Annotated in this window: 100 protein-coding genes (1 of these 100 running past the window's edge); 44 read left to right on the forward strand and 56 right to left on the reverse strand. The window is 62.3% G+C overall.

All coding sequences use genetic code 11. The features are described from left to right. Together AC1DS5_RS10635 and AC1DS5_RS10640 are read right to left on the reverse strand one after the other, a co-directional pair. A partial coding sequence (locus tag AC1DS5_RS10635) for a helix-turn-helix domain-containing protein (RefSeq protein ID WP_477718424.1) occupies positions 1-171 on the reverse strand: 171 nt, incomplete at its 3' end. A gap of 164 nt (positions 172-335) precedes the next feature. After that, positions 336-806, reverse strand: coding sequence for an Lrp/AsnC family transcriptional regulator (locus tag AC1DS5_RS10640; protein ID WP_477718223.1), 471 nt, complete (start codon positions 804-806; stop codon positions 336-338). A gap of 105 nt (positions 807-911) precedes the next feature. Here AC1DS5_RS10640 and mdeB point away from each other — a divergent pair, with 105 nt between their 5' ends. After that, positions 912-3,602, forward strand: a complete 2,691-nt coding sequence (gene mdeB, locus AC1DS5_RS10645; protein ID WP_477718224.1) for an alpha-ketoglutarate dehydrogenase — start codon at positions 912-914, stop codon at positions 3,600-3,602. 122 nt (positions 3,603-3,724) lie between these two features. Here the strand turns inward: mdeB and AC1DS5_RS10650 are convergent, their stop codons facing one another. The 12 genes from AC1DS5_RS10650 to purN form a co-directional block, all read right to left on the reverse strand. Further along, complete coding sequence (locus AC1DS5_RS10650) at positions 3,725-4,909, reverse strand: lipid-transfer protein (RefSeq protein ID WP_477718225.1); 1,185 nt, start codon at positions 4,907-4,909, stop codon at positions 3,725-3,727. A gap of 37 nt (positions 4,910-4,946) precedes the next feature. Next, positions 4,947-5,921, reverse strand: coding sequence for an NAD(P)H-dependent flavin oxidoreductase (locus AC1DS5_RS10655; protein WP_477718226.1), 975 nt, complete (start codon positions 5,919-5,921; stop codon positions 4,947-4,949). 31 nt (positions 5,922-5,952) lie between these two features. After that, positions 5,953-6,741 carry an enoyl-CoA hydratase/isomerase family protein gene (locus AC1DS5_RS10660; RefSeq protein ID WP_477718227.1) on the reverse strand — a complete coding sequence of 263 codons (789 nt, stop codon included), beginning with the start codon at positions 6,739-6,741 and terminating at the stop codon, positions 5,953-5,955. A gap of 43 nt (positions 6,742-6,784) precedes the next feature. Continuing rightward, entirely contained in the window at positions 6,785-8,005 is a 1,221-nt protein-coding gene (locus tag AC1DS5_RS10665; protein WP_477718228.1) for an acyl-CoA dehydrogenase family protein, read from the reverse strand. Positions 8,006-8,041: 36 nt separating this feature from the next. Beyond that, on the reverse strand, positions 8,042-8,782 hold the full coding sequence (locus AC1DS5_RS10670; RefSeq protein ID WP_477718229.1) for a TetR-type transcription factor C-terminal domain-containing protein: 741 nt from the start codon (positions 8,780-8,782) through the stop codon (positions 8,042-8,044). Between the two features lie 66 nt (positions 8,783-8,848). Next, complete coding sequence (locus AC1DS5_RS10675) at positions 8,849-10,654, reverse strand: AMP-dependent synthetase/ligase (RefSeq protein WP_477718230.1); 1,806 nt, start codon at positions 10,652-10,654, stop codon at positions 8,849-8,851. Between the two features lie 37 nt (positions 10,655-10,691). Continuing rightward, entirely contained in the window at positions 10,692-11,522 is an 831-nt protein-coding gene (locus tag AC1DS5_RS10680) for an ABC transporter ATP-binding protein (protein ID WP_011484726.1), read from the reverse strand. A 14-nt stretch (positions 11,523-11,536) separates the two neighbouring features. Then, positions 11,537-12,730 carry an ABC transporter substrate-binding protein gene (locus AC1DS5_RS10685; RefSeq protein WP_011484727.1) on the reverse strand — a complete coding sequence of 398 codons (1,194 nt, stop codon included), beginning with the start codon at positions 12,728-12,730 and terminating at the stop codon, positions 11,537-11,539. Positions 12,731-12,760: 30 nt separating this feature from the next. Then, entirely contained in the window at positions 12,761-13,810 is a 1,050-nt protein-coding gene (locus AC1DS5_RS10690; protein WP_477718231.1) for a branched-chain amino acid ABC transporter permease, read from the reverse strand. After that, positions 13,810-14,694, reverse strand: coding sequence for a branched-chain amino acid ABC transporter permease (locus AC1DS5_RS10695; RefSeq protein WP_477718232.1), 885 nt, complete (start codon positions 14,692-14,694; stop codon positions 13,810-13,812). Before AC1DS5_RS10695 ends, AC1DS5_RS10690 begins: the two co-directional genes overlap by 1 nt. Further along, positions 14,691-15,563: an ABC transporter ATP-binding protein gene (locus AC1DS5_RS10700; protein ID WP_477718233.1), complete on the reverse strand. Its 873-nt coding sequence runs from the start codon at positions 15,561-15,563 to the stop codon at positions 14,691-14,693. The genes AC1DS5_RS10695 and AC1DS5_RS10700 overlap by 4 nt, the downstream gene beginning before the upstream one ends. A 246-nt stretch (positions 15,564-15,809) precedes the next feature. Then, the gene (gene purN, locus AC1DS5_RS10705; protein WP_477718234.1) at positions 15,810-16,418 is read right to left on the reverse strand and encodes a phosphoribosylglycinamide formyltransferase; all 609 of its coding nucleotides are present in this window, start codon (positions 16,416-16,418) and stop codon (positions 15,810-15,812) included. Positions 16,419-16,467: 49 nt separating this feature from the next. Between purN and AC1DS5_RS10710 the strand changes: the two genes are divergently transcribed. The 3 genes from AC1DS5_RS10710 to AC1DS5_RS10720 all read left to right on the forward strand — a co-directional run bounded on the left by AC1DS5_RS10710 (position 16,468) and on the right by AC1DS5_RS10720 (position 19,583). Next, positions 16,468-17,178: a YceH family protein gene (locus tag AC1DS5_RS10710; RefSeq protein ID WP_477718235.1), complete on the forward strand. Its 711-nt coding sequence runs from the start codon at positions 16,468-16,470 to the stop codon at positions 17,176-17,178. Between the two features lie 73 nt (positions 17,179-17,251). Then, complete coding sequence (locus AC1DS5_RS10715; protein ID WP_477718236.1) at positions 17,252-18,433, forward strand: acyl-CoA dehydrogenase family protein; 1,182 nt, start codon at positions 17,252-17,254, stop codon at positions 18,431-18,433. Between the two features lie 34 nt (positions 18,434-18,467). Continuing rightward, positions 18,468-19,583, forward strand: coding sequence for an acyl-CoA dehydrogenase family protein (locus AC1DS5_RS10720; protein WP_477718237.1), 1,116 nt, complete (start codon positions 18,468-18,470; stop codon positions 19,581-19,583). A gap of 73 nt (positions 19,584-19,656) precedes the next feature. Here AC1DS5_RS10720 and AC1DS5_RS10725 read toward each other — a convergent pair whose 3' ends face one another. Continuing rightward, positions 19,657-20,214, reverse strand: coding sequence for an HNH endonuclease (locus tag AC1DS5_RS10725; protein WP_477718238.1), 558 nt, complete (start codon positions 20,212-20,214; stop codon positions 19,657-19,659). 150 nt (positions 20,215-20,364) lie between these two features. On the opposite strand from AC1DS5_RS10725, the gene AC1DS5_RS10730 reads away from it, so the two are divergent. The 4 genes from AC1DS5_RS10730 (at position 20,365) to AC1DS5_RS10745 (ending at position 26,735) form a co-directional block, all read left to right on the forward strand. After that, positions 20,365-21,405, forward strand: a complete 1,041-nt coding sequence (locus AC1DS5_RS10730) for a bifunctional riboflavin kinase/FAD synthetase (protein WP_477718239.1) — start codon at positions 20,365-20,367, stop codon at positions 21,403-21,405. A gap of 123 nt (positions 21,406-21,528) precedes the next feature. Next, a complete protein-coding gene (gene ileS, locus AC1DS5_RS10735; protein WP_477718240.1) occupies positions 21,529-24,447 on the forward strand; it encodes an isoleucine--tRNA ligase in 2,919 nt (972 codons plus the stop codon). Beyond that, positions 24,447-24,941 (forward strand): signal peptidase II, encoded by a 495-nt coding sequence (gene lspA, locus AC1DS5_RS10740; RefSeq protein ID WP_477718241.1) that lies wholly within the window; start codon positions 24,447-24,449, stop codon positions 24,939-24,941. The genes ileS and lspA overlap by 1 nt, the downstream gene beginning before the upstream one ends. A 132-nt stretch (positions 24,942-25,073) precedes the next feature. Then, the gene (locus AC1DS5_RS10745; protein WP_477718242.1) at positions 25,074-26,735 is read left to right on the forward strand and encodes a Na/Pi cotransporter family protein; all 1,662 of its coding nucleotides are present in this window, start codon (positions 25,074-25,076) and stop codon (positions 26,733-26,735) included. 26 nt (positions 26,736-26,761) lie between these two features. Here the strand turns inward: AC1DS5_RS10745 and AC1DS5_RS10750 are convergent, their stop codons facing one another. From AC1DS5_RS10750 to AC1DS5_RS10765, 4 genes are all read right to left on the reverse strand, one after another. Next, entirely contained in the window at positions 26,762-27,583 is an 822-nt protein-coding gene (locus tag AC1DS5_RS10750) for an NUDIX hydrolase (RefSeq protein WP_477718243.1), read from the reverse strand. 74 nt (positions 27,584-27,657) lie between these two features. Next, positions 27,658-29,040: a DUF1501 domain-containing protein gene (locus AC1DS5_RS10755; RefSeq protein WP_477718244.1), complete on the reverse strand. Its 1,383-nt coding sequence runs from the start codon at positions 29,038-29,040 to the stop codon at positions 27,658-27,660. Between the two features lie 18 nt (positions 29,041-29,058). Next, the gene (locus tag AC1DS5_RS10760; protein ID WP_477718245.1) at positions 29,059-30,498 is read right to left on the reverse strand and encodes a DUF1800 domain-containing protein; all 1,440 of its coding nucleotides are present in this window, start codon (positions 30,496-30,498) and stop codon (positions 29,059-29,061) included. Positions 30,499-30,596: 98 nt separating this feature from the next. After that, positions 30,597-31,601 (reverse strand): quinone oxidoreductase family protein, encoded by a 1,005-nt coding sequence (locus AC1DS5_RS10765; protein ID WP_477718246.1) that lies wholly within the window; start codon positions 31,599-31,601, stop codon positions 30,597-30,599. Positions 31,602-31,737: 136 nt separating this feature from the next. Between AC1DS5_RS10765 and AC1DS5_RS10770 the strand changes: the two genes are divergently transcribed. Both AC1DS5_RS10770 and AC1DS5_RS10775 read left to right on the forward strand, forming a co-directional pair. Continuing rightward, positions 31,738-32,637, forward strand: coding sequence for a DMT family transporter (locus AC1DS5_RS10770; protein WP_477718247.1), 900 nt, complete (start codon positions 31,738-31,740; stop codon positions 32,635-32,637). 70 nt (positions 32,638-32,707) lie between these two features. Continuing rightward, positions 32,708-32,863, forward strand: coding sequence for a hypothetical protein (locus AC1DS5_RS10775; protein ID WP_477718248.1), 156 nt, complete (start codon positions 32,708-32,710; stop codon positions 32,861-32,863). Between the two features lie 84 nt (positions 32,864-32,947). On the opposite strand, the gene AC1DS5_RS10780 is transcribed toward AC1DS5_RS10775, so the two are convergent. Further along, a complete protein-coding gene (locus tag AC1DS5_RS10780; RefSeq protein WP_477718249.1) occupies positions 32,948-33,448 on the reverse strand; it encodes a pilin in 501 nt (166 codons plus the stop codon). A gap of 348 nt (positions 33,449-33,796) precedes the next feature. On the opposite strand from AC1DS5_RS10780, the gene AC1DS5_RS10785 reads away from it, so the two are divergent. Next, positions 33,797-33,952 carry a hypothetical protein gene (locus AC1DS5_RS10785; protein ID WP_477718250.1) on the forward strand — a complete coding sequence of 52 codons (156 nt, stop codon included), beginning with the start codon at positions 33,797-33,799 and terminating at the stop codon, positions 33,950-33,952. Positions 33,953-34,004: 52 nt separating this feature from the next. On the opposite strand, the gene AC1DS5_RS10790 is transcribed toward AC1DS5_RS10785, so the two are convergent. The 4 genes from AC1DS5_RS10790 to AC1DS5_RS10805 form a co-directional block, all read right to left on the reverse strand. Continuing rightward, positions 34,005-34,865, reverse strand: coding sequence for a PA4780 family RIO1-like protein kinase (locus tag AC1DS5_RS10790; protein ID WP_477718251.1), 861 nt, complete (start codon positions 34,863-34,865; stop codon positions 34,005-34,007). Positions 34,866-35,092: 227 nt separating this feature from the next. Continuing rightward, positions 35,093-35,986, reverse strand: a complete 894-nt coding sequence (locus AC1DS5_RS10795) for an amidohydrolase family protein (RefSeq protein WP_477718252.1) — start codon at positions 35,984-35,986, stop codon at positions 35,093-35,095. 2 nt (positions 35,987-35,988) lie between these two features. Beyond that, on the reverse strand, positions 35,989-36,975 hold the full coding sequence (locus AC1DS5_RS10800; RefSeq protein ID WP_477718253.1) for a Bug family tripartite tricarboxylate transporter substrate binding protein: 987 nt from the start codon (positions 36,973-36,975) through the stop codon (positions 35,989-35,991). A gap of 69 nt (positions 36,976-37,044) precedes the next feature. Continuing rightward, complete coding sequence (locus AC1DS5_RS10805; RefSeq protein ID WP_477718254.1) at positions 37,045-38,064, reverse strand: Bug family tripartite tricarboxylate transporter substrate binding protein; 1,020 nt, start codon at positions 38,062-38,064, stop codon at positions 37,045-37,047. 231 nt (positions 38,065-38,295) lie between these two features. Between AC1DS5_RS10805 and AC1DS5_RS10810 the strand changes: the two genes are divergently transcribed. The 3 genes from AC1DS5_RS10810 to AC1DS5_RS10820 all read left to right on the forward strand — a co-directional run bounded on the left by AC1DS5_RS10810 (position 38,296) and on the right by AC1DS5_RS10820 (position 41,027). Further along, positions 38,296-38,883: an aspartate/glutamate racemase family protein gene (locus AC1DS5_RS10810; protein ID WP_477718255.1), complete on the forward strand. Its 588-nt coding sequence runs from the start codon at positions 38,296-38,298 to the stop codon at positions 38,881-38,883. A gap of 63 nt (positions 38,884-38,946) precedes the next feature. After that, positions 38,947-40,020 carry an isocitrate/isopropylmalate dehydrogenase family protein gene (locus AC1DS5_RS10815; RefSeq protein WP_477718256.1) on the forward strand — a complete coding sequence of 358 codons (1,074 nt, stop codon included), beginning with the start codon at positions 38,947-38,949 and terminating at the stop codon, positions 40,018-40,020. A gap of 101 nt (positions 40,021-40,121) precedes the next feature. Further along, complete coding sequence (locus AC1DS5_RS10820) at positions 40,122-41,027, forward strand: GntR family transcriptional regulator (RefSeq protein ID WP_477718257.1); 906 nt, start codon at positions 40,122-40,124, stop codon at positions 41,025-41,027. A gap of 46 nt (positions 41,028-41,073) precedes the next feature. On the opposite strand, the gene AC1DS5_RS10825 is transcribed toward AC1DS5_RS10820, so the two are convergent. Together AC1DS5_RS10825 and AC1DS5_RS10830 are read right to left on the reverse strand one after the other, a co-directional pair. Then, complete coding sequence (locus tag AC1DS5_RS10825; protein ID WP_477718258.1) at positions 41,074-42,048, reverse strand: Bug family tripartite tricarboxylate transporter substrate binding protein; 975 nt, start codon at positions 42,046-42,048, stop codon at positions 41,074-41,076. Between the two features lie 75 nt (positions 42,049-42,123). Beyond that, positions 42,124-43,071 carry a Bug family tripartite tricarboxylate transporter substrate binding protein gene (locus tag AC1DS5_RS10830; protein WP_477718425.1) on the reverse strand — a complete coding sequence of 316 codons (948 nt, stop codon included), beginning with the start codon at positions 43,069-43,071 and terminating at the stop codon, positions 42,124-42,126. A gap of 129 nt (positions 43,072-43,200) precedes the next feature. On the opposite strand from AC1DS5_RS10830, the gene acnA reads away from it, so the two are divergent. The 4 genes from acnA to AC1DS5_RS10850 all read left to right on the forward strand — a co-directional run bounded on the left by acnA (position 43,201) and on the right by AC1DS5_RS10850 (position 48,706). Then, positions 43,201-45,864 (forward strand): aconitate hydratase AcnA, encoded by a 2,664-nt coding sequence (gene acnA / locus AC1DS5_RS10835; protein ID WP_477718259.1) that lies wholly within the window; start codon positions 43,201-43,203, stop codon positions 45,862-45,864. Positions 45,865-45,899: 35 nt separating this feature from the next. Further along, entirely contained in the window at positions 45,900-46,796 is an 897-nt protein-coding gene (locus tag AC1DS5_RS10840; RefSeq protein ID WP_477718260.1) for a GntR family transcriptional regulator, read from the forward strand. A gap of 73 nt (positions 46,797-46,869) precedes the next feature. Continuing rightward, positions 46,870-47,622, forward strand: coding sequence for an ABC transporter substrate-binding protein (locus AC1DS5_RS10845; protein WP_477718261.1), 753 nt, complete (start codon positions 46,870-46,872; stop codon positions 47,620-47,622). 28 nt (positions 47,623-47,650) lie between these two features. Further along, a complete protein-coding gene (locus tag AC1DS5_RS10850) occupies positions 47,651-48,706 on the forward strand; it encodes a lactonase family protein (protein WP_477718262.1) in 1,056 nt (351 codons plus the stop codon). Between the two features lie 135 nt (positions 48,707-48,841). Here AC1DS5_RS10850 and AC1DS5_RS10855 read toward each other — a convergent pair whose 3' ends face one another. The 11 genes from AC1DS5_RS10855 to AC1DS5_RS10905 form a co-directional block, all read right to left on the reverse strand. Next, positions 48,842-49,387 carry a hypothetical protein gene (locus tag AC1DS5_RS10855; protein WP_477718263.1) on the reverse strand — a complete coding sequence of 182 codons (546 nt, stop codon included), beginning with the start codon at positions 49,385-49,387 and terminating at the stop codon, positions 48,842-48,844. Positions 49,388-49,610: 223 nt separating this feature from the next. Further along, positions 49,611-50,405, reverse strand: a complete 795-nt coding sequence (locus AC1DS5_RS10860) for an SDR family oxidoreductase (RefSeq protein ID WP_477718264.1) — start codon at positions 50,403-50,405, stop codon at positions 49,611-49,613. A gap of 85 nt (positions 50,406-50,490) precedes the next feature. Then, positions 50,491-51,450: a DMT family transporter gene (locus tag AC1DS5_RS10865; protein ID WP_477718265.1), complete on the reverse strand. Its 960-nt coding sequence runs from the start codon at positions 51,448-51,450 to the stop codon at positions 50,491-50,493. Positions 51,451-51,459: 9 nt separating this feature from the next. Continuing rightward, positions 51,460-53,070, reverse strand: coding sequence for a gamma-glutamyltransferase family protein (locus tag AC1DS5_RS10870; RefSeq protein WP_477718266.1), 1,611 nt, complete (start codon positions 53,068-53,070; stop codon positions 51,460-51,462). A gap of 199 nt (positions 53,071-53,269) precedes the next feature. Beyond that, positions 53,270-54,577: a DUF3422 family protein gene (locus tag AC1DS5_RS10875; protein ID WP_477718267.1), complete on the reverse strand. Its 1,308-nt coding sequence runs from the start codon at positions 54,575-54,577 to the stop codon at positions 53,270-53,272. A 107-nt stretch (positions 54,578-54,684) separates the two neighbouring features. Further along, positions 54,685-56,199, reverse strand: coding sequence for a tripartite tricarboxylate transporter permease (locus AC1DS5_RS10880; RefSeq protein ID WP_477718268.1), 1,515 nt, complete (start codon positions 56,197-56,199; stop codon positions 54,685-54,687). A gap of 9 nt (positions 56,200-56,208) precedes the next feature. Next, positions 56,209-56,697: a tripartite tricarboxylate transporter TctB family protein gene (locus tag AC1DS5_RS10885; protein WP_477718269.1), complete on the reverse strand. Its 489-nt coding sequence runs from the start codon at positions 56,695-56,697 to the stop codon at positions 56,209-56,211. Positions 56,698-56,907: 210 nt separating this feature from the next. Then, positions 56,908-58,719 (reverse strand): type IV pilus assembly ATPase TfpB, encoded by a 1,812-nt coding sequence (gene tfpB / locus AC1DS5_RS10890; protein WP_477718270.1) that lies wholly within the window; start codon positions 58,717-58,719, stop codon positions 56,908-56,910. A 55-nt stretch (positions 58,720-58,774) separates the two neighbouring features. Beyond that, on the reverse strand, positions 58,775-59,542 hold the full coding sequence (locus AC1DS5_RS10895) for a class I SAM-dependent methyltransferase (protein WP_477718271.1): 768 nt from the start codon (positions 59,540-59,542) through the stop codon (positions 58,775-58,777). Further along, on the reverse strand, positions 59,542-60,195 hold the full coding sequence (locus AC1DS5_RS10900) for a DNA-deoxyinosine glycosylase (RefSeq protein WP_477718272.1): 654 nt from the start codon (positions 60,193-60,195) through the stop codon (positions 59,542-59,544). Before AC1DS5_RS10900 ends, AC1DS5_RS10895 begins: the two co-directional genes overlap by 1 nt. A gap of 32 nt (positions 60,196-60,227) precedes the next feature. Further along, positions 60,228-61,091: a TatD family hydrolase gene (locus tag AC1DS5_RS10905; RefSeq protein ID WP_477718273.1), complete on the reverse strand. Its 864-nt coding sequence runs from the start codon at positions 61,089-61,091 to the stop codon at positions 60,228-60,230. Between the two features lie 165 nt (positions 61,092-61,256). On the opposite strand from AC1DS5_RS10905, the gene AC1DS5_RS10910 reads away from it, so the two are divergent. From AC1DS5_RS10910 to AC1DS5_RS10945, 8 genes are all read left to right on the forward strand, one after another. Next, positions 61,257-62,333, forward strand: a complete 1,077-nt coding sequence (locus tag AC1DS5_RS10910; RefSeq protein ID WP_477718274.1) for an extracellular solute-binding protein — start codon at positions 61,257-61,259, stop codon at positions 62,331-62,333. A 132-nt stretch (positions 62,334-62,465) separates the two neighbouring features. Then, a complete protein-coding gene (locus AC1DS5_RS10915; protein ID WP_477718275.1) occupies positions 62,466-63,596 on the forward strand; it encodes an ABC transporter ATP-binding protein in 1,131 nt (376 codons plus the stop codon). A gap of 5 nt (positions 63,597-63,601) precedes the next feature. After that, positions 63,602-64,507: an ABC transporter permease gene (locus AC1DS5_RS10920; protein ID WP_477718276.1), complete on the forward strand. Its 906-nt coding sequence runs from the start codon at positions 63,602-63,604 to the stop codon at positions 64,505-64,507. A 247-nt stretch (positions 64,508-64,754) separates the two neighbouring features. After that, positions 64,755-65,615, forward strand: coding sequence for an ABC transporter permease (locus tag AC1DS5_RS10925; RefSeq protein ID WP_477718277.1), 861 nt, complete (start codon positions 64,755-64,757; stop codon positions 65,613-65,615). 205 nt (positions 65,616-65,820) lie between these two features. Beyond that, on the forward strand, positions 65,821-66,828 hold the full coding sequence (locus tag AC1DS5_RS10930; RefSeq protein WP_477718278.1) for a S1C family serine protease: 1,008 nt from the start codon (positions 65,821-65,823) through the stop codon (positions 66,826-66,828). 9 nt (positions 66,829-66,837) lie between these two features. Further along, complete coding sequence (locus AC1DS5_RS10935) at positions 66,838-67,872, forward strand: AAA family ATPase (protein ID WP_477718279.1); 1,035 nt, start codon at positions 66,838-66,840, stop codon at positions 67,870-67,872. A 138-nt stretch (positions 67,873-68,010) separates the two neighbouring features. Continuing rightward, positions 68,011-68,976, forward strand: coding sequence for a DUF58 domain-containing protein (locus tag AC1DS5_RS10940; protein ID WP_477718280.1), 966 nt, complete (start codon positions 68,011-68,013; stop codon positions 68,974-68,976). 38 nt (positions 68,977-69,014) lie between these two features. Then, complete coding sequence (locus AC1DS5_RS10945; protein ID WP_477718281.1) at positions 69,015-70,055, forward strand: VWA domain-containing protein; 1,041 nt, start codon at positions 69,015-69,017, stop codon at positions 70,053-70,055. A 59-nt stretch (positions 70,056-70,114) separates the two neighbouring features. Here AC1DS5_RS10945 and AC1DS5_RS10950 read toward each other — a convergent pair whose 3' ends face one another. From AC1DS5_RS10950 to AC1DS5_RS10965, 4 genes are read right to left on the reverse strand one after another with little or no spacing between them, the layout of a single operon-like run. Further along, the gene (locus tag AC1DS5_RS10950; RefSeq protein ID WP_477718282.1) at positions 70,115-71,467 is read right to left on the reverse strand and encodes a hypothetical protein; all 1,353 of its coding nucleotides are present in this window, start codon (positions 71,465-71,467) and stop codon (positions 70,115-70,117) included. 22 nt (positions 71,468-71,489) lie between these two features. Continuing rightward, entirely contained in the window at positions 71,490-72,233 is a 744-nt protein-coding gene (locus AC1DS5_RS10955; RefSeq protein WP_477718283.1) for a hypothetical protein, read from the reverse strand. A gap of 37 nt (positions 72,234-72,270) precedes the next feature. Then, the gene (locus tag AC1DS5_RS10960; protein ID WP_477718284.1) at positions 72,271-72,846 is read right to left on the reverse strand and encodes a hypothetical protein; all 576 of its coding nucleotides are present in this window, start codon (positions 72,844-72,846) and stop codon (positions 72,271-72,273) included. A gap of 29 nt (positions 72,847-72,875) precedes the next feature. Beyond that, positions 72,876-73,151, reverse strand: coding sequence for a DnaJ domain-containing protein (locus tag AC1DS5_RS10965; RefSeq protein WP_477718285.1), 276 nt, complete (start codon positions 73,149-73,151; stop codon positions 72,876-72,878). A 516-nt stretch (positions 73,152-73,667) separates the two neighbouring features. Between AC1DS5_RS10965 and AC1DS5_RS10970 the strand changes: the two genes are divergently transcribed. The 8 genes from AC1DS5_RS10970 (at position 73,668) to AC1DS5_RS11005 (ending at position 81,090) form a co-directional block, all read left to right on the forward strand. Beyond that, positions 73,668-74,390, forward strand: coding sequence for an SDR family NAD(P)-dependent oxidoreductase (locus AC1DS5_RS10970; protein ID WP_477718286.1), 723 nt, complete (start codon positions 73,668-73,670; stop codon positions 74,388-74,390). A gap of 125 nt (positions 74,391-74,515) precedes the next feature. Then, a complete protein-coding gene (locus AC1DS5_RS10975) occupies positions 74,516-74,839 on the forward strand; it encodes a hypothetical protein (protein ID WP_477718287.1) in 324 nt (107 codons plus the stop codon). A gap of 113 nt (positions 74,840-74,952) precedes the next feature. Beyond that, positions 74,953-75,387 (forward strand): putative quinol monooxygenase, encoded by a 435-nt coding sequence (locus tag AC1DS5_RS10980; protein WP_477718288.1) that lies wholly within the window; start codon positions 74,953-74,955, stop codon positions 75,385-75,387. A 91-nt stretch (positions 75,388-75,478) separates the two neighbouring features. Next, positions 75,479-75,802, forward strand: coding sequence for a hypothetical protein (locus AC1DS5_RS10985; protein ID WP_477718289.1), 324 nt, complete (start codon positions 75,479-75,481; stop codon positions 75,800-75,802). 179 nt (positions 75,803-75,981) lie between these two features. Beyond that, the gene (locus tag AC1DS5_RS10990; RefSeq protein WP_477718290.1) at positions 75,982-76,440 is read left to right on the forward strand and encodes a hypothetical protein; all 459 of its coding nucleotides are present in this window, start codon (positions 75,982-75,984) and stop codon (positions 76,438-76,440) included. Positions 76,441-76,603: 163 nt separating this feature from the next. Further along, positions 76,604-76,978, forward strand: coding sequence for a DUF1330 domain-containing protein (locus AC1DS5_RS10995; protein ID WP_477718291.1), 375 nt, complete (start codon positions 76,604-76,606; stop codon positions 76,976-76,978). Positions 76,979-77,068: 90 nt separating this feature from the next. Then, a complete protein-coding gene (locus tag AC1DS5_RS11000; RefSeq protein ID WP_477718292.1) occupies positions 77,069-77,473 on the forward strand; it encodes a nuclear transport factor 2 family protein in 405 nt (134 codons plus the stop codon). Positions 77,474-78,078: 605 nt separating this feature from the next. After that, complete coding sequence (locus AC1DS5_RS11005; protein WP_477718293.1) at positions 78,079-81,090, forward strand: ATP-binding protein; 3,012 nt, start codon at positions 78,079-78,081, stop codon at positions 81,088-81,090. A 174-nt stretch (positions 81,091-81,264) separates the two neighbouring features. Here the strand turns inward: AC1DS5_RS11005 and AC1DS5_RS11010 are convergent, their stop codons facing one another. From AC1DS5_RS11010 to AC1DS5_RS11075, 14 genes are all read right to left on the reverse strand, one after another. Next, the gene (locus AC1DS5_RS11010; protein WP_477718294.1) at positions 81,265-81,804 is read right to left on the reverse strand and encodes a toxin-activating lysine-acyltransferase; all 540 of its coding nucleotides are present in this window, start codon (positions 81,802-81,804) and stop codon (positions 81,265-81,267) included. Next, positions 81,801-83,126 carry a TolC family outer membrane protein gene (locus tag AC1DS5_RS11015; RefSeq protein WP_477718295.1) on the reverse strand — a complete coding sequence of 442 codons (1,326 nt, stop codon included), beginning with the start codon at positions 83,124-83,126 and terminating at the stop codon, positions 81,801-81,803. The genes AC1DS5_RS11010 and AC1DS5_RS11015 overlap by 4 nt, the downstream gene beginning before the upstream one ends. Before the next feature lie 223 nt (positions 83,127-83,349). Beyond that, entirely contained in the window at positions 83,350-84,678 is a 1,329-nt protein-coding gene (locus AC1DS5_RS11020) for an HlyD family type I secretion periplasmic adaptor subunit (protein WP_477718296.1), read from the reverse strand. Between the two features lie 111 nt (positions 84,679-84,789). Beyond that, positions 84,790-86,907: a peptidase domain-containing ABC transporter gene (locus AC1DS5_RS11025; protein ID WP_477718297.1), complete on the reverse strand. Its 2,118-nt coding sequence runs from the start codon at positions 86,905-86,907 to the stop codon at positions 84,790-84,792. Between the two features lie 126 nt (positions 86,908-87,033). Next, complete coding sequence (locus tag AC1DS5_RS11030; RefSeq protein ID WP_477718298.1) at positions 87,034-87,531, reverse strand: hypothetical protein; 498 nt, start codon at positions 87,529-87,531, stop codon at positions 87,034-87,036. Continuing rightward, positions 87,528-94,565: a cadherin-like domain-containing protein gene (locus AC1DS5_RS11035; protein ID WP_477718299.1), complete on the reverse strand. Its 7,038-nt coding sequence runs from the start codon at positions 94,563-94,565 to the stop codon at positions 87,528-87,530. Before AC1DS5_RS11035 ends, AC1DS5_RS11030 begins: the two co-directional genes overlap by 4 nt. Before the next feature lie 1,212 nt (positions 94,566-95,777). Beyond that, positions 95,778-97,010 (reverse strand): hypothetical protein, encoded by a 1,233-nt coding sequence (locus AC1DS5_RS11040; protein WP_477718300.1) that lies wholly within the window; start codon positions 97,008-97,010, stop codon positions 95,778-95,780. Positions 97,011-97,804: 794 nt separating this feature from the next. Next, positions 97,805-98,542, reverse strand: coding sequence for an amino acid ABC transporter ATP-binding protein (locus AC1DS5_RS11045; RefSeq protein ID WP_477718301.1), 738 nt, complete (start codon positions 98,540-98,542; stop codon positions 97,805-97,807). A gap of 60 nt (positions 98,543-98,602) precedes the next feature. Continuing rightward, positions 98,603-99,271 (reverse strand): amino acid ABC transporter permease, encoded by a 669-nt coding sequence (locus AC1DS5_RS11050; RefSeq protein WP_477718302.1) that lies wholly within the window; start codon positions 99,269-99,271, stop codon positions 98,603-98,605. Position 99,272: 1 nt separating this feature from the next. After that, positions 99,273-99,995 carry an amino acid ABC transporter permease gene (locus AC1DS5_RS11055; RefSeq protein WP_477718303.1) on the reverse strand — a complete coding sequence of 241 codons (723 nt, stop codon included), beginning with the start codon at positions 99,993-99,995 and terminating at the stop codon, positions 99,273-99,275. A 106-nt stretch (positions 99,996-100,101) separates the two neighbouring features. After that, on the reverse strand, positions 100,102-101,001 hold the full coding sequence (locus tag AC1DS5_RS11060) for a transporter substrate-binding domain-containing protein (RefSeq protein ID WP_477718304.1): 900 nt from the start codon (positions 100,999-101,001) through the stop codon (positions 100,102-100,104). A gap of 718 nt (positions 101,002-101,719) precedes the next feature. Further along, positions 101,720-102,682 carry a LysR substrate-binding domain-containing protein gene (locus AC1DS5_RS11065; protein ID WP_477718305.1) on the reverse strand — a complete coding sequence of 321 codons (963 nt, stop codon included), beginning with the start codon at positions 102,680-102,682 and terminating at the stop codon, positions 101,720-101,722. 4 nt (positions 102,683-102,686) lie between these two features. Then, positions 102,687-102,875 carry a hypothetical protein gene (locus tag AC1DS5_RS11070; protein WP_477718306.1) on the reverse strand — a complete coding sequence of 63 codons (189 nt, stop codon included), beginning with the start codon at positions 102,873-102,875 and terminating at the stop codon, positions 102,687-102,689. 195 nt (positions 102,876-103,070) lie between these two features. Beyond that, positions 103,071-104,927, reverse strand: coding sequence for an ABCB family ABC transporter ATP-binding protein/permease (locus tag AC1DS5_RS11075; RefSeq protein WP_477718307.1), 1,857 nt, complete (start codon positions 104,925-104,927; stop codon positions 103,071-103,073). A 67-nt stretch (positions 104,928-104,994) separates the two neighbouring features. On the opposite strand from AC1DS5_RS11075, the gene AC1DS5_RS11080 reads away from it, so the two are divergent. Both AC1DS5_RS11080 and AC1DS5_RS11085 read left to right on the forward strand, forming a co-directional pair. Then, positions 104,995-105,471, forward strand: coding sequence for an acyl-CoA thioesterase (locus AC1DS5_RS11080; protein WP_477718308.1), 477 nt, complete (start codon positions 104,995-104,997; stop codon positions 105,469-105,471). Between the two features lie 277 nt (positions 105,472-105,748). Beyond that, entirely contained in the window at positions 105,749-106,333 is a 585-nt protein-coding gene (locus AC1DS5_RS11085; protein WP_477718309.1) for a YdeI/OmpD-associated family protein, read from the forward strand. A 30-nt stretch (positions 106,334-106,363) separates the two neighbouring features. Here AC1DS5_RS11085 and AC1DS5_RS11090 read toward each other — a convergent pair whose 3' ends face one another. After that, positions 106,364-106,807 (reverse strand): hemerythrin domain-containing protein, encoded by a 444-nt coding sequence (locus AC1DS5_RS11090; protein WP_477718310.1) that lies wholly within the window; start codon positions 106,805-106,807, stop codon positions 106,364-106,366. Positions 106,808-107,004: 197 nt separating this feature from the next. Here AC1DS5_RS11090 and AC1DS5_RS11095 point away from each other — a divergent pair, with 197 nt between their 5' ends. The 8 genes from AC1DS5_RS11095 to otsA form a co-directional block, all read left to right on the forward strand. Beyond that, entirely contained in the window at positions 107,005-107,961 is a 957-nt protein-coding gene (locus AC1DS5_RS11095; protein WP_477718311.1) for a complex I NDUFA9 subunit family protein, read from the forward strand. 355 nt (positions 107,962-108,316) lie between these two features. Beyond that, positions 108,317-109,009, forward strand: a complete 693-nt coding sequence (locus tag AC1DS5_RS11100; RefSeq protein WP_477718312.1) for a glutathione S-transferase family protein — start codon at positions 108,317-108,319, stop codon at positions 109,007-109,009. 22 nt (positions 109,010-109,031) lie between these two features. Then, on the forward strand, positions 109,032-109,337 hold the full coding sequence (locus AC1DS5_RS11105; protein WP_477718313.1) for an NIPSNAP family protein: 306 nt from the start codon (positions 109,032-109,034) through the stop codon (positions 109,335-109,337). A gap of 222 nt (positions 109,338-109,559) precedes the next feature. Further along, entirely contained in the window at positions 109,560-110,066 is a 507-nt protein-coding gene (locus tag AC1DS5_RS11110) for a hypothetical protein (protein WP_477718314.1), read from the forward strand. 59 nt (positions 110,067-110,125) lie between these two features. Beyond that, positions 110,126-111,499 (forward strand): multifunctional CCA addition/repair protein, encoded by a 1,374-nt coding sequence (locus tag AC1DS5_RS11115; RefSeq protein ID WP_477718426.1) that lies wholly within the window; start codon positions 110,126-110,128, stop codon positions 111,497-111,499. A 130-nt stretch (positions 111,500-111,629) separates the two neighbouring features. Further along, positions 111,630-112,412, forward strand: coding sequence for a trehalose-phosphatase (gene otsB / locus AC1DS5_RS11120; protein ID WP_477718315.1), 783 nt, complete (start codon positions 111,630-111,632; stop codon positions 112,410-112,412). Continuing rightward, positions 112,409-114,265: a glycoside hydrolase family 15 protein gene (locus tag AC1DS5_RS11125; RefSeq protein ID WP_477718316.1), complete on the forward strand. Its 1,857-nt coding sequence runs from the start codon at positions 112,409-112,411 to the stop codon at positions 114,263-114,265. The genes otsB and AC1DS5_RS11125 overlap by 4 nt, the downstream gene beginning before the upstream one ends. A gap of 334 nt (positions 114,266-114,599) precedes the next feature. Continuing rightward, on the forward strand, positions 114,600-115,343 hold the 5' portion of the coding sequence (otsA, locus tag AC1DS5_RS11130; protein ID WP_477718317.1) for an alpha,alpha-trehalose-phosphate synthase (UDP-forming). Its footprint extends 639 nt past the window's final position; the window shows 744 of its 1,383 coding nt (coding positions 1-744); it begins with the start codon at positions 114,600-114,602; its stop codon lies off the right edge, out of view.

A 115,343-nucleotide genomic window follows, 5' to 3' on the forward strand; every position in this document is an offset into this window, starting at 1 on the left:
CTCTGCAAGCCCGGCTCCGCCTTCGGTGGCATAGCGCTGCAGCCATTTGTAGCCCGTCTGCGGGCTGATCCCGAAGCGCCGGCACAGCTCACGGCGATTCGCTCCATCTTTCGTAGCCAGTGCGACAAATTCCTGTTTCAGACTCATGGTGTCTTGTGCTTTCCAAGGCATGGTGATCCTCCGGCAAATTCGCCGGAAAGTGTCCACCATGTCCCCGCACACCTGTCACCTATGTCCCCGGTCTATACACGAAGCAAAAGAAAAGTGAGTAGCCGCCGGGCTACCCCCGGCCAGCAACCCTCAGCAAAGCCAACCAAATCCAAATTCACATCAAGCTAGACAACCCGCGGCAACGGCAGCGCCGTCTTGTAGCGTACCTGCTTGAGCGCAAAACTGGAGCGGATTTTTTCGATACCGGGAATCGGCGTGAGCTGCTCCAGAATGAATTTCTCCAGCGCCCCGATGTCGGCCACCGCCACGCGGATCAGGTAGTCGCTGTCGCCGGTCATCAAATAGCACTCCATCACTTCGTCATGCTCGGCAATGCGCCGCTCAAACTCGCCCAGCGCCTCCTTGTTTTGCGAACGCAGACTGATGGAGATGAACACACTCAGCCCCAGGCCCAGCGCCTGCGCATTGGCAATGGCCACGTAGCGGTCAATGACCTTGGCGGCCTCCAGCGCCTTGACGCGGGCCAGGCACGGCGAAGGACTTAAATGCACGCGCCGGGCCAGCTCCACGTTGGACAGCGAGCCATCGCGCTGAAGCTCGTCAAGAATCTTCAAATCAAGGTTATCAAGCTGCATAGTCTGTAAATTTAGTCAATTGCAGAATTTTATGCCGCTGGTTACGCATTTATCCCGATATTTAGGCAACACCTTTTGCGGGAAGATGCGTACAGTGGATTTGCCATGAACGATTCCACACCCCACCATCTCCTGATGCAAACCGCCGACGCTTTCACGCCAGACCCTGACCCGCAGGAAACCGCGGAGTGGCGCGAGGCGTTTGAAGCCCTGGCAGCCACGCAGGGCCCGGCCCGCGCGCGGCACATGCTGGACGAGCTGAGCCGTGTTGCCCGCAACCGCCGCATCGGCTGGCAGCCCGAGCTGTCCACGCCCTACATGAACACCATCGGCGTGAACGAGCAGCCGGTCTTCCCCGGCGATCTGGCGCTGGAGGAGCGGCTGGCTTCGCTGATGCGCTGGAACGCGCTGGCCATGGTGGTGCGCGCCAATCAGGCCGAGCTGGGCGGCTCCAGCGAACTGGGTGGCCACATTGCCAGCTATGCCAGCGCCGCCGATCTGTTTGAAACCGGCTTTAACCACTTCTTTCATGCGCGCGAGGGCCTGGGTGAAGGCCAGCATCGCGGCGACCTGGTGTTCTTCCAGCCGCACAGCGCGCCCGGTGTGTATGCGCGCGCCTACCTGGAAGGCCGGCTCACTGAAAAGGACTTGAGCTTTTACCGCCAGGAACTCACCGCACCCGGCCAGGGTGCGCAAGGCCTGTCCAGCTATCCGCACCCCTACCTGATGCCCGGGTTCTGGCAGTTCCCGACAGGCTCCATGGGCATAGGCCCGATCAGCTCGATCTACCACGCGCGCTTCATGCGCTACCTCACGCACCGGCGGCTGCTCGACTGCAGCAGCCGCAAGGTCTGGGGCGTGTTCGGCGACGGCGAGATGGACGAGCCCGAGTCCATGAGCGCCCTCACCCTGGCGGCGCGCGAAGGGCTGGACAACCTGGTCTGGGTTGTCAACTGCAACCTGCAGCGGCTCGACGGCCCGGTGCGCGGCAACGGCCGCATCATCGACGAGCTGGAAAAACTCTTTGCCGGCGCCGGCTGGAACGTCATCAAGCTGGTCTGGGGCAGCGACTGGGACGGCCTGTTTGCGCGCGACCTGACCGGCGCGCTGACGCAGGCCTTTGCCCACACGGTGGATGGCCAGATGCAGACCTTTGCCGCCAAGGACGGCCGCTTTAACCGCGACAACTTCTTCGGACAAAACGAAGAACTGGCCCGGCTGGCCCAGGGCATGACCGACGAACAGATTGACCGCCTCAAGCGCGGCGGCCACGACCTGGTGAAAATCCATGCGGCCTATGCAGCGGCGGCCAACCACAAAGGCCAACCCACGGTGATCCTGGCGCACACCAAAAAAGGCTATGGCATGGGTAGCGCCGGCCAGGGCAAGATGACCACGCATTCGCAAAAGAAATTTGACGAGACCGATCTGCTGGAGTTTCGCAACCGCTTCAATTTGCCCTTGACCGACGAGCAGGCCAAACACATCGCGTTTTACAAACCCGCCGATGACAGCCCCGAGATGCGCTACATGCACGCGCAGCGTGCGGCCCTGGGTGGCTACCTGCCCAAACGCGACACCACGGCCGAGGTGATTCCGGTACCGGCCTTGCCAAGTTACGCCCAGTTTGCCCTGGGTGCTGCAGCCAAGGAGATGAGCACCACCATGGCCTTTGTGCGCATGCTGGGCAGCCTGCTGAAGGACCCGGCCCTGGGCCCGAAGATCGTGCCCATCGTGGCGGACGAAGCGCGTACCTTCGGCATGGCCAACCTGTTCAAGCAGGTGGGCATTTACTCCAGTGTGGGGCAACGCTACGCACCCGAAGACATCGGCTCGGTGCTGAGCTACCGCGAAGCGCTCGACGGGCAAATCCTGGAAGAAGGCATCAGCGAAGCCGGCGCCATGGCCAGTTGGACGGCCGCGGCCACCAGCTACAGCGTCCATGGCCTGGCCATGCTGCCGTTTTATATCTATTACTCGATGTTCGGCTTTCAGCGCGTCGGCGACCAGATCTGGGCCGCGGCCGACCAGCGGGCGCGCGGCTTCCTGCTGGGCGCCACTTCAGGCCGCACCACGCTGGGTGGCGAGGGGTTGCAGCACCAGGACGGCTCCAGCCACTTGATCGCCGCCACCATTCCCAACTGCAAGGCCTATGACCCGACCTTTGCCTGCGAGCTGGCCGTCATCATCGACCAGGGCATGCGCGAAATGATGGTGGAGCAAAAAGACGTGTTTTACTACGTCACGATGATGAACGAGAACTACGCCCAGCCCGACCTGCGGCCAGGCTCGGAGGCGGACATCATTCGCGGATGCTATCAATTCAATAGCTATCAAGGTCCGACAAGCGAAGGAAAATCAGCCAGGAAGCCACAACAGGTGACGCTGATGGGTTCGGGGGCCATCCTGACCGAGGTGATCAAGGCGGCGCAGCAACTGGCAGACGAGGGCATTCATGCCACCGTTTACAGCGTGACCAGCTGGAGCGAGCTCGCACGCGATGGCGCGGCTTGCCAGCAGCGGATGCTCAATGGCCACACCACGCCCAAAGACGCGCAGAGTGAAGCATTCATTACCCGGCAACTGCACGCCAGCCAGGGGCCCATCATTGCCGCCACCGACTACGTGCGTGCCGTGCCCGAAAGCGTTCGCGCTTTCCTGCCCGAAGGCCGCGCCTACCTGACGCTGGGCACCGACGGCTTCGGCCGCAGCGACACGCGGGCCGCCTTGCGCGAATTTTTTGGTGTCAATGCGCAAAGCATCGTCAACGCCGCACGGCATCTGCTGAAGGCTTGAACCCGCACCCAGCGTGAGGGGTTCGGCAAGGCGGCGCTGGCCGCCTGCCGGGTTCAATTGACCTCAACCCAGCATTCACGGCCGGCATTGGCGCCCGTCTGAAGTCATGCAGCTACGTGGTGCTAGACCCGTTCGTAGAGCGTGACGACACAGGCGCCGCCGAGACCGAGGTTGTGCTGCAGCGCCAGGCGGGCGCCGGCGACCTGCCGCTTGTCGGCATTGCCACGCAGCTGCTGGACCAGTTCGGTGCATTGGGCCAGGCCCGTCGCGCCGAGCGGATGCCCTTTGGAGAGCAGACCGCCGGAGGGGTTGGTGACAAAGCGTCCGCCATAGGTGTTGTCGCCATCCAGCACAAACTTCTCCGCGCCGCCATCGGTGCACAGGTCCAGCGCCTCATACGTCAGCAGTTCGTTGTGGGCAAAGCAGTCATGCAACTCCACCACCTGGATGTCCTGCGGGCCGACACCCGCCTGCGCATACACCTGCCGCGCCGCATCCCGCGTCATGTCCACGCCGACCAGCTGGCGCATGTCGTGCGCATCAAACGTGGAAGAGCGGTCAGTGGTCATGGCCTGGGCCCTGATGCGCACCGACCGGTCCAGGCCATGGCGCTGCGCGAACGCGTCACTGCACACGACAGCCGCGGCGCCGCCACAGGTGGGCGGGCAGGCCATCAGACGGGTCATCACACCCGGCCACATCACCGGCGCATTGAGCACGTCTTCTTCGGTAAGGACCTGCCTGAACAGCGCGAGCGGGTTATTGGCCGCGTGACGGCTGGCCTTGGCGCGGATTTTCGCGAAGGTGCTCAGCTTCGTGCCGTATTGCTGCATGTGGGCGAGGCCGGCCCCGCCAAAATAACGCAGCGCCAGCGGCACGCCCTCGACCTGCAGCAGCGCATCGGCCTCTGCCTCGAAGCGGTCAAAGGGCGTGGGGCGGTCGTCGTACACCGAGCCCAGGGCGCCGGGATTCATCTGCTCGAAACCGACCGCCAGCGCACAATCCACGCTGCCCGAGGCCACCGCCTGGCGTGCCAGAAAGAGCGCGGTCGAGCCGGTCGAGCAATTGTTGTTGACGTTGAACACCGGCACACCGGACATGCCGACAGCATAGGCTGAACGTTGCCCGCTGCACGAGTCGCCATAGACATAACCGGCATATACCTGCTGCACCTCGTGGTAGTCGAGATGCGCGTCTTGCAGTGCGGCCCGAATGGCCTGCGCGCCCATCACGTCGTAGGACTGGCTCGCGCCTGGCTTGGCGAAAGGGATCATGCCGACCCCGGCGACAAAAACATCTCGTGCCATGCTTATCTCCTGAATAGTGCGGACCGGTCGCGTGAAATCAAGCGGTGAACATCGTGCGCCCGCGATCGAGTGCCACACGGCAGTCAGCGACCATGCGTGCCATCAATTCCGCGCAAGTCGGGATGTCATGGATCAGCCCCACCACCTGGCTGGCCCATACCAGCCCGTCATCCACGTCGCCACTTTCCAGGGCGGCTCGCCCACGCGCGCCCGCCACCAGATGGTGGATGTCATTGAACTCGCAGCCACCGGGCTGCCGCTCCAGCGCCACCACCTCGCTTGAAATGGCGTTCTTGAGTACCCGGCCGGTGTTGTGCAGCGTCCTGAAGATCAGTTGCGTGTCGCGTTCGCCTGCATGGATCAGCGCCTGCTTGATGTGCTCATGGATGGGTGCCTCCTGCGTCGCGCAAAACCGGGTGCCCATGTTGATGCCTTCAGCGCCCAATGCCAGCGCCGCCGCCATGCCGCGACCATCGGCAATGCCGCCCGAGGCGACCAGCGGAATCTTCACTTGGTCGGCAGCGGCCGCAAACAGCACCAGCCCACCCACGTCGTCTTCACCCGGATGGCCCGCGCATTCAAAGCCGTCGATGGACACGGCATCGACACCATTGCGCTCGGCCGACAGGGCGTGCCGCACGGAGGTGCATTTGTGAACGATCTTGATTCCCGCGGCTTTGGCCTTCAGGATGAATTCCCTCGGATTGTTGCCGGCGGTTTCCAGAATCTTCACACCGCTGTTGATGACGGCATCAAGGTAGTCTTCGTAAGGCGGCGGATTGGCCGAGGGCAGGATCGTCAGGTTCACGCCGAAAGGCTTGTCGGTCATGCTGCGGCAGCGTGCAATCTCGGCCGCCAGCGCCTCAGGCGTGGGCTGGGTCAAGCCCGTCAATACGCCCAGACCGCCCGCGTTTGAGACGGCCGATGCCAGCTCGGCGCGTCCCACCCATTGCATGCCGCCCTGAATGATGGGGTAGCGGATGCCGAGCAATTCAGTGATTCGGTTCTTCATGGTTTGCCTTAAAGGGTTGAAATGACGCGGGCTAGTGGCCCTTGAAAACGGCTGGCCGTTTGGCAAAGAAGGCCTTCGCGGCTTCCTTGAAATCTTCCGTCTGCGTGCTGGCCTTGAAATTTTCGCGTTCAGCGTCGAGCTGCGTGGGCAAGTCGGTCTCGAAGGACTGGCGCATCAGCCGCTTCATGCGGCCGTAGGCCAGGGTAGGCCCGGCAGCCAGCCGCCGGGCCAAGGCCACGGTTTCTTCCTGCAACTTGTCAGCGGGTACCACGCGGTTGACCAGGCCCAGACGCAGCGCTTCGGCCGCGTCAAAAGTTTCCGACAGCAGAGCAATCTGCATCGCGTTGCGCAGCCCCACCAGCCGCGGCAGGCTCCAGGAGCCTGATACGTCACAGCTGGCACCGACATTCGCATAGGCGAGGTTAAAGCGCGTACTGTCGGCTGCGATGACCAGGTCGCAGGCCATGGAGAGGCTCAAGGAGCCCCCCGCGACCACGCCGTGCAGGCTGGCAATCACGGGGGCATTGAGTCCGGCCAGCAGCACGACCGCCTCGTGCAAGCGGCCGATCAGATCGTGTGCCGTCGCCGCAGAGTCGTGCTGCAGCGCGGCCAGGTCGCCGCCCACGCCAAAGGCGCGGCCTTCGCCTCGGATGACAACCACCCGCAGCTGCGGGTCGTCCGCCAGCGACTGGCAAGCCGCCAGAAATGCGCTGGCCGTCGGCACGTCCAGTGCGTTCATGGCCGAGGGGCGGTTAAAGGTCATCGTCGCCATGCCGCCTTCGCATGTCAAGATCACCGGGTTTGAATTTGAAGCGCTCATGAGGTACTTTCTGTTGTGCTGAGTCGGGTCATCAAGCGCTTAATTAACCCGTGTAAGCGCGGCCAAAGATGTTGCGTGCAATCACCCATTTCTGGATCTCGTTCGCACCTTCGTAAATCTCGCCAATCTTGGCGTCGCGGTAGATCGACTCCAAGGGCATCAACTCGCCCGTGGCCGACAACTCGCGTACAAAGCCATAGGCACCACAGACCTGAATCGCATCACGTGCCACGTCGACCGCCAGCCGGCTGCCCACCAGCTTGGCCATGGCTGCCTCGACCTCGGCGCTGCCTTCCACGTCGTAGCGGTAGCCCGCCTTCTGGTAGAGGCTGCGCGCCTGCTCCAGGCCCACTGCATGCTCGGCAAACAGGTACTGCCAGTGCTGCATGCGCGCGAGTTCCCGGCCGAACACCTTGCGCTTGCACATGTAGTCGGCCGCATGGTCGAACGCTGCCTGCGCCATGGCCACACCGATCGCGCCTATCCCCATGCGTCCGAGCGCCAGCGCGCCCAGCGCTACGCGCAGGCCGCCACCTTCGGTGCCGACGACATGGTCGTCCGGCACGAACACGTTCTCAAACACCACGTCGGCCGTCAGCTGCAGGTGGTTGCCCATCTTGAGATCGGGCTTGCCCACCGACACCCCCTCGGCGCGCATGTCGGCCATCAGCATGGTGAGGCGCTCACCGCTGCGGCACAGCACCACAATCCAGTCGGCCACCGGGGAGTTGGTGATCCAGCGTTTGCGGCCATTGATGCGCCAGCCGCCGGCTACCTGGGTCGCCGTGGTTTGCATGGACGTCACTGACAAGTCGGTGCTGGCCTCCGGCTCGCTGGTGGCGAACGAGCCGACAAACTCGCCGCGTATCAGCGCCGGCAGGTATTTGTTGCGAAGCGCGGCCGGTGCTTTTTCAAGCGTTTTGCCGACCAGAATGGCCTGCCCGTCATAGAGGGCAGAGGCCAGCCCCCGACTGTAATAGGCCAGCTCTTCCAGCACGGTGAGGGTCGCCAGTGTGGGAAATTCGAGCCCCCGGCCGCCTACATCTGCCGGAAAGGGAATCGTGTAAAGCCCCGCGCGCGCCATGGCCTCAAACTGCTCGCGCGGAAACGCCTCTTTGGATTCAGGTGTGGTGTTCAAGCGGTGCGCAACCGGGCGCAGCACGTCTTGGGCGAATTCACGCACCTCAGCGCGAATCCGGCGCGTCTCGTCGGGCAGCCACACATCGTGGAACAAGGTGTCGGCTCTGCGGGCTGGATGGGTCATGACGGTCTCCTGGGGTGCGTTCAGAATCACCTGGAATCACCGGGCTGTGCGCGGGCTGGCGCGGCGTCGTGCTGCGGTGGCCGGTGCGGGTTCAAGGGGTACGGGCAATGCCGGCGCCGGTTCGGCCGGGCGTTTGCGCAGAAGGGGTTTGGTTTTGCCGCTGCACAGGCCATTGGCCAGCAAAGCGATGCATTGCTGCGCGATGTCGTCTGGGCTCAAGGCCCCATCGGACCGGTACCAGCGTCCAATCCAGCTCAGCGCGCCTGCCAGCGTGAAGGCGGCGATCTTGGGGTCACAGGGCGCGATGGAGCCTTCCTCGATGCCAAGCCGGATCAGTTCACGGAACTCTTTGTCGATTGCGGCCTTCATGCGCCTTAGCTTGCGCTGGCTTTCCGGTGGCAGCGGGTCTTCGCCCACGCGGATCAGGCACATGCCAAAGTCCATGGTCACGATCTCGGTGTATTTGTGCATGGCGGCCACCAGCTTGTCCATCGCGCTGCCACCGGAGGCACCCACCTCCGTGATCGCGTCCTGCAGCATCGTGAGGCCAATACGCACGCATTCGTAAAGAATTTCGTCCTTGCTCTTGACGTAGTAGTACAGCGTCGGCTTGGTGACATGCAGCCGCTCGGCGACCTCGTCCAGCGTGCTGGCCTGGTAGCCTTTTTCGTTGAACACCTGTGCTGCCATGCGCAGCACCGCCTCGCGCTTGTCTGTGCGAACCTTCTCGCGTTCGGTAGTGGGGGCCCAGGGGGAGACGAGCTTTCGAGCAGTCAAGATATTTCAATTCCTGTGGGGTAGGGTGGAGCGGGATGCCGTGGCGAGATGGAGTTTGCGTAGCGTTCAGCGGTACAGCGCCTCAATTTCGGCCGCATAGGTTTTGTAGATGCTGGCCCGGCGCACCTTCATGGTCGCCGTAACTTCACCGTCATCGTGGTCCAGCTCCTTGGTCAGCAAATGAAAGCGCCGGATACGTGACACTTCGGCCAGCAGGGCGTTGCCCTTGTCCACTTCGGCTTGAACCAGTTCACGCACCTCGGCCGTTTCAACCAGCGAGCGGAAATGCGTAAAGGTCACGTTGCGCGACTCCGCCCATTGCGCCACGGCGTCGTAGTCGATCTGGATCAGCGCACCGACGAACTTGCGCGCGTCGGCGACGATCACGCATTCCTTGATGAACAGGCTGCCCTTCATGGTGTTTTCGATTTCCGACGGCGTCAGGTTCTTGCCGCCGGCGGTGATCATGATGTCCTTGAGCCGGTCGACGATGCGCAGCGAGCCGCCCCTTTCTTCGACGACGTCGCCGGTGTGCAGCCAGCCGTCCACAATGCTGGATGCGGTGGCCTCTGCGTTTTTGTAATAGCCCTTGAACACCACGCCGCCACGAATCTGCAGTTCACCCTGGCTTGAGAGCCGGTGCTCAACGCCCAGGGTCGGCACGCCGACGGTGCCAAAAACCACCTGGTCGTTCCGTTGGCCCAGCACCATGCCGCTGGATTCCGTCATGCCATAGACCTCGACCAGCGGCACGCCCAGCGTGCGAAAGAACTGCACAATGGCCGGCGAGACCGGTGCGGCACCGGTCAGCGCCACGCGGGCCTGGCGCAGGCCGATGAAGTTCTGCAGGGCCCGGAAGATCAGGCTGTAATAAAAGGCAAAGCACAGCTTTTCGCCCAATGAGCGCTGGTGCGCCGCCTTGTGTGCGAACGGCGCACATGCGCGCAGGCCTGCATCGAACAAACGTTGGCGCAGCCCGCCCGACTCATGCATCTTGATGGAGATGGCTGAGTGCAGCTTTTCCCAGATGCGCGGTACGCCCAGAAACATGGTGGGCGCGACTTCGCGCAGGTCTTCCTGCACGGTGCGGATTGATTCACCAAAATCCACGCGTGAGCCCAGGTACAGCGGCACAAAGGCAGTCAGCATCTGCTCGGCCACATGGCACAGCGGCAGGTAGGACAGGTGCGAGGTCTGCGCGGTCAGGCCCAGTCGTTCAATCACGCCCGGCGCCATGGCCGCGATGTTGCCGTAACTGATCATTGCGCCTTTGGGTTTGCCGGTAGAGCCCGAGGTGTAGATGATGAGTGCGGTGTCTTGAAGTTGTTGATGGGCCAGCACTGACTCAATATGCGAAGCATCCAGGGACGCCACGCCGAGCGCTTCGAGCTCCTCAAAGCCCATCACCAGCGCGGGTGCGCGCGCCTTCGTCTCTGCCAGCCCTTTCCGTTCAATCATCACAATTTTCCTGAGCCGGGGCAGCAGGTCGCGTGCGTCAAGCACCTTGTCAGACTGTTCCTGGTCTTCGCAGATCACCACCTCGGCATCCGCGTGGGCCAGTACATAGGCAATCTCGTTGGTCGGGCTGGTCGGGTAGACGCCCACCGTGACGCCCCCGACCAGACCCGCGCCTAACTGGGTCAGCACCCACTCGACACGGTTCTCGGACAGCACGCCCACATGGCCACCCTCTGACAAGCCCGCAGCACGCAAACCCAGGCCCACCTGTTGTGCGCGCTGAAAGTAGTGGCCCCAGGTCAGCGGCTTCCAGATGCCGTGTTCCTTCTGGCGGATCGCCACTGAAGCGGTGCGGCGCTGTGCCTGCTCACGCAGCATCTGGGGCAGTGTCAGTGTGTAGGTCATCTCAGTCATGAAAGAAGGTCCGGTGGTTTGGTGCGGTGCTGGGGGCTTATGACAGCCAGCGCTTGCGGCGCTTGTAATGCTTGAGATCCTTGAAGCTCCTGGCGCCGCCCTCGCTGCCAACGCCGAGGTAAAACTCGCGCACATCGGGGTCGGCGGCGAGTTTCTCTGCGCTGTTGTCGATCACCACCTTGCCGGTTTCCATGATGTAGCCGTAGTGCGCCACCGCCAGTGCGATGGACGCGTTTTGTTCCACCAGCAGCATGGAGACGCCGCGCTCCGCATTGATGCGGGCGATGATCTCGAAAATGGTCTCCACCAGCACCGGCGACAGGCCCAGCGAGGGCTCGTCCAGCAGCATCAGCTTGGGCTCGGCAATCAGCGCCCGGCCAATCGCCAGCATCTGCTGCTCACCGCCAGAGAGGTAACCCGCCAGGCTGCGCCGGCGTTCATGCAGGCGCGGAAAGTAGTCGTACACCTTGTCGAAATCAGCCTTGCCCGCACGTTTCCCGGTCAGTGCATAGGTGGCTGCCACCAGGTTTTCTTCGATGGTGAGGTCTTCAAATACATGCCGGCCTTCCATCACATGGAAGACGCCGGCACGAACCAGCGCGTGCGGCGCGATGCCGCGCGTGTCCTGGCTGTCAAAGCGGATGTCGCCGCGCGTCATTTCCCCATCCTGCAGCGCCAGCAGGCTGGAAATGGCTTTCAGTGTGGTGGACTTGCCTGCGCCATTGCTGCCGAGCAAGGCCACGATTTGCCCACGTGGAACTGCCAGTGACAGACCGCGCAACACCTGAATCGCCTTGTTGTAGACGACCTCGATGTTGTTGACTTCCAGAATGGCGTTGCTGTCGATTGCCACGGTTTTTTCCATCATGGTGTGGTCATTTATTACTGCAGACTGATCCACTCGGAGGCCGGCACCATCTTCTGCTGCTTGAAGTCGGCCCGGTAGATGCGGCCCACGGGAATGGAGTTGCCCTTGATCGACAAGGGCACGCCAATGACGCCGCCGGTGTCGAAATTGCGGATCGAGCTGAGCGCGGTTTTCATGTTCTTGCCGGTCAGCTCATTGCCCGCGTCCAACGTGCGTTTGGCAGCCTCGGTCAGCAGCATGGCGCTCAGGAAGCCCTGCATGTAGCCTGTGCTCTGGTACTCGGGGCGCATCTTGCGGATGCGCTCCAGCATCGGCGCTTTGCCTTCGGTGTCGTAGTAGTAACGGTAAGGCATGACGCCCAGAAAACCATCGACATTCGCGCCCATGCGCATGACGGTCGAGTTGTCCATGCTCCAGAAGGTGCCCATGAACGCGGTCTTGAGATTCAGGGCCTTGGCCTGGTTGATGAATTCAGGAATTGGTGCCGAGACGTAGCCGTGAAAGATGGTGTAGTCGGGGTCCGCGCGGCGCAGCTTGATGACCTCGGCCGACACGTCCACGCTGCTCGGCGGCGTGACGATTTCGCTGACCAGGTTCAGGCCCAGTTTCTTGGCCTCGGTCCGTGCGGCGTCGACCGGGTCGCGGCCGAACTCGGTGTCCGAGTACACAAGCGCGACCTTGGCGCCGGGTTTGGTCTTGGCGATGTACTGCAGCAGGATGCCGACCATCTCGCTGTAATTGGGGCCCACCATGAACTGCAGCGGGTACTTCTGCGCGTCACTGATTTCCTTGGCGAACGAGGCGCCGGTCATCAGGATGTTCTGGTTGCGCTCCAGTTCGGGGTTGACGGTTTTGACAAACGCGGTGGAGTCGGCGTAGTAAAGGCTGACCTTGTTCTGGCTGGTAATTTTCTTGAATGCCGCCATCGACTGGTCAACCTTGTAGCCGGTGTCCTCGGGCACGTAGCGCACCTTGCGGCCTTTGATGCCGCCACCCTCGTTGAGAATGGTCAGGTAATCCTTGATGCCCTGGTCGATGCCTATGCCCGCAAAGGCGAACACGCCCGTCAGCGGTATAGAGCCGCCCAACACGATGTCTTCTTGCGGTGCTGTTTTCGGAGGCGTCTTTTGTGCCAGCGCGGCGGGCGCTATGGCCAAGGCGGCGGCGGCGAGCGTCGCCAGGCAAATTGTTCTGCGGAAGCTTTTCATGGTTGTCTCCTGGTTGATTTAAATGCAGGTTCAGGTACGGAAGGGCCACAGGTGAAACAGCCGGCGGATGCGTCGCCACACCTCCGCCAGGCCATGCGGCTCGAAGATCAGGAACAGCACGATCATCAAACCGAACACGATGGTGCGAACGGGCGACAGAATCAGCGCGGCATTTCCGCCAAAAGACGCCAGGGGCAGCCAGCCCACGATGAGCTTGAGCAACTCGGGCACCAGCGTCATGAACACCGCACCGAGAATGCTGCCCAAGATGCTGCCCATGCCGCCGACGATGACGGCGGCGAGGAAAAAGATCGACATCAGCAGCGGAAAACTCTCGGGCGAGACTGCGCGGAAGAAGTAGGCAAACAGGCCCCCGGCCACGCCGGCGTAAAACGACGAGATCGCAAACGACAACAGCTTGTAGCGCAGCAGCGAGATGCCCAGCACCTCGGCCGAAATATCGCGGTCACGGATGGCGATGAAAGCACGGCCGATGCGGGTGCGAAACAGGTTGACGGCGCCCAGCAGCATCAGCCCCATGACCGGCACGATCACCCAGTACAGCTTGAAGGAGTTGTCCAGCTCGATGCCAAAAAATCGCGCTGGTGGCACCGTCAAGCCGCTGCTGCCACCGGTCAAACTGCTGAAATGCGAGAAGATGAAATGCGCGATGACACCCGCCGCAATGGTGGCAATCGCCAGGTACAGGCCTTTCACGCGCAGCGACGGCAAACCGACCAGCACACCGGCGAGCATGGCGACGCAGCCACCGGCCAGCAGGTTGACCACAAAAGGCAGGCCAAAGCGGATCTGCAAAATCGCCACCGTGTAGGCACCCAGCCCCATGAAGGCGGCCTGTCCCAGGCTCACGAGGCCGGTGTAGCCGGTCAGGATATTGAGCCCACTGGTGCTGGCGATGTTGATGGCCACCAGGCACGCAAGGTAGAGCCAGTATTCGCTGGCGACAAAGGGGAAGGCACACAAGGTCAGAGCGAGTACACCCATCCAGACGCGCTGGGTGGTGCTGTCGAACAGGGCGGTGTCGCCCGCGTAGCTTTCTTTGGCAGAACCAATGCGCATCAGAGCCTCTCAATTTCGTGGGTGCCGAACAGGCCGTAGGGCCTGACCATCAGAATCAATACCAGCAGGCTGAAGGTGGCCAGAATTTTGTATTCACCGCCCAAATAGAAGCCGGTTAAGGCCTCGACCAGGCCCACCAGAATGCCGCCCACCAGTGCGCCGAGCACACTGTCGAGCCCGCCGAAGATCACCACCACCAGCACCGACAGGCCGAACACGCCCATGGCGGATGAGATGCCACCGATCGATCCCACCACGATGCCGGCGACGCCCGCGATCATGGCCGCAGCCACCCACGCCAGCGAAAACACGCGCGGCACGTTGATGCCCATGGAGTACGCCGCAGCCTGGTCCGACGCCGTGGCCCGCAGCGCCACGCCGCCGCGCCAGAAGCGAAACACCAGCAGCACCACCACGATCAACAGCACGGCAATCCAGAAGCCGTAGAAGATCTTGGGCGACACAAAAGCCTCGCCAATCTCGATCGGTTTGGACGGCAAAAATTCAGGCAGGCGCTGCTGGTCGGCGGTCCAGATCAGCTCGACCAGCCCGACCAGAATCGACGAGAGGCCGACCGTGACCATGAAGGAGGAAATTGGCGATTCACCCAGCATGGGCCGGATCATGGTGCGCTCTACCAGCGCGCCAAACGCGCCCGATACCAGCAGCGCGCCGGGTATCGCCAGCCAGATCGGCAAGCCCATGCCCGCCGAAAACGCAAAGAAAATGTAGGCGCTGATCATCAGCATTTCGCCGATGGCGATGTTCACCACCCGCGTGGCCTTGTAGATCATCACGAAAGCCAGGCCCGTCAGCGCATACAGGCCACCGGTGCCTAGTCCGGCCAGGCTGATTTCGAACAGCAGCCACCAGTCGATGTTCATGCTGCAAGCCTCTCGTCCTTGTCCATGCCTGCCCGCTTGCCGGCCTGCGCGGCTTGCTGGAATCTTGCGCGCAGCGCTTCGATGTTGCCCGAGCCCAGATAGGCCTTGATGACCTCCGGGTTGGCCTGCACTTCGGCCGGCGTGCCGTCGGCAATTACCTGGCCAAAGTTCAGCACCACCACATGGTCCGACAGGTCCATCACCATGCCCATGTCGTGCTCGACCATCAGCACCGTTACGCCCCACTCGCGCCGCACCTCCAGGATAAAACGCGCCATGTCTTCGGTTTCCTCGCGGTTCATGCCGGCGACAGGTTCATCGAGCAGCAGCAGCTTGGGCTTCATGGCCAGGGCGCGCGCGAGTTCGACGCGCTTTTGCAGGCCATACGACAGCGCTGATACCGGCGCCTTGCGAATGTGGTCGATTTCCAGGAAGTCGATGATGCGGTCCTCGATTTCGCGGCGAAGCTCCTGCTCTTCGCGCCGTGCGGCAGGGCTGTAAAACAGCGCCTGCAAGGGCCCGGTCTTGAGGTGGCAATGGCGGCCGAGCTTGATGTTGTCGAGCACCGTCATGCCGCGAAACAGCGCGATGTTCTGGAAGCTGCGTGCCAGACCCAGCGCGGCCCGCCTGGGCGGTGCCATGCCGTCAAGCGACTGCCCTGCGAAGCGGATGCTGCCAGCGCTGGGGCGATAAAAGCCGGAAATGGTGTTGAACACAGAGGTCTTGCCGGCACCGTTCGGGCCAATCACCGACGTGATGGAGTCGGCTTTCACGCTGAACCCGACGCCGCGCAGCGCCTTGACGCCACCGAAGGTCAGAGTGATATCTTCAACTTCCAGCAAAGAAGGAACTGCTGCAACTTTCACCATGTCTCCTGGTTATTTGAAGGTTCTGGCTAAAAACCTACTTTTAAGTAACTTGGAGAATAATAAGTAGCTTTTCACGCAACCGCAAGCGGGTTTGAATAGTGTTTACCCTGAAGCAAGGGGCCGCCAGGTGAGATGGAGCCAGCAGATTTGGACGGCAACACCGCAAGCGGTGAATCCGCCGGACAGAAGGAGAACGCCGCACCGGGTTCATGGCGCGGTGCCGGGTCAGCGATCAGCGATCAGTGGTCAGCGACCATCAGTCAGCGGCCTGTCCAGCAATTCGCGGATTGCCCGCGGATAGATCAGGTGCTCCTGGCTCAGCACACGGGCGGCCAGCGTGTTCGCGCTGTCTCCCGCAAGAATGGGCACCACCGCCTGGGCCAGGATGGGGCCGTGGTCAAGATCGGCCGTGACCAGGTGCACCGTGGCACCGGCCACCTTGCAGCCCGCATCGATGGCCCGTTGATGGGTATTGAGGCCGGTGAAGGCGGGCAGCAGGGACGGATGAATATTGACCAGCCGACCGGCGTAATGCGCCACAAAAGCGGGCGTCAATATGCGCATGAAGCCGGCCAGCACCACCAGTGCGGGCTGGTAGCTGTCGATGGCGCGCTGCAGCGCTGCGTCAAACGCATCGCGTGAGTCAAATTGCTTGTGATCAATCACCTGCGTCGCAATGCCCAGCCCGGCCGCGGTGGCCAGCCCCGCGGCAGCCGGCTTGTTGCTGATGACGCAGGCCACGCGGGCATGCAGTGTTTCCTGCCACCGCTCTTTTTGCGCTGCATTCGCGATGGCCACCATGTTGGAGCCCGTGCCAGAGATCAAAATAACGATGTTCTTTGGACTGCTTCCCATATTGTTTCTTATCACCTTCTGGTGCCTCTTTCAAATATCACCCTAGTTTATGACCATCAGAACCCTGACCCCGATTGAAGCCCGCGTGCTGGGCACACTCATGGAAAAAGCCCGCACCGTGCCCGACAGTTACCCCCTGAGCCTGAACGCACTCGTGTCGGGCTGCAACCAGAAAACCAGCCGCGACCCCTTGATGGAGGTGAATGACGATGAAGCGCGCGCCGCCATTGACAGCCTGAAAGCACAAAGTCTGGTCTTTGAGGGCAGCTCCAGCCGCGTGCCTCGCTTTGAACACAACTTTCAGCGCGCCGCAGGGGTCAACGAGCCCCAGGCCATGGTGATGGGCCTGCTGATGCTGCGCGGCCCGCAAACCGCCGCCGAGCTGCGCACCAATGGCGAGCGCTGGTACCGGTTTGCCGACTCGGCAGCGGTGGAAACGGTGTTGCTTGAGCTACAACAGCGCGGCGAGGACGGTGGCCAGGCCACGGTGCAAAAACTGCCCCGCGCAGCAGGCGCCCGCGAACAACGCTGGGTTCACCTGCTGTGCGGCGAGCCCGACATCCAGGCCCTGATGGCCAGCGCACCCACGACCGCTGAGGCCGAAGGCCTTCTGGCCCGCGTGACCGCCCTTGAAAACAAGCTGGCCCGGCTCAAGGCAGACAACGCGCAACTGCGCAGCCATGTCCTGAACATCAGCGAGCAACTGGGCATTGCACTGCCTGAAACACCGGATGACGCCCACGATCATTCGCCAAATTAGGCCGGTTTGTCCCCGTTTTGACAGGTCAAAAAGCACATTCGTGCTAAAACCGTGGAAATCGACGGAGACATGTATGGATTTAGCTTTCACCCCTGAAGAGCAGGCATTTCGCGAAGAAATACGCGCCTGGGTTCATGCCAGCCTGCCGGCTGATATTTCGCACAAGGTACACAACGCCCTGCGCCTGTCGCGTGACGACATGCAGCGCTGGGCCAAAATCCTGGGCAAAAAAGGCTGGCTGGGTCACGGTTGGCCCAAGGAATTTGGCGGCCCGGGCTGGAACGCCGTGCAAAAGCACCTGTTTGAAGAAGAATGCGCACTGGCCGGCGCGCCACGTGTCGTGCCCTTTGGCCCAGTGATGGTCGCTCCCGTCATCATGGCCTTCGGCAACGCCGAGCAGCAAAAGCGCTTTCTGCCGGGCATCGCCAGCGGCGACGTCTGGTGGAGCCAGGGCTACAGTGAGCCAGGCTCCGGCTCCGATCTTGCGTCGGTCAAATGCCGGGCCGAACGGCAGGGCGACAAATACATCGTCAATGGCCAGAAAACCTGGACCACGCTGGGCCAGTACGGCGAATGGATTTTCTGCCTGGTGCGCACCTCTACCTCCGGCAAACCGCAAACCGGCATCTCCTTTTTGCTGATCGACATGAAGTCGCCCGGCGTCACAGTGCGCCCCATCAAGCTGCTCGATGGCGAAAGCGAAGTCAACGAGGTCTGGTTTGACAACGTGGAAGTGCCCGCGGAAAACCTGATCGGCGAGGAAAACAAGGGCTGGACCTACGCCAAGCACCTGCTCAGCCACGAGCGCACCAACATTGCCGACGTCAACCGCGCCAAGCGCGAACTGGAACGACTCAAGCGCATCGCCAAAGCGGAAAACGTTTATGACGACATGCGGTTTCGCGACGAGATCGCCAAGCTTGAAGTGGATGTGGTGGCGCTGGAAATGCTGGTGCTGCGCGTGCTGTCCGCTGAAAAATCCGGCAAGAACTCGCTGGACATCGCCGGGCTGCTCAAGATCCGCGGCAGCGAGATCCAGCAGCGTTACAGCGAGCTGATGATGCTGGCCGCCGGCCCGTTCAGCCTGCCTTTCATCGAAGAGGCCATGGAAGCCGGCTGGCAGGGCAACTTCCCGGGCGGCGTGCTGGCCAATGCGCCGCTGGCGTCCACCTATTTCAATATGCGCAAAACCACGATTTACGGCGGCTCCAACGAGGTCCAGCGAAACATCGTTTCACAAGTCGTCTTGGGTTAATGCTGGTTTAAAGGCTGGTTTAAAGGAAAGCACTATGGATTTCGATTTCACCGATGACCAGGAACAACTGCGCGACGCAGTTCGCAAATGGGTGGACAAAGGCTACGACTTCGAACGCAGGCGCAGCATTGAAAAAGCCGGCGGTTTCTCACGCGAGGCCTATGGCCAGCTGGCCGAACTGGGTCTGACAGGCCTGTACATCCCCGAGAACGGCGGTGGCATGGGCATGGGGCCGGTGGAAGGCATGGTGGTCATGGAAGAGCTGGGGCGCGGCATGGTGCTGGAGCCCTTGGCCCAGACCCTGGTCACCAGCGCTGTGCTCTCCGGCTACGCACCCGATGCCGTCAAGGCCGCCTGGCTGCCGAACATTGCCTCGGGCGCAAGCCTGGTGGCGCTGGCTTATCAGGAACGGGCTGCCCGCTACCGGTTGGAACAATGCGAAGCAACAGCAGTTGCAAGCGGCGACGCCTGGTCGCTGACAGCAGTCAAAAGCATAGTACCGGCGGGTGACCTGGCCGACGCCTTCCTTGTGCCAGCCATGGCCAGCGGCAAGCTGGCGCTGTTTCTGGTGGAGCGCACCGCAACAGGTGTTGCCACCCGCGGTTACAGCACCCAGGACGGCGCGCGCGCCGCGGAGGTGACGCTCACAAATGCGCCGGCCAGCCTGGTCACGCTGGAAGGCCTCACCGCGCTCTCGCACGCCATCGACATCGGCATTGCCGCCACCTGCGCCGAAGCGGTGGGCGTGATGGACAAAACGCTAGCTGTCACGGTCGAGTACATGAACACGCGCAAGCAGTTTGGCGTGGCCATCAGCAGCTTCCAGGCACTGCGCCACCGCGTGGCCGACATGAAGATGCAGCTGGAGCTGGCGCGCTCCATGAGCTACTACGCCTCGCTCAAGCTCAATGCGCCGACGGACGAACGCCGCCGGGCGTTGGCCCGCGCCAAGTACCAGCTGGGCGTCTCCATGCGTTTTGTCGGCCAGCAGGCCGTGCAGCTGCATGGCGGCATCGGCGTGACCGACGAATATATCGTCAGCCATTACTTCAAGAAACTGACCCAGCTGGAGATGACGTTTGGCGACACGTTGCACCACCTGGGCGAGGTGTCAAGCCGGATGCAGGAGACGGCCGGCGTGTTTGCCTGAAGGATGAAGGATGAAGGAACAGGCGCGGACCGCCTGGAGCGTGCAGGTATGCAGGCGTGAAAGCCTCAGATCGTCACGCGTGCAGGCGTGACGTTTTGGGGATGTGCGCCATCAGGAACTCCATCTGGTCCGCCAGGATGCGGCGGTTGCGCAGGATGAAATCCTCCCACAGGCTGGGCACATAGGGGGTGTAGATCAGCGGCATGTGGGCCTGCTCGGGTGTGCGGCTGCTTTTGCGGTGGTTGCAGGCGCGGCAGGCCGTCACCACATTCATCCAGGTGTCGATGCCGTTCTGGGCGAAAGGAATGATGTGCTCGCGCGTCAGGTCTTCCTCGTGGAAATGCCCGCCGCAGTAAGCGCACACATTGCGGTCCCGCGCAAACAGCTTGCTGTTGGTCAGTCCGGGTTTGAGGTCAAACGGATTGATGTTGGGCACGCCCTTGGTGCCAATGATGCTGTTGATGGAGATGACCGACTGAATTCCGGTGATGGCGTTGTGACCGCCATGAAAGGTGGCGACCCGCGCGCCCATCTCCCAGCGCACTTCGTCCGCCGCGTAATGCAACACGGCTTCCTCTAGGCTGATCCACGACTGTGGCAACCCCTGGGCTGAGAGCTTCAAGACCTTCAAAACGAACCTCCATGAACATGGAAACACGAAATCGGACCAACCGTGTATCAATATACAGTGAAATCATGACAATGAGGTTCAAATCCCCCATTAACCACGTTCAGGCCACGTCCAACCGGGCTCCGGCGCTATGGAAACGATAATCACCCCATGAAAGTCTTCCGTGGTTACCACCATCCCGAACTGGCGCCCGGCTGCGCCTTGACCATCGGCAATTTCGATGGCGTGCACCGGGGCCACCAGGCCATGCTGGCATTGCTTAAAAATGAGGCCCAGCACCGCGGCGTGCCCAGTTGCGTGATGAGTTTTGAGCCCCATCCCCGCGACTATTTCGCCGCCGTCGCCCGCAAGCCCGAGCTTGCGCCCGCGCGCATTGCCACGCTGCGCGACAAGCTCACCGAGCTGGCGCGCTGCGGCATTGACCAGTGCGTGGTGCTGCCTTTCAATGCCCGGCTGTCCTCGCAAACCCCCGAAGCCTTTATCCAGGACGTGCTGGTGCAGGGCCTGGGGACAAAATACGTGCTGGTGGGCGACGATTTCCGCTTTGGCGCCAAACGCGCGGGCGACTACGCCATGCTGGACGCGGCGGGCGAGCGCCTGGGTTTTGACGTGGCCCGCATGAACAGCTATGAGGTGCATGGCACCCGGGTGTCCAGTTCTGCCGTGCGGGAAGCACTCGGAGAAGGCCGGATGGACCGGGTGGCCAGCCTGCTGGGCCGGCCGTACAGCATCTCGGGCCATGTGGTGCACGGCCGAAAACTGGGCCGCGACCTGGGTTTTCGCACGCTCAACCTGCGGTTTTCCCACTGGAAACCGGCTGCCAGCGGGATTTTTGCGGTGCATGTGCATGGGCTGGCCGCCGAGCCATTGCCGGGGGTGGCCAACCTGGGCATACGCCCTTCGCTGGACCCGCGCGACGTCAATGGCGGACGCGTCCTGCTCGAAACCTATTGCCTCGAATGGCCGGCGAACCTGGGCGCGGAGGGGGCATACGGTAAAATCATCCGCGTGGAACTGCTACACAAACTGCACGACGAACTGAAATACGACGGTCTGGTCAGCCTGAAAGCGGGCATTGCCAGGGACTGCGAAGACGCACGGGCGTACTTTGCCCAGGCATCTTTGGCCCAGGCTTTTTCGGCATCCATGCACACGGAAACCAGCCGCCAGACCACGCGAGACCGAATTTAGACGACCTCGTCGCCCCGGTCGCAGCCCTTCGACAGGCTCAGGGCGAGCGGCCTTTTACTCTTCCCCTTCCCCCCAACACAGCCGTTCGGGCTGAGCCTGTCGAAGCCTTTTCGAGCGACACCCATGCCTGACAACAAAACCGATTACCGCAGCACCCTGAACCTGCCCGACACCCCCTTTCCGATGCGCGGCGACCTGCCCAAGCGCGAGGCCGGCTGGGTGAAGGAATGGGACGACAAAGGCATTTACAAGAAACTGCGCGATGCACGCTGCGGTGCGCCGAAGTTCGTGCTGCATGACGGCCCGCCCTACGCCAACGGCAAGATCCACATCGGCCACGCCGTCAACAAGGTCCTGAAAGACATGATCGTCAAGGCGCGCCAGCTCAAGGGACTGGACGCCATCTATGTGCCGGGCTGGGACTGCCACGGCCTGCCAATTGAAAACGCCATCGAGAAATTACATGGCCGAAAACTGGCCCCCACGCTCCCCGCTGCGCGTGGCTCGCTGCCCCCCGAGGGGGCCGCCCAGGGGCTAGGGAGCGGCCCGTCGCCCCTGGATGCCCGCGCCGAGGTGCAGGCCAAGTGCCGCGCCTTTGCCACCGAGCAGATCGCCGGCCAGATGGCCGACTTCAAGCGCCTGGGCGTGCTGGGTGAATGGGACAACCCCTACCGCACGATGGACCATGCCAACGAGGCCAACGAAATCCGTGCGCTCAAGCGCATCATGGAACGCGGCTTTGTCTACCGCGGCCTGAAGCCGGTGTACTGGTGTTTCGACTGCGGCTCCTCGCTGGCTGAATTTGAAATCGAATACGCCGACAAGAAGTCACAGACCCTGGACGTGGGCTTCAAAAGCGCCGAGCCCGACAAACTCGCCGCCGCCTTCGGCCTGCCAAGCCTGGCCAAGGACGCCTTTGCGGTGATCTGGACCACCACGGCGTGGACCATCCCCTCCAACCAGGCGCTCAACCTCAACCCCGAGCTGGAATACGCGCTGGTCGACACCCAGCGCGGCATCCTGCTGCTGGCCGCGTCGCTGGTCGACAAATGCCTGGAGCGCTACCAGCTCACCGGCACCGTGCTGGCCACCACGCAGGGCAAAAACCTGGCGCTGCTGAAGTTCATGCATCCGCTGTATGACGTAAAAGATGACAACGGGAACCAGGGCTACCAGCGCTTCAGCCCGGTGTTTCTGGCCGACTACGCGACGGCGGACGACGGCACGGGTATCGTGCACTCCTCGCCTGCCTATGGCGTGGAAGACTTTAACTCCTGCGTGGTCAACGGCATCGCCTACGACGACATCCTGAATCCGGTGCAGGGCAACGGCCGCTATGTCGACGAATTACCGCTCTTCGGCGGCCTCAACATCTGGAAGGCCGCGCCACTGATCATCGACAAGCTGCGTGAGCATGGCCGCCTGTTTGACACGCACGACATCGTTCACAGCTACCCCCATTGCTGGCGCCACAAGACCCCGGTGATCTACCGCGCCGCAGCCCAGTGGTTTGTGCGCATGGATGAAGGCGTGGGTGTCTTCACCAAGGACAAGGCCGGAAAAACCCTGCGCGAACTGGCCCTGGCCGCCATCGAAGAAACCAGCTTCTACCCGGAAAACGGCAAGACCCGCCTGCGCGACATGATTGCCGGCCGGCCCGACTGGTGCATCAGCCGCCAGCGCAATTGGGGGGTGCCGCTGCCCTTCTTCATCCACACCGCCACCGGCGAGTTGCACCCCCGCACCATGGAGATCATGGACCAGGCGGCCCGCATGGTGGAGGCCGGCGGCATCGAGGCCTGGAGCAAGGCGAGCGCCGAATCCATCATCGGCGCCGATGCGCCGGATTACATCAAGAGCACCGACATCCTCGACGTCTGGTTTGACTCGGGCACCACGCACGACCATGTGCTCAGGCACAGCCACGCGGCCCAGTCAACCTGGCCCGCCGATTTGTACCTGGAAGGCCATGACCAGCACCGCGGCTGGTTCCATTCATCGCTGCTCACAGCCTGCGCGATGTACGACCACGCACCCTACAAGGGCCTGCTGACCCACGGCTTCACCGTGGACGGCAAGGGCCGCAAGATGAGCAAGAGCGAAGGCAATGTGGTGGTGCCGCAGGAAGTCAGTGACAAGCTGGGCGCCGAGATCATCCGCCTGTGGTGCGCCTCCACCGACTACTCGGGCGACCTGGGCATCGACGACAAGATCCTGGCCCGCGTGGTCGACGCCTACCGCCGCATCCGTAATACGCTGCGCTTTTTGATGGCCAACGTCAGCGACTTCGACCCGGCCAAAGACGCCGTGCCGTTTGACCAGATGCTGGAAATCGACCGCTATGCGCTGAGCCGCGCGGCGCAGCTGCAGGCCGACATCCTGGCGCACTACGAGGTCTATGAATTCCATCCCGTCGTCTCCAAGCTGCAGATCTACTGCAGCGAAGACCTGGGCTCTTTTTACCTCGACATCCTGAAAGACCGGCTGTACACGACAGGTCCCAAGTCGCTGGCGCGCCGCAGCGCGCAAACGGCACTGCACCAGATCACCCATGCCATGCTGCGCTGGATGGCGCCCTTCCTGAGTTTCACCGCCGAGGAAGCCTGGAAGGTGTTCGGCCAATCCGAGTCCATCTTCCTGGAGACCTATGCGGAGTTCAAGCCGCAGGACGACGCGCTGCTGGCCAAATGGTCACGCATCCGTGAAATTCGCGATGCTGTGAACAAGGACATTGAGGCTTTGCGCGCCGACGGCAAGGTGGGGTCGTCCTTGCAGGCCAATGTGGCCCTGGAGCTGGCGGCCGACGACCACGCACTGCTGGCCTCTTTGGGCGATGACCTGAAGTTTGTCTTCATCACGTCTACTATTGATTTAATAGCATCATCCTCAATCAAAACCCTGGTTACCGCCAGTTCCGATACCAAATGCGAGCGCTGCTGGCACTACCGCAAAGACGTCGGCCATGACCCGGCGCACCCGACCATTTGCGGCCGTTGCACCAGCAACCTGTATGGCGCCGGTGAAGACCGGAAGTACGCCTGATGGCCAAGGCGTTCGGAAAAACTTCGGGTTCCATGCTCCCCTGGCTGGGGCTGGCCCTGATTCTGTTAATTGCCGACCAGTTCACCAAGGTCCTCATCCTGGGCTATTACCGCCTGGGTGACGCCACCTACGTGACCAGCTTCTTCAATGTCGTGCGGGTTCATAACGCCGGTGCGGCGTTCTCCTTCCTGGCCTCCGCGTCCGGATGGCAGCGCTGGTTTTTCACCGCCATCGGCATTGCAGCCGCGCTGTTGATCGTGTGGCTGCTCAGGTCGCATGCCGGCCAGAAGCTGTTCTCGTTTGCGCTGGCCTGCATCCTGGGCGGGGCGGTCGGCAACGTGATAGACCGCAGCCTGCACGGCTACGTGGTGGATTTCCTGGATTTTCACTATCGCAACTGGCATTTCCCGGCCTTCAACATTGCCGACAGCGCCATCACCATCGGCGCGATCTGCCTGGTGCTGGACGAATTGCGCCGCGTACGCAGAAGCTGACCCGGCCCCGCGCTCGCGCCCTGCCCGGCGTGCGGCTTTGGAATGCAGCTTCAGAGTGTGGCTTTAACTTCACAGTGATGGGGTCAGGCCACTGGCGCCTCAACCCGCTGGCGTATAGTGGCTTCTGACCTTATGAAGCATCTGTTGAATTTATTGGCGGCCATTGCGCTGCTTGTCTGGGGCACCCAACTAGTACGAACCGGCATCCTGCGGGTGTTCGGTGCCAGTCTGCGCCAGGTGTTGGCGCGCAGCATCAGCAACCGTTTCACCGCCGCCTTGTCGGGCATCGGCGTGACCGCGCTGGTGCAGTCCGGCACCGCCACCGCGCTGATTGTCTCTTCGTTCGTCGGCCAGGGACTGATCGCGCTTCCGCTGGCGTTGGCCGTGATGCTGGGCGCCGACATCGGCACCAGCCTGATGGCGGTGGTGTTTTCCTTTGATTTGTCCTGGCTGTCGCCCCTCTTCATTTTTCTGGGTGTGGTGCTGTTCATCTCGCGCCAGGACAGCAATGCAGGCCGCCTGGGCCGCGTCCTGATTGGCTTGGGCCTGATGCTGCTGGCCTTGCGGCTGGTCACGGACTCCACCGAGGTGCTGACCCGGGCACCAGCTGTCAAGGCGCTGCTGGCATCGCTCAGCAGTGACCTGCTGCTGGAAATCACCACCGGCGCAGTGTTGTCCGTGGTGTCTTATTCCAGCCTGGCAATCGTACTGCTCACCGCCGCGCTGGCCGGCACCAACGTCATTCCGCTGGACGTCGCCCTGGGCCTGGTGCTGGGCGCCAACCTGGGCAGCGGCCTGCTGGCCGTGCTGACCACGGCAAGGTCCTCCATCGAAACGCGGCAGGTACCGATGGGCAACCTGGTGTTCAAGGTGCTGGGCATTGTCATGGCCGCACCGCTGATCGGCCTGTGGCTGCGGCATGTGCGCCCGCTGCTGGGTGAGCCGGCCATAGCGGTGGTACTGTTCCACTTCGGCTTCAATGTCATCATCGGTGCGGTCTTCATTGGCCTGACCCATACGGTGGCGCGCTGGATTGGAGTCTGGCTGCCCAAGGCCGCAAAAAAGACCGACGCCAGCACGCGCCACCACCATCTGGACCCTTCCGCATTGGCCACGCCCTCGCTGGCGATTTCGTGCGCGGCGCGTGAGGCCATGTACCAGGCCGATGTGGTGGAGACCATGCTGCGCGGCGTGCTTGAAGTCATCAAAAAAGATGACATCAAGCTGGCTGAAGACCTGCGCAAACTCGACGATACGGTGGATACGCTGTATTCGGCGATCAAGTACTACCTGACCAAAATTTCCCGCGAAGCCCTGAGTGATGAAGAAAGCCGCCGCTGGACCGACATCATCAGCTTCACCATCAACATGGAGCAGATCGGCGACATCATCGAGCGGGTGCTGATTGATATTGAAGACAAAAAAATCAAACCCGCCCGCAGCTTCTCGGAAGCCGGCATGGCCGAAATCGCGGAGTTGCATGAGCGGCTGATTGATAACCTGCGCCTGGGCATGAGCGTGTTTTTGAACGGCACGGTGCGTGACGCCCAGAAGCTGCTGGAGGAAAAAGCCCGCTTTCGCGATCTGGAGCGCGCCTATGCCACCACCCACCTGGGCCGGCTGTCCGCCAACACGCTGCAAAGCCTGGAAACCAGCTCCCTGCACATCGACCTGATCAGCGAGTTGAAGCGCATCAACTCGCATATCTGCTCCATCGCCTACCCGATTCTTGACTCGGCCGGCGCCCTGGCGCCCAACCGCCTGCGGCCCATGGTGCTGACCGACCAGCCCTGACCGGGCCAGCAAGCCTCGCGTGCGGCTCAGGGCAGCTTCAGCACATCGCAGAGAATCAGCGCGGCTTCAGTCGTGAACTCACCCCGCTGCAGGGCGTTCAGCAGTTGCTCCGCGTCCATCAGGCAAAACTGCTCAACCTCGCCATCCTGGTTGTTCGGGACCAGCCGCTCGGGCACGGTGCAGCAATACCAGTCGATGTTTTCGCTGACATAACCCGCCCCCTTGCCATCGCTGCATGGGCGGCAGGTGCTCAGGCGTCCGCCGTAGCGCATGTCCTGCAGGTCGGCCGCATGCAGCCCGGCCTCTTCCCAGGTTTCACGCACCAGCGCGCTCTCCACCGTGTCCACCGCCGACACCATGCCGCCCATCAGGGTGTCCCACTGGCCCGGGTCATTGGCCTTGTCAAAAGCGCGTTGCTGCACCCAGAAGCGGCCATCCGGCGCCTGCCCCACCAGGTGTACGGCCAGCGTGGTGATGCCCAGCGGCCGGACCGCTGCGCGTTCTACCGTCCCCTTGCGATGGCCCAGCTGGTCAGGCACCGCCAGCTGTTCATTGCGCCAGGCGCCCGCCAGGCCGGCCTCGAGCAGGGCAACGGCCACGTGGTTCAGGCTGGTCGTCACGTCACCCATCAGGCGCCAGCCGAGTTGCTCGGGGTGTTCTTCCTTGAGCAGCGGATGGTGGCCGTCCGTCATGGTATGCAGGGCCAGCTGGTGCAGGAAACCGGGCTCCACCGAGCCGATGATGGACTCACCCGCCCACAGCGGCACACGCGGGCGCAGGGGCGGCACGGTGGCGCGGGCACGCAGGTCGCGCAACCATTGCGGGTCAAAAGAAGCGGGCGGGTTCATGGCTCGCGCCAGTTTACCTTCGCGGCCGTCGTCCAGCGAGGACCGCAAGGCCGCGAAAATCCCGCAGAAAGAACTCAGGCCCTGGTGAACAGGCCGTCCAGGCGCTGGTCCCAGCTGGCGCCCGGCAACACCGCGGCCAGCTGCGCATCACCCAGGGCGAAGGTGCCGCGCAGCACCTGGGCCAGCACCGCGCGGTAGTCGTGGTGGGCCGGCAGGTCGCGGCCTTCGTTGAGGTTGCTTTGCGCCAGCCCCGTCCACTGGCCATGCCAGCGCCCGCCGGCGATGCGGCTGCCCATGAGCCACATGGCATTGCCAAAGCCGTGGTCGGTGCCGCGTGTGCCGTTTTCGGCGCTGGTGCGCCCGAATTCGCTCATCGCCACAACCACGTCGCCGGGCTCGGAAAAGTCCTGGCGCAGCTGCGCGATGCCACGCGCCAGGTTGCCCAGGTTGTTGGCCAGCTGACCAGTGGCGGCGCCCTGGTTGGCATGCGTATCCCAGCCGCCCGCCGACAAAAACCCGAGGCGCAGCTTGCGGTCGTTGCGCATCAGCGTGCCCAGGTGCTGCGCATCCAGCTGCAGGCCCACCGGGTCGGCCGCGCCGTTGCTGGCCGCCAGCATTTGCGCCGCCTGGGCCTGAACGTTGGCGGGCGTGCCGTCGCGGTCCAGGCGCTTGTCGGCCATGCGCCTGTCGTCTTGCGCCATTTTTTCGACCTTCGCGGCCTTTTCGGCTCTTTGCTCCGTGAGCTCCTGCGCGCTCTGCATGCGGCTGCCCACGCCCTGGCGGAAGGCCTCGCTGACCTTGTCGTTGCCCGCGTACAGGTCCATCAGCGCCTGGCGGGTTCTGTCGTTGGCCAGCACACCGCTGCGTTCGGCCGACTGGCCACGCGGGATCAGCCGGACGGCGGCCTGCCCGCCCAGGATGGCGGGGTTGGCCTCCCCCACACCGAGCGCGGCCGCGCCCGGCGCGGCGGCTTTGCCAAGGCCTGCCGTGGTGTTGAGCCATCCCGGCGCGCCGCTGGTTTTGCCGCTTTGCGCAATCTCCATCTGGTACTGCGCATCGAAGTGCGAACGGTTGGGCGCGGGCAGGCCGGCCGCGGGCACGAAGCCCAGAACGCCTTGCTGCCACAAGGGCAACAGCGGAGTCAGCGCGGGGTGCAGGGCGAAGGTTTTGTCGAGCCGGATGGCCGTTTGCGCCGTACCGTCGGGCGCCGCGATCGCGATGTTGGGGCGAATGGCGTAGTAGTCCTTGTCCGCATAGGGCACGAAAGCCGACAGGCCGTCATACGCGCCGCGCAGGAAGACGACGATCAGGCGCCCGCCGTCCAGACCTGATCGGCCCGCCAGGCCCACAGGCAAGGGTTGTGCCCACACGCCGGGCACGCTCAGCGACAGCGCCCCCAGGCCCAGCACCCTGCGGCGCGGCAGCGGATACGCCGATGAAGAAGGGTTGGAATTCATGGGACTCCTCGGTGCCGTTTATTTGCGCATGAAGTCGGGGCTGGCCAGCATCAGGCCGGTGCGCATCTGCGCGGGTTCCTGCGCGATGCGCTCACGCGTGGCGCTGCTGAAAAAAGTGTTGAGGTAGGAAGGCTCCGCCATGCGCTGGGCCAGGCTCATGGCGTAGTCGGCGCGACGGGTCAGAGCCTCGGGCGCGAGCCAGGTGCCGGCATCGGTCTTGTAGCCGTCGGGCGTTTGCCAGCCGTGCATGGGCTGGCCGGCCTGCGCAAGAAAACCCAGGGTCTGCACGATGTCGCGGCGCTCCTTTACGCCGCCGGCCGCTGTGAGCGCTGAGCAGGCAAAGTCCAGCGGTGTCTTGAAGAGCTGGTTGTCCCGCGCCCAGAACTCCGGCGACTCGATCAAGGTGCGCATCACCGCGCGGATGTCGCCTTGCGTGGCGGTGAAGGTGCTTGCCAACCGGTCGACCAACGCGAGTGGGGGCTTGTCGGCCACAAAGAAACTCGCCAGCCGCGTGGAGACCCGCCGCGCCGTCTCGGGCCGCCGTGCCAGGTAGCGGATGGCCTCCTCGCCTTCCGAAAGGCTCTCGTTGCCGAAGGTGCGGCCCAGCAGGACCTTGCCTTCCTTGTCGTGCAGGCGCTCGGCAAAGCGAAAGCCCTCGCCGTCCTTGAGGTTGACCGTCCAGCCGGTGAGGATGCGGGCCAGTTCACGCACGTCTTTTTGCGTGTAGCCGCTGTTCACGCCCAACGTGTGCAGCTCCATCAATTCGCGAGCGTAGTTTTCATTGAGGCCGCGGTTGTTGCTCTGCGCCTGGTCCAGGTAAAACAGCATGGCCGGATGCTTGGCACTGGCCAGCAGCAGGTCTTCAAAACGGCCCAGGGCGTTGGCACGGATCACATTGACCTCGTAGTGGCCGACAAACGGGCGCACCGCCCCCTTGCCGACGAACACATTGAGGTGGTTGAACCAGAATTCAGTCATGCGCGCCAGCAGCGGGTTTTCCAGTGCCGGATCGCTGCAGGACATCAAGCGCCATGCGGCGGCGCCTTGGGCCATGTCGCGGCTGAATTTTTCCGCGCCTGCGCCCGTCTCCGCTGTGGCGGCCGTGCCGGTCCTGGCCGTTTCACGCAAGGTCCTGCGCGCCTCCCGCTCGGCCTGGAAGCTACGCGCGATCTCGTTGAGCGGCGCATTGATGCCGGCCAGCTCGGCGGGAAGGGCGGGAGGGCGGCGGCTCGCGGCGTAGGCCGCGTCCAGTTGTTGCAGCGCCCAGGCTTTGGGTGACGCCTCCGCGGCCTGCGCCGAGGCCGGTGTGGGCGCATAGCCCAGGCGCGAGGCGACGCGCCAAGCGGCGGCGACGTTGGCCGGGGACGGCGCGGCATCGGTCTGCGCATACGCCGCGGGACCGGCAAGGCAAGCCAGGAAGGCCGCCAGCACGCCAGCCTGGGTGATCGCTATGGGCATGTTTTTCTCCTGCTGCCCGTTGTAACGCATTCGCCGCGCCTTGCGTTGAATGCGGCCCGTGGCTTTACACAGGTTTACCGCAAGAGCCCCCGCCTGCCTTACAGCGTCAGGATGGTGCAGCCCGTGGTCTTGCGTGCCTCGAGCGACCGATGCGCCTCGGCCACATCGGCCAAGGGGAAACGCTGGTCAATGGCGATCTTGATCTTGCCGCTGGTCACCATGGCAAACAGGTCGTCGGCCATTTCCTGCGTGGTCTCGCGGGTGGCGATGTGGGTGAACAGGGTCGGGCGCGACACATACAGCGAGCCCTTGGCGGCCAGCACACCAATATCCAGCGGCTCGACCTTGCCCGAGGCATTGCCGAAGTTGGCCAGCAAGCCAAAGGGGCGCAGACAGTCCAGCGATTTGAGAAAGGTGTCCTTGCCGACCGAGTCGTAGACCGCCTTCACACCCTTGCCGCCGGTGATGTCCTTCACGCGGGCGACGAAGTCCTCCTTCGCGTAATTGATGACGAAGGCCGCGCCATTCGCCTTGGCCAGCGCGCATTTTTCATCCGACCCCGCCGTGCCGATCAGCTGCAGGCCCATGGCTTTGGCCCACTGGCAGGCAATCAGGCCCACGCCGCCGGCCGCCGCATGAAACAGCACAAAATCACCTTCCTTGAGGCCGCCCTGCGGCTGCGTGCGGCGCAGCAAATACTGCGCGGTCAGGCCCTTGAGCATCATCGCCGCGCCCGTCTCGAACGAAATCGCATCCGGCAGCTTGCACACGCATTTGGCGGGCATCACCCGCAGCTCGCAATAGCTGCCCGGCGGCTGGCTGGCATAGGCGGCGCGGTCGCCAGCCTTGAGGTGCGTCACGCCCTCGCCCACCGCCTCCACCACACCCGAAGCCTCCATGCCCAGTTGAAGGGGCATGGGCAGCTTGTACAGGCCGCTGCGCTGGTACACATCGATGAAGTTCAGGCCCACGGCCTTGTGGCGAATGCGGATTTCGCCGGGGCCCGGCTCACCAACAGCAACCTCGACCAGCTTCAGTTCTTCGGGCCCGCCATTCTGTTCAATGCGGACGGCTCTGGACGTGGTTTGTGTGGCTTGACTCATGTCGTTTCTCCTGCGGTGTTTTGAAAAATTTAATGTCAGGCGGCATCGTGCCATGAATCGAAATATGCTGCTCTCCCGAGGGGCTGAAGGACGGTTTGCGGGGTGGACATGTGCCCGGCTTGGTACAGTTCCCGGCATGAATCAACGCGTGACCCCCGCCACCGCCCTGCTGCTGGTACTTCCTCCTTTACTCTGGGCCGGCAATGCGGTGGTAGGCCGCCTGGTCACCACGCTGGTGCCGCCCATGACACTGAATTTTCTGCGCTGGGCGCTGGCTTTTGTGATCTTGTTGCCCCTGGCCCACCGCCTGCTCAGGCCAGGCAGCACCCTTTGGCCGCACTGGAAACGCTTTGCGTTGCTGGGCCTGCTGGGTGTGGGCTGCTACAACGCCCTGCAATACCTGGCGCTGAAAACCTCCACACCGCTCAATGTCACGCTGGTCGCCTCCAGCGTGCCGATCTGGATGCTGGCCGTGGGCGCCCTGTGCTTTGGCCAGCGCGTCTCGCACCGGCAAATCACCGGCGCGGTCCTGTCGATTGCCGGCGTGCTGGTGGTGCTGTCACGTGGTGATTGGGCCCTGCTGGCGCAAGTGCAGCTCGTGCCCGGCGATCTGTACGTGCTGCTGGCCACGCTGGCCTGGGCGTTTTACAGCTGGCTGCTGTCGCAACCCAAGGAGCCCCCAGACATCCGCGATGACTGGGCTGCTTTCCTGATGGCGCAAATCTTCTTCGGCCTGGGCTGGTCCGGCCTGTTTGCGGCCAGCGAATGGGCCCTGACCGACGCCCACATTAGCTGGGGCTGGCCCCTGGCGACGGCCCTGCTCTACGTGGCCATCGGTCCGGCCGTGATCGCCTACCGCTGCTGGGGCATGGGCGTGCAGCGTGTCGGCCCGGCAATTGCCGGCTTTTTCTCCAACCTCACGCCGCTGTTTGCCGCGCTGCTGTCGGTTGCCTTTCTGGGCGAGTTGCCGCAGCTTTATCACGCGCTGGCGTTTCTGCTGATCGTGGGCGGGATTGTGGTGTCGTCGCGGCGATAGAAGGCAGGAAGCCGAACGCTGGAGGCGGGCTGATCCATCACGGCACCAGAAGATTCGCTCGGTACAGGTGATGAAGCGGCAGTTGTGGGAGGCGCCCTACCAGTACCTGGGTGAGGCGATTACGCTGGCCAACGCCGCGATGGTGACCAGCCTGCGCAGTGAGGACTTTCAGGAGGGTGTGCGTCACTTTGTAGAGAAAAGGGCAGCGCGTTTCACGGGCCGCTGACACATGGGCGCACGGCTGGCCAATGATTAATAGAAGGGTGTAAGGCGTTTATTTATCAACGACTTTGCTTACCTTCGCTTGCCATCAACCGCGGCAGGAAGCAGGCAAAAATTTGGCAGGAATGTCCGTTCCGTCAGTCGGCGAGCCACAGCGCCAACCGAAGAGGGACTTCCCGACGTCGGTAGCAAATACTGCGACAACACCGGCGGTTACCATGGGGGCAAGCGTGACGAAGTGATTATCCATTTGAGTGTCATTGAATCCTTGCATCGTCACCTTGACCACGCCATCGGCTGATGTGGTGACCGCGGCCACATACGTGGACGACGCACTGGGGTTGGAGGTACCCGCCCCAGCCTCGCAGCCCCATCCGTTTGCCCCCGGAGAATCCGATGCACTGCCGGACTGGTACACCTCAGCAATTGGTGTACGACAGGATGAAGCCGCCAAAACCCCCTCAGACAGTTTGGCCCGCTTGGTGTAGTCCTGATAAGCGGGCAACGCCACGGCTGCCAGGATGCCGATGATCGCCACGACGATCATCAATTCGATGAGCGTGAAGCCCTTCTGCATGGACCTATTCATGAGGAAATCCTTCGTGAATACTGCCTGAAACAGTCAGAAGTCTATACAAGGCGTACCAAGTTGCAGCTTGCCAACTTCCAAATGCAGTGTGCCGTCCCGGGAAATCTACCGAGCGATGACAGTATCGCGCCCATCCAGAACTGTCAAGTTTTCAACGACTCAATGAGCACGGCCAGCAGCCAGCAGCCAGCAGCCAGTATCACGCTACCTCCGCATCGGGCTTCAGCACACCGCATGCACCAGGTTCGATCTCAAGGCCGAGATAGGCAGGCAGCTGCTACGGTGCGACACGGCGCGACGTCCACCGTCCGCGGCAGGTCGATCGCAGGGACTACTGCGGATCGATCAATGCCCGAGGGAGCCCTGGGGCGCGGCGCCCGTTTCCTCGAACTGCTGCGCAGCGTGCGTCCACCGCTCACCCCATTGAGTGACGACGTCAGCAGCAGCGTGCTGAGCCAATTGCGCGATGCAGAATTTGAAATGGCTGCTTATCCCGTACGCTGATGCCGGAGCATTTCTGACGTGCCTGCGCAGCCAAAGCAGCGTGCCCAGTCCCTCACCCAACAGCCTGCATGCGCACCCGCCGCGCCGCCTCCTCGGCGCGCGCATCGTCAATCTCACGTATCACGCCGCCCACATCCACCGCCCCGACCTTGCGCTCAAACCGGCCGGTGAGAACCACCTCTGGGTCCAGCACGCCGCGTTCATACAAGGCCCAGATCTCCAGGCCAAAGTCGGTGTGCAGCAACTCGGGGGCAAAGCGGCCGAAAAAGCCGCGCAGGTTGTCCACATCGCGCAGCAGCATGCGTTTGGCGTGGTTGTTGCCGGCGGCGTCCACGGCCTGGGGAAGGTCGATGATCACCGGGCCGTCCACGCCCTGTTCGCTGCCCAGCAGGATGTTGAACTCCGACAGGTCGCCATGCACGACGCCGGCGCACAGCATGCGCACCACCTCGATCAACAGCGTCCCGTGGTGCGTGCGCGCCTGCTCGGGTGTGAACTCCACGTCATTGAGCCGCGGGGCGGCGTCGCCGTGTTCGTCGGTCACCAACTCCATCAGCAACACGCCGTCGCAGAAGTTGTGGGGCCTAGGCACGCGCACGCCAGCGGCGGCCAGGCGATACAGCGCATCGACCTCGGCGCTCTGCCAGGCGGCCTCCTGCGCCTGCCGGCCAAAGCGGGTGCCCTTGGCCATGGCGCGGGCCTGGCGGGTGTTTTTGACCTTGCGGTTTTCGGTGTAGTCAACCGCCTGCCGGAAGCTGCGCTCCGTGGCCTCCTTGTAGACCTTGGCGCAGCGGGTTTCGCCGCCACAGCGCACCACGTAGACCATGGCCTCCTTGCCACTCATGAGCTGACGCACGACTGTGTCGATCAGGCCTTCCTCGATCAATGACTGCAGTCGCTTGGGTGGTTTCATGGAAGCCATTTTGCACTGTGGCCGCAGGACGCCGCACGGTCGATCCTGGGCCCGCCGCAGCTGAGGGCACGAACGTGCAGCGCATCGGGCCTGCCATTGCCGGTCAGCAGCTTTGCCAGGCGAGTTGTCGCACCTTTATCACGCGGTGGCGTTTTTGCTGATTGTGGGGGGTTGTGATGTCGTCGCGGCGGTGAACCAGGTGGAGTACGCCGACAGAGACCGCTCAGTCAAGCCGACGTTTTTTGCTCGTCTGTACCGAAAAATGCCACAGACTCGGGAAATCCATAAAGCCTTGAAGCGTTGTCACCCAGCACAGCCTGAGTGTCCACGGTGGACCATAAACGACACGTTTCCAGCCACGCACTGTCATCGATCTGGCGAAAAGCTTCCAGTGTTTCGGTGAGAGCGCTGAATCTGCGCCCGGTTCCCTGCGTGTGGGGCCAGTTGCTGCCCCACAGCAGCCGGTCGCTGCGTGTATGCAGCAAACTCTCGACGAAGGGAGCCAGGTCGTCATAGGGCGGTCCGATGCGGGAATACAGGTAAGGCGCCGAGAGCTTGACGTACAGCTTGCCGCCCTGAACAAGCCGCAACATCTTTGTCCAGGTATCGACGCTGCGCCCCAACGCCACATTGGGAAGCCCCATGTGATCCAGTACATAAAGCCGGGACGATCGCTCGATGTAATCGGTCAATTCGCCAATAACATTTGGCGCCACATGCAATTGCACATGCCACTGAGGAGGAATGCGCCCTTCTACCTCCTGCATTTTCCGGAGCGCGGCTGCGGGCGCCTGAAGATGATCAACCACCAGATTGATGCGCGCACCGCACACGCCGGCGGCATTCAACCGGTCAATCTCCTGTGCTGAAGTTTGCCTTGACACCACAGCGACGCCCCGGGACCGCTCACCCAAGGCAGTGAGGGCATCCAGCAGGCAGTCGTTTTGCTCGCCATACACGCTGGGCTGCACCAGCACCACACGCGCCAGCCCGACAGCACGCATATGCGCCTGCAAATGCGCCACCGTTGCTTCCCCGGGGGTGAAGCGACGAGGCGTGACATAGGGAAAACGCGCCGGATGAAAAATGTGGACGTGGCTGTCGCAGATTGCCAGAGCCATTTTTACTGCGCCTGGATGTTGGCGGTCTTCACTATCTGCTGCCACTTTTTCAATTCTCCGTTGATGAAATTCTGGAACTCAGCCGCAGAATCGCCCACGGGGGTTGCCCCCAGTTCCTGCAGCTTTTGGGCAACCTCCGGTGCCTTCAGTGCCTTGGTGATCTGTCCATGCAGGGCATTCAACACCTCAGGTGGTGTCCGCGCCGGTGCCACCACGCCGACCCAGTGGGTCATGGCGAACTTCTGGATCCCGGCCTCCTCGAAGGTCGGCACCTCGGGCAGCCGCGTCGAGCGCTTGGCTTGTCCTATGCCGACGGCCTTGATGCGGCCCGAAGCCAGCGGTCCTGCGGTGCTGGTGATGCTGTCGATCAGCATGTCGATCTCGCCGGCCATCAGCGCCTTGATCGATTCGCCGCCCCCCTTGTAGGGCACATGCAGGAACTTGGCGCCGGTCACGGTGCCCAGCAACTCGGTGGTGAGGTGGGGCGTGCTGCCGACACCGCCGGAGCCGTAGGTCAGCTTGCCGGGGTTCTGGCGCGCGAACTCCATCATGTCGCGGGCAGAGTTGAAGCGCGATGCGGCGGGAATCATCATGACCATGGGCGACTCGGCAACTTTTGTCACCGCGACCAGGTCGCGCGCCGTGTCGTACGGTATTTTGGCGTGGACCGCCGGCGCCATCGTGAACGGACCGCTGACGAAGGCCAACGTGTAGCCATCCGCCGTCGCTTTTGCAACGGCGTCCGTGCCGATGACGCCGCCCGCGCCGGCCTTGTTGTCGACCACGAACGACTGCCCGGTTTCCAGGGTCAGGCGCTGCGCCAGGACGCGCGCCATCACATCGTTGGGACCGCCGGCGGCAAACGGCACGACGAGCCGGACCGGCTTGGACGGGTAGGCCGGGCCCTGAGCCATGGCGGCCGACGAGGCTGCCAAGATCGTCAGAAGCAGCGTGACGGCACGGCGGGGGAGCGAGGGGAAAGCTTGCATGGAAGTACTCTGTTGATGGATGGGCGTTTCGGGGCTGCACGTCGCGCAGGCGAAGGCGCAACGCGCCATTCATTCGGGCTTGATACCTTTGTCCTTGATCAGTTTGCTCCAGCGATTCGACTCGGCCGAGACAAAATCTCCAAAGGCCTTGGCGTCGCCGCCGCCCACCACATTGCCGGGCGCGGTGATACGCTGCACCAGATCGGGCTCCTGCAGGGCGCGGTTGATCGCCTGGTTGAGCTTGTCCACGATCGGCTTGGGCGTGCCCTTGGGCGCCACGATGCCGAACCAGTTGGAAATTTCCATTTCCTTCACGCCCAGCTCCGCGAAGGTGGGCACGTCGGGCAGGGAGGGCAGGCGCTTGTCATTGGCCACCGCCAGGGGCCGCAACTTGGGCGGCGACGATTTCAGGTAGCCCAGCGCCGCGGGCACCATGTCGAACATGTAGTCCACCTGACCGGCCAGCAGGTCGTTGGTCGCCGGGCCGCCGCCGCGGTAGGGAATGTGAACCGCAGACGCACCGACCGACGACTTGAACATCTCGCCCGCCAGGTGGAACGAGCCACCCGAGCCCGCCGAGGCATAGCTCATCTTGCCCGGCGCGGCCTTGAGGGCGCTGACCAGGTCGTTGAGGCTCTTGTGGGGTGACTTGTCCGCATTGACGACCAGGACCAGCGGGCCTTTCTCCAGCAGGATGACGGGCACCAGATCGGTGGCTGGATCAAACGGCGTGTTGGGCATCAAGGTCTTGTTGACGGCCAGCGGCGCCAGATTGCCCAGGCCAATGGTGTAGCCGTCCGGTACGGCCTTGGCTATCGCATTGGTGCCGATATTTCCGTTCGCCCCCGGCTTGTTGTCCACGATCACGGACTGGCCGAAATAAACAGCTAATTTCTGGGCGATCTGGCGGGCACGCACATCCGAACTTCCACCGGCGGCATAGGGAACGATCAGGGTGATCGTTTTGCTGGGGTAGTCCCTGGCCGCGTCCTGTGCGAGGGCAAAAGCAGGCAGCAAGAGCAGGCCGGCAGCCGCCAGGAAGGAGCGCCTGGGCGCAAAGGGACGGGCAGCGGGGTGTTGGTCGGGCATGAATTGTCTCCTGTTGATTGGTGCCATCGGCTGGCGGGCGCGGCGCTGTACCACCGCATGCGGCGATACAATATTAATTGTACCAATAAATTTTATAGTACAATTAATTCTACAAAATTAAGCTTTAATCGAATAATGATTGAACTAAAAATATCATTAATACATGGCACATCGCTGGCCATAAGGCCTGTCGCAGACGCTTTTGATCGCCTCTGGCCGCAGGTGCAGCGCATGAACCTGCTGGACGACCGGCTGTCGCAGGACCTCGCCAGCGCGGGGGCGCTAACGGAGGGCATGGTCGCGCGCATGGTGAGCCTGGCGCACTACGCCAGGAATTGGGGAGCCCATGGCATCCTGTTCACCTGCTCTGCGTTTGGCCCCGCCATTGACGAAGCGGCGCGCGTGGTCGGCCTGCCAACGCTCAAGCCCAATGAAGCGATGTTCGATGAGGCCCTGGCGATCTGCGCCCGGCTCGGCAGGGAGGGCCGCATCGGCTTGTTGACCACGTTTGCGCCGGCCGCGCACGCCCTGCGCGAAGAACTGCTGGCCGTTGCATGCCAGCGCAACCTGCCCGTCCAGGTGGAAAGCGCCTGTGCACCGGACGCCATGGAGGCCCTGAATGCCGGCGATGTCGCGACCCACGACCGGCTGGTGGTGGAGCAGGCCAGGGCGCTGGCGACTTGCGACGTGCTGGTGATGGGGCAGTTCTCCATGGCCCGGGCGCGGGGCTTGGTGGCCGCCACGACGGACCGGCCCGTTCTCACCAGCCCCGACAGCGCCGTGCGCCGCCTCAAGGCCACGCTGTCCGGCCCGCATTGAAGCCACCGCCGCACTTCCCGCTTCCCGCTTCCTACCCCCACCCCAACCAACTGGAGATTTACATTGAAATTCATCGTATTGCCGTGTGACGGTATTGGCCCCGAAATCGTTGCCGCCTCGGTCGGGGTCCTGGAAGCGGCCGCTGCACGCTTCAAGCTGCCTTTGACCTTTGACCATGAAAGCGTGGGCTTCGACAGCCTGAAGGCCCATGGCACCACGCTGCGCCAGGAGGTCCTGGACAAAGCCAGAACCTGCGACGGGATCATCCTGGGCACGCAGTCGCACGCCGACTACCCAGCACCTGAGCAGGGCGGCCGAAACGTGTCGGCGGGTTTTCGCGTCGGGCTGGACCTCTACGCCAATGTGCGCCCTGCCCGCACCCGCCCCTACCTGCCATCCAACCTGCGCGAGGGCCGGTCCATGGACCTGGTGATCATGCGCGAGGCGACGGAAGGTTTTTACCCGGACCGCAACATGAGCCGCGGCTGGGGCGAGGTCATGCCCAGTCCCGACATGGCGCTGTCCACCCGCAAAATCACCCGCCATTGCAGCGAACGCATTGCACGCCGCGCCTTCGAGCTGGCCATGACACGCCGCAAGAAAGTCACGGCCATCCACAAGGCCAACAGCTTTCACATGACCGACGGGCTCTTCCTGGAAGCGGTGCGCCACGTGGCCAGGGACTTCCCCGAAGTGCAGCTCGATGACTTGCTGGTCGATGCCTCGACCGCCCACCTGGTGCGCGAGCCCGAGCGCTTTGACGTGCTGGTGGCGACCAACTTCTATGGCGACATCCTGTCGGATCTGGCCAGCGAGCTGTCTGGCAGCCTCGGACTCGCCGGCTCGGTGATGGCCAGCGACGACCTGTGCTGCGCGCAGGCGCAGCACGGCTCGGCGCCCACCATTGCAGGCCAGGACATCGCCAACCCCACCTCCATGATTCTTTCGGTGGCCATGATGGTGCGCTGGACAGGGGACAAGCGCGGCCATGTCGCCCTGCAGCAGGCAGGCGATGCGATGAGCGCTGCGGTGGACCAGGTGCTGGCCAACCCGGCGACGCGCACCCGTGACATCGGCGGCACCATGGGCTGCCAGGCTTTCGGCCAGGCTGTCGCCCAGGCCGTCGCGTCAAATTAAAGACGGCCTGGCCGGGTGACGCCTTGCCCTGCGGCGCGCAGGGCGTGAGTCAGCCCGCCATGTACAGTCTGGCGTGTCGCACGACCATTTTTCTTCCGAACATGCCCTCCGAACCCTCCTCCAGCAAAGTCAGTCCGCTCATTCCGGCCCTGGCCACCCACATCGTGGAGATCATTCGGCGCGAACAGCATGCCATCGGCCATCGGCTGACCGAACAAGCTTTGTGTGATGCACTGGGCGTGTCCCGGTCACCCGTACGCAAGGCGCTGCAATACCTGCAGGCCAGTGGCGTCGTTCAGTCGGCGCCCCACCGCGGCTTCCAGGTCGCCAAGATGCCTTCCGAACTGCTCGACCTGGCGCTGCCGGCCGAACGGGCATCCGAGGAAGAGATTTACCTCAAAATCGCCAATGACCGTATCAGCGGCCTGCTGAAAGACGAGATCGCCGAAGCCGACCTGATGTCGCGCTACGGGCTGGCGCGCCTGCAGGTGCAGCGCATCCTGAACCGCATGGCGCGCGAAAGCATGATTGACCGCAAGCCGGGCCGCGGCTGGATTTTCCGGCCCTTGCTGAGCAGCGCCGAGTCACACCGCGAGAGCTACCGCTTTCGCATGATCATCGAACCGGCGGCGCTGCTGGAGCCGGGCTACCAGGTGGACCTGGCCGAGCTGGAGAAATGCCGGCGCGAACAGATCGACCTCCTGCAAGGCGGCATTGAACGCTGCACGCCGGCCGAACTCTTTCGCGCGGGCGTTCATTTTCACGAAACCGTGATCGCTGGCGCGCACAACCAGTTCCTCACCGATTCGCTGCGCACCGTCAACCAGATGCGCCGGGTGGTCGAGTACGGCACGCGGCTGGACCGTTCGCGCCTTCACCGCCAGTGCGAGGAGCACCTGGTGCTGATTGACCTGCTGGTGCGGGGCGAGCGCATGGAGGCTTCACAGTTTCTGCGCCAGCACCTCAACACCGCGCGCATCACCAAGCTCGGTGAAGGGCACACATGAGGCCGCCCAAGGCCGACTGACGTCGACCGAGTCGAATAAGCCACGCCTACTCCAGCTTGATGCCGGCCGCCTTCACGAGCGCCGCCCAGCGTTTGTTCTCGGCCGCTATAAATGCCGCAAACTCCTCGGGCGTGCCACCACCGACCACGTTGCCGGGGCCTGCGATTTTTTCCCGGATATCGGGCAAGGCCAGCGCACTGTTGTAGGCCTCGTTAAGCTTGCGGACCACGACGGGCGACAGCCCCTTGGGCCCGATCAGGCCGAGCCAGTTTGAAACCGTGGCCTGCGGGTAGCCAAGCTCGGCCATGGTCGGCACATCGGGCAGGCTGGGCAGACGCTTGTCGCTGGTGACAGCGAGGGGGCGTGTCTTGCCGGCCTGGATCGAGGGCAGGGCCGCATAGGTTTGCTCGAACATCAGGTCCACCTCGCCCGCCAGCAACGCGCCCGCGGCCGGTCCGCCCCCCTTGTACGGCACGGACAGCATGAAGATGCCCGCCGTCTGCTTGAACAACTCGGCGCTCAGATGGTGCGCGCCGCCCGCGCCGGCGTTGCCGATAGTCAGCAAGCCTGGTTTGGCCTTCGCCGCCGCGACGACGTCTTTCAACGACTTGAAGGGCTTGTCGGTGCGGGTGACGAGCACCAGCGGCGCCTTTTCGATCAGGACAATGGGCGTGAAGTCCTTGACCGGGTCGAACGGCACCTTGGGGTAGATAGCCGCATTCACCGCCATCGGGCCCATCGCGCCTATGCCCAGCGTGTAGCCATCCGTGGCGGCACGCGCGACGAAGTCGTGGCCGATGTTGCCGCTGGCGCCGGGTTTGTTCTCAATGATGATGCTCTTGCCCAGGGTTTTGGCAACCTCTACACCCAGCATGCGGGCGCGGATGTCGTTGTTGCCGCCAGCGGCAAACGCCACGACCACGGTCACGGGCTTGGCTGGATAGTCTTGCGACAGCGCGGGCAGAGCGGCCAGGCAGCCCAGCAGGAGGCCGGAAATTTTCAGAAAGGTCTTGCGGTGCATGAAGGTTTCCTGGTTGAAGGTCATGTGAAGGGGAAAAGAAAAACGAAGGAAATGAAGGGAAAGAGAAGGTGCGGCCTATTCCGCCGTGATGTTGGCCGTTCTGACAATGCGTTCGAACTGCACGGCCTCGGTCTTGATGAAGTCACGAAACTCCTGCGCCGTCATGGGAGCGGGCTCTCCGCCCTGCTCCCGGAGCTTTTTTGCCAGCTCCGGATCACGCAAGGCCTGCGTGACCGCCGCATTGAGCTTTTGCTGCACGGCGTCTGGCGTGCCGGCCGGCGCAAACAGGCCGAACCAGTTTTCCAGCTGGTACCTGGCCAGCGGCTTGTACTCGGCGATGGCGGGAATGTCGGGCACAAAACTGGCGCGTTTGGAGGAGGTCACGGCAATGGCCTTGACCTTGCCGCTCTGGATGAAACCCTTGGCGGCGGCGTAGCTGACAAAGGTCATGTCGACCGTGCCCGAGGTGACGTCAATCAATTGGCCTGCCGCGCCCCGGTAGGGAATGTGAACCATGTGGATACCGGCAAGCTCCTCCAGCAATTCACCGTTGAGGTGCTGGGGGTTGCCGACACCGCTGGTCGAATAAGACAGCTTGCCGGGGTTCTTTTTGGCATGGGCGATCAACTCCTCCATGTTCTTGACCGGAAGCGTCGGGCTGGTGACCAGCACATTGGGAATGCGCGTCACCAGCGTGATCGGCGCCAGGTCTTTCGCGGGCGTGTACTGCATCCGGCCCTTGTAGACAAAGGGATTGATGGCGGTCTCACCCGCTGAACCCAACAAAAGCGTGTAGCCGTCGGGCGCAGCCCTCACCACCGCTTGCGCGCCAATCATGCCGCTGCCGCCGGCCTTGTTGTCCACCACGATGGACTGCTTCAGCGAGACACGAAGCTTTTCGGCGAGCAGGCGCGCGATCGTGTCGACGCCCCCGCCCGCTGAAAAGGGCACCACGAGGGTGATGGGCTTGACGGGATAGTCCTGGGCCAGCACCCCGATCGGGCCGGCCAGGCCTGCAGCCATCAACAGGCTGGGGAGGAAGAAATGACGACGCGAAAGTTGCACGGAAAAGCTCCTGGAGTGAGGCTGAAATTGAGGTCTAGGGTTTATGCTTAATTGCATTTTATTGCGTTAATGTGCAAAATGCGTATTATGGAAAACACCTACAAATTCCCCGAAGGACAACTTTGGGGCCAACTTTTCGTCAATGGCAAGGACCATGCACTGGTCGACTTGCCAGCGCTGTTTGGTGCGCGTCTGAAGCGCTTGCCCGTGGTGCTGCGACTGCTGCTGGAAAACGCGGTGCGCAACATGCAGGGCGATGAGCGACAGGCTGCGGTAGATGCAGTCTTTGGATGGCTGGAACACGGCACCAGCGAGGCCGAACTGGCCTTTCAGCCCGGCCGTGTCTTGATGCATGACACCACCAGCACGCCTGCGCTGGTCGACATTGCGGCCATGCGCAACGCGCTGGACGAGGCGGGCGTGGACCCTTCGGTACTCAATCCCGGCTTGCCCGTCGATGTCTCCATCGACCATTCGTTGGCGGTGGAGGTGTATGCCCGGCGCGACGCGGTCACGCTGAATCTGCAGCACGAGATCCGTCGCAACGGCGAGCGCTACCGCTTTTTGCGCTGGGCGTCCCGCGTGCTCAGCGGGGTGCGCATCCATCCGCCGGGCACCGGCATCATGCACACCATCAACCTGGAGCAACTCGCGACGGTGGTGACGACTGAAATGCGCGACGGCACGCTGTGGGCGGTGCCCGACATGATGATAGGCACCGACAGCCACACCCCGATGATCAATGGCATTGGCGTGCTGGGCTGGGGCGTGGGCGGGCTGGAGGCCCAGACGGTGATGTTTGGCATGCCGACCATGCTGCGCATTCCCGACGTGATCGGTGTGCGGCTCACCGGCAGGCTGCCACCGGCCGCGCAGTCCACAGACCTGGCGCTGACGGTGACGCAGCGGCTGCGCCAGATCGGTGTCTCGGGTGACTTCGTGGAGTTTTACGGCCCCGGTGTGGCGACGCTGAGCGCGGGCGACCGCTCCGTGGTGGCCAACATGGCGCCCGAGTATGGCGCGACCACGGGCTTTTTCGCCGTGGACCAGCGCACGCTGGACTACCTGCGCAGCACCGGACGCAGCGAAGATGCCATCGCGCTGGTGGAGGCCTATACCCGGCGCACCGGACTGTGGTTCGACCCCGAAGCCGAGCCGCGTTACACCCGCACGATTGAGATCGACCTCCAGACGATTGGCATGCACGTGGCCGGCCCCCGCCGTCCGCAAGACCTGCTCGACTATTCAGAAACGCCCAAAGCGCTGGCGGCGGTGGGATTTGTGCCGCCGGCGCCCAGCGCCGACATGCCACGGCATCCCGTGGCGATCGCCGCCATCACCAGTTGCACCAACACTTCTGACCCGCGCCTGCTGATTGCCGCCGGGCTGCTCGCACGCAAGGCACGCGCGTTCGGCCTCAAGGCGCCGCCGTGGGTCAAAACCTCCCTGGCGCCCGGATCGCCCGCTGCCGCGTCCTACCTGGAACGGGCCGGACTGACCGACGACCTGTCCGCCGTCGGCTTCGACATCGTGGGCTATGGCTGCACCACCTGCATCGGCAATCCGGGCCCGCTCACGGAGGCGATCCGCCAGGCGCAGGTGGCAGGCCACAGCAAGGCGGTGGCCGTGCTGTCGGGCAACCGCAACTTTCCGGGGCGCGTGCATCCCGACCTCGAACTGAGCTTCATCATGTCGCCACCGCTGGTCGTGGCTTTTGGTTTAGCCGGTGACGGCGAACGAAACCTCCGGACGGCCCCGGTGCAGACCACGCCGGACGGCCGGCAGGTTTTCCTCCAGGACTTGTGGCCCACGCGCGAGGAAATCGATGCGCACCTGGCGCTGGCCGGCGACCCGTCCGACTACCGGCGCGACTTCGAGATGGCCAGCCGCCATCCGCTCTGGCACGCCCTGAAGGCGCCCGACACGCCGCTGTTCCCCTGGGATGCGCAGTCCACCACGCTGCGCCGCCCGCCGTTCGCAGCGGTGACGGAGGGCAGCCTGCTCGGCCGCTACAGCGCCTACCCCCTGCTGGTGCTGGGCGACGACATCACCACCGACCACATCTCGCCGGCCAGCGCCATCCCGCCGGACAGCCTGGTGGCGGACTTTCTGGTCGAACGCGGCGACAACCGCCAGGACCTGAATGTCTTTGCCTCCCGGCGCGGCAACTGGGAAGTGATGGTGCGTGCAGCCTTCCACAACAAGACACTGGTCAACCTGTTGAAGCCGGACGTGCCGCTGGCCCACACCCTGCACGTGCCCAGCGGTGACGTGCAGCCGATATGGGAGGTCGCGCAGCGCTATCGGAACGACGGTGACCCGGTCGTACTCGTCGCCGGCGAGCGTTATGGCACCGGCTCCTCGCGCGACTGGGCGGCCAAGGGCCAGCGCCTGCTCGGGATCCGGGCGGTGCTGGCAGCGAGCTTTGAACGCATCCACCGTTCCAACCTGATCGGCATGGGCATTCTGCCGCTGCGGCTTGCGCCGGGCGTCAATCCGCACACGCTGCAACTCCAGCCCGGCGACCGGCTCGAGATTGATGCCGACCCGCAGCGCCTGGCGCCGCGCTGCAATGTGGCGGTGCGCATCAGCCGTCTCAACGGTGACACGCAAGCCCTGCTGGCCACAGCCGCCGTCGAAACACAGCTTGAGGTGCAGTTGCTGCGCGACGGCGGGGTCATCCCGTCGATTTTGGGCAAGACCATTGCGGCGCAAGGTGCCCGGGCCAGGCCGGCGGCCCTCAACCCATGAAGGACATGCGCGATCAGGGGCAGAATACCGGCTCTATGAAGGCTGAAAAATCCATCCCTGTCCAGATCATCGAGTTCATCCAGGCCGAGGGGCTGGCGGTTGGCGGTCACTTGCCGGCGCAACTGCTGGCCGATCGTTTGCGCGTCTCCCGTTCCCCGATCAATGAAGCCTTGTGCCTTCTGCATGAAAAAGGCGTGTTGAGCCGCGAGCGCAACCGGGGCTACTTTCTGGCGAAATCGGTCGCACAACCCGTGGCCGACCTGGCCGAGCAGTGGGGGCTGGACGAATCGGATGTCGTGACCAGCGTCTACTTCCAGATAGCCGACGACCGGCTCAAGGGCCTGCTGTCCGATGAATTCTCCGAAGTTCTGATCAGGAACCGTTATGGATTGACCTCGGCACAGCTGCAGGCCGTGCTGAGCCGCATTTCGCAGGAGGGCTGGGCGAATAGAAAACCCGGATATGGCTGGGTTTTCTCGTCAATGCTCACCACGCCGGACAGCCTGCTGCAGTCCTACCGCCTCCGGCTGGCGCTGGAGCCTGCAGCCCTGCTGGAACCGGGCTACCGCCTCGATCCACAGGTGCTGGCGCGTTGCCGCGCCGCAGAAATGCATTTGCTGGACGGCGGCATCGAGACAGACACGGCGGACCAACTGCATGAACGCGGGGTCCGTTTCCATGAGTCGCTGGTAGAGGCCTCGGGCAACCCTTTTTTCATCGACACGATACGCCGCGTCAACCGCGTGCGACGTCTGCTCTCTTACCGCTCGATGCAAAACCGAAAACGCTACAAGGAACACTGCCTGCAGCATCTGGGCGTGCTTGACCTTCTGGAAAAATACCGCAACGAAGAAGCCTCCGAGGCCTTGCGCGATCATTTGTCCAGCACCCTGAAAAATCTGGGAGACATCAGTGACCTTCTCAAATCCTGAGGCCGCTTTTCCATTGTCTGCAGCTCATTTTCGCGTTACCCCTTTTGACTTTTGAACGTATCAGGAACTCGCCATGAACATTCCACCGCATCTCATCAAAGCCTTCACGCCCACCGGCAAGCTGCGCGCTTCCATCAACCTGGGCAACCCCATCCTCGCCAACCGTGATGCCGCAACGGGTGAACCCGTCGGCGTATCGATCGACCTGGCGCGGGCTTTCGCCGAACGGCTTGGCGTCGGGATCGAATTGGTGGTGTTCGACACCGCGGGGAAATCCGTGGATGCCGTGACCCAGGAGCAGGCTGATATCGGGTTCTTTGCGATTGATCCGCTGCGTGGCGAGGGAATATCCTTCACAGCCCCCTACGTGCTGATTGAAGGCAGCTACATGGTGCCCCAGGACTCACCGATTCAGTCCAATGAAGAGGTCGATCGCCCGGGCCGTCGGGTCACGGTCGGCAAAGGCAGTGCTTACGACCTGTACCTGAGCCGGGAACTTCACGAGGCGCAAATCGTGCGGGCACCGACATCTCCGACCGTCGTGGATGTCTTCGTGGCGCAGGGCCTGGAGGTGGCGGCAGGCGTCAGGCAGCAACTGGAAGGAGATGCCAGACGCTTTCCCGGCCTGCGGCTCTTGCCCGGCCGCTTCATGGTGATCCAGCAGGCCATGGGCACACCGAAAGGTCGTGGCCCTGAAGCGGCGGAGCTCTTGCGCCAATACGTCGAGGAAATGAAAGCCAGCGGCTTTGTGGCCGAGGCACTGGCTCGCCACGGCATCCAGGGTGCTTCGGTCGCGCCAGCCTCTGTCGCTGCCGCGGCACAGTGACCCGACCCGGGCTCGCAAGGACAACACCATGTACGCCTATGTCGGTTCGCGCACCACGCGCGAGCGCAATGCCCGGGGAGAAGGGATCAGCGTCTTCAAGCTTGCCCCCGCCACCGGGCAACTCGAACGGGTGCAAGTGGTCGCAGACCTGGTCAATCCATCCTTCCTGGCCCGCAATCGCCAGGGTGATGTGCTCTATGTGATTCATGGAGACCAGCAGGAGGTGAGCGCATTCCGTATCGACGCGAGCGACGGCACACTGCGCTTCCTGAATCGCCAGAGTTGCGAGGGCAAAAACCCTGTTCATCTGGCCCTGGACCCGACCGAACGGTTTCTGGTCGTTTCCAATCATTTGAGCGGAAGCCTCGCGGTGCTGCCCGTGGCCCTTGATGGTTCGCTGGGCAAGGTGAGCCAGATCGTCCAGCTGGAAGGCACGCCGGGCCCCCACAAAACCGAGCAGCCCTTTTCCAAACCCCACTTCAATCCTTTCGACCCGAGCGGCCGTTTTGTTGTCGTGCCCGACAAAGGACTGGACCGCATTTTCTGCTTCCGGTTCGCCAACGGCCGGCTTCAGCCGGCCGACCGGGCGTCGGTCGCGACGCGCGAAAACGCCGGACCGCGCCACCTCGCCTTCCATCCGACCGAGCCCTTCGCCTATGTGGTGAACGAGCTGGACTCCAGCGTGACCGCGTACCGTTTCAGCGCTGAAACGGGTGATCTGGAACCCCTGCAGGTTCTGTCTGCCCTGCCCGATCATTTCACCGGCAACAGCCGCGCCTCGGGCATCGTCGTGGACCCTGCGGGGCGCACGCTCTATGCCTCCAACCGGGGCTATGACAGCATCGCAGTATTTCGTATCGAGCCGGGCACGGGGCGCCTGAAGTTCGTGGGCGCCGAAGCCTCCATGGGCCGCACGCCACGGTTTTTCACCTTAAGCCCCGACGGGCGCATGCTCTTTGTACTCAACGAAGACAGCGACTGCATCGTGCCCTTCACCGTGCACGAGAACTCCGGCCTGCTGTCGCCCACAGGCCTGTCGGTCTACTGCGGCAGCCCGGTCTGCATGGTGTTTTCGCAGTTATAGCAAAAACCCCACGGGCGCCGGCTGGCTCCCCATGGGGTTTTCATGTGTGTTGGAAGCCGCTCCGTCACCGCGACCAGCGCAGGTGCGGCGGCCAGCACGGGGGCCGGGTCGACGCCGAACCCCGCGCAGCGGTCATCACATCGAACCGAGATCCTGGATGGCATCGACCACCATGCTGGTGCCCACGGCGATCAGCAGGATGTCACTCGCGACCCGCACATACTTGTAGCCGGAAGGAGGAACGCCAAGGCGTATCGTCACGGCCTGAGGCACGGGGTAGAAAACGACGTCTCGCGGCAAAGGCTGGCCCATTGCCCATTTTTTGGCCTGGCCGGGGGGCATGCAGCCGTTGTTTTTCTTGGCCAACCCCGGTGGGCACCGACCGGTTTTGGCTTGCCCGACGTAGTACTCACGCACCGCCACGCGCTGCTGGTCCGCAAAAAAACCACCGACCCGAATCTCTGCTCGGGTGACCTGGTTTTTCTGCCCCGATCCCTGCACTGCGCCCTGAACTGTTCCCTCAACTGCTCCCGACCCTTTTCCTTCTTTTTGATTCTTCTTCTCATGTTTTTGGCCTTTACCGCCACCTTCTCCTGCCCATTCCGGCTTTTCGGCCCATGCGCCACCGCACAGCAGGGAAGTTGCAACAAGTAGCGTCAGGGAAAGTTTGAGGGATTTCATGGGATCTCCATTTTTAAGAATTAGACATGCGGTCCGACGACGCTCCAGCTAGCTGCTCACCTGCAATACTGCGAAACAACGCCTGCCTTGTCTAACGGACAAGCATAGGCGATAGTTGACACAAGGGCGCGTAGGACGAATTCGCAAGGCGTGGCCTGGCGCAGACGTCGCGCCGCGGGCCGGCGGGCCGCGTCCGTTTGTAATACGTTCCCAGTACGTTTTTTTAATACGTTCCCGGATAAGCACCGCCGTCGGCCAGCACGTTCTGACCCGTCATGTAGCCCGCGTGCACGCTGCACAGGAATGCGCAGATGGCCCCAAACTCTTCGGATGTTCCGAAACGCTGGGCTGGAATGCTCTTGCGGCGCGAGTCCATGATGGCTTCCAGGGGCTGGCCGGTCTTCTGCGCCGCGCCGCTCATCGTTCCCCGGAGCCGGTCCGTGTCAAATGCACCGGGCAGCAGGTTGTTGATGGTCACGCCCTGCCCTGCCAGCTTGCTGCGCGCCACGCCGGCGACAAAGCCGGTCAGGCCGCTGCGGGCGCCGTTGGACAAGCCCAGGATATCGATGGGCGACTTGACGGCGCTGGAGGTGATGTTGACGATGCGGCCAAAACCGCGCGCCGCCATGCCGTCCACCGTGGCCTTGATCAATTCGATCGGGGTCAGCATGTTGGCATCCACCGCCTTGATCCAGGCGTCGCGGTCCCAGTCGCGGAAGTCACCCGGTGGCGGACCGCCGGCATTGGTGACCACGATATCGAAATCCTTGCGCACCGCAAAAACCGCGGCGCGGCCTTCGGGCGTGGTGATATCCGCGGCAATAAATTGCACATCAGGGCTGTCGTGGCGGGTGTTGTCAGCTATTAATTTGTCAGCAGCTGCTTCCAGCGCCTCGGCGCCGCGTGCCACGATGAGCACGTTCACGCCCTCATGCACCAGAGCTTGCGCACAGCCGAAGCCCAGACCCTTGCTGGCGCCGCACACCAGCGCCCATTTGCCTGCAATACCCAAATCCATAGTCGTTCCTTGCTTAGAAAGTTACTGGCGAAACAGTGAGTGGCCCATGATACTGAGTTACGTCCAATATGCGGACAGAGGGAGATCAGGTCCTGGCCGCCCGGGAAAAGACAAAAATGCCGGCAATCACCAGCACCGTGCCCGCCGCCACCCAGGCGGTGAAGGGTTCGCCCAAAATCAGCACGCCCATCAGGATGGTGGACATGGGCCCCACCATGCCGGTCTGCGCCGCCATGCTGGCGCCAATGCGTTCTATCGCCATCATCACCATCAGCACCGGCACGGCCGTGCACAGGGTGGCATTGAGCAGCGACAGCCAGATCACCTGGGGCGCCACCACGGCAGCGCTCATAGGCCTGAGCACCGCAAACTGCAGCAGGCATAACAGGCAGGCCACGGTGGTCGCCAGCCCGACCAGCCGCAGGGCGCCCAGGCGCCTGACCAGCTCGCCGCTGTAAACCAGGTAGACCGCGTAGCTGACGGCGCTCAGGAAAACCAGCAGCGCGCCCCAGGCGGCGTCCGCACCCTGCAAGGTGATCTCGTGGCCAAACACCAGCACCACGCCGCTGTAGCTGATCGCCATGCCGATGAGCTGCCCGGCCGCCACACGGCGCTGGTACATGACCAGGCCCAGCAGCAGGACCAGGGTGGGATTGAGGTAAAGAATCAGCCGCTCCAGCGACGCGGTGACGTAGGCCAGGCCGGCAAAGTCCAGAAAACTCGCCAGGTAGTAGCCGGTGAATCCGAGCCCGAGCACCCCCAGCCAGTCCTTGCGCGTGAGCGGCGCCTTGCCGCCACCGCCTTGCCGATAGGTGGCCCACCAGGCCATGACGGCAAAGATCGGCAGCGCAAACAGCATGCGGTACATGATCAGCGTGACCGCATCCACGCCGTAGCGGTAGGCGAGCTTGACGATGATGGCCTTGCCGCTGAAGGCAATCGCGCCGAAGATGGCGAGCAGCAGGCCTGACGCTATGCTTTTTGCAGCCTGCTGCGCTCGTTCTTCCTGGGTTACAGGCGTTTTTGACGCTGAAATATCGCTCAAGATGCGCTTTTAAAAACCCACAGCCTGGCCATCGCGCCGGGCGTCGCTCGCCGACACATAGCCTTCCACTTTGGGGTTGCCGGCGCGCCAGATGAACTGGCCGGCGCCGAAGTCCTGGTAGGAGTCGTTGATGACCTCCACCCGGTGGCCGCGCCCGGCCAGCCCCTGGACGGTCGTTGGGTTCATCGCGGCTTCGACGTTGATTTCAAGGCCCGCGTTGTAGCGCCAGCGCGGCGCATCGCAGGCCACCTGCGGGCTCTGCCTGTAGTCCAGCATGCGCACCAGTGTCTGCAGGTGGCCCTGCGGCTGCATGTTGGCACCCATCACGCCGAAGCTCATGACGGGCTGGCCGCCTTTGCTGAGGAAGGCCGGGATGATGGTGTGAAAGGGCCGCTTGCCGGGGGCGACCTGGTTGGCACCGGCCTGCACGCTGAAACCATGGCCGCGGTTTTGCAGGCTGATGCCAAATTCAGGCTCGACACAGCCCGAGCCAAAGCCCATGTAGTTGCTCTGGATGAAGCTCACCATCATGCCGTCTTCGTCGGCGGCGGTGAGGTAGATCGTGCCGCCCTTGACCGGATTGCCAGCGCCAAAGTCCTGTGCCTGTTTCATGTCGATGAGTTTGGCACGGGATGCCAGGTAGGCGTCATCGAGCATTTGCGCGGCCGTCACCTCCATTGACGACGGCTCGGCCACATACCGGTACACGTCGGCAAATGCCAGCTTCATGGCTTCAATCTGCAGATGCTGCGAATCCACACCATCGACGGGCAGGCCGGCGACGTCGAACTTGTCCAGGATGCCCAGCGCAATCAGGGCCGCAATGCCTTGCCCGTTGGGGGGAATCTCGTGCAGGGTGTAGCCTCGGTAGTCCTTCGCGATGGGCTGCACCCATTCAGGCTGGTAGGCTTCAAAATCTTTCGCCGTGATGCTGCCCCCGTTTTGCGCGGAGAACTTTTCAATGGCGTGGGCAATTTCGCCGCCGTAATACGCGGCGCCCCGGGTCTGGGCGATGGCCCGCAGGGCTTTGGCGGCCGCCTTGAACTGGAACAGCTCGCCCACCTTGGGCGCCCGGCCCCAGGGCAGGAAGGCACCGGCAAATCCGGGCTGCGACTGCAACTCGGCCGTAGCGGCCGCCCACTTCTGCTGCACCACCGGCGACAGCAGATAGCCGCGCTCGGCGATTTCAATGGCAGGCTCCATCAGGTCGGCGAACGGCAGCCTGCCAAAGCGCTCACTCAGGGCAACCCAGCTCGCGACGGCGCCGGGCACGCTGACCGAGTCCATGCCGCGCTTGGGCGGCGTGGTGGCACTGTCACCGTATTTGCGCTTGAAGTACTCGGGCGTCCAGCTCTGCGGCGCGCGGCCCGAGGCGTTCAGGCCATGCATTTCCTGGCCGTCCCACAGGATGCAGAAGGAATCGCTCCCCAGGCCATTGCTGACCGGCTCCACGATGGCCATGGCGGCAGCGGCCGCAATGGCGGCATCCACCGCATTGCCTCCCTTGAGCAGCATGCGCAGACCGGCCTGCGCGCCCAGCGGATGGGACGTGGAAACCACATTGCGCGCAAACAGGGGAATACGGGTCGAGGCGTAGGGGTTGCTGAAGTTGAAGTCCATCACGGGATTATCAAGCGTTTGAAACAGGATGACGGGAACGCGGAGCGCCCGGAGGCGCCGTCCATGGCGCACCTCCGGCCGTCCATGGCACCTCCGGCCGGGCACGGCACTGGCGAACGGGTGCTGCGGTTGGAACTGGTTTGCACCGCAGCGGGCAAAGGCCTGCGCCAGGCGGGCAACCGGAAGAGAGCGAAGGCTTTTAAGCTTCGCCGGGGTGCTGTTCCACAATTTTCCGGTGCAGCTTGCGCATGGACCACCACACAGTCGCGGCCACCAGCGGGATGGCCAGTGCGGCCGTGCTTTCGCCGCTCCATGGCCAGCCCAGTGCATGTGCTCCCTTGGCCATGTAGGCAATGAGGCCGACGGTGTAATAGGTGATGGCGGCCACGGACAGGCCCTCGACCGCGGTCTGCAGCTTGAGCTGCACACCCTGGCGCTGGTTCATGGTGGCCAGCAGCGCCTGGCTGCTTTGCTGCTGGTCAATTTCGACCCGGGTGCGCAACAGGTTGCTGATGCGTGAAACCCGCTGCGACAAGGCGTCCTGACGGCGCGCGGCCCACTCGCAGGTGCTGCGTGCCGGGGTGAGGCGGCGGTCCATGAACTCACGGATGGTCTGCAGGCCTGGCAGCCGGGCCTCGGCAATGTCGTCAATGCGCTTGTCCACCAGCTCGAAATAGGCCGCGCTGGCCGAAAACCGCGAGTGGGTGGCCGCATGCTGGCTTTCCACCTGGCCGGCCAGTTTGGTCAGGCGGTCCAGCAGCAAGGGTTCGTCGTTGGGCGTGGCGCTGCGAATCGACTGCGCCAGTTCGGCCAGTTCGCGCTCGGCATAGGCCAGCACGCTGTAGGCCTCGCGAGCCGCCGGCAGACCCAGCAGCGCGGCCATGCGGTAGGTTTCAATCTCGATGAGGCGCTGCACCAGCCGGCCCAGCCGGCGCGGCGACAGGCTGCCGGCCAGCACCACGATGCGGGAAAAACCATCGGCATGAATGCTCAGATCGGTATAGACCTCGCCGTTGCCATCAGCCACCGACGAGCCGATCATGGTGTCCTCCTGCAACACCCGCCGGGACAGGGTCGAAGCACCCAGGCTGTGCATGGGCAAAGCCCACAGGTGCAAGGCCGCGAGGCACTGGCCGGGCAAGCCGGCGAGCCAGTCCTGCGGCACGACGGCGATGGCGGCTGCGGGCTCGCGCTCGTCGAAGTCATCGAGCCCGATCGGGTGCATGAAGGTCCACGAGACAAACTCGGTGTGCAGCTCCCAGCGGATGCGAAACGGCCCCACCTCCATGCGAATGTGGGTGGACCCCAGGTCAGGCTGGGGCAAATGATGGTCGCGCAGCAAGGTGGCCACATGGGCGCGGCTGGCCTCGCGCTGTGCAGCGTCACAGACCATCACCACGTGTGAAATGGCCAGGGGGATGCTCATCGCCTCGGGCGGGCGGGCATGGATTTCGTTGTGCAGCGCCGTTCTTTGTGGATGCTGCTGCAGGTGATGGTTCAGTTGCATGATGACCTTTTCATCCGCATTGTGGCTCAGAGTAGTTACAGCAAAGGTACAGGCCCATGAAAAACGGCGCCCGCAGGCGCCGTTTTCTTGAAGGATGACTGCGGCAATCAGTCTTCTTCGTGGAACGCTTCTTCGCGTTTGTTTTTCACCGCCGGCAGCAGCACGATCACCAGCAGCAGCGCACCGGCGGCCAGCAAGCCGGCTGACAGCGGACGGGTGACAAACACACTCCAGTCTCCACGGGACAGCAGCAGCGCGCGGCGCAGGTTTTCTTCCATCATGGGGCCCAAAATAAAGCCCAGCAGCAATGGTGCAGGTTCTGCACCCAACTTGACGAAGATGTAGCCGATCACGCCAAAAATACCCACCGTCCAGATATCAAAAGTGTTGTTGTTGGTCGAGTAAACACCAATCGCACAGAACAGCACAATCGCCGGGAACAGGTAGCGGTAAGGCACGCTCAGCAGCTTGATCCACATGCCGATCAGCGGCAGGTTCAGGATGATCAGCATCGCGTTGCCGATCCACATCGAGGCAATCAGGCCCCAGAACAGCTCCGGATTGCTGGTCATGACCTGCGGGCCCGGCTGTATGTTGTGAATCGTCATGGCACCCACCATCAGCGCCATCACGGCGTTTGGTGGAATACCCAGGGTCAGCAGCGGAATAAACGACGTCTGTGCACCGGCATTGTTGGCAGATTCAGGTGCGGCCACGCCGCGGATGTTGCCTTGGCCGAAAGGAACTTCGCCCGGCTTCATCTTCATTTTCTTTTCCAGCGCGTAGGCTGCAAACGCAGCCAGCAAGGCGCCACCACCGGGCAAAATACCCAATGAAGAACCCAGGAAAGTGCCGCGCAGCACGGCCGGCACCATGTCCTTGAAATCCTGTTTCGTCGGCATCAGGCCCGAAACCTTGGCGGTGAACACTTCGCGCTCATGCTCGGGCTGCGCCAGGTTGCTGATGATTTCGCCGTAGCCAAACACACCCATGGCAATCACGACAAAACCAATGCCGTCGGTCAACTCGGGAATGTCAAAGCTGAAGCGGGCCACGCCCGAATTCACGTCGGTACCCACGAGGCCGAGCAACAGGCCCAGCACAATCATGGCCACCGCCTTGAGCAGCGAACCCGATGCCAGCACCACAGCACCAATCAGGCCCAGCACCATCAAAGAGAAATACTCTGCAGGGCCAAACTTGAAAGCCAGTTCGGTCAGCGGCGGTGCAAAGGCCGCGAGAATCAGCGTACCCACGCAACCGGCGAAGAACGAACCCAGTCCGGCAGCAGCCAACGCCGGCCCCGCTCGACCTTTTCGGGCCATTTGATACCCATCAATACAGGTCACAACCGAGGAAGACTCGCCCGGCAGGTTCACCAGAATGGCGGTGGTCGAGCCACCGTACTGGGCACCGTAATAAATACCGGCCAGCATGATCAGCGCGGACACCGGCGGCAAGGCGTAGGTGGCGGGCAGCAGCATGGCGATGGTGGCTACGGGGCCGATGCCGGGCAGAACCCCGATCAGCGTACCCAGAATACAACCAGCGAGCGCGTACAACAGGTTGATGGGCGTGAATGCCACGCCAAAGCCCAGCGACAAATTTGCAATGAGATCCATTTTTTTTCCTTAGCCGGTGATGAAGGCAGGCCACACCGGAAACTGCAGCTTGAGCGCCACGACGAAAGCCAGGTAGCTACCGACCGCCAAAACAGTCGCCAGGATGAAGGTGGCTTTGAACTTCCAGCCAGCTTCTGCCATGCTGGCAATAAAGGTCAGGGCGTAAATCGCGACAATCATGCCGAAGGCCGGCAGCTTGATGCTGGGCAGGCCCGCCAGCAAAAGGCCGAACACGAGGTTGGCGGCAATGATGTAGAACAGCGGCTTCCAGGCCCATTTGCCTATTTTGTCACCGCCTTCGGCTTCAACGACCAGCGCCGTAAACGTCACGACGCCGCCCATGAGGGCCAGCAAAATACCGAGCATCAGCGGAAAGTAGCCTGGACCCATGCGGGCGCCTGTGCCGACGTTGTAGGTGCTCGCACCCCATGCAAACGCCACCCCAACGCCCATGAACATAAGCCCGCAAAAGAAGTCTTTTTGACTCTTGATATTCACGGTTGTCTCCTTCGAAAATTAGTTGAACCTGCGGATTGTGCATGCAATCAACCCCGACGGGCATGTGGCTTTCACCTACAGGCCCAAGCTATGGGCGGCGCACCGCGCCTTGCATCCCATCCCGACAAGGTGCTTGCGCGGCCCTGTTTAGATCGTAAACAGGTTCTCAAGGCACCCGGTTGGGGCGCGCGGCACCCGCTCAGGTCCGGCTCAGGACATCGGCGGGGTGGTGGAGAGGATTTCCTCGATGGTGGTCACCCCTTCCGCCACCTTGAGCGCGCCCGCCAGCCGCAGCGGACGCATGCCATCTGCCACGGCCTGGCGCCGCAGCGCATCAATATTCGGCTCCCGGGTGACCTTGTCCTTGAAGGTTTCGGTCACCGTCAGCAACTCGTACAGCCCCATCCGGCCCAGAAAGCCGGTCATGCGGCAATCCACGCAGCCCGCCGGCTTGTAGGGCTGGTAACCCCCGTTGATTTGCCAGGGCTTGACAACTTCCGCCAGCGCTTCACGCGAGCTGCCCTCGTCCTTTTCACGGCATTGGGCGCAGAGGGTACGCACCAGCCGCTGCGCCAGCACGCCCAGCAGCGTGGCGTTGATCAGGTAGGCAGGCACGCCCAGCTCCATCAGGCGCGAGACCGCCGAGGGCGCGTCATTGGTGTGCAGCGTGCTGAAGACCAGGTGGCCCGTCAGCGCGGCCTGCACGGCCATTTCCGCGGTCTGCAGGTCACGGATTTCGCCGACCATGATGATGTCCGGATCCTGCCGCATCAGGGCGCGCAACCCTTCGGGGAAATCAAAATCCAGATGCGCCTGCACCTGCGTCTGGTTGAAGGCCGGCTCGATCATCTCGATCGGGTCTTCAATGGTGCTGACATTGACCTCTTCAGTGGCCAGGCGCTTGAGCGTGGAGTACAGCGTGGTGGTCTTGCCCGAACCGGTCGGCCCGGTCACCAGGACAATGCCGTAGGGCCGTTTGAGCAGTTGCTCCCATCGCTCCGCGTCATGTTGCGAAAAGCCCAGCGCGTCCAGGTCCTTGACCGTGGTGTCCGGGTCAAAAATCCGCATCACCATCTTCTCGCCGAAGGCCGTGGGCAGGGTTGACAGGCGCATTTCAATTTCGTCGCCGCGCGGGTTGCGGGTCTTGATGCGGCCGTCCTGAGGGCGTCGCTTTTCAACCACATCCATACGGCCCAGCAGTTTGATGCGCGCCGTCATGGCGTTGTGCACACCCATGGGCAACTGGTAGACCGGATGCAGCACACCGTCAATCCGGAAACGGATCACGCCCTGCTCGCGCCGCGGCTCCAGATGGATGTCACTGGCGCGCTGGTCAAAAGCATATTGCCAGAGCCAGTCCACCACCTGCACCACACCCTGGTCGTTTGCATCGAGCTGCTTGTTGCTCTTGTTCAGCTCCACCAGCTGCTCAAAGCTGGCCGAGCCCGAGGTGCCGCCAGACTTGAGCGCCGCACGGACGGATTTGGCCAGCGCAAAAAACTCGGCCGTGTATTTGGCAATTTCCTGCGGATTGGCCACCACCAGGCGCACGCTGCGCTTGGCCTGGCGCTCGACCTCCGACACCCAGTCCGTGACAAAGGGCTCGGAGGTGGCGATCACCACCTCCCGGGGAGTCACCTGGACCGGCAACACCTTGTGCCGCTCGGCATACACCGCAGACATGGTGTCGGCCACCTTGCCCACATCCACCTTGAGCGGGTCAATCCTCAGGTACTGGAGGCCGGCACGGTCGGCCAGCCACTGCGCAATGGTTTCGATGTCAAGCGGCTTGCCGTCGGCCACGCGCACCATGCCAACGCTGGCCAGCCGGATCAGGGGCAATTGGGCGCTCTGCACCTGCGAGCAGCGGGCAATGGTGCGCTGCGCCTCGGTGCTGCTGATGACGCCATCTTCGCTGAGCCACTCGACCAGCTTGCGCCAGTCGAGCGGGCCGGCGTGGACTTTTTTACCCTGGGAGTCCCGCGAGGAAGTGGGGCGTGGGGGAGGTATCACGGCGCTCATGGATGGCACTGTACCCGATCCACTCCGGCGATTGCCACCCCGTCCTCATCCGGCATCAGGTCACCGGCTTGAAAAGCCGCAGCCACTTTTTGGCGGGCAGGTCCCAACGTGATTCAATGACGCCCGCCTGTAGCAGGAGTTCGGCCCGGTCAGGGCGCGTGGGCTCGCGCTGGGCCATCACGACCGTGTTGCCCTCCCGCGTCGGCCGGAAGGCCCAGACCGCCTCCGGGCCAAAGGCCTCGGCGATCTTGGTCAGCGAGTGCACATAGCTCGAATCCCGGCCGAAGAGGTTTACCGTCATCACCCCCTCATCACTGAGAAGGCGCCGGCAATCAGCGTAAAAATCAGCGCTGTCCAGCACCGGCGCCGCCGCTTCGTGGTCGTACAGGTCGACATGCAGGAGATCAACACTCCCCTGATGCCGCGGGTTCCGGATTTCTTCGGCGGCATCGGCCTCGATGACATGCAGCCTGAGGTCGTCGCGCGGCAATTTAAACCAGAGCCGGCAAGCGGCGATCACCTGCGGGTTGATCTCGATGGCCGTGGTTTTCATGCGCAGCTTTTTGTAGCAGAACTTGGTCAGCGCCGCCGAGCCCAGACCGAGCTGCATCGCATGCTTTTTTGACACGGCCGTAGCGTCCATGAACAGCAGCCCCGCCATCATGCGCTGCACATACTCCAGCTCAATGTCATAGGGCGCATCGCGCAGCATGGAGCCCTGCACCCATTCAGTACCCAGATGCAGAAAGCGCACATCGCCAAAGTCGGAGAAATTGACCTCTGGCAACTCCAGGGTGGTGTTCTCGGTAATTTTTTTCGCCATCAGATCAATTCGTGTTTTTCAAAGACTTCGCGCCAGGCAACGAGTTTGCGCTCAAAAGACCAGGACGCATTGGCCGGGCTGGTGGAAGGCAACCGGTGAAACTGAACCCCCACGCTTGCCACTCCGTGTGCTGCGCTGCCCCCAGAGGGGGCCTTCGCGCCTTGGGGCGGCCCGGCGACGAATGTCGCCCCCACGTTCGTCACTGGCGTGTCCTCGCTGCCCCCCGAGGGGGCCTTCGCGCCTTGGGGCGGCCCGGCGGCGCTCAAGGCACCCATCACGTATTTTGAATGCTTGAAGCTTTCGCCTCCGTTGTGGGCAATGGCCCGCAATTCCGGGCAGAGCTGCCTGACGGCTGCAAAATCATTCACCACCGCATTGCGGATATTGCTGTCCAGGCTGCCGTCGCGTTCACACGCCGCGTACACGTCCCAGACCCCAAGTCGCTTCGACAGCAGCCATTCGCTACGAATCTGATAGCCACCTGCCCCCGTTGCTATTGGGCCATCAGGCCAAATGGCTTGCAAAATCTTCCAGAAATGGTTTTGCGGATGCCCGTAGTACTGCTGGGCGGCCAAAGACGCAGCGCCTGGGAAACTGCCAAGGATCAAGAGGCGCGTCTGGCTGCAGACGAGCGGCGGCAAGCCGGTCAGCATGGCAGTCCTCCCGTCATTACTCACCACATTGTTCACGACACGAGCGCCTTGAGCCGGGGCAGCGCCTCTAGCGCGTTGGCGCTGGTGGCGCTGGCCAACGCTTCGGCCGAGATGCCGCGCAGACTCGCCACTTGCTCTGCAATGCGGGGCAACTCGCCCGGCTCATTGCGGCCCTGGCCCTGCCCGGCGGCACGCTGCGCTGCCGTGGTGTAAAGCCAGTGCGGTGGAATGTCGGGTGAATCGGTTTCCATCACCAGCACCTCCAGCGGCAACCGGGCGGCCAGGTGCCTGAGCTGCCGGGCGGGCTCAAACGTGACGGCACCGCCAAAGCCCAGCTTGAAACCCAGCTTGACGAACTCCATCGCCTGCTGTTCGCTGCCGTTAAAGGCATGGGCAATGCCGCGCCAGCCGTCCTCCGGGTGCTCCGGGTGATGGGGCACCAGCTCACGCAAATGTTTGAGCAGCTTGTCGGCCGATCGCCGCACATGCAGGATGACCGGCAAGCAGTGCTTGCGCGCCAGCTTGAGCTGCTCGCGGTAGAAATATTCCTGGCGCTCGCGCATGGGGCTTTGCGTCAATGCGGGCACAAAATAGTCAAGCCCTATCTCACCCACCGCCACCAGGCGCGGGTCGGACTTTCTGAGGGTCAGCTCCGCATCCAGCGCCAGCAGGTCGGCCTCTTGTGCCTCCGGCACACAAAGCGGATGTATGCCCAATGCGTAACTGTCCGAAAACTCATGCGCCAGCAAGCGCACTGCCGCGAAGTTGCTGACCGCCACGGCCGGCAGCACGCAATGCGCGACCTGCCTGGCGGTAGCCCGCGCACGAACTGCGGCCACATCTGGCGAGAACTCCCCGGCATCGAGGTGGCAGTGTGTGTCAATCCAGAAGGTCATTGCGGGGGTGGCGTGAAAAAAGGAGAAGCGCGCTATCAGTGCAGATGATATTGACACAGAAATGAAACCGGTACAGGCTATGCTTTTTTCGCATGCTCATGCATTTCCGGGCTTTGCTGCGATCCCTTCGCGTCACATCACCATGTCATCAACCAGGAAAATCCCATGAAATTATCTCGCCTGATGCGCCTCATGATGGGGGCCGGTCTGCTTGCTTCCAGCCTGGCCAATACGGCTTGGGCTCAGGATCAGAAACTGCGGCTGATTACCTGGGCGGACTACGTGCCGGCCGATGTTGTGGCGCAGTTCAAAAAGGAAACCGGCATTGACGTCGAGCTCACCCTGTCGAACAACGAGGAGATGATCTCCAAATTGCGCGCCACCGGCGGTGCGGGTTTTGACCTGGCCCAGCCCTCACAGGACCGCATCACCGGCCCGCAGCAGGAGTTTGGCATTTACAAACCCATGGACCTGAGCAAGATCAAGTCCGAGCTGTTCATTCCTGCCATGCTCGACGCCACCAAGAAGAACACCACGCTGGCCGGCAAGGTCTATGGCCTGCCGCACATCTGGGGTACCGACGGCCTGGTGGTCAACACCCAGTTGGCGAAGATGAGCGACTACCCCGATTTGTGCAAAGCCGATGTCAAGGGAAAGACCGCCGTTCGCCTCAAGCGGCCCACCCTGCTGGCATTCGCCTTTGCCTCCGGCAAGGATCCGTTTGCACTGTATAACGATCCCAAAGCCTATGGCGCGCTGATGGACGAAGTCGGCAAGACCATGATCGCCTGCAAGAGCAACATCAAGTTTTACTGGGACAACAAGGACCAGCTGCTCAACGGCATGCGCACCGGCGAAGTAGTGGGAGCCATGATGTGGGACACCGGCGGCTGGAAGCTCAACAGTGAAAAGCCCGAAATCCAGTACATCGCCCCCAAGTCGGGCGCACTCGGCTGGATAGACACCTTTGCCATCCCCGCCAAAGGCCGCAATGACGCTGCCGCGTATGCCTGGATCAACTTCAACATGCGCCCGGAAATCGCCGCCAAGGTGGCGAGCTCCGCCGGCAACTTCACCGCCGCCAAAGGCGCTGACCAGCTGATGGACGCCAAGCTCAAGGCCCAGTTCGCCGCCAGCTTCCCGGAAGCCGCCCTGAAGAACGTCAAATGGTATCCGGCCGTACCGGCCGGCATCGAAGACATTGAAGGCCGTGTGCTGGACCGCATCAAGGCCGCCAATTGAGTAGCCCCCTGAGTCGCTTCGCGCCTTCCCCCAGGGGGGACGAAACCAGCGGCCCGGCAAAGCCGGTTCCGCGGTTTCCCTGGCCTTTCGTCCGTCATGTGGCAAGCAGCCATCCGCTGGCGAGCACAGTAGATGACCAAAGCAGGCACGTCACCGGTGCACGCAGACCTTCAAGCCGATCACGTCGGTAAGCACTACGGCGGCCAGCTCGCCGTCAAGGACTTGTCCCTGACGGTCGAGCGCGGCAGCTTTTTTTCCATCCTCGGCCCATCGGGCTGCGGAAAAACCACCCTGCTGCGCATGATTGCCGGTTTCCTGGCGCCCGACACAGGCCAGATCCACATCGGCGGCAAGCCCATGAATGGCGTGCCACCCAACCAGCGGCCGGTCAACATGGTGTTTCAGCACCTGGCCCTGTTTCCCATGATGTCGGTGGGTGAAAACGTCGGCTACGGCCTGGCGCGGCGCGGCTTGTCCCGTGCCGACATTGCCAAAAAGGTGGGCGCCATGCTGGAGCGTGTGAGCCTTCCGGGCATGCAGGACAAACGCGTCGACCAGCTCTCCGGCGGGCAACGGCAACGCGTGGCGATTGCCCGCAGCCTGGTGCTGGAACCCACCTTGCTGCTGCTGGATGAACCGCTGGGTGCGCTGGACCTCAAACTGCGCGAGCACATGAAGGTCGAGCTCAAGCAGCTGCAGGCGGACTTCGGCACCACCTTTGTCTACATCACGCACGACCAGTCGGAAGCGCTGGTGTTGTCCGACCATGTCGCGGTGATGAACGCCGGCAGTTTCGAGCAGCTGGGGACACCCCAGCAGCTTTATTACCAGCCCCAAACGCCTTTTGTGGCGGGCTTTGTGGGTGCCAACAACAAAATTGCGGGCCGAGCCACGCAGGTGGATGCGGGACCGGAGGGCCTTGTGACCTTCGTGTCCGGGCAGGGCCTGACAATGCGCGCCCGCGCCGTGGGCACTATTGGCACCGGCCAGGCGATTGAAGCCTTTGTGCGCCCTGAGGCCGTCAGCCTGGCGCGCGACGCCGGCGAGCTGCCGGCAAGTCACCCAACGCATGCGGGCCAGGTTGAAAGTCTGCTGTTTGACGGCGCCAACTCGGCCGTGCTGCTGAGCGAGGCGACCACCCGCACCGGGTTCCGCATTGCGCTGCCGCAAACCGGCCGTTTTGCCGACCTGCACATCGGGGAAACCGTGGCCTTCAGCTTTGACCCGCAGCAGGCCGTCTGTTTTGCGGCGGCGAGCGCCTGAGATTCATGCAAACCGCGGTTGCCGCCCCGGGAATTGGCACAACACCGGCCTCAACGCAGGCCCGGCTTATCCTTTTCCTGTTGCTGGCGCCTGCGCTGATCTGGCTGGTGGGCCTGATTGTGCTGCCGCACATCGATCTGGCGGTGCTGTCGCTGCGCGAGCGCATCGCGCCGCGGCAGTACACGCCCAGCATCGCCCAGTACCGCACCTTCATTGAAGAACCGCTGTACTGGCACACCTTTGTGCGGACAGCCGTCATGTCCATCCTGGCCACACTGATCACGCTGCTGCTGGCCTTTCCGGTGGCCTGGACCATTGCCAAGCTGGTGCGCGGCCGCGCCAAGTCCTTGCTGCTGGTGCTGTGCCTGATCCCCTTCTGGGTCAGCGAAACCGTGCGCACCTTGGGGTGGATGATCCTGCTGCGCGAGTCCGGCGTGCTGCCCGCCCTGCTGGTGCAGCTCGGCCTCACGGCAACCCCAGTGGAAATGCTTTACCGGGACGCCACCATCCTGGTGGGCCTGGTGTACACCTCCATGCTGTTCATGGTGGTGCCGCTGATCAGCGCCCTGGAAAGCCTGGACGACACCCTGATTGAAGCGGCCTACGATCTGGGAGGCACCGGCCCCTCCATCCTGCGCCAAATCGTGATTCCGCACGCGGCGCCCGGAATTCTGGCCGGCTGCATCGTGGTCTTCATGCTGACCCTGGGCAACTACCTCACGCCCACCTTGCTGGGCGGCAAAAACTCGCTATGGTTTACCGAGCAGATTTACACCCAGTTCATTACCCGTTTCAACTGGGAACAGGGTGCGGCCTTCGGCTTTTTGCTGCTGGGGTTGTCCACCGCCATCGTCTGGCTGGGCCTGAAGCTCACGGGCCAGAAATTCGGTGAAGTGATGAGGAAGACATGACACACCCCCAGGCTTGCTCACTTCGTGTAGCCTCCTCCCCCCTTGCAGGGGGCAACAGCTGCGGCCCGGCAAAGCCGGTTCCGCGCTGTGACATGACACACCCCCGTTGCGGACTCACTTCGTGTAGCCGCCTCCCCCCTTGCAGGGGGCGACACCTGCGGCCCGGCAAAGCCGGTTCCGCGATGTCACTTGCCTGTGACGGCGTGCGCCTGCATGGCGGGTCCGCGTCGCGAAGGAGGACCATCGAATGATCGCCTCCCTGCCCCGCCCAGCCTGGCTGCGCGCCGGCACGGTGGTGTATGCCCTGGCCTTTTTCGCCTTCCTGTTCCTGCCGCTGGCGGTGGTGGCGGTTTTCGCCTTCAACGACGCGCCCTATCCCGCCCCACCCTGGCGCAGCTTCACGCTGGACTGGTTTTTTGGCAGCAAGGCCGGCCGCACCGGGCTGTTTTCGGACGGGCCGCTGCTGGCCAGCCTCTGGACCAGCGTGGTGGTGGCGAGCTGGGTCACGCTGCTGGCGGTTCTGGTGGGTACCACCAACGCCTTTTTGATTGAGCGCAGCCGGTTTCCGGGCAAGCAGGCCCTGTCTTTGCTGATGCTGGCCCCGCTGGTGATTCCGGGCGTGATTCTGGGCATCTCGATACTGGCCTTTGCCAGCCGGATGGCGCAATTTGCAGACGACATGTGGGGCCTTGAGCTTGATTTTCTGCGCCCCGGCCTGCCGCTGGTGGTGCTCGGCCAGTTTTCGTACATCGTGTCCATTGCCACCCTCATCATCACGGCGCGCCTCAAACGCTTCGACATCACCCTGGAAGAAGCTGCCTACAACCTCGGCGCCTCGCGCGCAGCGGTTTTTGCCACCATCACGCTGCCGGCGCTCAAACCGGCCCTGGTGGGCGCCGCGGCCATTTCGTTTTTGATGTCTTTTGAGAACTTCAACACCACGCTGATGCTGGTGGGTTCGGACGCGCCGCTCACCGTCATGATGTATGGGCGCATGCGCGAAGGCGCTACCCCGGTCCTGAACGCCGTCAGCCTGTTTCTGATGCTCGCCTCTGCCGCGCTGGCACTCACGTTGCTGCGCAAGCCTGCCATCGGCGGGCCAGCCTGAAACACCTGGCGGCCGGCTGCGCCAATCCTGCCCAATCCTGCCTGATGGGGCGGGAGTCAACAAGCCCGTAAAACCGCCTGTTACAGCGGCCCCGTGCGAATACCCAAATACGTGCATGAACGCAAAAATCGTGATACGGTGCAGTTCTTGAACCCGCAGTTTTGAACGCATTAATCGTTTAAACATTTACCCCACAGGTGAACGGATGCGAAGGCCTGCCCTCTACAGTAGCTCCAGCCACGACCGCCGCGGCAACGACACGCCGGAGGCACCCGAGGCCGACCCGCCTGCGCAAACGCAAACGCAGCTGCAACCAAAAGTACAAGCACAACCACAATCAGCGGCAGTTCACCCTTCACTTTTTGCACGGCTGGCCGCGCGCTTTCCGGCCTACCACCTCTACCTGCTCTGGGCTGTCATTGCCTTGCTGGCCCTGTTGCTGGCTGTCAGTCTTTCCCTGTCACTGCAGCCGGCGGGCCGAAAGCTGACCCAGCACGACATCAATGCCGCCGTCCTCAAGACACTGGAGACGACTACCCTGCCCTCGGCCGCCGCCCGGGCCTATCAGATCATCAGCCCGTCAGTGGTGCGCGTCGTGGGCCTGGGCGTGGGCAAGGAAAAAGATGCCAAGGACGCCAAAAATGCCAAGGATGGCAAGGAAGGCAAGGACGACGGTGAGCGCAGCGTGGGCACCGGCGTGGTCATCGTGAACAAGGGCATCATTCTGACCAACCTGCACGTGGTGCAGGGGGCAGAGAGCATCAAGGTCACGTTCGCCGACGGCCTGGAGTCCAACGCCTCGATTGTCGGCATACAGCTGGAAAACGATCTGGCGGTATTGCAGGCAGACAAAATTCCCGACGACATGATTGCCGCCACCATGCGCTCCACGGCCGACCTCGCCCCGGGCGATGAGGTGCTGGCGGTGGGCTATCCGTTTGGCATCGGCCCTTCCGCTTCGGCCGGTGTCATTTCGGGGCTCAAGCGCACATTCCGCTCGCCCGAGGGCAAGCAGCAAATGACCAACCTCATCCAGTTCGACGCGGCCGCCAACCCCGGCAATTCGGGCGGGCCGCTGGTCACCATGGACGGCGAGGTCATTGGCATCGTGACCGCCATCTACAACCCCAACCAGCAACGGACGTTTGTCGGCATCGGTTTTGCCGTGCCGATTGAAAACGCCGCCTCGGCTGCCGGCATGCCCCCATTTTGAAAGACCCGCATGGAATCGCACACCCCTGATCATTTGCCCGTGAGTCACCTGCCTGTGAGCCATGAGACCGCGCAGCTGATGGAGAAAATCCTCTACGAAGTCAAGCGCGTGGTGGTCGGGCAGGACCGTTTTCTCGAACGCGTGATGGTCGCCATCCTGGCACAGGGCCATCTGCTGGTGGAGGGGGTTCCCGGCCTGGCCAAGACCCTCACCGTGAAAACGCTGGCCAGCACCGTGCGCGGCAACTTCAAGCGCATCCAGTTCACGCCCGACCTGGTGCCGGCCGACCTGGTAGGCACGCGCATCTACAACCAGAAAACCGGCGAATTCAGCACTTCGCTCGGCCCGGTCTTCACCAACCTGCTGCTCGCCGACGAGATCAACCGGGCGCCGGCCAAGGTACAAAGCGCGCTGCTCGAGGTCATGCAGGAGCGGCAAGTCACGATTGCAGGCATCACGCACAAGGTGCCCGAGCCCTTCCTGGTGATGGCGACGCAAAACCCGATTGAAACCGAAGGCACCTACCCGCTGCCCGAAGCGCAGGTAGACCGCTTCATGATGAAGGTGCTGGTCGACTACCCCAGCGACGAGGAAGAATTTGTCATTGTCCAGCGCGTCACCGGCCCTGCGGTTGCCGTCTCGGCCGTGGCCACTACCGAGCAGCTGGCGGCCCTGCAGAACGAATGCCGGCACGTGTATGTCGACCCCTCCCTGGTGCAGTATGCGGTGCGGCTGGTTTCGGCCACGCGCAACCCGACCCGGCACGGGCTCAAGGACCTGGCACGCTTCATCACCTTTGGCGCCAGCCCGCGCGCCACCATCAACCTGACCGAGGGCGCCCGGGCGCTGGCCATGCTGCGTGGCCGCAGCTACGCCTTGCCGGAAGACATGACCGACCTGGTTCCGGATGTGCTGCGCCATCGCCTGGTGCTGTCTTACGAAGCCCTGTCTGAAGGACTTTCGGCCGACACGGTGGTCAGCAAGATCATGCTCAAAATCCCGGCTCCCGCCAGGCCGCTTGCACATGAACAACTCGCCGCTTAGAGGGAGCCCCCACGCTCCGCCGCTACGCGGGTCGCTGCCCCCCGGGGGGGCTGCTGCGCCTGCGGCCCGGCAAAGCCGGTTCCGCGGCCCCGGCTTGCATAAAGTCCCCTCGGCGCTGCGGCCGTCAGGAGCATGCCCATGAGCAGGCCTTCATCCGACGCAGAGCAGTTGCTCAGACGCCTCGAGTGGACCGTGTTGCGCCGCCTCGACGGGCTGCTGCAGGGCGACTACCGCACCCTGCTGCGCGGCACCGGCATGGACCTGGCGGACCTGCGCGAATACCAGCACCACGACGACGTGCGTCACATTGACTGGAACGTAACGGCACGCCTGCAGCAGCCCCATGTACGCGTCTTCACCGAAGACCGCGAAATGAGCGCCTGGTTTTTGCTCGACCTGAGCCCCTCGATGGACTTTGGCTCCGGCGAGTTGCGCAAGCGCCAGGTGTTGACAGAATTCGTGGCGGTGCTGGCACGCATGCTGACGCGCCATGGCAACCGCGTCGGCGCCATGCTCTACGGCTCCGGCGTCGACGCCGTGATTCCGGCGCGCGGCGGCCGCCACCATGTGCTGCGCATGCTGCACACCCTGCATGCGCGCCCTGAAACGGCCAGCGCCGGCCCCACGCGTCTGAACGAATTACTGGAGTCCGCCGGCAACCTGGTGCGCCGGCGCTCCACCCTGTTCGTGGTGTCCGATTTCATCAGCGAGCCGGGCTGGGAAAAACCCCTGGGCCAACTCGCCCAGCGTCACGAAGTGGTGGCCGTGCGTCTGCTCGATCCGCTGGAGCTGGAATTACCCGATCTCGGGCTGATCCCGATCCGCGATGCGGAGACCGGCGAACAACTGCTGGTCGACACCCACGATCCGGGTTTTCGCAAGCGCTTTGCCCGCATTGCGGCGCAGCGCGAAGCCGAGTTGCGGCAGGCCCTGGCACGCGCCGGTGTCGACACGCTGGAGCTCGCTACCGATGACGACCTGGTGGATGCCATCATGCGTTTTGCCGATTTGCGCAAACGCCGCAGCCGGCTGTCCGGTGGCCATGCCGCCGGCCTGCATCCGGCAGGAAACAAGCTGCCCTCCCACCTGCGGCAAGCCGCCTGACATACCTATCGGCCCAGGATACCGCCCAAGGATTTTTCATGTTTTTTCTCTGGCCCCAATTTCTCTGGCTGCTGCTGGCCGTACCGCTGCTCGTGCTGCTGTACCTCTGGCTGCTGCGCCGCAAGAAAAAACTGGCGGTGCGCTACGCATCGCTGGCCATCATCAAGGAGGCCATGGGACCAGGGCAAAGCATTCGCCGTCATATTCCGCCCATTCTGTTTCTGCTGGCCATGGCGTTGATGCTGCTCGCCACGGCGCGCCCCATGGCCGTGATCACACTGCCATCGAACCAGCAGACCATCATGCTGGCGATGGACGTTTCCGGCAGCATGCGTGCCACCGACGTGCAGCCCAGCCGCCTCGTGGCTGCGCAAACGGCTGCCAAGGCCTTCCTTGCCGACCTGCCGCGCACGGTGAAGGTCGGCATCGTCGCGTTTGCCGGCTCTGCCCAGGTCGCGCAGATTCCAACGGTGAACCGCGAAGATTTGGTTTCCGCGATCGACCGCTTCCAGCTGCAGCGCGGCACCGCCATCGGCAACGGCATCGTCATGTCGCTCGCCACGCTCTTTCCGGATGCCGGCATCGACCTGCAGTCCATGCAAACGGGGCGCGAGCGCCAGCGCGGCTTTGCCATTGACCAGGAGAAAAAGGAAACGAAGGAGTTCACGCCGGTGGCACCGGGCTCCTACAACTCGGCCGCGATCATCCTGCTGACAGACGGCCAGCGCACCACCGGCGTCGATTCGCTCGATGCCGCCAAGCTGGCAGCCGACCGCGGTGTGCGCGTGTACACCGTCGGCATCGGTACGGTGGACGGTGAAACGATAGGTTTTGAAGGTTGGTCCATGCGCGTCAGGCTCGATGAGGAAACCCTCAAGGGCATCGCACGCGCCACGCAGGCCGAGTACTTTTATGCGGGCACGGCGGCTGACCTGAAAAAAGTCTATGAGACCCTGAGCTCCCGCCTGACAGTGGAAAAAAAGGAAACTGAAATCTCCGCGCTGCTGGCACTGGGAGCCGCGGTGCTGGCGCTGCTCTCCGCCGGGTTGTCACTGCTGTGGTTTAACCGGATTCTCTAAGGCGGCCTCTTCGCGGATTCGCGGGTGCGCTCACGCCGCGAGGGTCAATCCAAGACCCCTTACCGTTTCACATTGCACTCGCGCCGCAGCAAGGCCAGGGCATCTTCCAGCGCAAACACCGAGTCGCTTTGCAGCAGGTGCTGTGCTTCGTCCACAAAGTCCGCCCACAGCCGGCCATAGTCGTCCTGGTATTGCACGGGCGCGTTATCCAGAATGTATTGATGAGCCAGGTCCGGGTTAAAACCCAGGCCGGGCCCTGCTTTTTGAATCTTGCGAACCAGGGCCGCAGCGGCTTTTTCGGTCAGAAGCGTTTTGGGAGTAGCACCGGCCGCCACGCACAAAAACAGCGTGAGCAGCGAGCCGTCATCGCTGTTCCCCGCAGTGGCCTTGTCCCAGGCTTTGGAGACGGAGCGGTCATGGTGGTCGATTTCGCTCGCCAGGTCTTCCACCCAGAAATACCGTCCAAACAGCGGTGGCGTCTGGTGATCGCTGTCCTTGGCAAACAGCGCCCTGGGCGGCTGGGAGCTATCCAGTATCCGGGGTAAATCAGCCACGACGGATTGCCGCACGGCCTCCACCACCGCCCTGAATTCCTCGGGCAAGTCCCTGGGAAGGGTGACAGACAAGGCTGAAGGCCCGGCGCCGGCCTTCTTCGCGGGTGCTGCAGCGGCGGTTTTGGCAGATCCGTATTTCTTGCGCAGCGCCGCCACCATTTTTTCAAACGCCACCCAATCGCGCAACTCGGCACGCCCGGTGGACAGCACCAGGAGTGCCGTGCGAATCACCGCTTCCGCATGGGTATGTGCCTCTTCCAGCTCGGTGACATCCAGGCCCAGCTGGTCGGCCAGCCAGATGGCAGCGTCTTTCTGCAGCTTGATGGGGCCGCGCATGGCGAGTTCGGCCTGGTAGTCGTCCAGGCTTTTGAGCGTCCACGCCGCAAACACAGGGGACGGCACCTGGCTGTCAGCGCCGTCGCTGCCCGGATCCGTGTCAAAGCTGCTGCTCTCGGGCAGGGCCAGCATGGCCTTCAGCATGTCCGAGCCGCCCTTGGAGCGGGACAGGAACGAATGATCACGCAGCGACTCGGCGGCTTGCCGCAGGTCGCCGCCACTGGTGCTTTCAAGGTAGAGGCTCACCAGATTGACGATGCGGTCCCTGGCTTTTTCAAGCTCCGGGCGCAAAAACTCGCTGCCAAAGTGACGCGCAATCTGCACCATGCCTTTGGGAGCATCCTCGCAGATGGCGTCGAGTTTTTGCTGGTTGATGATGCCGTGCTGCACGCCAAACTGCAGTGCTTTTTCGAAAAACGGGCGCGCATCGTGGAGCGCGACCGACGAGCCGGACAAGGGTGAAGATGATGGTGAGGCTGAGGGCTGCACTGGCGTCGTGGAAAGAGGGGCTTTCAGGCTCATATCTCGTTAAATCGCCGATTCGTTAAATCGCCGATTCCTCATCAGAATCGCGCGCAGCCGGCGTGGCCTTGCCCCGATCGGTATCACCCGTCTCGACTTTGCCATCGTCCTCTTCGGCGTCTTCTTCCTCAGCGCTCAGGTCATGGGCCCGCGCCTTGGCGCGCAGCACAGTCAGCATCTCGATGAAAAGGTCCGGGCACTCATGGCGCAAAAGCCAGGCGAGTTCCATCCAGTCGTGGTCTGAAATTTCGTCCTTTTCAACGCGTGGCTTCGCATAGGCCGAGGCCTGCAAGGCGGCCTTGGACAACAGCTCGCCCGTGTCATCCACGGCATCAAAGGTGCCGGTGCGGGCAAAGGCCTCGACGCGGCTCCACTTTTCAGTGAAATAGTCGGCCAGCGCTTCGCTACCGCCTTCCAGGTCGCCGATCGCGTTCAAAAATTCCAGCGGGTCCGCGTCTTCCCTGAAAAGCACCGAGTTGACCATGCCGCGCAGGTGGGTGCGGGTCAGGTCTTTATATTGCTTTTCAATCACCACCGCGCGCGCGAACTGCTCGGGCGTGACCAGCAGGTTGATCACCGACTCCTTCGAGTTGTCGTATTCGCGGATGACCGCCAGGATGTCTTTGGGCGGCAGCAAATCCAGCACCACCATCAGCGCGGCATCGCCTTCGGTGTCGGCCAGTTCGACCAGTGCGGACTCGGCGCCCACGATGTCGCCGGCGGCAATCAGGGTCTGTGTCTTGGCAATCAGGGCAAGGTGGTTCATAAAGGCTTCACTTCCAATCTCATCTATCGGTCGTCCATCAATCTTTGCGGTCAAAGCCCTGCTCGACCAGCCAGTCGGCGCCGGCTTCCTGCCGGGTTTTCTCGTCGTCTGCTCCATCGCCGTATTCATCCGCATCAAAGCCTTCGCGATTGTCGCCATCCTCGTCGGCGTCTGCATCATCGTCTTCGGATTCGTCACCCTCGCCTTGCGCGGCAGACGCAGCAGTGGGCTGGCCCGCCATGAATTCCAGCCCGGCAGCCACCGCCAAAAACCACTCGCCGCCGGGGTGTTTCAACACCACCTCGGCCAGGTCCTGGGCCCACGGGGTCAACTCCACAGCGTCAGCCAGGCCGCTCCACTCCGGGAAATCCTCCGCCTCAAGGCCGAGCAGGTGATCCATCGCCCCCGGCAGCTTGAAGTGAAAACCGCGATGGAATATCACCGCCACCATCTCGGGGCTCAACTCCATCATGTGGACCAGAAAATCGATCTCCTTGCGTTTATCGGCCAGGCGCTGGCCCAGCACATCGCGCCCTTCGGAGTCAAAGGTCAGGTCATCGATTTCGGACTGGTAGGCCGAGCGCAACTCAAGAAAAAACGGGGTGATCGTCATGTCACGGGGTCCTTCGTGTCATGCACGTATCAAAGCAAAGGGTTGAAATAATTTTTCCATATCTCGCGCGCCGTCTCGACCGGGCTGTCGAGCAGGTTGCGACGCCGATTGTCGTCATAGGCTTGCCGTTTGTCCGCATCGGACAGCACCTCGTAAGCCTCCTGCACCGCCCGAAAGCGCGCCCCCGCATCAGCGGCGGCGTTTTTGTCCGGATGCAGGAAAGACGCTTTCTGGCGAAAGGCTTTCTTGACATCGGCCAGCGTCGCAGCGCTGTTGAGTCCAAGGGTGGTGTAGTGATCGGTCATATGAGCGCAAGCGTTTCGGTGGAACCAAAAGCTGTTGGCTCATACGAAATGCGGAGGATTTTGGTGTACCCGGGATATCGCCAGCAAACGCGCGGCCCCTAGATTATGCCCGGCCAGCTTATTCCCGGCTTGGCAGCTAGTACTCACATCCACGCCGGCAGTTGCCCCTCCACCAGCCGGAGAGGTCGCCCGCAGCGCGCCGCCAGGGTCTCATCATGCGCCACCATCGCAAACGCCGTGCCGATGGGGTAAAACGGAATAAGCCTGTTACTTTTCCAGAACTAGTCTATTTAGAGGAGGCGCCTTCACGGCTTGCTCCCTAGAATTCAGCTGCGGGCTTAGTGCTTTTTATTTAACTGGCGTGAGGTTGCAATGTGCGGAAAATCTTTTCCTGACAAAGACTTAACCCATTTCGAGACCGCCACGTTATACGGCAACGGCTGTTTTATATCGCAGACCCTGCGGTATACATTACGTTAGGCGTCACGACAGCCACCCCTACCCTTCGGAGGAAACATGCCAAACACCTACGACCTTGCCGGCAAGTACGCGATCGTCACCGGAGCAGCAAAGGGAATCGGACGTGCGATTGCCGATCTCCTCTTGGTCAATGGCTGCGATGTCATGATCTGGGACGCCAGTCCTTCAAACGTGGCGGGTACAGATTCGGTTCAGGTCGACATCACGCAGCCCGCTCAGATCGCAGCTGCGGTCGACCAACTCCCCGCCGATCGGCGCGTCGACATCTTTGTGAACGCTGCGGGCTACCTCGGCAGAACGACCACCTTCGTCGAACACGCCCCGATGGACTGGCGACGAATACTGGATGTGAACCTCCTGGGAACGATGCAGGTTACCCAAGCGGTCCTGCCGATCATGATCCGCCAGGGTGGTGGAAGGATCATCAACCTTGGATCGCTCGCCGGGAAGGAGGGCTTGGCGGGCATCACGGCCTACTCTGCCGCCAGTGCCGGAGTCATCTCCTTCACCAAGGCTCTGAGCCGGGAAGTCGCCCAATACAATGTCTTCGTGAACTGCGTGGCGCCCGGGCCAATCGACACGGACATGATCCAAGACCTCGGATCGGAGGTCGTCAATCGCTGGATCCGCGACAGCCCGCTTGGCCGCCTGGGAGAAGCCGGTGAGGTCGCGCACCTGGTCGCCTGGCTGTGCACGGAGGCCAGCAGATTCAATACCGGCGCCATCTTCGACATGTCGGGTGGCCGTGCGCGGTACTGAACCGCGGTGACGCCTAACCCCTCAGTCAACCGGACACTCCACGGCATGCCAGCGCTGGGCCTCATTTCATTCTGGCCCAGCGCTGTCATTCCGTTCCGTGCCGGTTACCTCGAACGTTGGATATCATGAAGAAGGCGGAGTTTCAGCTCGTGCTCCAATTTCCGTGCAACTCGATGGAGGAGTTTGATGCGGTGGTTGGGCTAGAAGAAACGTTGATGGCAGAATTGTCGGGCGGAATTGCAGACCTCGATGGTCATGATTCGGGGTCGGGGGAAGCCAATATCTTCATCCTCACTTCCGAGCCGCACGAGACGTTCGAGCGTGCTCATGCTGTCGTTAGCAGGGTTTCGCATCTCGCGTCGGTATTGCGAGCTGCGTACCGGAGACTGGACGCCGAGGAGTACTCGGTCCTGTGGCCGCCGGGTGAAACGAGATTTGTGGGCGCATGAGAGCATGCCATCCAACAATGCGCCGCAGCCGACGTGCGAAGACGCTCGCGGCTGAGCGCGGACGTTAGGCGTCACAAGCATGATCCTCAACCCGCGCTCCTCTGCGAAGTCCAATGGCGATCCCAGTCATTTCGAACCGAAACTCGCCGTTCACCCTGAAAGGAAGAAAGATGATCTCTATCCATTCGTTCGTCAGCGCTGTTGTGTTTGCCGCCGCGATTTCAAGTTTTCCTGCTCAGGCCACTGAGCAAGTGACCGTCCTTGTGAAGGTCTTTCCGAGCGCGGGCCGAGAGGATGAGCTACAGGCACGGTACTTGAAGCAAGTTGAGTACCTTCGCAAGGCCGAACCAACCTCCGTATTCCGGCTGCATCGCAGCGGTAAGACTCCGACAACCTTCCTCTGGTACGAAGTCTATGACTCGCCAGCCGCATACGACAATCATCTCAAGGTTGTCATGCCGAGCTTTCGAAAGGAGTTTGGCCCAACGCCGGAAGGCCTCATCGCCAAACCATCCGAATCGGAAGCCTACGTTGAACTTGCGAAGTGACGCCTAACCCCTCCTATATGGACTCCCCCTCAACAGCAAGAAGCGGGCTTCGCCCACCTGCGTCTGCCGCTCATGTCGAACGTTGGATCTCATGAAGAAGGCGGAATTTCAGCTCGTGCTCCAATTTCCGTGCAACTCGATGGAGGAGTTTGATGCGGTGGTTGGGCTGGAAGAGACGTTGATGGCAGAATTGTCGGGCGGAATTACAGACGTCGATGGTCATGATTCGGGGTCGGGGGAAGCCAATATCTTCATCCTCACTTCCCAGCCGCACGAGACGTTCGAGCGTGCTCATGCTGTCGTTGGCAGGGTTTCGCGTCTCGCGTCAGTATTGCGAGCTGCGTACCGGAGACTGGACGCCGAGGAGTACTCGGTCCTGTGGCCACCGGGTGACACGAGATTTGTGGCCACATGAGAGCATGCCATCCAACAATGCGCCGCAGCCGACGTGCGAAGACGCACGCGGCTGAGCGCGGACGTTAGGCCTCACAACATACGCCTCGGCGCGATTCACGGAACTGAATCACTTCTCATACGCAGATTGGCGAGGTACGCTTCCAGTCGGGACCTCGCCGGACAACCAGGAGAAATTCAATGTCAACTCGCATCGCATTGCTTCCGTCCATTGTCTTCGCGCTGCTGCTGGCCGGCTGCGCAGCCCCAGGAGTGTCACGAGACCAAGGAAGTGAACTCATCGGCGCCTGGATCGTCACGTCCAGCAGAACATCAGGCGTGGGAAAGAATCTACTGACCTTCTCTTCGGACGGCACGTTCTTCAGAAGTGGCGATACCCACCCAAACCTGAGTGGAGGGCATGGAGCATGGAGGCGTACGTCGGACGGCGAGTTTGAAGCAACGTACATCGCATTCCGCTTTGACGAGAGTCGAAAATGGGTTGGCAGTACGAAGACGCGTCTGCGCATTAGGCCGGGCCCTGGACCGAATGAGTTCAGCGGTACAGCTCGCGCGGTGAATCGTGATCTCGGTGACAACGAACTTGGCGGCGGTGAGTCTCGCTTGCAGGGGAAGCGCATCGAAGTCGAGCCCATGTAAACCGCTGTCTTAGTGCGGTCTACCCCTTCCTTCAAGCGGACCCGCCTACGGCGGTCCGCTTAAGTCAAACGTTGGATGTCATGAAGAAGGCGGAGTTTCAGCTCGTGCTCCAGTTTCCGGCAGTCCGCTCTATTTTCCCGTCCACCAATCGAAAGGAATACACGTGAACTCAAACCTCAAACTCCTAGGAGCAGCGCTCGCAGCCGTTGCCATCTGTGCTGTTGGCGTCGAGAGTGTTCAAGCCCAAAGTAAACCCCCTGGCTACTTGGTCATTGAGTTCCAGGTCACCGATCCGGTTGGATGGAAGAGCTATGTCGATGCCGCTCGCGCCCTACCAACCACTGGCACCTTCGTCGTACGGGCCACCAAAGGCGTTCCCCTCGCCGGGGAACCCCCGAAGACCATCACGCTCATCAAGTTCCCAAGCGTCGATGAAGCGTTGGCATTCGACGCATCCCCGGCCTACGTGGCGCTCAAAGTAGGTCGCGACAAGTCGTCGAACTGGCGTTCCTACGTGGTTGAAGGCCTTCCAAACTAACGACAACTGACGCCCAACTCTTCCATCGAGCGTCGAACGTTGGGCGTCAGGAGCATCATTGACGGTGTGCACGCCGAAAGGGGTCAGGTCATGTCGAACGCGATTGCAGAGGTCACCACCGAGGTCTTGAAAGCCTTTGCCGATGCGTGGAACCGTCACGATGTCGATGCCCTCATGTCGTTCATGAGCGATGACTGTGTCTTTGAATCCTCAGCAGGCCCGGATATCTGCGGCACCCGGTACGCGGGCCATGAGGCAGTGCGGGCCGCCTTCGCTGAAGTCTGGACGACCTTCCCCGATGCCCACTGGAGCAACGCGCGCCATTTTGTCTATGGCGACAGGGGAGTCTCCGAGTGGACGTTCACGGGGGCGCGGGCGGACGGCACTCGCGTTGAAGTCCATGGTTGTGATCTGTTCACCTTTCGAGACGGCAAGATCGCGCTGAAGAACTCCTACCGCAAGAACCGTCCGCCTCCCGGTAGCCCGAAGCGCTGAGTCCACTCGTGCGCCTGAGCCCATGACGCCCAACCCCTCCACCGAGCGGACGTCCTCCGGCAAGCTTCGTTTGCCCCCCCGCCGCTGGAGTTCATCGTCCGACGCGCCTATGAAGATGAGGTCGAACAGGTCACTCAACACGGACGCCCAAGGGTACCCCTCGGGTTGGCGAGTGGGTGCGGCGGGGCTCTTCAACCCCACTCCGACAACCGTCCCGACACCAGCCCAAAGCGCCGCCCGCACCGCGCCGCCAGGGTCTCATCACGCGTAACCAGCACGACACCGTGCCGACGGGATAAAACGGAATAAGCCTGTTGCTTTTCCAGCAACTAGTCTATTTAGAGGAGGCGTCTTCGCGGCTTGCTCCCTAAAATTCAACTGCGGGGTTTAGTGCTTTTTATTTAACTGGCGTAAGGCTGCAATGTGCTGAAAGTCATTTCCCGACAATCACGTAGCTCATTTCGAGACCGCCACCTTATGCCGCAGCGGCCGTTGCGTACCGCAGACCCCGGGCATACATTACGCATTGCGTTGTGCGCCTTGACGCGTGACACATTGCTCTTATCGTTGTGACCACCTTGTTCGCGATCCTCACCGGGTAGCAAATGACAGACAAGAACGTAGCGGACACCAACTCCAACGCCGTCAACGTGCCGGGCGCCGCCGCCCCTGTCGGCGCACCTCCCAGGGACCTGTTTACCGGCGGCGGCGAAATGGGCGCGATCATGCGCGCGACGGACTGGTCCAAGACGAAGCTCGGCCCGGTCGAAGCCTGGCCGAACAGTCTCAGAACCATGCTGGGCGTCGTACTGGGCAGCCGGTTTCCCATGCTGCTCTGGTGGGGCCCCGATCTCCTGCACCTCTACAACGACGCATACCGCCCCATCCTGAGGGACAAGCACCCCGCCTCACTCGCCGCTCCGGCCGCGGAGATATGGGCCGAGATCTGGGACGTTGCCGGGCCCATGGCGAGGGGCGTCCTGGAAGGAGGCCCGGCGACATGGACGGAGGACCTTCAGCTGTTCATTCACAGCGGGGCCATGGCCGAGGAAACGTACTTCACGTTTTCGTACAGCCCCGTCCCGGGAGATGACGGGCGCGTCGGCGGCCTGCTCAACACGGTGCAGGAAACAACAGCGAAGGTACAGGGCGAACGCCAGATCCGGATGCTGCACGAATTGTCCGCGCGGGCGGCCGAAGCAAAATCCGAGAACGAAGCGTACCGAATTGCCGCGGAGGTTTTGTCGGCCTACGAGCTGGACCTTCCGTTTGTGCTGTTCTATGTGCTGAACGAGAAGGCTGTCGATACCCAACTCGTCGCCGTGAGCGGCTGGAAGGCGTATGAAGGCCGCGCCAGGCCCGCGTATGTGCCGGTCAAGGCGGGGGCAAGTACAGCTTCCTGGCCCTTTGCGGAAGTCATTCAAACCGCGCAGGAGCTCGTCGTCGACGACCTCTCATCGCGCTTCGGGCCCCTGCCGGCGGGTCGCTGGAACGCACGGCCCGAACGAGCGATCGTCCTGCCGCTTTCGCGGACAGGCCAGTCCGAGCCTTTTGCGTTTCTCGTTGCCGGCATCAGCCCGCACCGTGCGCTGGACGACCGGTATCAAAGGTTCTTTCGGGCTACCGCGGATCAGGTGGCGACCGTCATCGCCAATGCCCGCGCCTACGAGGCAGAAAAAACGCGGGCCGAGGCCCTGACCGAGACCGATCGGGCCAAGACCGCCTTCTTCAGCAACGTCAGCCACGAGTTCAGGACACCCCTCACGCTGCTGCTCGGCCCGCTGGAGACGCTGCTTGCCGAGCGCGAGCTCGGTGCCGAGTCGCGGGAGCGGCTGCTCCAGATGCAGCGCAACGCATTGCGCCTGCTGCGCCTGGTGAATACGCTGCTCGACTTCTCGCGCATGGAGGCCGGGCGGCATTCGGCGCGGTTCGCACCGACCGACCTCGCGCGCTACACCGCGGATCTGGCGAGCGCGTTTCGCTCGGCAATGGAAAAGGCCGGGCTCTCCTTTGCGGTGGAATGCACGCCGTTGCCGGCGCCCATCTACGTCGACCGCGACATGTGGGAGAAGATCGTCATGAATCTCCTCTCCAATGCGCTCAAGTTCACTTTCGAGGGCGGTGTGAGCCTGCGCCTTGTTGCAGCCAATGGCGGCGCGCACCTGACGGTGAAGGACACGGGCTCGGGCATCCCCAAGAGCGAACTGTCGAAGCTCTTTCAGCGGTTCCACCGGGTGGAGGGTGCGCGCGCTCGCTCGCACGAAGGCACGGGCATCGGGCTTGCGCTGGTCCATGAGCTCGTCAAGCTGCACGGCGGCGAGATCCGCGTCGCGAGCGACGAAGGCCAGGGCGCGGAATTCACGATCGCGCTGCGCGGCGGGCGCAGCCACCTGCCGCCGGAGCACGTCGTGGCCGAGTCCCCGGACGCCGCATCGGTGGCGAGAAGCGCATCGACCTACCTCGACGAGGCACTGCAATGGCTGCCTTACGGGTCGCAGCCGATTGCCGCCGCTTCGGCAAAGAGCGGTGCTCGCGTGCTCATCGCCGACGACAACAGCGACCTGCGAACCTTTATTTCGGGCCTGCTTTCGCCGCATTACGACGTGCAGGTGGTGGCCGACGGCCGTGAAGCGCTCGCCGCCATTCAGCAGAGAAAACCGGACCTCGTGCTGAGCGACGTGATGATGCCGAACCTCGACGGCCTGGGGCTGGTGCGCGCACTGCGCGAGGATCCCGCAACGTGCACGCTGCCGGTGATTCTGCTGTCGGCGCGCGCGGGCCAGGAAGCCTCGCTCGAAGGCCTTTCCGCCGGCGCCGATGACTACCTCGCCAAGCCGTTCACGTCCCAGGAACTGCTCGCGCGGGTGCGCACCCACCTCACCATGGCGCGCGCGCGCGACGAGCTGAACACGGAGCTCATGCGCGCCAACGAGGAGCTGGAAGCGTTCAGCTATTCCGTGTCCCATGACTTGCGGGTGCCGCTGCGTGCAATCAACGGATACACGCACCTGCTCGAGGAGGGCTACGCGATGCAGCTCGACGACAAAGGACGGCGGTTTCTTCGCGTGGCGCGCGAGGAAGCCGACCGGATGGGGCAACTGATCGACGACCTGCTCAATCTCTCGCGGATCACGAGCGCACAGCTCAGCCGGGACCCGGTCGATCTCTCCGCCCTTGCCCGGGGCGCCGGTGAAGAGCTGCAGCGCAAGGCACCCGATCGGCGGATCAGCCTGCTGATCCAGGAAGGCCTCGTCGCCGAGGTGGATCGCCAGCTATTGCGCATTTTGTTCGACAACCTTCTCGGCAACGCGTGGAAATTCACGGTCAAGACCGGTGAACCGAGGATCGCATTCGGAACGGAACAGCGCGACGGCAGCGAGGTATTTGTGGTGCGCGACAACGGAGCCGGCTTTGACATGGCCTACGCCAGCAAGCTGTTTCGGCCCTTTCAGCGACTCCACACCGAGAGCGAATTCCCTGGAACAGGGATCGGGCTCGCGACCGTTCGCCGGATCGTCGAGCGCCACGGAGGCCGCGTGTGGGCAGAGGGCGCGCCAGGGCACGGCGCAGCCGTCTTCTTCACCCTCCCGCCCGCGGCAATGGAAGGCCGGAGGTGATTCGCAATCGATCAATCGATATCGCCCGCTTGGGATCCATTCTGTTGAATAGCCCGGATCCAAAAAACGCACAAAACGACCGGTGCCGTCGCTGCCGTGATTCGTTGACAGGTTCGGCGGCGAAGATGGGGGGCTAGCCCCTCGCGGCACCTCAAGTGACCGTGAAAATCCTGATCATGGACTTGCCTTGGGCAATACCGCAGGCCAAGTCAATACCTTGGCTTGTGCAGGAGCCGCCGGCACCAGCTGGTGCACGACCTGCCCGGCAAACACCTTCTCGCGCAAATCCTTGAGTACATCCTGCGCACCACCAAATGGAGTGAACACATCGATCAACCAGATCTGATCACCTGAGACCCAGTCAGCGGCAGTGAGCTGATGGGGAGCCGCTTTGTAGCGTTGCACCACCGCATCGCTGAGTCGCGCCCACGAGGCAAACGCCACGGGTGCATCGTCCTTCAGGTAAAGCTTTGCCTGGTCGAGAATCAACGCCGGCATGACACGCCATTCCAGTTCGCTGAGCAGCGTGTGCCGGCTGGTGGCCTGTTGCATCATCAGCCACGTTACGGGACCCAATAGTGGAATCTTCGCAAGCACCTTGTGCGCCTGCTTTTTGGCAAGCTCAGCCAGCGCTGCCAGTTCCTCCGGAGCCATAGGGCTGGCCTCTCTTGAGCCGACAGAAAGCTGCGTGGAAGGTGGCGATGTCTTCATCATGGCTTTTCTGTTTCCAATAGATTGTTAATGGCTTGCAAATCCGTCTCGCCCAGCGTTGCATTCGAAGCCTTCAAACGCAGGCCCTGCATCAGGGTCTCGGCACGCGCCTTGTGCCAGTCGCGCTGGGTGGCATAAAGCTGCTGCTCGGCGTTCAGCACATCGATATTGATACGCGTGCCGATGCGGTAGCCGACCTTGTTGGCATCGAGTGAACTCTTGCTGGAGGAAATGGCGGATTCCAGCGCCTCGACCTGCGCCGCGCCGTTTACGACACCAGAGAATGCCTGGCGCGCTTGCGTGATCGCCTGCCGGCGAGCTGCCTCCAGTTCCTCCCCTGCTCTGTCCTTCAAGGCAATGGCTTCGCGCACGCGTGCCTGCACCCCACCACCAGCATAAAGCGGAATGCTCAGATTCAGACCGACTTGACCAGAGCGCGTGCGGGTCGCAATATCTGCCGGCGAGGAAATACTACCCGAGGCGAAGTTAGTGCCGTAACCGGCCGTCAAGTCGAGGGTGGGCGAATGAGCCGCCCGGTTTTTGGTGATTTCCCGATCCGCCACGTCCAGAGCTGTCAGAGCGATGCGCACCTGCAGGGACTGCTCGCGGGCGCTGTCGACCCAGGATTGGACAGTCGCGGGCTGTAAACCCGGCAATCGGCCGTTGTCATGCAAGCGTGCCAGACGCGCGTCCGAGTCTCCCAGGATACGTGCAAGCTCAGCGCGCTTGTTCTCCATGTCGCTGGCTGCCGCGACCGCTTGCGCGCGTGACAGGTCGAGCCGGGCCTTAGCCTCGTGGACATCAGTCACTGTCGCCGTGCCTACTTCGAAGTTACGGCGCGCCAAACCCAATTGCTGCTCGACGGCGCCGATCTGCAGACGCGCCACGAGTTCGGCCTCCTGCGCCACCAGCACGTCCAGATAGGCCTGTGCCGTTCGCAGGATCAACTCCTGTTCGATTTGCCGAAACTGTGCCTCGGCCAGCAGCTCCTGTTGTTCGGCTTGGCTCAGGGCCACCCAGCTGGCCGCGCGCCACAGCGGCTGTGTCAGTTGCAGATTCCAGTTCCGGCTGCGCACGTTGCGGTCTACATAAGCGGCCTCACTGAAAGCAGCCTGCCCTGATTGCCGGCTGGTGGTGCCGACCAGATTCGCGACGGGCAGCAGACCGGCACGCGCCTGGGGCACCCGCTCACGCGCCGCCTGCAGCGCATGGACTGCCCCGCGGTAGGCTGGGTCGCGCTCCTGCGCCTTGCGGTAAACATCCAGCAAGCTGTCAGCCAGGGCGCCAAACGACACCAGGAGCAAAGGTGCCCCGACCATGGCCATGGGTATCAGCCCAGGCCGCATACGAGACCCCAAAATGCCGCGCTCGGCCCGCGTTCTTACTCCTTCCCCCGCTGGAGGAAGGATGGGATGGGGGCCTGCGGCGCAAGATTTGCTAACCTTGATTGAAAAAAATTCAGCCGCAGAGAGCCCCCATCCCGACCTTCCCCCGGAAGGAGCAAGATCGGCCCAATGCGCTGGGCGCAACAACATGCGCGAAAGCACTTTATCTTTCACGCAAGGCCTCTTGCTTATAGCGCAGCATGGGCGCGATGAAGTATTCGATCATGCGGCGTTCGCCCGTGCGGATATCCGAGGTCACACTCATGCCGGCCGTGACGGCCCCGTGCAAACCGTTCACAACATTCGGTGTCTCAACCGTATTCAACTTGATGCGCACCGGGTATACAGGTCCGAGCTTGGAATCGGTCACTGCATCAGTGCCGACCCACTGCACCGTGCCTTCGATATATCCAAAGCGGGTGAAATCAAAGGTTTCCACCTTGTTGATGACGCGCTGGCCGACCTTGACATGGCCGATGTCGCGGTTCATGACTTGGGCATCGATTTCCAGGACCGCGTCATGGGGCACGATGGTCATCAGTGCCTGCGCCTGGGTAACCACACCGCCAACCGTAGTGACTGCCAGTTGCTGCACCACGCCGTCAATCGGGCTGCGCAGCGTTTGCAAGTCGCGGCGCTGGGTGGCCTTGACCAGTTCCTGGCGCGCTGCATCATGTTTGCGGATGGCGTCCACCAGTTCAGCACTGGCCCGGGCACGAAACTCGGCCTGCGCCTGTTTGCGCTGCTGGACAGAAGCATGAAGGCTCGCCGCCGATTCGTTGAGCCGCTTGCCCATGACGGAGAGGTCTTTTTCCATGGCCAGCAGTTCTAGCCGGGTTTCGATCAGGCCCGTTTGCGCTATATGGCCCGTGGTGGCCAGCTCTTCGCGCATCTCGTGTTTCTTGCGCACCAGCGGCAGGCTGTTGTGCAACTGGGCGATATTGGCCGAGATGGCCTCATGATCGGCTGTACGCCGCGCAATGTCGGCGTCCAGCGCCGCTACACGGGAATCCTGCTCGCTGCGCCGGCTGGCCAGCACGGCCTGTTGATTGGCAACCATGGCGACCGGCAAATCGCGCGCTTCCGCCCAGGCATCCTTGCCCGATAGCAAGGCATTGAGCCGCGCCACGTCCGCCTGGGTTTCCCAAAATTCACGCTGCAGCCGGTCACGATCGGCCAGGGTAGCGGTGGCGTCGAGCTCCAGGAGCAGGTCGCCGGCTTTGACGGACTGGCCATCCCTGATTGCAATGACCTTGACCACCCCAGCCTCCAGCGGCTGGATGACCTTGCTCTTGCCCAAGGCACCGACGCGCCCCTGGGCCGTGACCACAATATCCATCGACGCGAGGCTGGCGTAGGCCAGCGTTGCGGCAGCCATCGCACAGATGGCCAGGGTGACCATGCGTGCCACTCTGGCGGGTGGTTGTTGCCGCATTGCAATGGCTGCTGTGCTGAACATGGCATGCTCAGCCGGGTTGCTGATGTCTTTCATATAAACCTCAAAAGGAGAGACCAGCAATTTCCCGCCGGGCCGCCCCAAGGGAAATTAGCCCCCTCGGAGGCAGAGAGTTACGCCCAGTGAGCGAACATGAGGGCCACATCCTCATGCGGCCTCCAGCACCTGATGCGCCTGATAGAGCGAAGCGTAGCGGCCATTGATATTCATGAGTTCGCGATGGTTGCCGGTCTCCGTCAGGCGGCCACGATCCAGCACCAGGATGCGGTGAGCCATCCGCAAAGTGGACAGGCGGTGCGCCACGATGAACACGGTGCGTCCTTCGCAGATCCGGGCCATGTTGTCGTGAATAACCCGCTCGCTTTCGTAGTCCAGAGCGGCGGTGGCTTCGTCGAATAACAGAATTTGCGGGTTGTTCACCAGCGCCCGCGCAATCGCGATACGCGAGCGCTGCCCACCCGAGAGCTTGCTGCCCCGCTCGCCGATCACTGTGTCATAACCCTCGGGCAATTGCAGAATGAACTCGTGCGCACCGGCCAGTCGAGCGCTGTCCATCACCGCGCTCATGGCAATGGCCGGATTGCCCAAGGCAATGTTTTCACGCACAGAGCGGTTAAACAAGGCCGTGTCCTGCCCGACCACGCCGATCTGCCGGCGCAACCAGGCGGTGTCCACCACACTCAAGTCCATGCCATCAAGCAAAACACGGCCCTTCTCCGGAAGATACAAGCGCTGCATCAACCGCATGAACGTGGTCTTGCCCGCGCCGGAAATTCCGGTAATTCCCACGATCTCGCCGGGACGAATGTCCACGCTCACATCGCCAAGCACCTCTGGAGCGTTCTGGGCATAACGAAACGAGACATGCTCAAACGTCACACGGCCTTCCAGTGCGGGCGGTGTGCTGCGTCCAGGCCGGAATATGGGTTCGGGGGTCGCATTCATGATATCGGCGAGGCGCTTGATGCTGACCTTCATCTGCGTAAAGTCCTGCCACAGCGAGGCGAGCTTCAGGATCGGCGCATTGACACGACCCGACAGCATGTTGAAGGCGATCAGGCCTCCCACTGTCAGGTCACCGTCGATGACCAGCTTGGCGCCAAAGTACAGCAGCAATACCGTCAACACCTTGCTCGCCAGGCCGATAAACTGGTTGGTGGCATTGCCCAAGTGGCCCGATTCGAAGGCGGCCGTCACATAGTCGCACAGGCGCCGCTCCCAATCGCGTTGCCACGCGCCTTCCACCGCATGACTCTTGAGTGTTTCCATGGAGGTGACGGTTTCCACGAGAAAGGTCTGGTTTTCGGCGCCCAGTGCGAACTTGTCTTCCAGCTTCTTTCGCATCAGTGGCGTGATGAGCCAGGACGCGGCGAAGAACACGGGCAAGGAGCCAATCACGATCAGGGTGAGCGGCACGCTGTAATAAAACATCACGCCCAGAAACACCACGGCAAAGAACAGGTCCAGCCAACTGCTCAGGGCGCTGCCCGTCATGAAGTTGCGCGCGTTCTCCAGTTCGCGCACCCGTGCCACCGTATCGCCACTGCGCCGTGACTCAAAGTAAGACAGGGGCAGATGCAACAGGTGGCGAAACAGCTTGGCACCCAGCTCCACATCCACACGGTTGGTGGTGTGGGTAAAGAGGTAATGCCGCATGGCACCCAATATCACCTCGAAGAGTCCCACTCCCAACAGGGCAATCACCATCACATCCAGCGTTGTCATCGAACGGTGCGTGAGCACCTTGTCAATCACCACCTGAAAAATCAACGGCGTGAGCAACGCAAATATCTGCACAAAGAAAGAGGCAAGCAAAACCTCACCGAGCACCCGCTTGTACTGGCTGAGCGACGTCCAGAACCAGCCCACCCCAAAACCCCGATCAGAGGCACCGTTGTCCATCGCCACGGCTTGCGGGCGCGCCGTGATCCATTCCAGCCGGGTTTGCGGGGCCATCTTCCGGGAAAACTGGGCCCAGGAAAGCTGCCGCGGCTGCGCGGCGCCGCTGGCTTGAACCACCACACAGTCTTTGCTGGCATGGCCTATGAGCAGCCAGGTCCCACCCGGTCCGCGTGCGAGCGCGGGCAAGGGGCCGCGCATGAGTTTATTCAACGAGGTCTGGTGATGCTTGGCCTCAAGTGCCAATCCTTGTAAAGACTGAACCAGGGTCGCGCTGTCGGGACCTTCGGCCGGCCAGGCATGGTGCTCGGCCAGGCGTGCCACATCGGCGCTGGCGCCCACCAGATGCAAAAAGGATGCGATCAAGCCATATAAATCCGATAAGGAGGCCGCGTATGCTGCATCTGTAGCGTTGGGTTGACCGGACTCTGGTGGACCGGGGTGTTGAGGTGAGGTGTCGGATTGCACGAAAGGCTCAAGCTGATGAAAAAACTAGTGAATGGCGGCAGTGTCTGCGTCGCCCGGTGGGACGGGCAGCCAGGCCGAGTAATTACCGCCATTGAGCGTCAGGCCCAACTTGGACAGAAAGCGCCCGGTGCGGTGAATGGAAACGCCACTGGCCACGCCGATGTACACCTCGGCGGCGGCACGAGCGTGGGCCCAGGCCCGAAAGGCCATCACCATCTTGATGGCGGCCAGTCCCCCGCGATACTCGGGATGCACCAGCAAGAAAATCGAAGAAGCAATGCGCTCGCGGCAGAAAAAATACTCGTCGATGATGCCAATCATCAGACCGTGCAGCTCGCCCGAGGCATGCCGCGCAGCCACAAAGAAAGTGGTGGACAGCGGCTGCTCTATCATGCGGGAAAATCGCTGGGCCACACGCTCGCCGTCGTACGGCAAACGCGCGAAGCGGCTCTCCAGGTGGCACAGTTGACCCAGTTTCACCAAAGACGTGATGTCACCCACAACAGGCGGTGCGACCTTCAAGCAGACGCCCCATGCAACTGCACGGCCTGCGACTGGGCAGCCTGCGTCCATTGCGCCTGCATGGCCGCAAGGGTCTGGTCCGGGTCTTGCCCGTCCTGTATCTCGATGTTGGCCAGCGGCGCGGTGTCATAGGTGGCGGTAACGCTGTTGATCATCTGCACCATCAGCAAGGCCATGTGCTCGGGGGCAAGCGGCACGGCTGCGGGCACAGTGACGGGTTCGGCAGCGACAACGGTAGAAGCACTCGGCAAGCGTGCGGTTTCGTCTACCGGAAACGCCACATCACCCACAGCACCCGTGTGGCCATCGGCCCATGTAAAGCGTGACTGCCCCAGTTCGGTGACCCCGTCCACCTGCCGGACTTGGTGGTCACTGGCAAGGCCAATCTGAGTGATACCGATTTCGTCCAGGGTATGGAATTCGCCCAGTGCGCTTACACCATCGCCGTTGGCATCCTCCCAGGCTCCGAACTCCTGCCAGCGCGCATCCAGCCGGTCAAGCAAGCCGTTGCCGTTGCTGTCAAAAGCCGCAAGTCCCTCCAGGTCAGTGCGGGCGCCAGCAAGGTAGCTCACAAACGAGATTTCATCAAAACGGTCTATCACCCGGTCTCCGCCTATGTCGCGCGCCAACAGTGCGTCGTCCGCCGATATCCAGGCCAGGTGCTCACGCCAGCCGTCGTGGTTGACGTCGAAGTAAGCTTTGGAGTCGTCCAAGCCTACATAGTGCAAGCCATTGCCGGTCAGGTCCAGCGTCACCGGCTTGCCGCCACCCCCGCTGCTAGCGCTGGAGCCCACATGCACGGTATTGATGGCGACGTTGGTACTGGCACCACCGCTGTCGGTCACGGTGATGCTGAAGGGGTCGGCCCCGCCGTAGACGTCGCCGCGCTGGCTGTAATACTGCCAGGCGCCACTTTGCGCCACGGCATAGGCGGGTGCCTGGGTATGGTCAATTTCGCGGGGCGCGGAAAGGTCGGTGTACTGGTTCGCCCATGCATGCCCATGCTGCGGACCACCCGCCATGCCAAACCTGATCCCGGAAGAATCACCATCGGGGTCGTAAGCCACAACACCACCCGCTTGCCGGTATGGGTCATCCACCGACCAGATTGTGGTGTCTCCGGGGGTTTGCAGCTTGAAGGGATTGCTTTCCGAATAGAACGTGGCATCCAGAGGCTCCATTGCCACGGGCCGCATTGCGCCATTGCGGTAGTAGGTGGGTGTCACGGCCGCATAGTCGTAGACATAGGCCACATAACCCTCTTGGTCAAAATTGGCCATTTTCAAAGTACGGTCGTATAAGTCGCCCGTGGCGGCCAGAACCCGCGCCTGCGCCTCCTCATGAATGGCTACATCCTCGGTGGAACCCACGTCGCCGTCCAAGCCACTACCGGGATAAAAGATTTGCTGGTAGCCGTACAGTGGCCTGCCATACCAGATATCTTCGATGATGGGAGCATCATTGACCGACTGCACGTTCAACTGGGCCATGGCCCAGGTCTGGCCGCCATCTCCATCGCTGACCTGGTACTGAAAACTTGCCGTTCCGTAAAAATCTGCCGTCGGCATAAACCGCACCGAACCATCTGCCTGCAGGCTCACCGTGCCGTTCTGGGCATTGGCCACCGCGGTGACACGCAAATCGGCCGCCAAGTTATCAGCGTCCGAGTCGTTGACAAGCAACTGGGCCTGGGCGATGCTGAAGGCAATGTCCTCATAGCCGATGAAGCCGTCATCGGTGGCAGTCGGGTTGATGTTGATGTGCGAAAAATCGATCTGCGCCGTGGCGGTGCTCGTGGCCCCTTCCGGGTCCTGCACCACGTAGTCAAAACTTCCCCTTCCGGCATAGCCTGCATCGGGTGTAAAGCGCACGTTGCCGTTGGCATCCAGGGTGGCGGCGCCATGCTGCACGTTGCTGATGGCGCTGATATGCAGCGCTTGGGGCGACTCGACGTCGGTGTCGTTCGCCAGCAAGGCAGCTTGCGTGAGGGTATAGCCCACATCGCGTTTGCCCCAGACTAGCTCACTGTTGGCCACCGGTGCGTCATTGACCGCATTGAAGTTCAGGTTGACGGTAGCCTGGCTTTCGCCCCCCACGCCGTCGCTCACGGTATACGTAAAGCTCGCCGAGCCGTTGAAGTTGAGGTCTGGCGTAAAAACAATTTCACCAGCCACCACCTGCACGTTGCCGTGGCTGGCATTGCCCGCTGCGCTGATGGTGAGATCGCCGTGAGGGTTGTCCACATCGGCGTCGTTGGCCAGCAGCGCACTTGCAGTGAAGCGGGCCTGGATGTCTTCATCCAGCGTGGCCGCCTCACCTACCAAGCGCGGCGCATCATTGACCGGGGCAATGTCCAGACTGGCCAGACCCACTGTAAAGCCACCAACACCGTCGCTCACGGTATACGTGAACTGTGCGGGGCCGAAGTAGTCCGCATCAGGCACAAAACGGATGGAGCCATCGGGATTAAGCGCAACAGCGCCGTGCGTGGCGTTGTCGACGGCAACGATGCGCAGATCCGAATGGGGGTTGTCCACATCGCTGTCATTGGCCAGCAGCGATGCCTGGCTCAAGGTCTGCACCTCGTCCTCATTGAAGCTGACCGTCTCGCCCAGCACCTCCGGGGCGTCGTTCACCGGTGCCAGATTGACCACTACCTGGCCTGCTACCTGCCCGCCGTGGCCGTCATCCACCGTGTAGCTGAAACCCGCCGCGCCGAAATAGTCGCGCTCCGGCGTAAAGCGCAAGGTGCCGTCCGGCCATAGCACGATGCTGCCGTGCTGGGCATTGCCCACGGCGGTAATCGCCAGCACCTGCGCAGGCTCTGCATTGGTGGTTGCGGTGTCTACATCGGTGTCGTTGGCCAGCAGCAGTGCCGGCTTGATGTTGAGGACGATGTCTTCATCACCGGCCAGAGCCTCGCCAGTGACCACGGGCAAATCATTGACGGGCAGGACCGTCAGGTGCACGGTGGCTGGGGTTTCACAGCCTTTGCCCGCAGCAATGCTGGCGGGGTTTCTGTCGCCCACCCAGTAGCTGAACTGGGCCGGGCCGTTGTAATTGGCGTCCGGTACAAAGCGCACCGTGCTGTCCGGTTGCAAAAAGACCTGACCATGTTCCGCCAGACCAGCGCGGGTGATGCGCAGCACATCGCCATCTACCGCGGTATCGAGATCACTGTCATTGGCCAGAAGGCTGGCAGCGGTGAACAGCAGCGTGTGGTCTTCATCGCCGCTGGCGGTCTCGCCTTGTGTAACGGGAGCATCGTTGACGGCAGCCAACTGCAAACTGACACTGGCGCTGCCTGACAGGCCGTATTGGTCAGTCACGGTGTAGCTGAAGCTGGCCGGGCCGTGGTAGTTGGCTTCGGGCGAGAACACGACTTCCAGTGCGCCCTGGGCATTCACCTGCAGCGACACGCCGCCATGCACGGGGGCAAACACCGAGGTGATGCGCAGGCTGGGTTCGCCTGGCCGAGCTGGCGCGTTGAGCGTGCTGTCGTTGGCCAGCAGCAAAGACTCAAGAAAGCGCAGGCCGGTATCTTCCCCGCTGGAACCCTGCTCGCCCTGAACGCGTGGAAAGTCTACGACTGTGGCGGAGTCTGCGCTCAGCATGCCAGTCGCGGAAATACCCTGAGAGGCATAGCCTGAAGACTGGATCGAAGAAGACAACACTTCGCTCGCTACTGAATTAATAGCCGTTTGCGCCACCTCTTCCCGGGTTAACGCCTGATTTGAAGCATCAATATGGCTTGCAACTGGATCACTGGTAGCTGAATCATTTGCAACTGGCACGCCAGTGCCCGTTGTGGCAGAAGACGAAGGCGTGGAGCCAGTGGAATAAGGCGCAAGGAACTCCGACGCGGCAATGCTGACCCGCGTTCCATCCCAGATTTGCCAGTCGATGTCGCTTGTGACGGCGGACTCAGACGGTGCTGCCGATGTGATCAAACTTTCGGTGTCTGCCGGCGTTGAAGCGTTTTTGCTCGCAGCGGCCAGCACAGGCCACTGCGCCGCGACGGCGCCTAGAGCTACCGCAGTCAGGGGCATTGCGACGGATGCTGTGTCGAACAGACCTACGCTGGCGCTGCGCACCATCGCCTCCGTTGCCTGTCTGACCTCACCACCCAGGCTGGTTGCGGCTAGGGGTATGAATGCCAGGCCAGCGACTGCTGAGTTACTGCGCACTTGCGCTGTGCCTTCTGTTTGCCCCATGGCTTGGCCGCTAACGGTCTGCCCTGCTGCACCACCCTGCATCCTGGCATCACCCGCACCAAGCGCAGTGCTGGTCTGAGCGCTTTGCGTGGCGATGGTGCGTGCACTCGTCGTGGTGAGGCGGCTGTCGCCTGTATCTACCGTGGATGTGGCTGCGGCGCTTGCTGCTGTAGTCGCCGCTCCTCCGCCACTGATATGCGCCGCCCGCCCGTCAAACTGCCGGGTGTTGACGGCATGCAGCGTGGCGACGGCAGGTGCATTGGTTTGCTCATCCAGCTGGAGCACGCCGCCCGTGACGGCCTTGTACGCCACACCCAGAACGTCACCGGTCAGGGTTTGGGCAGTCAGCGGCGCACGGCTTCCGTCGGCCTTGACGATGGCGGGCGGGTTGCTGCCAAAGTCGATGGCAGTGATACCTGCCTGGGCCAGGGTTTGGACTTCTGCGGCGTTGTTGCCACTACTGTTGCTACCGCTCGCATCGGCATTAACGTCCATCCACAAACGCAGGGCTGCAAATGCAGGGTCGCGTGCATCAAGCAGTTTGTCGTTATTGGCATCAAGCCAGTTCAGACTGTTCAGGGCCGTGCTGCTGCTCAGGTTCAGCAGTTCGCCCGTGCCTATGGTTCCATCTCCATTGGCGTCGATAGCCAATGCGCTTTGATTGGCGGCCAACCACTGGCTGCGCTCCAGGTAGCCGTCGCCGTCAATGTCTATGAGAGCGTTTTGAAGGGCAGGCTCCACCGGCAATGCAAGCGTGAGGGCTTGCATTGTTTGATGTAGACCGTCGGCCAATTCTTGCGGCAAGCCAGCCTGTGTGCCTGGCTGTTGAATGCCTTGGCCTTGTTGCAAATGCGCCAGCACGGTTTGCACTTGCCATGCCGGAGCAATCGCGCCCTGGGCATGCTGCATGAAATCGCCAGCCAGGGTTTCACCGGTGCCGTCGCCCCGGCTACCTGCGCCATCGTAGTAACGGGTCTGGGTTTGACCGTTCTCATCCTGCCACTTCAAGTACACAAATCCCTTGGCGCCATTACCCAGGTTGAAGCCATCGGGGTCGTACTGATAGCCAATGGCGGGCAGCAGGTTGGGGACCAAGGCGTAGCTGTTGCCAGCTTCGTCCCTCATGGCTGCGAGCTGGGTTTGCAGGCCATCGACCAGGCTTTGCATCCAGCCAGTGGCCGTCGCTCCGCCGCCTTCTGCGTCCTGGTCGGTGATGACGTGGGTGTTGCCTGCGCTATCCCATTCAGCATGGGCCAGGCCTTCGCGCATGGGGATATCGGGTTCATCACCGAACAGGCTGCCGCAGATGGTGATGGCCACCGAGATAATCTGGCCGTAAACGGGAATGAAGTTGGCGGCGGCGGCCAGGATGGCAACGGGGTCGCCCGAGTCCAGGGCAAGCACCAAGCCCAAGCCGGGTAAGAAGTTACCGCCGAAGGTGTCACTGACCAGACCCATCTTGGTGGCAGCGTCGTAGGTCAGGTTTTCTACCAAGCTTAGGCCGCTGTACAAGGCGCCACCTGCATTACCCTGATCTAAAGCGTTGAGCAGGCCCAGCACCGAGGCCGCCGTTCCCAGGTCGCCAGGCAGAGCATTGCCTGCAATCTTGTCTACAGCGTTGTAGATGCTGGCCACGGCAGCGGTGCGCTGCAGGTCGCTCATGTCGTCCCAGTACTGCAGGCCGATGATGCTGTTCATCAGGCCGACGGCACTGGCGGCTTGGCCGGCTTGGGCTTCGGCCTGGGCTTGTTCGTATTTACTGGATGTGAGGACTTGGCCAGCGTCGCTGACATACACGCTGTCGCCGCTCAAGTTCTTGATCTGGTAGTAACCATTGGCCAGCTGGTTAATCTCGCCGGCAATATCACCATCGGCGTTCACGAGGAAGCTGCTGGTCGCAGTGAAGGGCAAAACGTCAAAGCCGCCGAGCTGGCCTGCGCCATAGGTGCCTGCGTTGTGGTTGCCAGTGAAGTGACTCGCCAAGTCGAGGACCGGAATATCGCCGACGTTCAGAGGCTCGTCCGCGCCAGAACCACCATCGGTAACTACGGCGTTGCCGGTGTGGGTGCCGGCGTCTGCGTAGTCCGTGCCGGGCCCTACCGTGGCGGCCTGGATCAAGCCGGTTTCCAGGGCTCTGAGCTCATCAACGCTCAAGGTGCGAATGCTGACTACCTCTGACCCATCGGCACCCGGGTGCACCTTAAACAAGCGCTGCGTTTCCTGATCAAAACTTTGCTGGGCGCGCTCGCCGGTATTCAGGCCATTCGGATCAAGCCATTGGGTTTGTCCGTCCGGGTCCGTGCTGCGGGTGTAAGTGACGCCGCCTACCGTATAGCGATCCCCCACGCTGTTTCCAGCCCGGTCCCACTGCCCCTGGAGCTTCAAGATGTTGCCGGTCCACTGGCTGAAGGTGGTAGCGGTTTCGCCTTCAGCGGCGCCTGGAATGCTCTCCACTACCGTGGTTTCGCCCCGTTCGGTGTGGCTCACACTGTAATAGCTGAGCTCGCCTTCAGGGTCAAAAACCTCGGTAACAATGTCGCCTTTCTTGATACCTCCATTGGTGCTATCCGCCTTCGCGATGAAGCTAATGGTGGTTGAGTCATCCTCATGGTTTTTGATGTCACGGTTCTTGTCAGCTGGAGGTTGCGCACTGGCGGCAGTTGACGAAGATGCCGGGGTGGCCGATGCAGGGGCGGTTGAAGCGCTGGTTGGATCACCGATCCAGACTTTGTTTTCCGGACCAACAGGCAAACCGGTCATCAGGTCGTAGGCTGTGCGATCTTCCCAGTGGCCACCGGCAGGGGTAACCTGCGCAGGCACCGGTCGATCATTTTCCGGTAACGACGGGTCAAATCGAGAAAACGAACGCAAGCGATAGCCTACGCTTGCTCCATTTTTGTCTGTTCGATTGAAGCCACTCTCCGGATTCAGGTATTTGCCAACATTAGCTGCCCCAAGCCAGCCCGCTCCAATCAGACTACCTTCGGTTAATACGGTGCCATCGGAAAGAGTCTCCCCCAAATGAGCCCATGCCCCATTGCTCTTTAACTGATCTCTGACGGCCTCAACATTCAAGGCGAAAGCGTTGTCTTGAGCAGTCTTTTTGGTCAAAAAATCATCGTTACTCCAAACCCCATCTTTACCAGTCCAATTGCCATTTTTATCCTGATATTTCGTCTGCTGTAGCGCATCAGGCAACATCTGATAGGCGCCCAACGCGCCATGACTGTTGACCGCACGATAGTCCCCACCGCCTTCCAGGCCTACGAGATATTCACGCAAAGCATTGGTGCCGCCGATCCGGACGGGGGTAAGAGAGGCGTCTTCGTACTTGTAGATGTTTTGTAGTACGGGATTTCGATCATCTGTAGTTACGAGATCGCTGGGACGATAGCGTCCAACGGTGCTATAACCGACCGCCTTTTGATCCACAAGCACAATCATGTCGGTCTTCGAGAAGTCGAAGTTATTTTTGTACAGGGTGTACGGATCAACCGCCACGCGCTGCATCTTGCCGTCGATTTCGGCGTAGGTGTAGGCGGACAGGTGATCGTGTACCGCAACCGTACCGACATTGCTCATGGTGCCGATGACCGTACCGGCTTTAAGGGTCAGGCCATCCAAGCCAATAGGCAGGTTACTCATGTGCCTGATGACGTATTCCACGCCATCCGTGCCCTCAATAATTGCGATTTTGTTGGCCGGCAACTTAGGATTCTCGGTCACTATTCTCAGCGTGCCGTCGACCGGAGCGCCAATGAGGACGTTTTGGTTAACCGCATGCCGTGTGGTGACATCCCTGACGGTTGGAACGCTGCTGTTTGTATCCGTTTTGCTCGGTTGCAGTTCACCGTAGATGACGTCGATACCGCCGTGGAATCGGCCGTCACGGGCGGCCCCGAAAACTTGCGCTCCCACCTCACCGCCGGTTGTGGTCAGCCGGGGAACATACGTGATACCGTTCACCACTTTGGGTGGCAGCATGTTGTTCAGCAATTGCTGAAAACTGGATGGGTTAGCCATGTGGATTCCTCAATAGGGAGAAAACGACAGGAACGGCGTGGTAGCAAACAGCTCCTTGCTCACGCGGTCAGTCAACTGGATCTCCATCACGGCGAGCTGCTTGACTTCTGGGAAAGCCAGCTCATCCTTAGGTTCATACTCGTAGGCACCAGCTGATGGCGGGTTCTTGTATGCACGCATGCCAATGATTTGGGAGTACTGCCACACGACATAGAGCTTGTCTCCGATGGCCCACATGCCCAACGGCCTTGCACGGGGGCACGCATCAAGATTGGGGCGCTCGCAGGCGCGCATGAGACTGGCATTCAGCACTTTCGGCTTGTCCTGCAAGTAAAGAAAACGAGCGCGGTCAATGTCCCAGATAAACCCGAGTTCGATCTTGCTTGCGGGTTCTGGCTCTCCGCTAAAGCGTGGTTTCCATTTGGCATTGGTCCTGAAGCTAAGTTCTATGAGTCCGGCGATTAGGCGTTGTTTGGCGGGGCCGTAAAAAGCGTCCGTCGGGCTTGCATTGACGCTAAGTCGATTTCGCGTCGTATCAGTTGGTGCAACCTTCTTAAATTCCGCATCAATTTGCCTGCTGATCGCACCACGGTCCACTTTCAAAAAGCCGAGGGCAAGCCTTTTGTTCGCCAATTCCTGATACGCCGCTGCAGGAGCGGTCACTCCGGTACCGCACCCCATTGAAGTGGAGCTTGTACTGCACGACTGCATAGGAGGTCCAAACTTGGTTGAGATCGTGGTCGAGTCGCATCGCCACCTATCTGCCCCATCCCCCCCAAAGCTACATCGCTGGTCGCTGATGGCTGGCGGCAGGGATTTGATATCGAACTTCCCATAGTTCTTCAATTGGTCGTGCGCCAACAATTGCTGCGGACTCATACTCTGAAGCACCACGCTGTCAATGCTTGCCCGCCATGTATGCATGTGGAACACTTCAAACTTGCGACCCTGTACAAACTGCATGTTCAGCGCTTCGATACCGCCGCGTTGCACCCACATATAGGGGTCGACCCATTGACCTTTATCTACAAGCAGAAAGGGCATCGCCCCGCCTGGATAAGTCGTCATGTACAAGCCGTCTGGCATTGAGGGCAGGACAACTTGACCAGAAACTGCACTTTGGCTGCTGGCCGCAGTACTGCGCTCCTGCGCATGAGCGGTTGTGTATAGGCCGAGTGCAACCGCAATGAGGACAGGTGCAGGTGCAATCGCAACAGCGCACTTTCGCAAAAAATACTTCATGCGCCGCCCCTCTCAATCCGGCGCATCGCACCAATGGGCGATCTTGATAACCACTGATTTCGTCGCCCCGACGAGTGACTTCGTCGCGTCGGCACTTCTGATGATGCAAGCAAATACACCTTACTTGCGTTCGCCGTGTGCTTGCCGGACGATCTTGGTATCGGGTTGGGGGTAGGTTGTTCTCGGCGGCCTATTTTCGGCACACCACCTTGCCAGAACCAAAATGACATGACGGTCGGCGGTGGCGCGAAGCGACCAATACTCCCATCACAGCTCACCAAAACTGGCGGCAGACACCGTGGCTTCCTGATGCCACTATTTTTATAGCTCTTCCCCATCCCACTCCCTGCTTTCCTCTTATCGTTATCTCTTCATCAGCATTGATCTCGACTTGGCGAGTCTGCTAGCTGTTTAATCATGCCACCGCCAACGCATTTCCAGTGCCGCACCCCCTGTCAGGACTAACAGGTGCGTTGTCATAGCGCGACATGCATCGGTCGCGCACGGAAAAAAATAAAGGGGTTAATTAATCTAGTTGGACGATGCTTCTTGACGGCCTGCTCCCTACATCACAGCAGACTGCGCCAGTTTGTTCAAGACTTTGGGTGCATTTGTAAGTACGCAAAGCGAGCACGATCTCTACTTCGAAAGTGCACTGCCGCGATTGCATCTATCCCTGAAGACGGACTCCACTTGACTCCCTTTTTTTCTTCTAAAAAGTGTCAGCTTTACTGGTCAGCCACATAAAAAAAGCCCCGCATCGCGGGGCTTTTTTTGTACGCTGCGTGCGCTTTTCAGTGCGACAGGATTTTGTTGAGAAAATCCTTGGTGCGCGCCTGGCGGTTTTCGGGGTGGTTGAAAAACTCGTCTTTCGAGCAGTCTTCCAGAATCCGGCCGCCTACGTCCATGAAAATGACGCGGCTGCCGACCTTGCGGGCAAAGCCCATCTCGTGGGTCACGACCATCATGGTCATGCCTTCGACGGCCAGGCCCATCATGCAGTCCAGCACCTCGCCGACCATTTCGGGGTCGAGTGCCGAGGTGGGCTCGTCAAACAGCATGGCAATCGGGTCCATGCTGAGCGCGCGGGCAATCGCCACGCGCTGCTGCTGGCCGCCCGACAGCTGGCCCGGAAACTTGTCTTTGTGCGCCATCAGGCCGACGCGGTCGAGGTATTTCAGTCCGTGTGTTTTGGCTTCATCGGCCTTGCGGCCCAGTACCTTGACCTGTGCCAGCGTCAGGTTCTCGGTAACGCTCAGGTGAGGAAACAGCTCAAAGTTCTGGAACACCATGCCCACGCGGCTGCGCAGCTTGGGCAGGTCGGTCTTCGAGTCATGCACGGCCTGGCCGTCCACGAAAATCTGGCCCTTCTGGAAGGGCTCCAGCGCGTTGATGACCTTGATCAGGGTTGACTTGCCCGAGCCGGATGGCCCGCAGACCACAACGACTTCGCCTTTTTGGATGGCGGTGGTGCAGTTGTTCAGGACCTGCACGTCACCGTACCATTTCGAAACTTCTTTCAATTCAATCATCTTGTTCTCCAGTGTGCGTCATGGTTATGTATGTTGCGTCATGGCGTCTTGATACGATTTTCAGCGAATGATGGCGATCCTGCTTTGCAGCCGTTTGACCATGAAGGACAAGCCGTAGCAGATCACAAAATACACCACCGCGGCCAGCAGGTAGGCCTCTTCGGGGCGGCCGTAAATCTTGCCGGCGGTGGTGAAGCCCTTGAGCAGATCGTAGGCGCCAATCGCATAAACCAGCGAGGTGTCCTGAAACAGGATGATGGTCTGGGTCAGCAGGATGGGCACCATGTTGCGAAACGCCTGGGGCAGGATGATCAGCCGCATGTTCTGGCCATAGGTCATGCCCAGGGCGCGCCCGGCGTTCACCTGCCCGCGCGAAATCGACTGGATGCCGGCGCGCATGATCTCGCTGAAATAAGCCGCTTCAAAGGCCACAAAGGTGATCGTGGCCGAGAGTTCGGCGCCAATGGGCCTTCCGATGATGGTGGGCACCAGCAGGAAGAACCACAGGATCACCATCACCAGCGGAATGGATCGCATACCGTTGACGTAGATGGTGGCGGGAATCATCAGCACCTGGTTGCCCGACAGGCGCATCAGCGCCAGAAGAGTGCCCAGCACAATGCCGCCCAGGGTGGCAATCATCGTCAGCTGCACGCTGAAGAAGAAGCCGTTGACGACGAACTTGGAGATGATCTCCCAGTTCAGAAAGGTCAGGTCGAGTCCCAGCATGTCAGTGCCCTCCGCCTGCGGTGCCGGCAACGATGTAGCCGGGAATCTGCACTTTTTTCTCGACCACGGCCATCACGCGGTTCACGGCAAATGCCGACATCGCGTACAGCGCCGTGACGGCGATGTAGATCTCGACGCCGCGAGAGGTCTCTTCCTGGGCCTGCATGGCGAACATCGTGAGTTCGGCAATGGACACCGCGAACGCCACCGAGGAATTTTTCAGCAGGTTCATCGACTCGCTGGTGAGCGGCGGGATGATGATGCGAAAGGCCATCGGCAAAATCACATAGCGGTAGGTCTGGGCCGTGGTGAAGCCCAGGGCCATGCCGGCATAGCGCTGGCCGCGCGGCAGGGCCTGCACGCCGGCGCGCACCTGCTCGGCGATACGGGCGGAGGTAAAGAACCCGAGGGCGAGCACCACCAGGACGAAACCCGGGACTTCCTTCATCGGGGGGATCACCTTGGGCACCACGAAGTACCAGAGAAAAATCTGGACCAGCAGCGGAATGTTGCGAAACAGCTCCACCCACGCATTGCCAAGCCGTACCAGCCACGGGCTGTTGGGCAGGGTCCGGCAGGTCCCCATCAGGGCGCCTATCAGCATCGCCACGACCCACGCCAGGCCCGCGACGGACAGCGTCCAGCCCCAGGCATTAAACATCCACTCCAGATAGGTGCGACCGCTCCCATCGTCGTTTAAAAAAACTTTCCAATCCCAGCTCATGGCAACTCCAGCCTGTTGTTGTACTTCGGTGACTCTTTGCGCTTGACTAAACAACAAACCCCGCCAGAACAGTCCCCGGCGGGGTTTGTGATCTCAGTGGCCGGAATTACTTCTTGGCGTAGTCTTCCATGGGTTTGTCATTGGGCGCATTCCAGGCAGCCTTGGTGCTCTCGCTGGCGGCATAGCCCACTTTGGTGTTTTTCGGGGGAATCGGCTGCATGAACCACTTCTCCCACAGCTTGGCAATTTCACCCGACTTCATCATGGCCTTGACCGTGTCGTCACCGAGTTTTTTGAAGGCGGGGTCGTCCTTGCGGATCATGATGGCGATGGGCTCCACGCTGAGCACTTCACCGACGATCTTGAAGTCGGCCGGGTTCTTGGCGGTGGCAATATTGCCGGCCAGGATGGCGCCGTCCATCACGAAGGCGTCGGCACGACCGGACTCCAGCAGCAGGAAGCTGTCGGAGTGGTCCTTGCCGAAAACTTCCTTGAAGTCGATGCCGCTGGCGCGCTCATTCTTGCGCAGCGTTTGCACCGAAGTCGTGCCGGTGGTGGTTGCCACGTTCTTGCCATTGAGCTGGACAATTGAGGTGATGCCGGAGTTGGCTTTCACGGCGATGCGGACCTCTTCGACGAAGGTCGTTGGCAGAAAAGACACATCCTTGGCGCGGGTGGCGTTGTTGGTGGTCGAGCCGCACTCGATGTCCACCGTACCGTTTTGCACCAGCGGGATGCGGTTTTGCGAGGTGACAGGCTGGTATTTGACTTCCAGCTTGCGGCCCACGGCCTTTTCCAGGTCGGCGATGACGCGCTGGCAGATCTCGACGTGGTAACCGGTGTACTTGCCATCGCCCAGCGTGTAAGACAGTGCCCCGGAAGAATCACGAACCCCCATGGTCACCACGCCCGAAGCCTTGACCTTGGCGATGGTGTCGGTAGCCTGGGCGATGGCCCCGCCGGTTGCGAACAAGGCGATGGACAGAGCGGCTAGTTTGAGTTTCATGGAATCTCCTGTGTTGAAATGAAACGGTGAGTAGATACTATTTTAGAGAGTTGGATACAAGGCCATGCCTAGGTTTACCCGGCTCTCGCAGCGGCTCAGGCGGGACGGACACAGGGGACCGCGCCTGAAAATACTGCCTTGAAAGCCTCGGTACAAACGACGATTTCCGTAGCTTCCAAAACGGTGCATGTATAAAAATCCAGCGCTATCAATTTCATATGTAAGCAGTCTTTATGCCACACCTTAGCCGGGCTCCCTGATTTTCAACCCGGGCATGCAGCGAGCGTCGCGGTGCGGAGCCGGCAGCGGGCAAGCCGCGGGACCGCCAACCTCCAGACGGCCTCATGCCACCAAGCGGCGCTGCATCCCGTCGGAAAGCGGATGTTCGAGCGGGGTCCAGGATGCGGGGGCAGCAGGGCTTGGGAATTCGGTCATGGTCAAAATTTGAAGGTGACGCACTGTAAGTTTGCGGGTGCAAAAACACCAATGCTGTTTGAGTGGACAACTATGCATTTTATTTATAACCACTAAGGGTTGCTACCTAGTACTTCGACACAGAGGTATCGGAACACAATGAAAGCGATGGATTCGGGCCCAGGCCTAGGCGCAAACCGCAGACATAGCCGTAGCTATGGCGAGGATTTGCAACGACGGCATGGGTTCGAAGGCGCGCTTTCATGTTTCGATATTTCTGGGTCGAAGTACTGGGCTGCCCAGGCTATCGGGTCGGTGGCTGGATTCCACCCCGGCCCGCCGCTTTGTCCCGGGGGCCGGTTGAGGTCTGTAAATAGGTCCACAGGGCCTGCGCATGGCTTTTGGCCGCCTCTTTGGAAGTGGGCCGTGCGCGGTAAAGACGGACATCCATGGTCATCTCCAGGTTGCCGCCCGCGCTCACCAGCTTTTTGGCCCGGAGCTCTTTCCTGACGGCGCTGAGCGGCAAAAAGGCGATGCCGTGCCCCTCGAGCGCCATGGCCTTCAAGCCCTCGGCCATGTCGGTTTCATACACCCGGTCCAGGTGAATCGCGGTACTGGACTGCTTGAGGATCAGGTCGACCACCCGCCCCAGATAGGCGCCGGGCGCGTAGCCCAGGTAGGGCAAGGGCTGCCCGGCTCGCCCCGGCAGGCTGAACTCGGGCTCGCCGGCGGCATTGGCCTTCACAAACGGCGCGAGCACTTCCTGGCCCAGCGACACCATCTCGTAGCGCTCAGGGTCCAGCTGGAACGGCTGGGAATCATGGTGGTAGGCAATCAGGAGATCGCAACTGCCTTCCACCAGCCGCATCACCGCGTCATGCACGTTGAGTGCGATCAGCCGGCTTTTGATCGGGCCGAACTTCTCGCGCAGGCTGCTGACCCACGCCGGGAAGAAGGTGAAGGCCAGCGTGTGCGGCACGGCGAACTCGATGACATCCTGCCCGGCCGAGGTGTGGCCGCGCAGCATGGCGCGGGTGGACTGCAGGCCCTGCAGCATTTCCAGCGACTGGCTGTACAGCGTCTCGCCGGCAGGCGTCAGGCGCGTGGGATAGGAGCTTCTGTCAACCAGGTCGGTGCCGGCCCAGGCTTCGAGCGCCTGGATGCGCCGCGAAAAGGCCGGCTGGGTCACATGACGCAGTTGGGCCGAGCGGCTGAAACTGCGGGTTTCAGCAAGACTGACGAAATCTTCCAGCCATTTGGTTTCCATGGACCTAGCGACCGCAGTTGGACGCGCCCGAGTGGGCCGTCATGGTGTGCGCGGGCAAGGCGCGACGAGGCAGCAGGCACTTGCCTGCAAGGAGAAGCAACGCCGCCAGCGTGCGCCAGGACGGCTCAATCGGGCGTGTAGCGCTCTCAACCAAACGGCGAGGTTGTTCAAAGTCACTGGTGTGGTTGCTCATGCAAGCTCCAAAAGGCAATCAAGCGGTCAACTACGGCCGCTAGGTCCTTGGATTATGCGAGCCCCGCGAGGACCCGGCGCTACGGGGATTCCCATGGGCCCCGGCGCCCGGAGGGGTGGCAGGGTCTTGCGGATCTGCAGTCAGCTATCAATTAAATAGCAAACTTCCGCCGCTACATGCCGATGAATTGCCGATTTACGCGTAAGCCTCTGAGGAATTCTGCTGCAGCGCCCACATGCGCGCATAAGCACCTTCCATCTCGAGCAACTGAGCGTGCGTGCCGCGCTCCACAATGCGCCCGCTGTCCATCACCAGAATCTCGTGCGCCTCGACGACGGTGGAAAGCCGGTGCGCGATGACCAGCGTGGTCTTGTTCTGCGCGGCGGTGCGCAGTTCGGCCTGGATGGCGCGCTCGTTGGCCGAATCCAGCGCCGAGGTGGCCTCGTCAAAAATCACCACCGGCGGGTTTTTCAGCAGCGTGCGGGCGATGGCCACGCGCTGCTTTTCGCCGCCCGACAGCTTGAGCCCGCGCTCGCCCACCATGGTCTTGTAGCCCAGCGGCGTGGAGGCAATGAAGTCGTGGATGCGCGCCGCCCGGGCCGCCTCCTCCACCTCGGCGTGGCTGGCGCCCGGCTTGCCGTAGGCAATGTTGTACTCCACCGTGTCGTTGAAGAGCACCGTGTCCTGCGGCACGATGCCGATGGCCTGGCGCACGCTGGTCTGGGTGACGTGCCTGATGTCCTGCCCGGCAATGGTGATGCGGCCGCCCTCGTGCGGGTTGCTCACGTCGTAGAAGCGGAACAGCAGGCGCGCCAGCGTCGATTTGCCGGCGCCCGACGACCCCACCACGGCCACCGTCTTGCCCGGCGGTATTTCAAAGCTGACCTTGTGCAGGATGGGGCGGGCCGGCTCGTAGGCAAAGCTGACATTTTCAAAACGCACCGCCGGCGACGCGTCGATGCGAAGCGGCAGCGCCGAAGGCTCGTCGGCGATTTCCCGCTCCCGCTCCATCAGCGTGAACATCTTGTCCAGGTCGGTCAGGCTCTGCTTGATCTCGCGGTAGATCACGCCCAGAAAACCGAGCGGAATATAAAGCTGGATCATGAAGGCGTTGACCATCACCAGGTCGCCCAGCGTCATGCGGCCATCGACCACGCCCTGCGTGGCGCGCCACAGCATGGCCATCAGCCCGATCGCAATGATCAGCTGCTGCCCGGTGTTGAGCAGGCTCAGGGTGTTCTGGCTCTTGATGGCGGCCTTGCGGTAGCGCTTGAGGTTCTCGTCGTAGCGCGCGGCCTCAAATTCCTCGTTATTGAAGTACTTGACGGTTTCGTAGTTCAGCAGCGAGTCGATGGCTCGGCTGTGGGCCGATGAGTCCAACTCGTTCATGGTCTTGCGGAACTGCGTGCGCCAGTTGGTCACCGTGACCGTGAAGAAGATATAGAACACCAGCGCGATGCCGGTGATGGCGGCAAACCAGACGTCAAACTTGACGCCCAGCAGGGTCAGCACCAACGTGACCTCGATCAGCGTCGGGATGATGCTGTACAGCGAGTAGGAGATGAGCGAATGCACGCCGCGCGTGCCGCGCTCGATGTCGCGCGTCATGCCGCCGGTCTGGCGCTCGAGGTGAAAACGCAGGCTCAGCGCATGCAGATGCCGGAACACTTCCAGCGAAATGCGCCGGGCCGCGCCTTCCGTGGCCTTGGCAAACACCAGCTCACGCAGCTCGGTGAACAGGGTGGTCGACAGGCGAAGCAGGCCATAAGCCAGCAGCAGCGCGGCCGGCACCACCAGCACGGCCTGCACATCGCCGGGCTTGAAGCTCATGGCGTCGACCAGGTTTTTCAGCAGCAGCGGCACGCCCACATTGGCCAGCTTGGCGCCCACCATGAAGGCCAGGGCCGCCACGACGCGCCATTTGTACTCCCACAAATACGGGAAAAGCCGCTTCAGCGTCCCCAGGTCCGAGCGCCCCGCGGCGGCCGGCGGGGAGCCGGCCGGAGCAGGCAGGTGAAGGGAAGAATCGACAGTGGAAGCTCGGGAGCGCATGAGTGACAATCGTGGCAAGAGCCCGATGGGCTCCTGGTTGTTTAAATTCCTACACAAGATTGTGCCTATGTCTTTCGAATCAAGCGCCAACCCGGGTATACACGCCAAAGCCGCCGCAGCGGCGGCCGCTGAGGCCGCCGAGGCTGCAGACGCCCTCAGCGTCCTGTTGCCCACCGACAAGGAACTCGTTCTCAAGGTGATTCCGATGCCGGCCGACTGCAACGCCAATGGCGACATTTTTGGCGGCTGGGTCATGGCCCAGGTCGACCTGGCGGGCTCCGTGGTACCGGCGCGCCACGCGGGCGGGCGCCTGGCGACCGTGGCGGTCAACCAGTTCATCTTCAAGCAGCCGGTCCGGGTGGGCGACATCCTGTCTTTCTTTGCCAGCCTCACCCGCATCGGCACGACCTCGATCACGGTGCAGGTCGAGGTGTATGCCGAGCGCTTTCGCGCACAGGGCCGCTACATCAAGGTCACCGAGGCCAGCCTGACCTACGTGGCGATCGACGATTTCGGCAAGCCGCGCAAGATTGCCAGCACCTGACCTCCCGCCCCCCGCTCCTTCCCGCTTTTCCCTTCTCCCCTTCTCCCCTTCTCCATTTGCTCCAATACGGTTCAGTCCAGGACCCGTGAAGCTCCCTCCCCTTCCGGGGGWGGGTTGGGGTGGGGGCCAGCGACGGCCAGCCAAGCACGGCGGCCCGACGCCCACGCCATGAGCCCCCATCCCGGCCTTCCCCCAGCGGGGAAAGGAGATGATCGGCACTGCACGCGCTGTGCTAACTGAATGAACCGTATGCCATTTGCTCGCGCAAAATGGCACCATGACCCAACCCGTCGAAGCCATGGCGATCCTTGCCTGCAAGAACAGGAAATGCTGGACGAACTGGCTGGCCAGGCACCATGCCAGCAGCCCGGGCGTCTGGCTGCAGATGGCCAGGAAGGATTCGGGCCTGGCGTCCATCTCCCACGCCGAAGCGCTGGAAGCGGCCTTGTGCCAGGGCTGGATAGACGGCCAGCGCAAAAGCCTGGACGCGCAATACTTCCTGCAGAAATTCACGCCGCGCCGGGCCAGGAGCATCTGGTCCAAAATCAACCGTGAGAAGGCATTGGCGCTGCTGGCTGCCGGGCACATGCAAGCCGCCGGCCTGGCCGAGATCGAACGCGCCAAAGCCGATGGCCGCTGGGATGCGGCCTATGACGGGCAAGCAAAGGTGACCGTCCCTGACGACCTGGCAGCCTTGCTGGCCAAGGAGCCCCAGGCGAAAGCCTTTTTTGAAACCCTCGACTCACGCAACCGCTATGCCATCTTGTTTCGGCTCCAGACGGCGAAAAAGCAGGAGACCCGGGAGCGCCGCCTCCTGCAATTCGCAGGGATGCTGAGCCGCGGAGAGAAAATTTATCCCTGAACGGGCCCCCGCCGGCCTGCAGCGAAGGCCTCAGCCCCCGACACGCTGGGAGACGAACTCACCCTCGTAGCCTTTGGCCAGCGACAGCTTCTCGGCCTCGGTGAGCACCTTGCCCGCCAGCTGGAAGATGCCCTGCTCCTCGTCCTCCAGGTGGTGATGGATCTTGTGGTGCAGCTCTTTCGCCGTGGCCAGCCAGCCCGGTGACGTGAAATCCGTTGCTTCCAGCTGCTCCACCATCTCGTCCATCTCATGATGCTCTGCGATACCGTGGCGCGATGGCGCCTGTGTCATGTCGTGGGCAATCAGCGGCACATAGAAAAAGCGCTCCTCGGCGGCCGCGTGGGCCGCCAGCTCCTGCTTGAGCTCCCGGAAGAGACTGTGCCTTTCGGGGCTGTCGCCCTCGGTCTTGATCAGGTGGTCCACCAGGCCTCGCTGGGTTTCGTGGCTGATGCGCAGTGCTTCAAAGATATTCATCCGGCAATTGTCCGGACCCTGCCTGTCCGCGCGTGTAGGCAAATGGCGGTTTTTGCCTACAGAGGATTCGACGCCGGCCTGCAAATCAGCTATCAATTTAATAGCTTAATCCCTCGAAAAAACGGTATCAAAACCGTTTTTACGATAAAAATCATTTTTTTAAAGCAAAGTTGTCCAAACGCGCTAAATTAAGGTCTATGAAACAAGTTCTCATCCTCGGCGGCACCGGTTTTGTGGGCCGCCATGTCTGCGAGAAATTGGCCCAGCTTCAATGCCGCGTGACCGTGGCGACACGCCGGATTGACAACGCCCGCCACCTCCAGACGCTGCCAATGCTGGACGCGATCGAGATCGATGTGCATGACACCGCCGCCCTGACATCCCTGCTGGCCGGGCATGACGCGGTGGTGAACCTGATCGCCATCCTGCACGGCACGGAGGCCGCGTTTGAAAAAGCCCACGTGCAGTTGCCGCTGGCGCTGGTGCGTGCGTGCGAGGCCGCTGGTTTGCGGCGCATTGTTCACATCAGCGCGCTCGGCGCGTCCATCAGCTCGGCATCGATGTACCAGCGCAGCAAGGCCCGCGGCGAGGCCGTTCTGCTCAGTGCCGGGCTGGATGTGACGCTGCTGCGCCCGAGCGTGATCTTTGGCGCCGAAGACAAATTCCTCAACACCTTTGCCCGGCTGCAAAAGCTGTTTCCGGTGGTCCCGCTGGCCGCCAGCCAGGCGCGCTTCCAGCCGGTCTGGGTGGAAGACGTGGCCAGCGCCGTGGTGCGCTGCCTGCAGGACGGCGGCTCCATTGGCCAGGTCTACGAAGCCTGCGGGCCCGACGTGTTCACGCTGCGGCAGCTGGTGGAGCTGGCGGGCCGCTATGCCGGCATCGATGGCGGGAAGGGCCGGCCGGTCATCGCACTGCCGGCACCGCTGGGACGCCTGCAGGCGCGCCTGATGGAACTGCTGCCCGGCGAGCCCCTGCTCAGCCGCGACAACCTGGACGCCATGCAAACCGACAATGTGGCCAGCGGCAAGCTGCCCGGCCTGAAGGCGCTGGGCATCACGCCCACCGCCCTGAGTGCCATCGCCCCGTCCTACCTGGGCAGGCAGGGCCTGCGCGGCGGCCTGACGGCCAAGCGCAAGACGGCTGGAAGGTCTTGAAGGCCCCCACGCCTGAATGGCCCCCACGGTCGCTCACTGCGTGTAGCTCCCTGCCCCCCGAGGGGGCCGCTGCGCCTGCGGTCTGGCAAAGCCAGTCCCGCGGCCCCTGCTGGGATGAAGAGCCCCCACGCTTGTCACTGCGTGTACTGCGCTGCCCCCCGAGGGGGCCGCTGCGCCTGCGGCCCGGCAAAGCCGGTTCCGCGGCCCCTGCTGGCTGGAGAGCTACCACTTCATGTTCGCTCACTGCGTGTAGCATCAATCCGGCGATTTTTTTGCATCAATGGTGTACTGGCGTACCTGTAGCATCGCCTGTCGTTTCATTGTGACCTTCATCGTCAGCAGATCGGGGATTTCCATGCTCAAGCTCTATATCGGCAACAAAAACTACTCTTCCTGGTCCATGCGGCCCTGGGTGCTGCTCAGGCAGGCCGGCATTCCTTTTGAAGAAATCAAGGTGCGCTTTGATTCGTTTGACGCCGGTTCGGGCTTCAAGCAAAAGATCAGCAGCGTGAGCCCGGTGGGCAAGGTGCCGGCCCTGGACGACGGTGGGTTTGTGGTGTGGGACAGCCTGGCGATCGCCGAATACCTGGCCGAGCGCTTCCCTGACAAAAACCTCTGGCCCCAGGACCTGCAGGCACGCGCCCGGGCGCGCAGCATCTGCGCCGAGATGCACAGCGGCTTTGGCGCCCTGCGCTCGGCCTGCCCCATGAACATTGAGGCCAGCCTGCCCGAAGTGGGCCAGCTGATCTGGCGCGACAAGCCCGGCGTGCGCGCCGACGTGCAGCGCCTCATCGCCATGTGGAGCGAGCTGCTGGCGCAGCATAAAAACGTTCAGAAGCCCATGCTTTTTGGTGAGTTCAGCATCGCTGATGCGTTCTTCGCCCCAGTCTGCATGCGCCTGAAAAGCTACGCCCTGCCTGTTCCTGCTGAGATCACGGCCTACATCCAGCGCCTGAGCGCCCTGGCTGGCGTGAAAGCCTGGACCGACGACGCGCTGGCTGAAAACGATTTCCGCGATTTTGAAGAACCGTATCGGATCAAACGCTGATCCACAGAAAGCAAGCCTTCTCATGGTCACCATTTACCTGCGCTACGTACTCGATGCCACCAAGCTCAAGGAATTTGAGCACTACGGCAAACTGTGGATTCCGCTGGTCGAAAAATTCGGCGGAAAACACCACGGCTATTTCATGCCCAGCGAAGGGGCCAACAACATCGCGCTGGCGCTGTTTACCTTTGACAGCCTGGCCGCCTACGAAAGCTATCGCCAGCGCTCCTTTGAAGATGCGGACTGCCAGGCCGCCTTCAAATACGCAGAAGCCACCGGCTGCATCATCAGTTACGAACGCAGCTTTTTCCGCCCCGTGTTTTCCTGACCCCACCCGCAGGAGCGAAGAGATATGTCGCTCGCGTGAGCGCGCTGCCCGGCGTCAAGGCGTGGATTGACGATGCACTGGCGGAAAAAGACTTCCGGGACTTCCTGGACTTCAAGGAGCCGTACCGCCTGGTACCAGGCCCCGATCCTGTCTGATTGCGCAGTCCCGATTTATGGCCTAGCATGAATTTTCCCGTCAACAACTTCAAGCGAGGGGTTCATCATGATTCGACTGGCCTGGTTGTCTTCAGTCGCAAGCGCGGCTTTTCTGGTCGCGGCCTGCGGCGGAGGCGATGGCGGCACGGCAACACTGACAACTTCCGAGCCGATCGACAAATACGTTGGCAACTGGACCAACTGCCAGGCCACCGTCGTTAGCGGCGTCAATGTCTCCGCCCTGACGAGCTTCACGGCCACCAAGATCAACGCGACCCATGGATCCTTCACGACGACGGTCACCATTTTTGCCACCTCCAGCTGCGACGTTGTCAAGCTCTCGGGTCCCACCGCGGTCCCGAAACTCTCGGGAAGCGTGGCCATCGACAGCCCGGGATCGGGGCCCTCCGGGTCTGACAGGATCACCATCACGCCGTCGACCCTCCCGAGCTTCAAGGACCTCGCGCTCGTCACCGGCGGCCTGTTGCAGTTTGGCGATGCGGGCAGTGCCAAGGACGCCCAGGGCTATCCCACAGCCCTGGACAGCAGCTTCATCCTGATCAAGCAGCCGTGAGCAGAAGGGCCGCGCGGCCGCCCCTGCCGCGTGGGCCGGGCAAGGCCTACACTTCGGTCATGCAGATTTACATGGTCGGCGGTGCGGTGCGCGATGCCTTGATGGGCCTGACGGTGCAGGACCACGATTGGGTGGTGGTGGGCGCAACGCCCGAGGACCTGGTAGCCCTGGGCTATCAGCCGGTGGGCAAGGATTTCCCGGTGTTTCTGCACCCTGAAACCCGCGAAGAGTACGCGCTGGCACGCACCGAGCGCAAGACCGCGCGCGGCTACCACGGCTTTGTGGTGCATGCCGATCCGGACGTCACGCTCGAGCAGGATCTGGCACGGCGCGATCTCACCATCAATGCCATCGCGGCTCCGGCCCGTTCGGCAGGCGCCGCAACCGGCGCCACACCCGCCTTTGAAGCTGATTTTGCGGCACTGATCGACCCGTATGGCGGCCAGCGGGACATTCGGGCCAAGGTCTTGCGGCACGTAACCGACGCCTTCCGCGAGGACCCGGTGCGCATTCTGCGGCTGGCCCGCTTTGCCGCCCGGTTTGCGGATTTTTCCGTGGCGCCCGAAACCCTGGCGCTGATGCGGGACATGGTGGAGGACGGCGAAGTCGATGCGCTGGTGCCCGAGCGCGTCTGGCAGGAGCTGGCCCGCGGCCTGATGGAAGACAAGCCCTCGCGCCTCTTTGACGTGCTGCGCGACTGCGGCGCATTGCACAGGCTGCTGCCGGAAGTCGCCAGGCTCTGGGGCGTGCCGCAGCGCGCCGAACACCACCCCGAGGTCGACACCGGCGTCCACCTGATGATGGTGATGGACATGGCGGCGCAACTCCAGACATCCTTGCCCGTGCGCTTTGCCTGCCTGTGCCACGACCTGGGCAAGGGCACGACCCTGGCGCCTGGCGCCGGTGTCATGCCGGCGCAGGGAGGCACACCCCAGTCGCCGGAATTCTGGCGCATGAAAATGGAGGCCGACCCCCAGCTGGGACGCCACGTCGGCCATGAGGAGCGCAGTGCGCGCCTGCTCAAGGGCGTATGCGAGCGCCTGCGCGTGCCGGTGGAATGCCGCGAGCTGGCCGACGTGGTGGCACGCGAGCACGGCAACATTCACCGCAGTGCCGGGTTCGGCGCGGCGGCCGTGGTGCGCCTGCTGGAGCGCTGCGATGCCTTTCGCAAGCCCCAGCGCTTTGCCGACGTGCTGCTGGCCTGCGAGTGCGACGCCCGCGGCCGTCTCGGGTATGAGCATTCGCCGTATCCCCAGCGCCAGCGGCTGCTGGATGCCCTCGCCGTCGCCCAGTCTGTTGCCACGCACCAGGTAGCCGCCGACGCACAGGCCGCCGGGCAGGATGGCAGGCAGATTGGCGAGATGATTCGCCAGGCGCGCGTGGCTGCGGTGGGCAAGAACCCCGGCTTTTTTGCTGCGGGCACTTCCGAGTAACTCCGAGTAACCCCGAGCGACCGAGTGACCTGCTACCTCTAACGAAAAAAACACAAAAAACAAAAACGAAGACGAAAAAGCGAAGCTGGCCTACATCCATGTCACAAGGGTTTTGCTAAGGTGAGTACTGATGCAGTTCTTCCATCCACCCCTGCAAATGGGCTCGCCCCGCCTGCCCCTGATCGGGCCGCAGACCGCGCTTTTTCTCGATTTCGACGGGACACTGGCCGACCTGGCGCCGCTGCCCGGCGCCGTGCAGCTGACCGCGGAATTGATCCCCACCCTGACCCAGCTCGCAGTCCGGCTGAATGGCGCGCTGGCCATCGTGTCCGGGCGCACCCTCACGGACCTCGACCGGTTTCTAGAACCCCTGCAGCTGGCCGCGGCGGCCGAGCACGGGTCACAACGCCGCCAGGCGAATGGCCAGGTCATCAGCGCCGCCGCCCCTGATCTGCAGGAGGTGGTGCGCCGGGCCGCGGCGCTGGCCGCACGCCATCCCGGCCTGCACCTCGAAATCAAGTCCGCGGCCGTCGCCCTGCACTACCGCCAGGCCCCCGACCTCGAAACGCTGGTGCTGCGGGTCATGCGGGAAGCGGCCAACAGCACACCGGGCGCAGAATTGCTGCATGGCAAGTGTGTGTTTGAAATCAAACCGGCCGGCGTCAGCAAGGGAACGGCCATTGAGGCTTTCATGGGAGAAATGCCGTTTATGGGCCGCCTGCCCCTGTTCGCGGGCGACGATGTGACCGACGAAGCCGGGTTCTCCGTCGTGCAGTTCCTCGGCGGCCAGGGCATCAAGGTCGGCGAAGGCGTCACGCTGGCCAGGCACCGTTGCGCGGCGCCGGCCGTACTGCGGCAGTGGCTGCAGGCCGCCTGCCAGGAATCGGACCACTGGCGTGGGACCAGCCCATGACGGCCCCGAACGACTCCGCGCGCTTTGTACCGCCCGCCGAACCCTCGCTCGCGATGGGCGTGATCGGCAACTGCGCGTTCAGCGCGCTGATCGACATCCGCGGGCGCATTGTCTGGTGCTGCCTGCCGCGCTTCGACGGCGACCCGGTGTTCAACGCATTGCTGCAGCCCGGCACCGGCCGGATCGATGGCAACACGCCCTCTGCCGAAACGCTGCCCAGCGCTTTTTCCATTGAGATCGAGGATTTTGCCGAATCCAGGCAGTGGTATGAGCCCAATACCGCCGTGCTGCGTACCCAGTTGTTTGACAAAAACGGGCAAGGCATAGAAATCACCGATTTCGCGCCGCGTTTTTTCAGCCGCTCGCGTTTCTTCCGGCCCCTGACGCTGGTGCGGCGCGTGCGCCCCCTCTCTGGTGCGCCGCGCATTCGCGTCTCGCTCGACATTCGTTTTGACTGGGGCCGGCGTGCACCGCTGATCACCCAGGGCAGCAACCACCTGCGTTATGTGGGAGATGCGATGACGCTGCGGCTGAACACGGACGCTCCGCTGTCGCACCTGCTGGCCCGCCAGCCTTTCGTGCTGACCCGCGAGCACAACTTCCTGCTGGGCGCCGACGAGTCGCTGGCAGAGGGCATTGCGGACACAGCGCGGCTGTTCGAGCAGGAGACCGTGTCGTACTGGCGCAAATGGAGCCAGCGCCTGCACATTCCGCTGGAATGGCAGGAAGCGGTGATACGCGCGGCGATCACGCTCAAGCTGTCCCTCTTCGAAGACACCGGCGCCATTGTTGCGGCCATGACCACCAGCATTCCCGAGGCGCCGGGCAGCCAGCGCAACTGGGACTACCGTTTTTGCTGGTTGCGCGATGCTTTTTTTGTGGTGCGCGCCCTCAACGGCCTGTCGGAGGTCGGCACCATGGAGGACTACCTGCGCTGGCTCAGCAACGTGGTGGTGCAGGCCAACGGCGGGCACATCCAGCCGCTGTATGGCATTGGCCTGGAGCGCGAGTTGCCCGAGTCGGTGATGGACCATCTGGGCGGCTACCGCGGCATGCGGCCCGTGCGTGTGGGCAACCAGGCGCAGGAGCATTTCCAGCATGACGTGTATGGCAATGTGGTGCTCGGTGCGGCGCAGGCCTTTCACGACCACCGCCTGCTGCACCGAGCCGGACTGGCCGAGTTCCAGCGGCTGGAGGCGGTGGGCGAGCAGGCCGCGCGCACCTACGACCAACCCGACGCCGGCATGTGGGAGCTGCGCACGCGCGCGCGCGTCCACACCTCGTCGGCCCTGATGTGCTGGGCGGCCTGCGACCGGCTGGCCAAGATCGCCCTGGTGCTCAAGCTGCCCGAGCGGGCGGCTTACTGGCAGGACCATGCACAGCGCATGCAGGAGAACATTTTGCGGAAGGCCTGGAGCGAGGAACGCCAGGCCTTTGCCGAGAGCTTTGGCGGCCGCGACCTGGACGCCAGTGTGCTGCTGATGATTGAAGTGGGCTTCATCGACCCGAAAGATCCGCGCTTCATTGCCACCGTCGACGCGCTGGAAACCCATTTGTGCGACGGCCCCTACATGCGCCGCTACGAAGCCCCCGATGATTTCGGCAAGCCCGAGACCGCCTTCAACATCTGCACCTTCTGGCGCATTGATGCGCTGGCGCGGATTGGGCGCAAGGCGCAGGCGCGCGAGATTTTTGAAACCATGCTGGCGGCGCGCAACCATGTGGGCCTGCTGTCCGAAGACACGCACCCGACCACGGGCGAGATGTGGGGCAACTTTCCGCAAACCTACTCCATGGTGGGCATCATCAATGCGGCGGTCCGGCTCTCGGCGCCTTGGGATTCACAGATATGAACACCCCCGTTGAGGACTCACTGCGTGTAGCCTCCTCCCCCCTTGCAGGGGGCGGCGCCTGCGGGCCGGCGAAGCCGGACCAGCGGCCCCTGCTGAGTCGATCCGGCTCCCGAAAATATGCACACCCCCGTCGGCGGCTCACTGCGTGTAGCTCCTGCCCCCCTTGCAGGGGGCGGCGCCTGCGGGCCGGCGAAGCCGGACCCGCGGCCCCTGCTAAGCGTAGCAAGATCACTTCATCGATGAACGCGCTTTTTCCGCCGGGCCGCCCCAAGGAAAAAACGGCCCCCTCGGAGGGCAACGCAGTACACGAAGTGACAAGCGTGGGGGCCATGTCATGAGCCGGCTTGTCGTGGTGTCCAACCGCGTGGCCGATCCGCGCAAGACGGCTGCCGGTGGGCTGGCCGTGGCGCTGGGCGATGCGCTCAATGCCACGGGTGGACTCTGGTTTGGCTGGAGCGGCACCGTCGTCGAAGGGGGTGCGCCGGGGGAAGGCGAGCTGCATGTGCAGCAGGCGGGCAACGTCAAGCTGGCCACCGTGGACCTGTCCGCCGACGACCATGCCGGCTATTACCTGGGCTACAGCAATGGCGTGCTCTGGCCGGTGTTTCACTACCGGATCGACCTGGCGCGCTTTGACGCCGGCTACATCCGCGCCTATCGCCGCGTCAACCAGCTGTTTGCGCGCAAGCTGATGACGCAGCTGCGGCCGGACGACATCATCTGGGTGCATGACTACCACCTGATTCCGCTGGCGGCCGAGCTGCGCGCCATGGGCGCCACCCAGCGCATCGGTTTTTTCCTGCACATTCCCCTGCCGCCGCAGCAGGTGCTGGCGGCCATTCCCCAACATGAATGGCTGATGCGGGCCATGTTTGCCTACGACCTGTTGGGCTTTCAGAGCGATGCCGACCTGCAAAACTTTTCGCGCTATGTGCAGGCCGAGGCCGGCGCCGAGGACCTGGGCGACAACCGGTTTCGCGCTTTCAACCGCACCGTGCGGGCAGGCTCCTTCCCGATTGGCATTGACGTGGATGAATTTGCCGCGCTCACCCACGCCAAGGAAGGGAACGACATGTAC

The organism is Polaromonas sp. P4_H1 (assembly GCF_056400945.1).

Coding starts and splice junctions, on each gene's coding strand:
- AC1DS5_RS10755 (WP_477718244.1), bottom strand. CDS start 29,040: ATGAATTCCAACCCTTCTTCATCGGCGTATCCGCTGCCGCGCCGCAGG.
- AC1DS5_RS10950 (WP_477718282.1), bottom strand. CDS start 71,467: ATGAGCCTGAAAGCCCCTCTTTCCACGACGCCAGTGCAGCCCTCAGCC.
- AC1DS5_RS10945 (WP_477718281.1), top strand. CDS start 69,015: ATGTTTTTTCTCTGGCCCCAATTTCTCTGGCTGCTGCTGGCCGTACCG.
- AC1DS5_RS10750 (WP_477718243.1), bottom strand. CDS start 27,583: ATGAACCCGCCCGCTTCTTTTGACCCGCAATGGTTGCGCGACCTGCGT.
- AC1DS5_RS10930 (WP_477718278.1), top strand. CDS start 65,821: ATGCGAAGGCCTGCCCTCTACAGTAGCTCCAGCCACGACCGCCGCGGC.
- AC1DS5_RS10655 (WP_477718226.1), bottom strand. CDS start 5,921: ATGAAGAACCGAATCACTGAATTGCTCGGCATCCGCTACCCCATCATT.
- AC1DS5_RS10760 (WP_477718245.1), bottom strand. CDS start 30,498: ATGCCCATAGCGATCACCCAGGCTGGCGTGCTGGCGGCCTTCCTGGCT.
- AC1DS5_RS10780 (WP_477718249.1), bottom strand. CDS start 33,448: ATGAATAGGTCCATGCAGAAGGGCTTCACGCTCATCGAATTGATGATC.
- AC1DS5_RS10970 (WP_477718286.1), top strand. CDS start 73,668: ATGCCAAACACCTACGACCTTGCCGGCAAGTACGCGATCGTCACCGGA.
- AC1DS5_RS10915 (WP_477718275.1), top strand. CDS start 62,466: ATGACCAAAGCAGGCACGTCACCGGTGCACGCAGACCTTCAAGCCGAT.
- AC1DS5_RS11110 (WP_477718314.1), top strand. CDS start 109,560: ATGATTCGACTGGCCTGGTTGTCTTCAGTCGCAAGCGCGGCTTTTCTG.
- AC1DS5_RS10850 (WP_477718262.1), top strand. CDS start 47,651: ATGTACGCCTATGTCGGTTCGCGCACCACGCGCGAGCGCAATGCCCGG.
- otsB (WP_477718315.1), top strand. CDS start 111,630: ATGCAGTTCTTCCATCCACCCCTGCAAATGGGCTCGCCCCGCCTGCCC.
- purN (WP_477718234.1), bottom strand. CDS start 16,418: ATGGGAAGCAGTCCAAAGAACATCGTTATTTTGATCTCTGGCACGGGC.
- AC1DS5_RS10990 (WP_477718290.1), top strand. CDS start 75,982: ATGTCAACTCGCATCGCATTGCTTCCGTCCATTGTCTTCGCGCTGCTG.
- AC1DS5_RS11105 (WP_477718313.1), top strand. CDS start 109,032: ATGGTCACCATTTACCTGCGCTACGTACTCGATGCCACCAAGCTCAAG.
- AC1DS5_RS10665 (WP_477718228.1), bottom strand. CDS start 8,005: ATGACCCATCCAGCCCGCAGAGCCGACACCTTGTTCCACGATGTGTGG.
- AC1DS5_RS10900 (WP_477718272.1), bottom strand. CDS start 60,195: ATGCTGACCGGCTTGCCGCCGCTCGTCTGCAGCCAGACGCGCCTCTTG.
- AC1DS5_RS11005 (WP_477718293.1), top strand. CDS start 78,079: ATGACAGACAAGAACGTAGCGGACACCAACTCCAACGCCGTCAACGTG.
- AC1DS5_RS10980 (WP_477718288.1), top strand. CDS start 74,953: ATGGCGATCCCAGTCATTTCGAACCGAAACTCGCCGTTCACCCTGAAA.
- AC1DS5_RS11095 (WP_477718311.1), top strand. CDS start 107,005: ATGAAACAAGTTCTCATCCTCGGCGGCACCGGTTTTGTGGGCCGCCAT.
- AC1DS5_RS10650 (WP_477718225.1), bottom strand. CDS start 4,909: ATGGCACGAGATGTTTTTGTCGCCGGGGTCGGCATGATCCCTTTCGCC.
- acnA (WP_477718259.1), top strand. CDS start 43,201: ATGGAAAACACCTACAAATTCCCCGAAGGACAACTTTGGGGCCAACTT.
- AC1DS5_RS11045 (WP_477718301.1), bottom strand. CDS start 98,542: ATGATTGAATTGAAAGAAGTTTCGAAATGGTACGGTGACGTGCAGGTC.
- AC1DS5_RS11055 (WP_477718303.1), bottom strand. CDS start 99,995: ATGAGCTGGGATTGGAAAGTTTTTTTAAACGACGATGGGAGCGGTCGC.
- AC1DS5_RS10940 (WP_477718280.1), top strand. CDS start 68,011: ATGAGCAGGCCTTCATCCGACGCAGAGCAGTTGCTCAGACGCCTCGAG.
- AC1DS5_RS10935 (WP_477718279.1), top strand. CDS start 66,838: ATGGAATCGCACACCCCTGATCATTTGCCCGTGAGTCACCTGCCTGTG.
- AC1DS5_RS10860 (WP_477718264.1), bottom strand. CDS start 50,405: ATGGATTTGGGTATTGCAGGCAAATGGGCGCTGGTGTGCGGCGCCAGC.
- AC1DS5_RS11075 (WP_477718307.1), bottom strand. CDS start 104,927: ATGCGCTCCCGAGCTTCCACTGTCGATTCTTCCCTTCACCTGCCTGCT.
- AC1DS5_RS10790 (WP_477718251.1), bottom strand. CDS start 34,865: ATGAAACCACCCAAGCGACTGCAGTCATTGATCGAGGAAGGCCTGATC.
- AC1DS5_RS10775 (WP_477718248.1), top strand. CDS start 32,708: ATGAAGCGGCAGTTGTGGGAGGCGCCCTACCAGTACCTGGGTGAGGCG.
- AC1DS5_RS10905 (WP_477718273.1), bottom strand. CDS start 61,091: ATGACCTTCTGGATTGACACACACTGCCACCTCGATGCCGGGGAGTTC.
- AC1DS5_RS10840 (WP_477718260.1), top strand. CDS start 45,900: ATGAAGGCTGAAAAATCCATCCCTGTCCAGATCATCGAGTTCATCCAG.
- AC1DS5_RS10955 (WP_477718283.1), bottom strand. CDS start 72,233: ATGAACCACCTTGCCCTGATTGCCAAGACACAGACCCTGATTGCCGCC.
- AC1DS5_RS10875 (WP_477718267.1), bottom strand. CDS start 54,577: ATGCAACTGAACCATCACCTGCAGCAGCATCCACAAAGAACGGCGCTG.
- AC1DS5_RS11060 (WP_477718304.1), bottom strand. CDS start 101,001: ATGAAACTCAAACTAGCCGCTCTGTCCATCGCCTTGTTCGCAACCGGC.
- AC1DS5_RS10805 (WP_477718254.1), bottom strand. CDS start 38,064: ATGCCCGACCAACACCCCGCTGCCCGTCCCTTTGCGCCCAGGCGCTCC.
- AC1DS5_RS10730 (WP_477718239.1), top strand. CDS start 20,365: ATGAAAGTCTTCCGTGGTTACCACCATCCCGAACTGGCGCCCGGCTGC.
- AC1DS5_RS10685 (WP_011484727.1), bottom strand. CDS start 12,730: ATGAAAAGCTTCCGCAGAACAATTTGCCTGGCGACGCTCGCCGCCGCC.
- AC1DS5_RS10830 (WP_477718425.1), bottom strand. CDS start 43,071: ATGGCTGCAGGCCTGGCCGGCCCGATCGGGGTGCTGGCCCAGGACTAT.
- AC1DS5_RS10695 (WP_477718232.1), bottom strand. CDS start 14,694: ATGAACATCGACTGGTGGCTGCTGTTCGAAATCAGCCTGGCCGGACTA.
- AC1DS5_RS10910 (WP_477718274.1), top strand. CDS start 61,257: ATGAAATTATCTCGCCTGATGCGCCTCATGATGGGGGCCGGTCTGCTT.
- AC1DS5_RS11125 (WP_477718316.1), top strand. CDS start 112,409: ATGACGGCCCCGAACGACTCCGCGCGCTTTGTACCGCCCGCCGAACCC.
- ileS (WP_477718240.1), top strand. CDS start 21,529: ATGCCTGACAACAAAACCGATTACCGCAGCACCCTGAACCTGCCCGAC.
- AC1DS5_RS11085 (WP_477718309.1), top strand. CDS start 105,749: ATGACCCAACCCGTCGAAGCCATGGCGATCCTTGCCTGCAAGAACAGG.
- AC1DS5_RS10720 (WP_477718237.1), top strand. CDS start 18,468: ATGGATTTCGATTTCACCGATGACCAGGAACAACTGCGCGACGCAGTT.
- AC1DS5_RS10700 (WP_477718233.1), bottom strand. CDS start 15,563: ATGGTGAAAGTTGCAGCAGTTCCTTCTTTGCTGGAAGTTGAAGATATC.
- AC1DS5_RS10800 (WP_477718253.1), bottom strand. CDS start 36,975: ATGCAAGCTTTCCCCTCGCTCCCCCGCCGTGCCGTCACGCTGCTTCTG.
- AC1DS5_RS10680 (WP_011484726.1), bottom strand. CDS start 11,522: ATGATGGAAAAAACCGTGGCAATCGACAGCAACGCCATTCTGGAAGTC.
- AC1DS5_RS11100 (WP_477718312.1), top strand. CDS start 108,317: ATGCTCAAGCTCTATATCGGCAACAAAAACTACTCTTCCTGGTCCATG.
- lspA (WP_477718241.1), top strand. CDS start 24,447: ATGGCCAAGGCGTTCGGAAAAACTTCGGGTTCCATGCTCCCCTGGCTG.
- AC1DS5_RS11000 (WP_477718292.1), top strand. CDS start 77,069: ATGTCGAACGCGATTGCAGAGGTCACCACCGAGGTCTTGAAAGCCTTT.
- AC1DS5_RS10855 (WP_477718263.1), bottom strand. CDS start 49,387: ATGAAATCCCTCAAACTTTCCCTGACGCTACTTGTTGCAACTTCCCTG.
- AC1DS5_RS11040 (WP_477718300.1), bottom strand. CDS start 97,010: ATGAAGTATTTTTTGCGAAAGTGCGCTGTTGCGATTGCACCTGCACCT.
- AC1DS5_RS10880 (WP_477718268.1), bottom strand. CDS start 56,199: ATGGATCTCATTGCAAATTTGTCGCTGGGCTTTGGCGTGGCATTCACG.
- AC1DS5_RS11050 (WP_477718302.1), bottom strand. CDS start 99,271: ATGCTGGGACTCGACCTGACCTTTCTGAACTGGGAGATCATCTCCAAG.
- AC1DS5_RS10920 (WP_477718276.1), top strand. CDS start 63,602: ATGCAAACCGCGGTTGCCGCCCCGGGAATTGGCACAACACCGGCCTCA.
- AC1DS5_RS10870 (WP_477718266.1), bottom strand. CDS start 53,070: ATGGACTTCAACTTCAGCAACCCCTACGCCTCGACCCGTATTCCCCTG.
- tfpB (WP_477718270.1), bottom strand. CDS start 58,719: ATGAGCGCCGTGATACCTCCCCCACGCCCCACTTCCTCGCGGGACTCC.
- AC1DS5_RS10965 (WP_477718285.1), bottom strand. CDS start 73,151: ATGACCGATCACTACACCACCCTTGGACTCAACAGCGCTGCGACGCTG.
- AC1DS5_RS10690 (WP_477718231.1), bottom strand. CDS start 13,810: ATGCGCATTGGTTCTGCCAAAGAAAGCTACGCGGGCGACACCGCCCTG.
- AC1DS5_RS10825 (WP_477718258.1), bottom strand. CDS start 42,048: ATGCACCGCAAGACCTTTCTGAAAATTTCCGGCCTCCTGCTGGGCTGC.
- AC1DS5_RS10745 (WP_477718242.1), top strand. CDS start 25,074: ATGAAGCATCTGTTGAATTTATTGGCGGCCATTGCGCTGCTTGTCTGG.
- AC1DS5_RS10975 (WP_477718287.1), top strand. CDS start 74,516: ATGAAGAAGGCGGAGTTTCAGCTCGTGCTCCAATTTCCGTGCAACTCG.
- AC1DS5_RS10785 (WP_477718250.1), top strand. CDS start 33,797: ATGCCCGAGGGAGCCCTGGGGCGCGGCGCCCGTTTCCTCGAACTGCTG.
- AC1DS5_RS11065 (WP_477718305.1), bottom strand. CDS start 102,682: ATGGAAACCAAATGGCTGGAAGATTTCGTCAGTCTTGCTGAAACCCGC.
- AC1DS5_RS11115 (WP_477718426.1), top strand. CDS start 110,126: ATGCAGATTTACATGGTCGGCGGTGCGGTGCGCGATGCCTTGATGGGC.
- AC1DS5_RS10925 (WP_477718277.1), top strand. CDS start 64,755: ATGATCGCCTCCCTGCCCCGCCCAGCCTGGCTGCGCGCCGGCACGGTG.
- AC1DS5_RS10660 (WP_477718227.1), bottom strand. CDS start 6,741: ATGAGCGCTTCAAATTCAAACCCGGTGATCTTGACATGCGAAGGCGGC.
- AC1DS5_RS10795 (WP_477718252.1), bottom strand. CDS start 35,986: ATGGCTCTGGCAATCTGCGACAGCCACGTCCACATTTTTCATCCGGCG.
- AC1DS5_RS10845 (WP_477718261.1), top strand. CDS start 46,870: ATGAACATTCCACCGCATCTCATCAAAGCCTTCACGCCCACCGGCAAG.
- AC1DS5_RS11070 (WP_477718306.1), bottom strand. CDS start 102,875: ATGAGCAACCACACCAGTGACTTTGAACAACCTCGCCGTTTGGTTGAG.
- AC1DS5_RS10985 (WP_477718289.1), top strand. CDS start 75,479: ATGAAGAAGGCGGAATTTCAGCTCGTGCTCCAATTTCCGTGCAACTCG.
- AC1DS5_RS10675 (WP_477718230.1), bottom strand. CDS start 10,654: ATGACTGAGATGACCTACACACTGACACTGCCCCAGATGCTGCGTGAG.
- AC1DS5_RS11090 (WP_477718310.1), bottom strand. CDS start 106,807: ATGAATATCTTTGAAGCACTGCGCATCAGCCACGAAACCCAGCGAGGC.
- AC1DS5_RS10960 (WP_477718284.1), bottom strand. CDS start 72,846: ATGACGATCACCCCGTTTTTTCTTGAGTTGCGCTCGGCCTACCAGTCC.
- AC1DS5_RS11010 (WP_477718294.1), bottom strand. CDS start 81,804: ATGATGAAGACATCGCCACCTTCCACGCAGCTTTCTGTCGGCTCAAGA.
- AC1DS5_RS10810 (WP_477718255.1), top strand. CDS start 38,296: ATGAACCTGCTGGACGACCGGCTGTCGCAGGACCTCGCCAGCGCGGGG.
- AC1DS5_RS10640 (WP_477718223.1), bottom strand. CDS start 806: ATGCAGCTTGATAACCTTGATTTGAAGATTCTTGACGAGCTTCAGCGC.
- AC1DS5_RS10820 (WP_477718257.1), top strand. CDS start 40,122: ATGCCCTCCGAACCCTCCTCCAGCAAAGTCAGTCCGCTCATTCCGGCC.
- mdeB (WP_477718224.1), top strand. CDS start 912: ATGAACGATTCCACACCCCACCATCTCCTGATGCAAACCGCCGACGCT.
- AC1DS5_RS10770 (WP_477718247.1), top strand. CDS start 31,738: ATGAATCAACGCGTGACCCCCGCCACCGCCCTGCTGCTGGTACTTCCT.
- AC1DS5_RS10710 (WP_477718235.1), top strand. CDS start 16,468: ATGACCATCAGAACCCTGACCCCGATTGAAGCCCGCGTGCTGGGCACA.
- AC1DS5_RS11015 (WP_477718295.1), bottom strand. CDS start 83,126: ATGGCCATGGTCGGGGCACCTTTGCTCCTGGTGTCGTTTGGCGCCCTG.
- AC1DS5_RS11020 (WP_477718296.1), bottom strand. CDS start 84,678: ATGAAAGACATCAGCAACCCGGCTGAGCATGCCATGTTCAGCACAGCA.
- AC1DS5_RS10765 (WP_477718246.1), bottom strand. CDS start 31,601: ATGAGTCAAGCCACACAAACCACGTCCAGAGCCGTCCGCATTGAACAG.
- AC1DS5_RS11080 (WP_477718308.1), top strand. CDS start 104,995: ATGTCTTTCGAATCAAGCGCCAACCCGGGTATACACGCCAAAGCCGCC.
- AC1DS5_RS10895 (WP_477718271.1), bottom strand. CDS start 59,542: ATGGCGAAAAAAATTACCGAGAACACCACCCTGGAGTTGCCAGAGGTC.
- AC1DS5_RS10715 (WP_477718236.1), top strand. CDS start 17,252: ATGGATTTAGCTTTCACCCCTGAAGAGCAGGCATTTCGCGAAGAAATA.